97 protein-coding genes, 1 tRNA gene, 3 pseudogenes and 1 riboswitch (2 of these 102 cut by a window edge) are annotated in these 115,343 nt (G+C 72.3%); of the genes and pseudogenes, 58 read left to right on the top strand and 43 right to left on the bottom strand.

Annotation, left to right across the window (positions count from 1 at the left end; translation table 11 throughout):
• Positions 1–295 carry the 3' portion of a hypothetical protein gene (locus ABZ374_RS15540; protein ID WP_360311051.1) on the top strand. Its footprint begins 107 nt before the window's first position, so 295 of the gene's 402 nt are visible here — the last part of the coding sequence; the start codon falls outside the window, past its left edge; its stop codon occupies positions 293–295.
• A 3-nt stretch (positions 296–298) separates the two neighbouring features.
• On the top strand, positions 299–2,425 hold the full coding sequence (locus ABZ374_RS15535) for a DUF6571 family protein (RefSeq protein WP_360311049.1): 2,127 nt from the start codon (positions 299–301) through the stop codon (positions 2,423–2,425).
• Between the two features lie 84 nt (positions 2,426–2,509).
• Here the strand turns inward: ABZ374_RS15535 and ABZ374_RS15530 are convergent, their stop codons facing one another.
• Positions 2,510–3,136: a hypothetical protein gene (locus ABZ374_RS15530; RefSeq protein WP_360311047.1), complete on the bottom strand. Its 627-nt coding sequence runs from the start codon at positions 3,134–3,136 to the stop codon at positions 2,510–2,512.
• A 110-nt stretch (positions 3,137–3,246) separates the two neighbouring features.
• Here ABZ374_RS15530 and ABZ374_RS15525 point away from each other — a divergent pair, with 110 nt between their 5' ends.
• The 7 genes from ABZ374_RS15525 to ABZ374_RS15495 all read left to right on the top strand — a co-directional run bounded on the left by ABZ374_RS15525 (position 3,247) and on the right by ABZ374_RS15495 (position 10,655).
• The gene (locus ABZ374_RS15525) at positions 3,247–4,917 is read left to right on the top strand and encodes a helix-turn-helix domain-containing protein (RefSeq protein WP_360311045.1); all 1,671 of its coding nucleotides are present in this window, start codon (positions 3,247–3,249) and stop codon (positions 4,915–4,917) included.
• Positions 4,918–5,087: 170 nt separating this feature from the next.
• Positions 5,088–6,482 carry a diaminopimelate decarboxylase gene (locus tag ABZ374_RS15520; RefSeq protein ID WP_360311043.1) on the top strand — a complete coding sequence of 465 codons (1,395 nt, stop codon included), beginning with the start codon at positions 5,088–5,090 and terminating at the stop codon, positions 6,480–6,482.
• Entirely contained in the window at positions 6,479–7,315 is an 837-nt protein-coding gene (locus ABZ374_RS15515) for a M55 family metallopeptidase (RefSeq protein ID WP_360311041.1), read from the top strand. Before ABZ374_RS15520 ends, ABZ374_RS15515 begins: the two co-directional genes overlap by 4 nt.
• Positions 7,316–7,416: 101 nt before the next feature.
• Positions 7,417–8,844: an amino acid permease gene (locus ABZ374_RS15510; RefSeq protein ID WP_360311039.1), complete on the top strand. Its 1,428-nt coding sequence runs from the start codon at positions 7,417–7,419 to the stop codon at positions 8,842–8,844.
• A 99-nt stretch (positions 8,845–8,943) separates the two neighbouring features.
• Positions 8,944–9,264 (top strand): multidrug efflux SMR transporter, encoded by a 321-nt coding sequence (locus ABZ374_RS15505; RefSeq protein ID WP_360311037.1) that lies wholly within the window; start codon positions 8,944–8,946, stop codon positions 9,262–9,264.
• Complete coding sequence (locus ABZ374_RS15500) at positions 9,261–9,809, top strand: TetR family transcriptional regulator (protein WP_360311035.1); 549 nt, start codon at positions 9,261–9,263, stop codon at positions 9,807–9,809. The genes ABZ374_RS15505 and ABZ374_RS15500 overlap by 4 nt, the downstream gene beginning before the upstream one ends.
• A gap of 261 nt (positions 9,810–10,070) precedes the next feature.
• Entirely contained in the window at positions 10,071–10,655 is a 585-nt protein-coding gene (locus tag ABZ374_RS15495; protein ID WP_360311033.1) for a TMEM165/GDT1 family protein, read from the top strand.
• An 85-nt stretch (positions 10,656–10,740) separates the two neighbouring features.
• On the opposite strand, the gene ABZ374_RS15490 is transcribed toward ABZ374_RS15495, so the two are convergent.
• Together ABZ374_RS15490 and ABZ374_RS15485 are read right to left on the bottom strand one after the other, a co-directional pair.
• On the bottom strand, positions 10,741–11,145 hold the full coding sequence (locus tag ABZ374_RS15490; protein WP_360311031.1) for a hypothetical protein: 405 nt from the start codon (positions 11,143–11,145) through the stop codon (positions 10,741–10,743).
• The gene (locus ABZ374_RS15485; RefSeq protein WP_360311029.1) at positions 11,121–11,429 is read right to left on the bottom strand and encodes a hypothetical protein; all 309 of its coding nucleotides are present in this window, start codon (positions 11,427–11,429) and stop codon (positions 11,121–11,123) included. The genes ABZ374_RS15490 and ABZ374_RS15485 overlap by 25 nt, the downstream gene beginning before the upstream one ends.
• A gap of 418 nt (positions 11,430–11,847) precedes the next feature.
• Positions 11,848–12,042, top strand: a riboswitch (cyclic di-AMP (ydaO/yuaA leader).
• A gap of 6 nt (positions 12,043–12,048) precedes the next feature.
• Between ABZ374_RS15485 and ABZ374_RS15480 the strand changes: the two genes are divergently transcribed.
• On the top strand, positions 12,049–13,032 hold the full coding sequence (locus tag ABZ374_RS15480) for an NlpC/P60 family protein (RefSeq protein ID WP_360311027.1): 984 nt from the start codon (positions 12,049–12,051) through the stop codon (positions 13,030–13,032).
• 540 nt (positions 13,033–13,572) lie between these two features.
• Here the strand turns inward: ABZ374_RS15480 and ABZ374_RS15475 are convergent.
• Positions 13,573–14,610 carry an ROK family protein gene (locus tag ABZ374_RS15475; protein ID WP_360311025.1) on the bottom strand — a complete coding sequence of 346 codons (1,038 nt, stop codon included), beginning with the start codon at positions 14,608–14,610 and terminating at the stop codon, positions 13,573–13,575.
• On the bottom strand, positions 14,607–16,100 hold the full coding sequence (locus ABZ374_RS15470) for an APC family permease (protein WP_360311023.1): 1,494 nt from the start codon (positions 16,098–16,100) through the stop codon (positions 14,607–14,609). Before ABZ374_RS15470 ends, ABZ374_RS15475 begins: the two co-directional genes overlap by 4 nt.
• Positions 16,101–16,323: 223 nt before the next feature.
• On the opposite strand from ABZ374_RS15470, the gene ABZ374_RS15465 reads away from it, so the two are divergent.
• Positions 16,324–17,562: an ROK family transcriptional regulator gene (locus ABZ374_RS15465; protein WP_360311021.1), complete on the top strand. Its 1,239-nt coding sequence runs from the start codon at positions 16,324–16,326 to the stop codon at positions 17,560–17,562.
• A gap of 133 nt (positions 17,563–17,695) precedes the next feature.
• On the opposite strand, the pseudogene ABZ374_RS15460 reads toward ABZ374_RS15465, so the two are convergent.
• Positions 17,696–17,923: pseudogene (locus ABZ374_RS15460) on the bottom strand (transposase); the annotation flags it as partial.
• A gap of 111 nt (positions 17,924–18,034) precedes the next feature.
• Positions 18,035–18,352, bottom strand: a pseudogene (locus tag ABZ374_RS15455) (helix-turn-helix domain-containing protein); the annotation flags it as partial.
• A 103-nt stretch (positions 18,353–18,455) separates the two neighbouring features.
• On the opposite strand from ABZ374_RS15455, the gene ABZ374_RS15450 reads away from it, so the two are divergent.
• The 9 genes from ABZ374_RS15450 (at position 18,456) to ABZ374_RS15410 (ending at position 37,115) form a co-directional block, all read left to right on the top strand.
• A complete protein-coding gene (locus ABZ374_RS15450) occupies positions 18,456–19,376 on the top strand; it encodes an NAD(P)-binding domain-containing protein (protein WP_360311019.1) in 921 nt (306 codons plus the stop codon).
• A 320-nt stretch (positions 19,377–19,696) separates the two neighbouring features.
• On the top strand, positions 19,697–23,020 hold the full coding sequence (locus ABZ374_RS15445) for an amino acid adenylation domain-containing protein (protein WP_360311017.1): 3,324 nt from the start codon (positions 19,697–19,699) through the stop codon (positions 23,018–23,020).
• Entirely contained in the window at positions 23,017–28,572 is a 5,556-nt protein-coding gene (locus ABZ374_RS15440; RefSeq protein WP_360311015.1) for an amino acid adenylation domain-containing protein, read from the top strand. The genes ABZ374_RS15445 and ABZ374_RS15440 overlap by 4 nt, the downstream gene beginning before the upstream one ends.
• Positions 28,569–30,095, top strand: coding sequence for a class I adenylate-forming enzyme family protein (locus ABZ374_RS15435; RefSeq protein ID WP_360311013.1), 1,527 nt, complete (start codon positions 28,569–28,571; stop codon positions 30,093–30,095). The genes ABZ374_RS15440 and ABZ374_RS15435 overlap by 4 nt, the downstream gene beginning before the upstream one ends.
• Positions 30,092–33,292, top strand: a complete 3,201-nt coding sequence (locus ABZ374_RS15430; RefSeq protein WP_360311011.1) for an amino acid adenylation domain-containing protein — start codon at positions 30,092–30,094, stop codon at positions 33,290–33,292. Before ABZ374_RS15435 ends, ABZ374_RS15430 begins: the two co-directional genes overlap by 4 nt.
• Complete coding sequence (locus ABZ374_RS15425; RefSeq protein ID WP_360311009.1) at positions 33,289–33,507, top strand: MbtH family NRPS accessory protein; 219 nt, start codon at positions 33,289–33,291, stop codon at positions 33,505–33,507. The genes ABZ374_RS15430 and ABZ374_RS15425 overlap by 4 nt, the downstream gene beginning before the upstream one ends.
• Positions 33,504–33,770 (top strand): acyl carrier protein, encoded by a 267-nt coding sequence (locus ABZ374_RS15420; protein ID WP_360311007.1) that lies wholly within the window; start codon positions 33,504–33,506, stop codon positions 33,768–33,770. Before ABZ374_RS15425 ends, ABZ374_RS15420 begins: the two co-directional genes overlap by 4 nt.
• Positions 33,763–35,226, top strand: coding sequence for a condensation domain-containing protein (locus tag ABZ374_RS15415; RefSeq protein WP_360311005.1), 1,464 nt, complete (start codon positions 33,763–33,765; stop codon positions 35,224–35,226). Before ABZ374_RS15420 ends, ABZ374_RS15415 begins: the two co-directional genes overlap by 8 nt.
• Positions 35,223–37,115 (top strand): N,N-dimethylformamidase beta subunit family domain-containing protein, encoded by a 1,893-nt coding sequence (locus ABZ374_RS15410; RefSeq protein WP_360311003.1) that lies wholly within the window; start codon positions 35,223–35,225, stop codon positions 37,113–37,115. The genes ABZ374_RS15415 and ABZ374_RS15410 overlap by 4 nt, the downstream gene beginning before the upstream one ends.
• Before the next feature lie 29 nt (positions 37,116–37,144).
• On the opposite strand, the gene ABZ374_RS15405 is transcribed toward ABZ374_RS15410, so the two are convergent.
• Positions 37,145–37,642, bottom strand: coding sequence for a cupin domain-containing protein (locus tag ABZ374_RS15405; RefSeq protein WP_360311001.1), 498 nt, complete (start codon positions 37,640–37,642; stop codon positions 37,145–37,147).
• Positions 37,643–37,808: 166 nt separating this feature from the next.
• Here ABZ374_RS15405 and ABZ374_RS15400 point away from each other — a divergent pair, with 166 nt between their 5' ends.
• Entirely contained in the window at positions 37,809–38,432 is a 624-nt protein-coding gene (locus ABZ374_RS15400) for a dihydrofolate reductase family protein (RefSeq protein WP_360310999.1), read from the top strand.
• A 31-nt stretch (positions 38,433–38,463) separates the two neighbouring features.
• Here the strand turns inward: ABZ374_RS15400 and glsA are convergent, their stop codons facing one another.
• Positions 38,464–39,819: a glutaminase A gene (glsA, locus tag ABZ374_RS15395; RefSeq protein WP_360310997.1), complete on the bottom strand. Its 1,356-nt coding sequence runs from the start codon at positions 39,817–39,819 to the stop codon at positions 38,464–38,466.
• A 168-nt stretch (positions 39,820–39,987) separates the two neighbouring features.
• Positions 39,988–40,995, bottom strand: coding sequence for a LysR family transcriptional regulator (locus ABZ374_RS15390; protein WP_360310995.1), 1,008 nt, complete (start codon positions 40,993–40,995; stop codon positions 39,988–39,990).
• Between the two features lie 172 nt (positions 40,996–41,167).
• Here ABZ374_RS15390 and ABZ374_RS15385 point away from each other — a divergent pair, with 172 nt between their 5' ends.
• The gene (locus ABZ374_RS15385) at positions 41,168–42,541 is read left to right on the top strand and encodes an MFS transporter (protein ID WP_360310993.1); all 1,374 of its coding nucleotides are present in this window, start codon (positions 41,168–41,170) and stop codon (positions 42,539–42,541) included.
• Between the two features lie 81 nt (positions 42,542–42,622).
• Here the strand turns inward: ABZ374_RS15385 and helR are convergent, their stop codons facing one another.
• The gene (helR, locus tag ABZ374_RS15380; RefSeq protein WP_360310991.1) at positions 42,623–44,800 is read right to left on the bottom strand and encodes an RNA polymerase recycling motor ATPase HelR; all 2,178 of its coding nucleotides are present in this window, start codon (positions 44,798–44,800) and stop codon (positions 42,623–42,625) included.
• A 414-nt stretch (positions 44,801–45,214) separates the two neighbouring features.
• On the opposite strand from helR, the gene ABZ374_RS15375 reads away from it, so the two are divergent.
• Positions 45,215–46,021, top strand: a complete 807-nt coding sequence (locus tag ABZ374_RS15375) for a sugar phosphate isomerase/epimerase family protein (RefSeq protein ID WP_360310989.1) — start codon at positions 45,215–45,217, stop codon at positions 46,019–46,021.
• Between the two features lie 29 nt (positions 46,022–46,050).
• Here the strand turns inward: ABZ374_RS15375 and ABZ374_RS15370 are convergent, their stop codons facing one another.
• The 5 genes from ABZ374_RS15370 to ABZ374_RS15350 all read right to left on the bottom strand — a co-directional run bounded on the left by ABZ374_RS15370 (position 46,051) and on the right by ABZ374_RS15350 (position 50,986).
• The gene (locus tag ABZ374_RS15370) at positions 46,051–46,959 is read right to left on the bottom strand and encodes a hypothetical protein (RefSeq protein ID WP_360310987.1); all 909 of its coding nucleotides are present in this window, start codon (positions 46,957–46,959) and stop codon (positions 46,051–46,053) included.
• Positions 46,960–47,206: 247 nt separating this feature from the next.
• Complete coding sequence (locus ABZ374_RS15365; protein ID WP_360311063.1) at positions 47,207–47,851, bottom strand: response regulator transcription factor; 645 nt, start codon at positions 47,849–47,851, stop codon at positions 47,207–47,209.
• A 53-nt stretch (positions 47,852–47,904) separates the two neighbouring features.
• Complete coding sequence (locus ABZ374_RS15360) at positions 47,905–49,251, bottom strand: sensor histidine kinase (RefSeq protein ID WP_360310985.1); 1,347 nt, start codon at positions 49,249–49,251, stop codon at positions 47,905–47,907.
• Positions 49,252–49,372: 121 nt separating this feature from the next.
• On the bottom strand, positions 49,373–50,233 hold the full coding sequence (locus ABZ374_RS15355) for a helix-turn-helix transcriptional regulator (protein ID WP_360310983.1): 861 nt from the start codon (positions 50,231–50,233) through the stop codon (positions 49,373–49,375).
• A gap of 129 nt (positions 50,234–50,362) precedes the next feature.
• Positions 50,363–50,986, bottom strand: a complete 624-nt coding sequence (locus ABZ374_RS15350; RefSeq protein ID WP_360310981.1) for a CGNR zinc finger domain-containing protein — start codon at positions 50,984–50,986, stop codon at positions 50,363–50,365.
• Positions 50,987–51,024: 38 nt separating this feature from the next.
• Between ABZ374_RS15350 and ABZ374_RS15345 the strand changes: the two genes are divergently transcribed.
• The gene (locus ABZ374_RS15345; RefSeq protein ID WP_360310979.1) at positions 51,025–52,251 is read left to right on the top strand and encodes an MFS transporter; all 1,227 of its coding nucleotides are present in this window, start codon (positions 51,025–51,027) and stop codon (positions 52,249–52,251) included.
• Between the two features lie 89 nt (positions 52,252–52,340).
• On the opposite strand, the gene ABZ374_RS15340 is transcribed toward ABZ374_RS15345, so the two are convergent.
• Positions 52,341–53,420, bottom strand: coding sequence for a LacI family DNA-binding transcriptional regulator (locus ABZ374_RS15340; RefSeq protein ID WP_360310977.1), 1,080 nt, complete (start codon positions 53,418–53,420; stop codon positions 52,341–52,343).
• A gap of 196 nt (positions 53,421–53,616) precedes the next feature.
• Here ABZ374_RS15340 and ABZ374_RS15335 point away from each other — a divergent pair, with 196 nt between their 5' ends.
• The 5 genes from ABZ374_RS15335 (at position 53,617) to ABZ374_RS15315 (ending at position 59,331) form a co-directional block, all read left to right on the top strand.
• A complete protein-coding gene (locus ABZ374_RS15335) occupies positions 53,617–54,786 on the top strand; it encodes a Gfo/Idh/MocA family oxidoreductase (RefSeq protein ID WP_360310975.1) in 1,170 nt (389 codons plus the stop codon).
• Entirely contained in the window at positions 54,783–55,955 is a 1,173-nt protein-coding gene (locus ABZ374_RS15330; RefSeq protein ID WP_360310973.1) for a dihydrodipicolinate synthase family protein, read from the top strand. The genes ABZ374_RS15335 and ABZ374_RS15330 overlap by 4 nt, the downstream gene beginning before the upstream one ends.
• A gap of 61 nt (positions 55,956–56,016) precedes the next feature.
• Positions 56,017–56,904, top strand: a complete 888-nt coding sequence (locus ABZ374_RS15325; RefSeq protein WP_360310971.1) for a sugar phosphate isomerase/epimerase — start codon at positions 56,017–56,019, stop codon at positions 56,902–56,904.
• A 125-nt stretch (positions 56,905–57,029) separates the two neighbouring features.
• On the top strand, positions 57,030–58,148 hold the full coding sequence (locus ABZ374_RS15320; RefSeq protein WP_360310969.1) for a glycerate kinase: 1,119 nt from the start codon (positions 57,030–57,032) through the stop codon (positions 58,146–58,148).
• A 25-nt stretch (positions 58,149–58,173) separates the two neighbouring features.
• Positions 58,174–59,331 (top strand): methyltransferase, encoded by a 1,158-nt coding sequence (locus tag ABZ374_RS15315; protein WP_360310967.1) that lies wholly within the window; start codon positions 58,174–58,176, stop codon positions 59,329–59,331.
• A gap of 144 nt (positions 59,332–59,475) precedes the next feature.
• On the opposite strand, the gene ABZ374_RS15310 is transcribed toward ABZ374_RS15315, so the two are convergent.
• Entirely contained in the window at positions 59,476–60,081 is a 606-nt protein-coding gene (locus ABZ374_RS15310; protein ID WP_360310965.1) for a MarR family transcriptional regulator, read from the bottom strand.
• Positions 60,082–60,149: 68 nt separating this feature from the next.
• Between ABZ374_RS15310 and ABZ374_RS15305 the strand changes: the two genes are divergently transcribed.
• The 3 genes from ABZ374_RS15305 to ABZ374_RS15295 all read left to right on the top strand — a co-directional run bounded on the left by ABZ374_RS15305 (position 60,150) and on the right by ABZ374_RS15295 (position 63,280).
• Positions 60,150–61,562 (top strand): MFS transporter, encoded by a 1,413-nt coding sequence (locus ABZ374_RS15305; RefSeq protein ID WP_360310963.1) that lies wholly within the window; start codon positions 60,150–60,152, stop codon positions 61,560–61,562.
• Positions 61,563–61,680: 118 nt separating this feature from the next.
• A tRNA-Arg gene (locus ABZ374_RS15300) sits at positions 61,681–61,755 on the top strand.
• 67 nt (positions 61,756–61,822) lie between these two features.
• Entirely contained in the window at positions 61,823–63,280 is a 1,458-nt protein-coding gene (locus tag ABZ374_RS15295; RefSeq protein WP_360310961.1) for a Fic family protein, read from the top strand.
• A 141-nt stretch (positions 63,281–63,421) separates the two neighbouring features.
• On the opposite strand, the pseudogene ABZ374_RS15290 reads toward ABZ374_RS15295, so the two are convergent.
• Positions 63,422–63,937 (bottom strand): annotated as a pseudogene (locus ABZ374_RS15290) (amidohydrolase family protein); the annotation flags it as partial.
• 59 nt (positions 63,938–63,996) lie between these two features.
• Here ABZ374_RS15290 and ABZ374_RS15285 point away from each other — a divergent pair.
• Together ABZ374_RS15285 and ABZ374_RS15280 are read left to right on the top strand one after the other, a co-directional pair.
• Positions 63,997–64,242 carry an ATP-binding protein gene (locus ABZ374_RS15285; RefSeq protein ID WP_360310959.1) on the top strand — a complete coding sequence of 82 codons (246 nt, stop codon included), beginning with the start codon at positions 63,997–63,999 and terminating at the stop codon, positions 64,240–64,242.
• A gap of 106 nt (positions 64,243–64,348) precedes the next feature.
• Complete coding sequence (locus ABZ374_RS15280) at positions 64,349–64,798, top strand: hypothetical protein (RefSeq protein ID WP_360310957.1); 450 nt, start codon at positions 64,349–64,351, stop codon at positions 64,796–64,798.
• Between the two features lie 957 nt (positions 64,799–65,755).
• Here the strand turns inward: ABZ374_RS15280 and ABZ374_RS15275 are convergent.
• On the bottom strand, positions 65,756–66,706 hold the full coding sequence (locus ABZ374_RS15275) for an NADP-dependent oxidoreductase (protein WP_360310955.1): 951 nt from the start codon (positions 66,704–66,706) through the stop codon (positions 65,756–65,758).
• Positions 66,707–66,790: 84 nt separating this feature from the next.
• Between ABZ374_RS15275 and ABZ374_RS15270 the strand changes: the two genes are divergently transcribed.
• Entirely contained in the window at positions 66,791–67,363 is a 573-nt protein-coding gene (locus ABZ374_RS15270) for a TetR family transcriptional regulator (protein WP_360311061.1), read from the top strand.
• Between the two features lie 1,186 nt (positions 67,364–68,549).
• Here ABZ374_RS15270 and ABZ374_RS15265 read toward each other — a convergent pair.
• From ABZ374_RS15265 to ABZ374_RS15250, 4 genes are all read right to left on the bottom strand, one after another.
• Positions 68,550–68,960 (bottom strand): SgcJ/EcaC family oxidoreductase, encoded by a 411-nt coding sequence (locus ABZ374_RS15265; RefSeq protein WP_360310953.1) that lies wholly within the window; start codon positions 68,958–68,960, stop codon positions 68,550–68,552.
• 387 nt (positions 68,961–69,347) lie between these two features.
• Positions 69,348–70,310, bottom strand: a complete 963-nt coding sequence (locus ABZ374_RS15260; RefSeq protein WP_360310951.1) for a sigma-70 family RNA polymerase sigma factor — start codon at positions 70,308–70,310, stop codon at positions 69,348–69,350.
• Between the two features lie 284 nt (positions 70,311–70,594).
• Positions 70,595–71,032, bottom strand: coding sequence for a DUF4259 domain-containing protein (locus tag ABZ374_RS15255; RefSeq protein ID WP_360310949.1), 438 nt, complete (start codon positions 71,030–71,032; stop codon positions 70,595–70,597).
• Between the two features lie 1,435 nt (positions 71,033–72,467).
• Positions 72,468–73,232, bottom strand: a complete 765-nt coding sequence (locus tag ABZ374_RS15250; protein WP_360310947.1) for a MerR family transcriptional regulator — start codon at positions 73,230–73,232, stop codon at positions 72,468–72,470.
• Positions 73,233–73,507: 275 nt separating this feature from the next.
• On the opposite strand from ABZ374_RS15250, the gene ABZ374_RS15245 reads away from it, so the two are divergent.
• Entirely contained in the window at positions 73,508–73,927 is a 420-nt protein-coding gene (locus ABZ374_RS15245) for a TOBE domain-containing protein (protein ID WP_360310945.1), read from the top strand.
• Positions 73,928–74,977: 1,050 nt separating this feature from the next.
• Here ABZ374_RS15245 and lpdA read toward each other — a convergent pair.
• From lpdA to ABZ374_RS15230, 3 genes are all read right to left on the bottom strand, one after another.
• The gene (gene lpdA, locus ABZ374_RS15240; RefSeq protein ID WP_360310943.1) at positions 74,978–76,384 is read right to left on the bottom strand and encodes a dihydrolipoyl dehydrogenase; all 1,407 of its coding nucleotides are present in this window, start codon (positions 76,382–76,384) and stop codon (positions 74,978–74,980) included.
• Positions 76,385–76,430: 46 nt separating this feature from the next.
• On the bottom strand, positions 76,431–77,180 hold the full coding sequence (locus tag ABZ374_RS15235) for a pyridoxamine 5'-phosphate oxidase family protein (protein WP_360310941.1): 750 nt from the start codon (positions 77,178–77,180) through the stop codon (positions 76,431–76,433).
• 106 nt (positions 77,181–77,286) lie between these two features.
• Positions 77,287–77,751: a PPOX class F420-dependent oxidoreductase gene (locus ABZ374_RS15230; protein WP_360310939.1), complete on the bottom strand. Its 465-nt coding sequence runs from the start codon at positions 77,749–77,751 to the stop codon at positions 77,287–77,289.
• Positions 77,752–77,986: 235 nt separating this feature from the next.
• On the opposite strand from ABZ374_RS15230, the gene ABZ374_RS15225 reads away from it, so the two are divergent.
• The 11 genes from ABZ374_RS15225 (at position 77,987) to ABZ374_RS15175 (ending at position 89,828) form a co-directional block, all read left to right on the top strand.
• A complete protein-coding gene (locus tag ABZ374_RS15225; RefSeq protein ID WP_360311059.1) occupies positions 77,987–79,414 on the top strand; it encodes an aspartate aminotransferase family protein in 1,428 nt (475 codons plus the stop codon).
• 381 nt (positions 79,415–79,795) lie between these two features.
• On the top strand, positions 79,796–80,050 hold the full coding sequence (locus tag ABZ374_RS15220; RefSeq protein WP_360310937.1) for an acyl carrier protein: 255 nt from the start codon (positions 79,796–79,798) through the stop codon (positions 80,048–80,050).
• A gap of 438 nt (positions 80,051–80,488) precedes the next feature.
• Positions 80,489–82,474, top strand: a complete 1,986-nt coding sequence (locus ABZ374_RS15215) for an ABC transporter ATP-binding protein (protein ID WP_360310935.1) — start codon at positions 80,489–80,491, stop codon at positions 82,472–82,474.
• 209 nt (positions 82,475–82,683) lie between these two features.
• Entirely contained in the window at positions 82,684–83,079 is a 396-nt protein-coding gene (locus ABZ374_RS15210; protein ID WP_360310933.1) for a Rid family hydrolase, read from the top strand.
• A 533-nt stretch (positions 83,080–83,612) separates the two neighbouring features.
• Positions 83,613–84,749 (top strand): porin PorA family protein, encoded by a 1,137-nt coding sequence (locus tag ABZ374_RS15205; RefSeq protein WP_360310931.1) that lies wholly within the window; start codon positions 83,613–83,615, stop codon positions 84,747–84,749.
• 91 nt (positions 84,750–84,840) lie between these two features.
• On the top strand, positions 84,841–85,254 hold the full coding sequence (locus tag ABZ374_RS15200; protein ID WP_360310929.1) for a hypothetical protein: 414 nt from the start codon (positions 84,841–84,843) through the stop codon (positions 85,252–85,254).
• Between the two features lie 104 nt (positions 85,255–85,358).
• Complete coding sequence (locus ABZ374_RS15195; protein ID WP_360310927.1) at positions 85,359–86,390, top strand: LLM class flavin-dependent oxidoreductase; 1,032 nt, start codon at positions 85,359–85,361, stop codon at positions 86,388–86,390.
• Positions 86,387–87,262 carry an SDR family oxidoreductase gene (locus tag ABZ374_RS15190; protein WP_360310925.1) on the top strand — a complete coding sequence of 292 codons (876 nt, stop codon included), beginning with the start codon at positions 86,387–86,389 and terminating at the stop codon, positions 87,260–87,262. The genes ABZ374_RS15195 and ABZ374_RS15190 overlap by 4 nt, the downstream gene beginning before the upstream one ends.
• 101 nt (positions 87,263–87,363) lie before the next feature.
• The gene (locus tag ABZ374_RS15185; RefSeq protein ID WP_360310923.1) at positions 87,364–88,350 is read left to right on the top strand and encodes a pyridoxal-phosphate dependent enzyme; all 987 of its coding nucleotides are present in this window, start codon (positions 87,364–87,366) and stop codon (positions 88,348–88,350) included.
• A gap of 81 nt (positions 88,351–88,431) precedes the next feature.
• The gene (locus ABZ374_RS15180; protein WP_360310921.1) at positions 88,432–89,103 is read left to right on the top strand and encodes a FadR/GntR family transcriptional regulator; all 672 of its coding nucleotides are present in this window, start codon (positions 88,432–88,434) and stop codon (positions 89,101–89,103) included.
• 119 nt (positions 89,104–89,222) lie between these two features.
• Positions 89,223–89,828, top strand: a complete 606-nt coding sequence (locus ABZ374_RS15175; protein ID WP_360310919.1) for a short chain dehydrogenase — start codon at positions 89,223–89,225, stop codon at positions 89,826–89,828.
• 119 nt (positions 89,829–89,947) lie between these two features.
• Here ABZ374_RS15175 and ABZ374_RS15170 read toward each other — a convergent pair whose 3' ends face one another.
• A complete protein-coding gene (locus ABZ374_RS15170; protein ID WP_360310917.1) occupies positions 89,948–90,607 on the bottom strand; it encodes a hemerythrin domain-containing protein in 660 nt (219 codons plus the stop codon).
• A 218-nt stretch (positions 90,608–90,825) separates the two neighbouring features.
• Between ABZ374_RS15170 and ABZ374_RS15165 the strand changes: the two genes are divergently transcribed.
• Positions 90,826–91,110 (top strand): hypothetical protein, encoded by a 285-nt coding sequence (locus ABZ374_RS15165; RefSeq protein WP_360310915.1) that lies wholly within the window; start codon positions 90,826–90,828, stop codon positions 91,108–91,110.
• Here ABZ374_RS15165 and ABZ374_RS15160 read toward each other — a convergent pair.
• The 4 genes from ABZ374_RS15160 to ABZ374_RS15145 all read right to left on the bottom strand — a co-directional run bounded on the left by ABZ374_RS15160 (position 91,096) and on the right by ABZ374_RS15145 (position 96,098).
• On the bottom strand, positions 91,096–92,469 hold the full coding sequence (locus tag ABZ374_RS15160; RefSeq protein ID WP_360310913.1) for a hypothetical protein: 1,374 nt from the start codon (positions 92,467–92,469) through the stop codon (positions 91,096–91,098). The two genes, ABZ374_RS15165 and ABZ374_RS15160, sit on opposite strands and share 15 nt — an antisense overlap.
• A 111-nt stretch (positions 92,470–92,580) precedes the next feature.
• The gene (locus ABZ374_RS15155) at positions 92,581–93,903 is read right to left on the bottom strand and encodes a nucleotidyl transferase AbiEii/AbiGii toxin family protein (protein WP_360310911.1); all 1,323 of its coding nucleotides are present in this window, start codon (positions 93,901–93,903) and stop codon (positions 92,581–92,583) included.
• 74 nt (positions 93,904–93,977) lie between these two features.
• The gene (locus ABZ374_RS15150) at positions 93,978–94,535 is read right to left on the bottom strand and encodes a GNAT family N-acetyltransferase (RefSeq protein ID WP_360310910.1); all 558 of its coding nucleotides are present in this window, start codon (positions 94,533–94,535) and stop codon (positions 93,978–93,980) included.
• A 126-nt stretch (positions 94,536–94,661) separates the two neighbouring features.
• Positions 94,662–96,098, bottom strand: a complete 1,437-nt coding sequence (locus ABZ374_RS15145; RefSeq protein WP_360310908.1) for a GuaB1 family IMP dehydrogenase-related protein — start codon at positions 96,096–96,098, stop codon at positions 94,662–94,664.
• Positions 96,099–96,530: 432 nt separating this feature from the next.
• Here ABZ374_RS15145 and ABZ374_RS15140 point away from each other — a divergent pair, with 432 nt between their 5' ends.
• Positions 96,531–96,959 carry an OsmC family peroxiredoxin gene (locus ABZ374_RS15140; protein WP_360310906.1) on the top strand — a complete coding sequence of 143 codons (429 nt, stop codon included), beginning with the start codon at positions 96,531–96,533 and terminating at the stop codon, positions 96,957–96,959.
• A 109-nt stretch (positions 96,960–97,068) separates the two neighbouring features.
• On the opposite strand, the gene ABZ374_RS15135 is transcribed toward ABZ374_RS15140, so the two are convergent.
• Positions 97,069–97,770 (bottom strand): class I SAM-dependent methyltransferase, encoded by a 702-nt coding sequence (locus ABZ374_RS15135; RefSeq protein ID WP_360310904.1) that lies wholly within the window; start codon positions 97,768–97,770, stop codon positions 97,069–97,071.
• Positions 97,771–98,087: 317 nt separating this feature from the next.
• Here ABZ374_RS15135 and ABZ374_RS15130 point away from each other — a divergent pair, with 317 nt between their 5' ends.
• On the top strand, positions 98,088–98,576 hold the full coding sequence (locus ABZ374_RS15130) for a carbonic anhydrase (protein WP_360310902.1): 489 nt from the start codon (positions 98,088–98,090) through the stop codon (positions 98,574–98,576).
• A 92-nt stretch (positions 98,577–98,668) separates the two neighbouring features.
• The gene (locus ABZ374_RS15125) at positions 98,669–99,175 is read left to right on the top strand and encodes a GNAT family N-acetyltransferase (RefSeq protein ID WP_360310900.1); all 507 of its coding nucleotides are present in this window, start codon (positions 98,669–98,671) and stop codon (positions 99,173–99,175) included.
• Between the two features lie 53 nt (positions 99,176–99,228).
• Here the strand turns inward: ABZ374_RS15125 and ABZ374_RS15120 are convergent, their stop codons facing one another.
• The 4 genes from ABZ374_RS15120 to ABZ374_RS15105 all read right to left on the bottom strand — a co-directional run bounded on the left by ABZ374_RS15120 (position 99,229) and on the right by ABZ374_RS15105 (position 102,528).
• Positions 99,229–100,116: a hypothetical protein gene (locus ABZ374_RS15120; protein ID WP_360310898.1), complete on the bottom strand. Its 888-nt coding sequence runs from the start codon at positions 100,114–100,116 to the stop codon at positions 99,229–99,231.
• 542 nt (positions 100,117–100,658) lie between these two features.
• Positions 100,659–101,441 (bottom strand): ABC transporter permease subunit, encoded by a 783-nt coding sequence (locus ABZ374_RS15115; RefSeq protein ID WP_360310896.1) that lies wholly within the window; start codon positions 101,439–101,441, stop codon positions 100,659–100,661.
• Positions 101,438–102,367, bottom strand: a complete 930-nt coding sequence (locus ABZ374_RS15110; protein WP_360310894.1) for an ATP-binding cassette domain-containing protein — start codon at positions 102,365–102,367, stop codon at positions 101,438–101,440. Before ABZ374_RS15110 ends, ABZ374_RS15115 begins: the two co-directional genes overlap by 4 nt.
• Complete coding sequence (locus ABZ374_RS15105) at positions 102,364–102,528, bottom strand: hypothetical protein (RefSeq protein WP_360310892.1); 165 nt, start codon at positions 102,526–102,528, stop codon at positions 102,364–102,366. The genes ABZ374_RS15110 and ABZ374_RS15105 overlap by 4 nt, the downstream gene beginning before the upstream one ends.
• 50 nt (positions 102,529–102,578) lie before the next feature.
• Here ABZ374_RS15105 and ABZ374_RS15100 point away from each other — a divergent pair, with 50 nt between their 5' ends.
• Positions 102,579–103,805 carry a sensor histidine kinase gene (locus ABZ374_RS15100; protein ID WP_360310890.1) on the top strand — a complete coding sequence of 409 codons (1,227 nt, stop codon included), beginning with the start codon at positions 102,579–102,581 and terminating at the stop codon, positions 103,803–103,805.
• Positions 103,802–104,467 (top strand): response regulator transcription factor, encoded by a 666-nt coding sequence (locus tag ABZ374_RS15095; protein ID WP_360310888.1) that lies wholly within the window; start codon positions 103,802–103,804, stop codon positions 104,465–104,467. The genes ABZ374_RS15100 and ABZ374_RS15095 overlap by 4 nt, the downstream gene beginning before the upstream one ends.
• A 34-nt stretch (positions 104,468–104,501) precedes the next feature.
• Here ABZ374_RS15095 and ABZ374_RS15090 read toward each other — a convergent pair whose 3' ends face one another.
• Together ABZ374_RS15090 and ABZ374_RS15085 are read right to left on the bottom strand one after the other, a co-directional pair.
• Positions 104,502–104,942: an NUDIX domain-containing protein gene (locus ABZ374_RS15090; protein ID WP_360310886.1), complete on the bottom strand. Its 441-nt coding sequence runs from the start codon at positions 104,940–104,942 to the stop codon at positions 104,502–104,504.
• 205 nt (positions 104,943–105,147) lie between these two features.
• Positions 105,148–105,630, bottom strand: a complete 483-nt coding sequence (locus ABZ374_RS15085; protein WP_360310884.1) for a cytidine deaminase — start codon at positions 105,628–105,630, stop codon at positions 105,148–105,150.
• A 111-nt stretch (positions 105,631–105,741) separates the two neighbouring features.
• Here ABZ374_RS15085 and ABZ374_RS15080 point away from each other — a divergent pair, with 111 nt between their 5' ends.
• Positions 105,742–106,440: a hypothetical protein gene (locus ABZ374_RS15080; protein WP_360310882.1), complete on the top strand. Its 699-nt coding sequence runs from the start codon at positions 105,742–105,744 to the stop codon at positions 106,438–106,440.
• 183 nt (positions 106,441–106,623) lie between these two features.
• Positions 106,624–107,634: a hypothetical protein gene (locus tag ABZ374_RS15075; RefSeq protein ID WP_360311057.1), complete on the top strand. Its 1,011-nt coding sequence runs from the start codon at positions 106,624–106,626 to the stop codon at positions 107,632–107,634.
• Positions 107,635–107,685: 51 nt separating this feature from the next.
• Here the strand turns inward: ABZ374_RS15075 and ABZ374_RS15070 are convergent, their stop codons facing one another.
• The 4 genes from ABZ374_RS15070 to ABZ374_RS15055 form a co-directional block, all read right to left on the bottom strand.
• Positions 107,686–108,555, bottom strand: coding sequence for an alpha/beta hydrolase (locus ABZ374_RS15070; RefSeq protein WP_360310880.1), 870 nt, complete (start codon positions 108,553–108,555; stop codon positions 107,686–107,688).
• Positions 108,552–109,562 carry an alpha/beta hydrolase gene (locus tag ABZ374_RS15065; RefSeq protein WP_360310878.1) on the bottom strand — a complete coding sequence of 337 codons (1,011 nt, stop codon included), beginning with the start codon at positions 109,560–109,562 and terminating at the stop codon, positions 108,552–108,554. The genes ABZ374_RS15070 and ABZ374_RS15065 overlap by 4 nt, the downstream gene beginning before the upstream one ends.
• A gap of 114 nt (positions 109,563–109,676) precedes the next feature.
• Complete coding sequence (locus ABZ374_RS15060; RefSeq protein WP_360310876.1) at positions 109,677–110,204, bottom strand: TetR/AcrR family transcriptional regulator; 528 nt, start codon at positions 110,202–110,204, stop codon at positions 109,677–109,679.
• A gap of 716 nt (positions 110,205–110,920) precedes the next feature.
• Positions 110,921–111,499, bottom strand: a complete 579-nt coding sequence (locus ABZ374_RS15055) for an HIT domain-containing protein (protein ID WP_360310874.1) — start codon at positions 111,497–111,499, stop codon at positions 110,921–110,923.
• Positions 111,500–111,989: 490 nt separating this feature from the next.
• Here ABZ374_RS15055 and ABZ374_RS15050 point away from each other — a divergent pair, with 490 nt between their 5' ends.
• From ABZ374_RS15050 to ABZ374_RS15040, 3 genes are all read left to right on the top strand, one after another.
• Positions 111,990–113,618, top strand: a complete 1,629-nt coding sequence (locus ABZ374_RS15050; RefSeq protein ID WP_360310872.1) for a hypothetical protein — start codon at positions 111,990–111,992, stop codon at positions 113,616–113,618.
• Positions 113,619–113,773: 155 nt separating this feature from the next.
• Complete coding sequence (locus ABZ374_RS15045; protein ID WP_360310870.1) at positions 113,774–114,280, top strand: DinB family protein; 507 nt, start codon at positions 113,774–113,776, stop codon at positions 114,278–114,280.
• Between the two features lie 257 nt (positions 114,281–114,537).
• Positions 114,538–115,343, top strand: the 5' portion of a protein-coding gene (locus ABZ374_RS15040; protein ID WP_360310868.1) for a helix-turn-helix domain-containing protein. The gene runs 187 nt beyond the window's last position; the window shows 806 of its 993 coding nt (coding positions 1–806); the start codon lies at positions 114,538–114,540; the stop codon falls past the right edge of the window.

The following is a 115,343-nucleotide window of genomic DNA, read 5'->3' as shown; positions in this document are numbered from 1 at the left end:
GGCGCCGGACGTGCACGTCGAGCCCGGCACGCTCGACTCCGCCGCCGGCCGACTGCGGGAGATCGCGGGCGACTTCCGTACGACCGGCCTCAAGGGCGTCACCGCGCTGGAGCCGGTGTCCAAGGCACTGGCCGGCTTCGATCTGGCCAAGGCGCTGGACGGTGCCCACACCGCCTGGCACGACCGCACCATCGCGGTGGCCGACACGCTCGCCGGCCGGGCGGGCAATCTGAACAGCACGGCGAGCAACTGGCGCGCCACCGAGAAAACCGTCTGCACGACGTTCGGAGGCTGACCCGTGGTCGACTTCATCCATCTGCGCGATGTCGACCTGGGCACGCTGACCACCGCCGCCGAGGTCTGGGCGACGCTGCCCGACCGCATGCACACCCAGCACGGCGACGTGGACCGCGAGGTGATCTCCCCGCTCGCGGGCGGCGCCTGGAAGGGCTCCGAGGCGAACACCGGAATCGGTGAACTGCGCACCATGTCCGGCCAGATCGAGGACGCGCACACCGAGGCGGCGGCGCTGCGCACGGTGCTGCTGGACGCTGCGAGCGACCTCAAGACCGCGAAGGAACACCTGACCAAGGCGATCGCCGACGCGGTCGACCAGAAGCTGACCGTGGACGACAGCGGCGGCGTGCACTGGACGGCGCCGCCGTACGCCCGCAACCTGCCGCCGGACGACTACGACGCGGCGGTCAAACCGCTCAAGGAGGCGGCGCAGGGCATCTCGGACCGGATCGGCAAGGCGCTGACCGAGGCCACCGCCGCCGACCAGCGGGCCGCGTTCGCGTTGAACGCGGACACCCGGGGCGCGGACCCGAAGAAGTTCAACGGCAACGCGGTCGGCGCGGGTCCGGCCCAGGACGCCCGCCGGGCGACCGATCTGGCCAACCGGCTGATGATGCTCAGTCCGGCCGAGCGTGGCGAACTGCGCAACCTGCTTGCCGCCAATGCCGACGACCCGGCGTTCAGCACACCGTTCCTGAACCAGCAGGGCCCGCGCGGCACCCTGTGGTTGGCGGGCATGATCGCCAAGTTGGGCGCGGGCAGCGACGTGCCCAAGGATCAGCAGGAGGATCTCAAGGCCATCCAGGCCGATCTGGGCCGGGTGTTGGCCGCCGGGACCGGCAAGGGGCCCGGGCCGCACGTCGATCAGAATTGGATCGACGAACTCAAGCGGGCCGGCCGGGAGAAGACCGACATCGGGCTGTATTCGTTTCAGCCCTACGGATACCAACTCCTGGGCACGTTGCTGGACACCGGTCATCAGGACACCGATTTCCTGCGCCAGATCGGGCAGGACATGCGTGCCATGGAGCGGGACGATCCTGCGGTATGGCTCAAGAACACCCCGTCGGGTGCGATGTACAACGGGTTCCGGCTCGACATCACCGACGGGCACGGCGCGGGGCTCGACCCGATGACCGGCCTGATGGCCGCGTTCGGCAACAACCCGGAGGCCGCGAAGGAGTTCTTCGATCCGGCCAAGCACCCGGGCGAGGTCGCCTACATGCTCAAGGACCGGCACTGGCTGATGGACTGGGACGGCGCCGGACCGATTCCCGAGGGCTACAACCCGCCCGGCTACGACGAGTTGGGGCGCGCGTTGGAGGCCGCGGCCACCGGCCAGGTGCCCACCGGCGGTTACGGTCTGCCCGGCGGCGCCCACCCCGTGCACGACGAGACGATGAAGCAGATCATGCGCGACACCGTCTCGGTGCTGGGCGGAGAGGACGGGAAACAGGGCAAGTTCCCGGCGATCATGCGCGACAGCGTGGGCAACATGGTCGCGTCGTACATGGGCGACGGGGTGTACGACCAACTCGTGGCCAAGGACGGCCAGAACGGGTCGATGTTCCACGACCAGGACCTGATGCGGGTGATCACCGCCGCCGGCACCGACCCCGAGGCGTTCGCGGTGATGCACGGCGCGACCGTCAACCACGCCGCCGACGTGCTGGCCCAGCACCCGGTGGTCAAGGTGCCGGGTGCGCTGCCGGCCATGGACGTCGAGGCCCGGCAGGCGTTCAACGCGCTGGGGACCATGGACGGGCTGCGCGACGAGTCGATCGTCGCGGCGCGCGAGGCGGGGGTCACCGAGGCGACCTGGAACCGCAAGTTCCAGTACCTCACGAGTGCGCAGATCCTCAGCTACATCCCGCACGTCGGCATCCCCGCCGGTCGGATGATGGACTGGTACACCGCGCACGCGCTGGCCGCGGACACCGCCGGGCTCGAACACGGTTCGGGGCTCAGTCGCACCGAGAACTACTGGAGCGGCTGGTCGAGTTCGAAGGCGATGGCGGAGGAGTACGCGCGGGCGAACAACGCCAGCCCGGAGGAGATCGCCGACCTCGCCGAGGACCGTCGGTCCAACGCGATGGACGTCGCGCCGCGCCGGCTCGGGCGCAAGTAGGCCGAACGGGCCCGTCCCGCGTGGGGTGCACCCGCGCGGGACGGGTACGGCGGCGACGGCGCCCGGTCGACCGGGCGCCGTCGGCTACCGAGCGCCCCCGCCGGCGAGCACCCGCCGCTCGGCAACGGCCGCACGACGCCCGCCGGTTCCGTCGACGCGCAGGTGTGGGCGGGTCCAGGGGCGGTCGTCGGCCAGGTGTGCGGCCTCGGCCGCGCGCCACAGCCGCCAGAACCAGGCCAGTTCGGGGCCGTCCCGATCGAGGGTGCGCGCGGCGGCGAGCGCGGCGGGTGTGTCGACCCGGATCCGCAGCGCCGTCACCGGGCCGAGTTCGCGCCGAGCCGCGCCGACCCCCTCCAGGATCAACACCGGCGCGGCCGGCACCTCGCTGTAGCCGCTGACCCGATAGGCGGCCCAGTCGTAGGTGTCGCAGCGGGCCGCCGCACCCCGGGCGAGCGGTTCGAGCAGTTGCGCGCGCAGGCGCGGCAGCCAGCCGAAGAAGTCCCCGGGTCGGGCGAAGTCGTCCAGCCGCACCACGGGCGCTCCACCGGATCGCGCGGCGATGGCGTCGGCCAGCGTGCTCTTGCCCGAACCGCCGATGCCGTCCACCGCGACCAGCCGGGTCCGACCCACCGACGGCGGCAGCACGACGGCACGCGCCGCGATGCGCGCGGCCGTCCCGTCCCGGTCCCGATCCGCCCCTGCGATGGACATCGGCGCAGCCTACCGCCCGATTCGCCCGGTTCCGGGAGTGGGGTGGGGCGCGGGGAGGTGCGGCTGCGCGGTGCCTCCCGACGCGGTGGTGTGCACGCGATCATGGAGTCATGACCAAGCGTGCGTCCTCCCGTCGTCCCGCCGCGGCGACGTTGGCCGGGGTCCTGGACCTGATCGAGCCCGGCATCCTCGACGTCGTGGTCGCGCCGCGCGGAACCGAGGTGCCGGTGAGCGGGGTCGCCCTGTACGACCTCGGCGACGAACCCGCCGACGGCACGGCGCTCGCCGGGGCGATCCTGCTCGCGGTCGGCGTGGACCCGCACGGGCCCGGCGCGGTGGAGGCGGTGCGGGCGGCCCGGCGCGCGGGGGCGAGCGCGCTGGTGCTCCGACGCGGGGCGGCCGGCCCGGACCCCGCCGGGCCCGTGGACCCCGCCGTGCCCGCGGCCGCCGCAGCCGGCGGAATCGCCGTGCTCACCCGGCGGCCGGGACGCGGGTGGACCGACGTGCTGGGCCTGCTGCGCAACGCCTGCGCGCAGAGCAGCCCGTCCGAACTCGCCGCGGTCGACAGCCTGCGCCCGGGCGACCTGTCCGGCCTGGCCAACACGCTCGCCGATCTGGTCGGCGGGGCGATCACGATCGAGGATCCGCAGTCGCGGGTGCTGGCCTACTCCCGGATGGACCACGAGCCGGATCCGATGCGCCGGGCGACCATCCTGAACCAGGAGGTGCCGCGCTGGCGCGTCGCCGAACTGCGCGAGAGCGGCTTCTTCCGCACCCTGTGGGCCACCGACGACGTGGTCCGGCTGCCCGCCGACGACCGCTACGCGGAACGGCTGGCGATCGCGGTCCGGGACGGGGGCGAGGTGCTCGGGTCGATCTGGGCCGCGGCCGACGGGCACCCGCTCGCGCCGGACGCGGTGGCGGCGCTGCGTACCGCCGCCCGGGCGGCCCGGCCGCACCTGGTCCACCACGAGACCCGCGGTCGCGAGGAGGCGCGTCGTCGGGAGGAGGCGGTGCACACGTTGCTGACCGGGGGCGCGGGTGCGGAACGGGCGGCCCGGACGCTGGGGGTGCACCCGGATCGACCGTACGCGGTGATCGTGGTCGAGGCGTACGAGCGCCACCCGACGCGGGCCGCGGCCGATGCGCCCACGCCCGCCGAGCAGCGGGTGCTCGACGTGCTCGCGTTGCAGGCGGCGGCGCTTCGTCCGGGGTGTGTGACCGCGCGGGCCGGGCGACGGTTGTTCGTGCTGACGCCGGCGGGCGAGGCGCCCGCCGACCCGGCGCGCGACCTGGTCGCCACGGCCCGGTCGGTGCCGGGCACGGTGGTCTTCGCCGGGGTCGGCCCGCTCGCCCATCGGCCGGCGGAGTTGCCCGGTGCGCGCGAGGAGGCCGAGATCGTGGTGCGGGTGCTGCGCGAGCGGGCGGCGGCGGCCGGGGTGTCCGTGTCGGCGTCGGCGCTGTCGGTCGACGTGGTGTCGGAGGCGGCCCTGGTGCGCCTGTTGGACCGGGTCGAGCCGCTGTGGCCGATGGCCGGACCGGTGCACGCGATGGTCGAACACGACCGGCTGCACGGATCGGAGTACTCCGCCTCGGTCGGCGCCTACCTGGCCGCCTTCGGCGACACCCCGGCCGCCGCGCGCGGGTTGAGCGTGCACCCGAACACTCTGCGCTACCGGCTGCGCCGGGCCCGGGAGCTCTTCGGGGTGGACCTGGACGACCCCACGGGCCGCCTGCTCGCCGACATCGGGCTGCGCCTGGCCCACCGTGCGCACGAATGAGGCTCGGGGCCCGACCGGCGCATTCCATGATCATTTTCTTGTCACGACACACGATCGATGCCTCCGCCTTTGGTCGCCCACGACGCTGACGCCCGCTCTCGCCCGGATCCAAGCTGTGCATGCGACTCGAACGGGTCGCGAACACTTGAGAACTTCGAGGTGTGGTGCACGTGACTTCCGCAGTGGCCCGACGGCGTCGATCGGCTCGACAGGCGGCCCTGGCCCGAGTCGTCGAGCAGGGCCTGCTGGGCCCCGGGCAGCCCCTGGTGGGCCTGCTGGACGTGGACGGCATCCGGGCCTCGGTCGCCGCGCTGACGGCGGCCTTCGGCGACACGCCCGTACTGCACACCTTCGCCGCCAAGGCTTGCGGCCTGGTCCCGGTCCTGCGCCTGCTCGCCGACGCGGGGATGGGCTGCGAGGTCGCCTCGCCGGGCGAACTGGAGCAGGCCCTGGCCGCCGGATTCACCCCCGAGCGGCTCGTCCTGGACAGTCCGGCCAAAACCGTCGAGGAGCTGCGCCACGCCCTCGCGCACGGCATCGCCGTCAACGTCGACAACTTCCAGGAACTGGCCCGCATCGACGCGATCGTGGCCGAGCGCCCGCCCGCCGGACCGATCGGGATCCGGGTCAATCCGCAGGTCGGCGCCGGCGCGATCGGCGCGATGAGCACCGCGACCAGCACCTCCAAGTTCGGCATCGCGCTGCGCGACCCGGGAGCCGTCGAAGCCGTGGTCGAGGCGTTCGCCCGCCGGCCGTGGCTGAACCGGCTGCACGCGCACGTCGGCTCCCAGGGCTGCCCGCTGTCGCTGATCGCCGCCGGCCTGCGCGCCACCCACGAACTGGCCGAGCACATCAACACCGTCCTGGGCCGCCGACAGATCACCGGCCTGGACATCGGCGGCGGCCTGCCGGTGAACTTCGCCGGCGACGAGGACGACCCGACCTTCACCGACTACGTCGCCGAACTGCGCGCGGCCGTGCCCGAACTCCTGGACGGCCGCTACCAACTGGTCACCGAGTTCGGCCGCTCCCTGCTCGCCAAGAACGGCACGATCGCCTCGCTGGTGGAATACACCAAGAGCGCCGGCGGCCGACGGATCGCGATCACCCACGCGGGCGCACAGGTGGCCACCCGTACGGTGTTCATGCCCCAGGCGTGGCCGCTGCGGGTGGGCGCCTTCGACGCGCACGGCCGGCCCAAGAACGCACCGCAGGAGATCCAGGACGTCGCCGGCCCGTGCTGCTTCGCCGGCGACCTGACCGCCGTCGGCCGCGCCCTGCCGCTGCTCGAACCGGGCGACGTCGTCGCGCTGTACGACACCGGCGCCTACTACTTCTCGTCCCACTTCGCCTACAACTCGCTGCCCCGACCGGCCGTGTACGGCTACCGCGTGGTGGACGACACGGTGCACCTGGCCACCGTCCGCGAGGCGCAGACCGTGCGCGAGGTGGTCCGGGAGAGCGGCGCGGCGCAGGTGCACGCCCTGGTGGACCTGTTGGCCACGAACTCCTCGGGGAACGAGTCCGAGCCCGACCGTCCCGACCCCGAGGAGGTGGCGGTATGACCCGCGTGCTGATCTCCGCCGACATGGAAGGCGCCACCGGCACGGTGCTGCCGGCCGACGTGACCGCCGGCAACCCGCGCTACGAACGTTTCCGGCGCCTGCTCACCGGCGACGTCAACGCGGCCGTGGCCGGCTTCCTGGACGGCGGTGCCGACGAGGTGATCGTCAACGACGCGCACTGCGGCATGGACAACGTGCTCCTGGAGGAACTCGACCCGCGCGCGCTGCTCATCGTCGGCCGCAACAAACCCCTCGGCATGCTCCAGGGGCTCGAACTCGGCGTGGACGCACTGGCGTTCGTCGGCTACCACACCGGCGCGGGCGAGGCCGGCGTGCTCGCCCACACCTACCTCTCGCACAGCGTGCTCGCCGTCCGCGTCGACGGGCGCCCGGTCGACGAGGGAAGCTTCAACGCGCTCGTCGCGGCCGAGGCCGGGGTCCCGGTGGTGCTGGTCACCGGTGACGACCCGACCTGCGCCCGGGCCGCCCGCTACGCCCCGGGCTGCCGCACGGTCACGGTCAAGACGGCCATCTCCCGCCACGCGGCGATCTGTCGCACCCCCGCGGCGACGGCGACCGACATCCGCCGCGAGGCCGCCGCCGCGTTGGCGGTCCCGCCGGCGCGGCCCACCGCGAAGCCGGCCGCCCCGCACGTGGTCGAGGTCGACCTGGACAGCCCCTACCTCGCCGAACGCGCGAGCGCGGCGGCCGGGGTCGACGTCGTCGGCCCGCGCACCGTCCGGCTGGACGCCCCCGACGCCCGCGAGGCGCTGCGCCGGTTCCGGGCCCTGACCTGGGTGATCGGCGCCGGCCGCGAGGGCGACTGGACCTGACCGGCCCCTCCCCCGGGCCATCGCCCGAACCGGCGCGCCGCCACACTCCGGGGCCGCCGTCTCCCCCTGCCTCCCCCGTTCCCCGCCATGCAGGAGTCTCCATGTCGCAACCCACACCCCCGACCGGGCAACCCCGACTCAGCCGTTCGCTCCGCAACCGACACATGGCCATGATCGCGATCGGCGGGGCGATCGGGGCCGGTCTGTTCGTCGGCAGCGGCAGCGTGATCAAGACCGCCGGCCCGGCCGCGATCGTGTCCTACTGTCTCGCCGGCGCACTGGTGTTGTGCACGATGCGGATGCTCGGCGAGATGGTCGTCGCCAGGCCGTCCTCGGGCTCGTTCTCGGACTACGCGCGCACCGCCATCGGGCCCTGGGCGGGCTTCACGATCGGCTGGCTGTACTGGTACTACTACGTGGTCATCGTGGCCGTCGAGGCGGTCGCGGGCGCCGCGATCCTGCACGCCTGGCTCGACCTGCCGCTGTGGGTGCTGGCGATGGCCCTGATGGCGGTGATGACCGCGACGAACCTGCTGTCGGTGAAGTCCTTCGGCGAGTTCGAGTTCTGGTTCTCCTCGGTCAAGGTCGCCGCGATCATCGCCTTCCTCGTCGTCGGCGGTCTGCACGTGTTCGGCGCGTGGCCGGGGAGTTCGTTCGACTTCGCCAACCTCACCTCGCACGGCGGTTTCGCGCCGAACGGCTTCACCTCGATCTTCTCCGCCATCGTCGTGGTCATCTTCGCCTTCGGCGGCGCCGAGATCGTCACGATCGCCGCCGCCGAGAGCAAGGAGCCCGAGCGTTCGGTGGCGCGGGCCACGACCGGCATCATCTGGCGGATCATCCTGTTCTACGTCGGCTCGATCTTCCTCGTCGTCACGATCGTCCCGTGGGACGGCGCCGAGGTGCTGGCCAGCCCGTACGTCGCCGCGTGGGACATCATCGGCCTGCCCGGCGCGGGCACCGTGATGGACGTGGTGATCCTCACCGCGGTGCTCAGCGTGCTCAACTCGTCGGTGTACGTGTCCTCGCGCATGCTCTTCGCGTTGGCCTCGCACGGCGACGCCCCCAAGTGGTCGGTCAAGACCAGCAGGCGCAACGTCCCGGTGCGGGCGATCCTGGCCGGTACGGTCGTCGGCTGGGTCTCGGTATTGCTCGCCTACCTGTCGCCGGACACCGTGTTCACCTATCTGGTCAACTCCTCCGGCGCGATCGCCATCTTCATGTACATCATGATCGGCGCCTCGCAACTGCGGATGCGGCGCCGGTTGGAGCGTGAGGCTCCGGAGCGACTGACCCTGAAGATGTGGCTGTTCCCCTATCTCACCTGGATCGTGATGGCGGGCTTCGTCGCCGTGCTCGTGGCGATGGCGGTCATCGACGACCAGCGCACCCAACTGTTCACCAGCCTGGGCAGCCTCGCGGTCGTGCTCGTCGCGTACGCGATACGCCGGACCCACGGGCCGCGCCCCGGCGGATCGGGTGACTCCCGAGGCGCGCGAGCCGTCCCGGAAGCCGTCTCCACCCCGTAGCCCGCGGCCCACTCTCCTCGCCGACGCCCTGGACACATCCATGCCCGGGACTTGTACATTTGTACTTGTACATCTGTACCACTCGGAGGGGAGAGGGCCGTGGCCTGGTTGTTCCTGGGGTTGGCGATCTCGTGTGAGGTGATCGCGACCAGCCTGCTCAAGAGCACGGACGGGTTCACCAGGTTGTGGCCGACCGTGACGTGTCTGGCCGGATACGCGGGGGCGTTCTACCTGTTGACGCTGTCGTTGCGGCAGTTGCAGGTGGGCACCGCGTACGCGATCTGGTCCGGGCTCGGGACCGTGGCGATCGCGCTGGTCGGGGCGGTGTTCCTGAACGAGCCGGTGACGCTGCTCAAGGCGTTCGGGATGGCGCTGGTGATCGCGGGCGTGGTGGTGCTGAACCTGGGCGGTGCGCATTGACCACGACCCGCGATCCCGAGGGGCGCCGGCTGCGGATCGTGCGCGGCGCGTGCGAGGTGATCGCCGAGGTGGGGGTGGGCAACACCACGCATCGGCTGGTCGCGGCCCGGGCCGGCGTGCCGCTGGGGGCGACCACGTACTACTTCGCGTCGCTCGACGACCTGGTCGCGGCGGCCCTCGCGCACGCGTCGAGCGAGACGGTGGCGCTGTTGGCGCAGTGGGTGCGCCGAACCCGCGATGCCGAGGACCTGCCGGAGGTGCTCACCGCCCTCACCGCCGAATACCTCGCGGACCGCCCGCGCGCGCTGGTGGAATACGAGTTGTACCTGGCGGCGGCCCGCAGCCCACAACTGCGCGGGTTCGCCGTGGCGTGGGTCGAGGGGGTCGGCGACTTCCTGTCCGCCCGGGTCGGCGCGCAGGCGGCCGCGGCGGCGCTGGCGGTGTTGGACGGCACCATGTTGCAGGTGCTCACGCTGGGCACTGATCTGGACGAGGCACAACTGCGCTGGTCGTTGGCACGGGTCCTGGCCGCGCCCCCGTCGTAGTCGGCCGGCCGGCCCGGTGCGGTAGGGTCGGCGACAGCGAAGGGGAGTAGCCCCGCAAACCGGTCGTCGACATGCTGGAGTCCTCGGACTCCCGGTGGCCGGGCCCGTGCTCCAGGCGGGCGGGCGAGACCTTCGGCCAGGTACCGACGCATCCGCGTTCCACGCGGCTGCACCCGTCGTGCCGGGCCGAGTGGTCCTCCGGTCGCCGAGCGGCGCCTTCGTGAAGACCCGGAGGCCCGGCTCTCGCAGAAAGCCACCCGGATGCACCTCGACCCTCTGGCGATCCTGACCGCCTTCGGGCTGATCTTCCTCGCCGAGCTCCCGGACAAGACGATGTTCGCGTCGCTTGCCATGGGCACCCGCATGCGACCGCTCTACGTCTGGTTCGGCACCTCGACCGCGTTCGTCGTGCACGTCGCGATCGCCGTCGGCGCGGGCGGTCTGCTCGGCCTGCTGCCCGGCTGGATCGTCAAGCTCGTCTCCGCCGCACTGTTCGGCTTCGGCGCCTTCATGTTGTTGCGCGGCGGGGCGGGGGACGACGACGAGGACGCCGCGGGCAAGACCGTGACCGGGTTCTGGCCGGTCTTCTCCACCGCGTTCATGGCCGTGTTCATCAGCGAATGGGGCGACCTCACCCAGATCACCACCGCCAACCTGGCGGCCACCAACGGCACCTGGTCCACCGCGATCGGCTCGGCCGCGGCGCTGATGTCGGTCTCCGCGCTGGCGCTGCTCGCGGGACGGTTCATCGCCAAGCGGGTCCCGTTGCAGACGGTGCAGCGGATCGGCGGCGTGTGCATGCTCGGACTGGCGATCTGGTCCCTGGTGGAGGCGTTCACGGGCTGAGCGGCGCGACGCGGCATGCGCGTCCGGCCCCGATGCGCCCGGCCTGCGCCCGGTCAGCCGGACGACGGCGTGGGCGGCAAGGGCATCAGGGACGCGCGCGGACGATCGGGTCCGGGACCGCTTCCGGGCCGAAGACCGCGATCCGGGTCGGCACGTCCTCGGCGGAGTCCGCTTGCACGGTCGGCGGCATCCGACGCAGCGTGCTGATCCGGGCCCGGCCCGCCACGGTCTGCGCGGCGAGCGGCCGGGTGAACAGTCGCGGTACCAGGGCGATCAGCGCCAGGACCGACACCGTGGCGCAGCCCGGCGAACCGGTCATCCCTTCGGCGACGCCGAAGCCGATGCCGAGGAACAGGACGACACACAGGCCGCAGGTGCCACGCGGGTCGACGTCCCGCTCACTCGGCAGCAGGCCGTCCTGTTCCAACCGGGTCCGCGCCGGTCGCCATCCGGCGGTCGGCCCGATCAGGGCGGTTCGGGCCGCGCCCACCGCGTCGAAGGCGGTGCGCTCGACCGGGTCGAACCGCCGGCGAGCAGCGCGATCTCCCGGAAGTCGAGAACGCGCTCGGCGGTGGCCGGCGCCGCGCGCCTGCGCAACCGGTACGCCCGCCCGAACCGGAGCAGCCAGGCAACCACGAACCAGCCGAGGCAGGCCGCGGACACGAGCAGGTACCACCGGGCCTGGCCCGCCGGGAGGGACCAGTGGGTCGGGTCCCGGCCGGCCTGCCCGTTCGTCGACCCCCGCGCCGTTCCTGCGGCGATGCCCTCGCGCACTGCGCGATCATGCCCACACCCCCGGTATTCGCGATCGGCGGCGCGGCGCCGCGCCCGTGCGCACCACGGTGCCGCCTCGTCGCCGGCGCGTCCGGTGGAACCCCCTCGCACCTTGCTTCGCGAACCGGCCGAAATGTGATGTAGGCCGCATGGATAAAACGGACATAAATTACTTAGCCGACTTCGGGTGGTAATTCATTTTCCGCACCCCGGCATGAATCTCGATTATTTTCCGTGACCGAATGATCACGCCACTCTCCGAGATATCCCCTCGTCATGAGTGGTGCATCGACCGGTGGGCCGGCCGAGATGTCGCACTTATTCCGCCTTTACACCGGAGGCAAACTCGGCGTTTCGGTTGTGATCCGGCATCCGTATTGCCTACCTTTCTCGCCGATTCACCTTTCGGGTGAACCCTGTCGCCGGTACGCCGAATCCCGTCGCCGGCAGCGGGAGGTCTACATCGAAGAATCCGACGGGAGCGGGGGAACCAGGTGAATCGCCGTGGCCGGGATCGTTCCGGTGACGGCTAGGGGTGAAGTCGCGTGTTGCGCGACCGGGCTGCTCCAGTCCGAATCCGACAGCTCACCTCGTAGGCGACAGGAGAGGACCCCATTTCATGCTGTCCGCAAACGCTCGTCATCGCGCCGCTCGACCCACCAACGTCCGCCGCTTCGTAGCGGCGGTGGGCATCGCCGGCATGGGTGTCGTGATCCCGGTCGCCACTGCCGGTACGGCCCACGCGCAGGCCCCCTCCACCTCCGAGCAGGCCCCCTCCGGCGCCTCCGCCGTGCTGTCGGCGGTCCCGACCGCCGCGGTCGAGGCCGCCCCGGTCCAAGCCGCACCCGCCGCGCCGGAGACCGCCGCGCCCGCCGACAAGGCCGGCTACGTGGTCAAGGCCGGCGACACGCTGTTCGGGCTCGCCCAGACCAACCAGGTCACCGGCGGCTGGCAGAGCCTGTACGAGATCAACCGCGATGTGCTCCTGTCCGGCCCGGACCTGATCCGGATCGGCCAGACCCTCCGGCTGACCGGCTCGGCCCCCGTGCTCTCCAAGGCCGCCGCGCCGGCCCAGCCGAGCATCAAGGTGCAGCCGAAGACCGGCGTCACGCCCGGCAAGACCACCCCCAAGCCGGCGAGCAAGCCGTCCGCCGACGTGTCGGTCAAGCCCGCCGCCAAGACCCCCGCCAAGCCCGCCACCGGCGGCTCGAAGGGCAACCAGGCGCCGAGTGGCGGCTCGTCCACCGCGTCGAGCAGCAAGGCCGCCCAGGCCGTGGCCTTCGCCAAGGCGCAGATCGGCAAGCCGTACGTGTACGGCGCCACCGGCCCGAACGCCTACGACTGCTCGGGTCTGGTCCAGGCCGCGTACAAGTCGGCCGGCATCTCGCTGCCGCGCGTGACCAACGACCAGTTCGCCGCCGACCCGCACGTGTCGATCGCCAACCTGCAGCCCGGCGACCTGGTGTTCTTCTACTCGGGCATCAGCCACGTCGGCATCTACATCGGCGACGGCAAGATGGTGCACGCCGCGAACTCGCGCAAGCCGGTCGAGATCTCCTCGATCAACACCATGCCGATCGCGGGCGCCACGCGTCCTTCTTGATCGACCCGCCGAGGCCGACGCCTCGCCGTCACGCCCCGGCAACACACCGGCGCCGTGCCCCTCGACCACCACCGAGGCGCACGGCGCCACACGTGTCCCACCCCAGACACCTGAACCACACCCGAACCGGCCCCACAAGCCCGATCCGCCCCTCCGACCCGAACAAAACCCATCGACCCGACCACCGTCCAACCCCAAGCCCACCGCCCGAGCCAAGCGCTCCAGCCCACCCGGCCTTCGACGCCAAACCCTCCGCCCAAGCCGGCCCCATCAGCCCGGCCGGCACCCGAGGCGAAACCCTCCGCCCGAGCCAACCCCTTCAGCCCGGCCGGCGTTTGAGGCCAAGCCCTCCACCCGAGCCGGCCCCTTCAGTCCCGCCGGCGCCCGAGGCGAAACCCTCCGCCCAAGCCGGCCCCATCAGCCCGGCCGGCGTTTGAGGCCAAGCTCTTCAGCCCGGCAGGCGTTTGAGGCCAAGCCGTCCAGCCCGGCCGGCGCGTTGAGGCCGGCCCCATCAGCCCGGCCGGCGTTTGAGGCCACTTTTCAAGCCCGGCCGGCGTTTGAGGCCAAGTCGGCGGATCCCGGAGACCGCAGCAACACCTCCGCGGCCAGCGAGACCGCCCCACGAAGCGCCGCATCCTGCAGGAACCGCGCCCGCACGACCACCGGCGGAAACGGCACAGCCACCCGCGCCCGCGCCCGAATCGCCCCCAGCACACGCGAAGCGGAGCGCATCAGCCCACCCGTCACCGCGATCCGCTGCACGTCGAGCGTGAGCGCCAAGTTGGCTACGTGTACCGCCAGTTCGTCCAACGCCTCGTCGACCAGCGTGCGCACCTGCGGATCCGGATCGGTGAACAGCGCGGCGGCGTCCACCTCGCGGCCGAGCAGTTCGCTGCCCCGCGCACCCAGCCCGATGCCCGAGACGTACTCCTCCAACGGCGCGTGCCCGGCCCCGAATCCGGTGTCGCCCCGCCCCCGCAGCAGGTAGCCGATCTCGCCGGCCGCGCCGTTCGCGCCGCCGAGCACCCGCCCGCCCAGCACGATCGCGGCGGCGATCCCGGTGCCGACGGTGAGCAGGATCGCCGGGTCCGCGCCGCGCAACGCGCCCCAGCGGTATTCGGCCAACGCCGCGGCCTTGGCGTCGTTGCCGACGGCGACCCGTTCCGGCTCCAGGCCCAGCCCCTCGCACAGCGTCGTGGCCAGTGCCAGGTCCTGCCAGCCCGGCACGTTGGGCGCGAGCAGGATCCGGTCGGGCAGCACGATGCCGGGACTGACCGCGCCGACCGCCACGCACCGTCCGCCGGTGGTCGCGGCGGTGTGCGCGACCAGTTCGCGGGTGGCCGCCATCGCACGCCGAACCGCCTGGACCGCGCCCTCGCGGGCCTCGGTGATCAGCCGCTCGCTCGCCAGTATCGTGCCGTCCGGCCGCGCGGTGGCCAGCGCGATCTTGGTGCCGCCGAAGTCGATGCCGCAGACGAAGTCCTTGCCCGCGCCCGCGCCGGAGCAGACGAATGCCTGCTCCGGCGCGGGCGCGGAGTCCGGAGCACCGGGGGTCCGGTCTCGGTGCAGCGCCGTCATACGGGCTCCGCGACGTTGCCACCGGCACCCGAACCGGCCGACTCCGCACCGGCGGACTTCGCGTCGCGGTCGGACCGGTTCAGGTACACCTCGGAGATCTCGCGTGGCCCGAACGGCCAGGTCCGCTCCACCTTGGCCCACACCAGGAACGCGACGCAGCCCAGCGCCACCCACGCCAGCGCCCACTCGATCGGGTGGCGTCCGGGCGAGTTCTTGTCGGCGTAGCAGAAGATCGCGATCCAACCGACCAGCGAGACCAGGGCCGGTACCGGATACAGCCACATCCGATACGGGCGGTCCAGGCCGGGTTGCCGGCGCCGCAGCACGATCAGCGCGGCGACCTGGGAGGCCGCCTGCACGATCACCATCACCGCGGTGAGCAGCACGATGATCGTGTTGAAGTCGGTGTGGTTGCCGATCAGGAAGCCCGCCGCGGTCACCACGCCCATGGTGAGCAGGCCCACCGTCGGGAAGCGGTGTCGCGGGTGCAGACGGGCGAACTGTTTGAAGAACACCCGGTCGCGGGCCGCGTCGTAGGGCACCCGCGAGCCCCCGAGCAGGCCGGCGAACACGGACGCGAAGGCGGTGATCAGGATCAGTACCGTCACCGTCTTGGCCGCGCCCTTGCCCCACGCCTCCTCCAGGACCAGCGAACCGATCGAGGAAGAACCGGAGATGGTGTCGGTGTCGGTGACCCCGAGCACGCCGATCTGCATGATCAGGTAGATCCCCATGATGCCGACGATGGAGTAGACGATCGAACGGGGCAGCACCCGGCCGGGGTTCTTGATCTCGGCGCCGAGGTAGGCGGTGGTGTTGTAGCCGAGGTAGTCGTAGATACCGATGTTGAGGCCGCCCACGAAGGCCAGCCAGAAGCCGGTGGTGCCCAGGTCGAACGCGCCGTCCGGGTAGCTGAAGGCCAGGTCCGCGTCGAAGTTCGTGTAGCACGCGATGATCACCGCGCCGACGCTGATCAGCATCACCACCCACATGATCGTGCTCAGCAGGCCGATCGACTCGATCCTGCGCCACAACAGCAGGACCACCAGGAGCACGATGCCGACCCCGACCAGGTCGCCCTGGGTCTGCGACATCGAGGGCCACAGGTATTGCAGGTACTGCACCATGCCCAGCACGCCGGTGGACATGATCAGCGGGATGAACAGGATCGCGGTCCAGACGAACAGGAACGGCATCAGCCGGCCGGTCCGGTACTGGAACGCCTCGCGCAGGTAGATGTACGTACCGCCGGCGCCGGGCATCGCGGCGCCGAGTTCGGCCCAGATCAGCCCGTCGGCGAGGGCGAGCAGCGCGCCGGCGAGGAAGCCGAGGACGGCCTGCGGGCCGCCGAACGTGCCCACCATCAGTGGGATGGTGACGAACGGACCGATGCCGCACATCTGACTCATGTTGATCGCGGTCGCCTGGAACAGGCCGATCCGGCGGACGAATCCGCCGTCCGGCGTGGTCGCTCTTGGGCCGGCGCTCACCGTGAACCTCCAGAACAGGGGACACCCGGGGGACACCGGGTGTCGGAACGGGGGTGCGGAGGAAGGGACTTCGTGGTTCGACCCGGCCCGCGGCGGCACCGGTTTGTAAAGTAAAATTCCTTAACTAATCCCCGTCAAGGGTGCGTCGGGATCCGGCCCACATCTTTGCCCTTCCATGGCCGTTACAGTGGCGCGAGCACCTCGACACCCCGACGGAGACCCGATGACCGCAGGTGGGATCCCACCGGAAAACGACCTGCCCGCCGTGGCGCACTGGAACCGGGGCGTGCTGCGCAGCATCAACGAGCGCGTACTCCTCGACCGGGTACGCGCCGCAGCGCCCATCTCGCGCGCCCAACTCGCCCGCGACACCGGCCTGTCCAAGCCCACCGTGTCCACCGCGCTGGACGCACTGGAACGCGCCGGACTGGTGCGCCCGGTGGGTCTGGAAACCGGTGCGCGCGGTCGGGCCGCGCTGCTGTACGAGCCCGATCCGACCGCGGGCTACGTCGTCGGCATCGACGTCGGGCGGTCCTGGATCCGGGTCGCGGTCGCCGACCTGGACGGGCGAATGCTGGCCCGGCAGGACCGGCACAACCGGGCCCGGACCTCGGCGACCATGCTGGCCACCGCAACCGACCTGGCACAGACCGTGGTGGCCGACGCGGGCCTGGCACCAACCGCCGTGGTGCACACGGTGATCGGCTGTCCGGGCGTGTACGACCGGGCGGCCGACCGGATCCGCTACGCGGTCAACCTGCCCGGATGGGGTCGCCCGGGGTTGCGCGGGCGGATGGAGAGCGCGCTGGGCACCACCGTGGACATCGTCAACGACGCCAACCTCGCGGCGCTGGGCGAGTACCACAGCGGGGCCGGCGTGGGCTGCCCGCTGTTCGTCTACGTCACCGTCGGGACCGGCCTGGGCATGGGTATCGTCGCCGACGGGCGGCTGTTCCCCGGGGCCTCGGGCGCGGCCGGCGAGATCGGCTTCCTGCCGCTGTCGCCGCGGCCCTCGGACCGGGTGGGGCACGGGGCGAGCGCGCCGGTACCGCGCCGCGGCATGCTGGAGGACGCGGTCTCGGCCGACGCCGTGGTGCGCGGCGCACGGGCGTTGGGCATGACCGGACCGCTCACCGCCAAGGGCGTCTTCGACGCGGCGCGCCGCGGGGTGGAGCCGGCCGCGAGCGCGGTGCGGCACGAGGCACAGCGGCTGGCCCACGTGGTGGCCGCGGTCACCGCGGTGCTCGATCCCGAACTCGTGGTGCTGGGCGGCGGGATCGGCGCGAACGCCGATCTGCTGATGGGTCCGATGACCACCGCGCTGCACGAACTCACCCCGCTGCGGCCCCGGGTGGCGGCGAGCGGCCTGGGCGAGGAGGCGGTCCTGGTGGGCGCGGTCGCCACGGCGGTGTCCACGGCCCGGGAGCGGGTCTTCGCCCACCACACGATGGCCCAGGGGTGAGTCGCGGTCACCCCCGGGTGGGCGCCGAGCGGCGGGCCACCTCGCCGATTCGGCCGATCAGCCCGCGCAACACCCGGGCCTGGTCCGGGTCGGCGCCCGCGAGTCGCTCGTGCAACAGCGCGGGCAGGCCCGACCAGGTGCCGTCGGCGGACCAACGGCGGTGCCGGGCGTAGACCGTGCGCCACGGGCCGAATCGCACGGGCAGGTCACACCACCGGGTGCCGGTCCGAAAGCGGAACAGCACGCCGTCGACCACCTGTCGGTGATCGCGCCATCGGCCGCCCGGGCGGCCGGGGTCCGGGAGCAGCGGGGCGAGCAACTCCCATTCACAGTCGTCGAGTTCGTCGTGTGCACCGACCACCGCCAAGACGATCAGCCGGTCCGCCGCGGGGCTGGGGTGCGACGCGCCACCGGCGCGTTCACCAGCGCGTTCACCCGCACCGCCGGCGCCGTCGCCGTTGCCGTCGCCGAGCAGGTTGGCCCGGCCCCAGGCGCCCAGCGGGCGCAGCGCCTCGTTCAGCGAGGTGCCGAGCGGGGTGAGCGAGTACTCCACGCGCAGCGGCAGTTCGGCGTACTCCTCGCGGTGCACGATGCCGTCCGCTTCCAACTCGCGCAGGTGCGAAGCGAGCACCTTCTCGGTGACTCCCGGCACCAGTCTGCGCAATTCGCCGAATCGGCACGGGTGTTCGTCCAGTGCCCACAGGATCAGCACCTTCCACTTCCCGCCCACCACGTCCATCGCCGCGTCGGTGCCGCAGACATACGCCCCGGGCCTGCGTGCGCTCGCCATGTCCGTCCTCGCCCGTCCTCTCGATGCTGCTCCCCCGGCCCCTGGGTACCCACCTCGAAGTGCGTACTTGTCCGGCCCGGCGGCTGCGACCAGCCTAATCGGCATGGAATCCCACTCCCCTTCCGTCGCTCCGCCCGCCTCCGACACTCCCGTTCGTACCCCGCTCGCCCTGCTCGGCCTGGGCGCGATGGGCAGCGCACTGGCCCGGAGCTGGCTGGCCGCCGGGCACCCGCTGACCGTGTGGAACCGCACCCCGGGTCGGGCCGAGCCGTTGGCCGCCGCCGGCGCCGCGGTCGCCGACACCGCCGCCGAGGCGGTGGCCTCGGCCGAGCTGGTGGTGGTCTGCCTGCTCGACCACGCGTCGGTCGGCGCGACGCTGGCCGGGGTGGACCCGATCGGCAAGGACCTGGTCGACCTCACCACCGGCACCCCTGCCGACGCCCGGGCAGGCGCCGCGTGGGCGGCCGAGCACGGGGCCCGCTTCCTGGCCGGCGGCGTGCTCGCCGTGCCGCCGATGATCGGGGTGCCGGGCGCCGGCGGCCGGGTCCTCTACAGCGGCTCGGGCGAATTGTTCGCGGCGCGTCGCGACACCCTGGCGGTGCCGGCGGCCACCCGCTACGTGGGCGCGGACCCCGGCTTCGCCGCGCTCCAGGACGTGGCTCTGCTCAGTGCGATGACCTCGATGTTCGCCGGGATCTCGCACGCCTTCGCGCTGATTCGGAAGGAGGACGTCGACCCTCGGGAGTTCGCGTCGCTGCTCACCGAATGGCTCACCGCGATGGCGCCGGCCGCGCATCGGGCGGCGGCCCAGTTGCACAGCGGCGACTACTCCTCGGGGGTGACCTCGACACTGGCCATGCAGGTCGCGGGTGCACCCACCCTGTTGCGCACAGCGGCGGAGCAGGGGGTCAGCGCCGAATTGTTGCTCCCCTACCTCGCCCTGATGGAGCGTCGGCTCGCCGACGGGCACGGCGACGAGGGCAACACCGGACTGATCGATCTGCTCACCGCCCGAAAGGGGTGAACAAGCCCGCCCCACCGGGTGGAACCGGGCCTTCGACGATGAACACCCGGTTGGTCTCCATGGTCGGTCGTCCGTGTTCCGCCCGTGTCGAGGTCTGGACCAATATTCGATTTGGTATAGACCATTGACACCTTGTCGATGGCACTCCTAGCGTGGCCGACGCACGCCACGGGGGCGGACTTCGATCGGGCGACGGCAGGTCGCACGACGCGCCGCCGTGCCGGGAATCGACCTCGCGTCGGCGCCCGGGAACGGGATGACGGCAGGACCGCTCGGTCGCTGCGTCGCGTCCTTCGGGCGATGCCGGCGAGGGGGTCGACATGGACGACGAACGAACGCTTTCCCGGCCCCGGGCCGGGGCCGGATTCGCCCCGACGGACGGCGTCGGGCGGATCGGGTCGAGCCCCGCCGCCCCAGGGGCCGGCCCCGCCTCGGGCGCCGACGCCGCTTCGAGCCACGTCCCGGGCTCCGAGGAGCGCTTCGGGGTGCTGTCCTTCGGGCAGGAACGGCTCTGGTTCCTCGACCGGTTCGAGCCCGGCGACGCCGCCTACAACATCCCGTGGTTGTTGCGCCTGCACGGCCCGCTCCGGGTGGACGCGCTGCGCGCCGCGTTCGACGGCGTCGTCGCCCGGCACGACGCGCTGCGCACCCGCTTCCCGGACGACGGGGGCCGCCCGACCGCCGTGCTGCAACCACCCGGGCCGGTCCCGATCGAGACCCTGGACCTGAGCGGGCGGGACCCGGCGGCCCTGGCCCGGGTGTTGGACGAACGGGTCAACGCCGGCTTCGACCTCGCGCTCGCCGCGCCGCTGCGGGTGAGCCTGATCCGGCTCGCCGCCGACGAGCACGTGTTGTGCGTGGTGCTGCACCACATCCTGGCCGACGGCTGGTCGCTGAACCTGCTCCGGCGCGAGCTCGAACTGCGCTACTGCGCACACCGCGACGGCGTCGACCCGGTGTTCGCACCGCTGCCGAGCTACTCCGCTTACGCCGCACGCCAACGCGAACCCGACCCGGACACCGACCGGGCGATCGACTACTGGCGCCGGCAACTCGCCGACCTGCCCGCGCTCGAACTCCCGCTGGACCGTCCGCGCACCGCCGACACCGGCTCGGCCGCCGCCTTCCACACCCGCCGGCTCGCCGGCATCGGACCACTGCTGGACGCCGTCGCCCGGGCCCGACGCTGCACGCCGTTCATGATCCTGCTCGCCGGCTACCAGGCCGTGCTGCATCGGCACGGCGGACAGCGGGACTTCGCGATCGGCGCACCGATCGCCGGCCGCGCCGAGGTCGAGCACGAGCAGGTGATCGGCTACTTCTCCAACACCCTGGTGTTGCGCGCCGACCTGCGCGGCACCCCGACCTTCGCCGAACTCCTGCGGCGCACCCGCCGAACCGCGCTCGGCGCCTACGGACACGACCGCATCCCGTTCGAGCAACTGCTCGCCGAACTGCGGGTGGACCGCGATCCGGCCGCTCCCGCACCGCTGTTCCAAACCCTGCTGACCGTGCACACCCAGGACGAGGACACCGGGCCCGAGCATCGGTTCGCCGACCTGGTCGCGGTCGAGGAGGACGGCGGGCATCGGGCCGGCAAGTTCGATCTCTCGCTGGACATCCGACGCGCCGGCGACGACCTGATCGCCGTGTTCGGCCACCGCACCGCGCTGTTCGACGAGGCCGGCGTCGCGGGCCTCGCCGAGCGCCTGGAGATCCTGCTGCGCGCCGCTCTGGCCGACCCGGACACCCCCGTACATCTGCTGCCGCTGCTGAGCGCCGCCGATCGCACCCGGTTGCACGCGGCCACGTTCGGGACCGCCCCGGGCGGCTCCGCCGAACCGGCCGAGAGCGTGCCCACCGCGATCGCCCGGGTGCCCGGCGACCGGATCGCGCTGCGCGCTGCCGACGCCACCCTCACCTACCCCGAACTGGGCCGGCGCACGGACGCGTCGGCCGCCCGGCTGCGGGCCGCCGGGGTGCGCCCCGGCGACCTCGTCGGCGTCCTGTGCCCGCGCGGCCCGAACGCGATCGTGGCGATGCTCGCCGCGTGGCGGGTGGGCGCGGCGTATCTGCCACTGGACCCCGAATACCCGGCCGCCCGGATCACGTTCATGATCACCGACAGCGGCACCCGAGTCGTGGTCACCGACCACACCTTCCCGGACGGGCTGCCGGAGCACGTGACCGTCGTGCCCGTGGACGTCGCCGACACCGCCCACCCTCCCCCGCCGGCCGACCCCGTCGACCCCGGACCGCAACACCCCGCCTACCTGATCTACACCTCCGGGTCCACCGGCACGCCCAAGGGCGTCCTGGTCCCGCACGGCGCGCTGGCCGCCCGGGTGCGCTGGATGCGCGCCGGCTACGGGATCCACGCCGAGGACCGGGTCCTGCAGAGCGCGTCGCTGAGCTTCGACACCCACGCCGAGGAGGTGTACCCGTGCCTGGCCGCGGGCGCCACGCTGGTGTTGCCCGCCCCCGACGCCACGCTGCCCGACGTGCTCGCCGAAGGCGGCGCGGACGACGTGAGCGTGCTCGACCTGCCCACGCCCTACTGGCACGAACTGGTCGAGACCGGCGCCGACACCATCGCTTGGCCGCCCGCGCTGCGCCTGCTGATCCTGGGCGCGGACCAGGTCCGCCCCGGCGCGGTGGCCGCGTGGCGGGCCCGCTTCGGCGACCGGGTCCGGGTGGTCAACTCGTACGGGCCGACCGAGACCACGATCATCGCGACCACGGCGGACCTGGGCGCGGCCGACGCGCTCGCCCGCCCGCCGATCGGCACGCCGATCGCGGACACGCACACCGTCGTCGCCGACCCGCACGGCAATCCGGTGCCCCCGGGGGTGGCCGGCGAACTGCTGATCGGCGGCGCGGGTGTGGCCCTGGGCTATCTCGGCCGCCCCGGCGCCACCGCCGCCGCCTTCCGGCCCGACCCGGACGGGCCGCCGGGCGCCCGCCGCTACCACACCGGCGACCGGGTACGGCTGCGCCCCGATGGACGCCTGGAGTTCCTCGGGCGGTTGGACGCCCAGGTCAAGGTGCGCGGCCACCGAGTCGAGCCGGGCGAGGTGGAGGCCGCCCTGCTGGCCCGCCCCGGCGTGCTCCAGGCCGCGGTGATCGCCCGCGACGAGGCACTCGTGGGCTATGTGGTCACCGACGCCGACCTCACTGTCCCGCAGTTGCGCACCGACCTCGCCGGCCGGCTGCCCGCGCACCTGGTCCCCGACGCGCTGGTGCGCCTGGACCGGCTGCCGCTGACCCCCAACGGCAAACTCGACCACCGCGCGTTGCCCGCACCGGACCGGCGCGCCGAACAGACCCACGGCTACCTCGCGCCGCGCACCGCCGCCGAGGAGCTGATCGCCGAGATCTGGATCGACGTGCTCGGCTTGGACAAGGCGGGCGTCCTCGACGACTTCTTCGAACTCGGCGGCCACTCGCTGCTCGCCACCCGGGTGGTCGCCCGCATCGCCGCCACCGCCGACCTGAACGTGCCGCTGCGCACACTGTTCACCCACCGCACCCTCGCCGGGTTCGCCGCCGCCGTCGAAGACCTCCTGGTCGCCGACCTGGAGGCCCTGGACGACGACACCGCCGAGCAGCAGCTCTCCCGGGAGAGGAACCGTCCGCAGCCATGAGCACGGAATCCCCAGCACGCGCGACGACCCTCTCCGCAACCAAGCGCGAACTCCTGGACCGCCGGCTGCGCCGACGCGCCGACGCCGGTCCGGTCATCCCCCGCCGCCCCGAAGGCACCGTGCCGCCGCTCTCCCATGCCCAGGAACGCCTGTGGTTCATGGAGCAGTTCGCCCCCGGGACGGCCGCCTACACCATCCCGATCGCGCGTCGCCTGCGCGGTGCGCTCGACGTCGAGGCACTCACCCGGGCGCTGAGCGACCTGGTCGCCCGGCACGAGACGCTGCGCTCGCGCTACCTGGTCGACGAGGACGGCCGGCCGCACCTGGACATCGCCGAGCCCGCGCCGGTCCCACTCGCCCGCGCCCGGGCCGCCGACCCGGAGCGGGTGTCGGACCTGATCACGGCCGCCATCGCGACGCCGTTCGACCTGGCCGAGGGCCCGCTGTTCCGGGCCCTGCTGATCGAGGCGGCCGCGACCGACCACGTCCTGCTGCTGACCGTGCATCACAGCGTCAGCGACGGCTGGTCCAGCGAGATCATGGTCCGCGAGGTGCTCACCCGCTACGCCGCGCACACCGCGGGCAGCGCCACACCGGTCGTCGAACCGGCGGTCTCCTACGGCGACTTCGCGATCTGGCAGCGAGAGCGGCTGACCGGCGACCCGCTCGCCCGCGAGATCGCCTACTGGCGCACCGAGCTGGCCGGCGTCGAGCCGCTCGAACTGCCCACGCGCGGACCCAGACCGGCCCGGCAGACCTTCGACGGCGCCGGCTACGCGTTCGAGGTCGATCGCGAACTCCTGGACCGGCTGGCGTCGTTGGCCCGCGAGCGCGGCGCGACGTTGTACATGGTGCTGCTCGCCGCCTTCCAACTGGTGCTGGCCCGACACAGCGGGCAGCGCGCGTTCGCGATCGGCTCCCCCGTCGCCGGTCGGCCGCATCCCGAGGTCGAGGACCTGGTCGGGATGTTCGTCAACGTGCTCGCGCTGCGGGCGCGCACCGACGGCGACCCGACCTTCGCCGAACTGCTCGACCGCACCCGGGAGAGCTGCCTGGAGGCGTACGCACACCAGGAGTTGCCGTTCGCACAATTGGTCACCGAACTGAACGTGCCCCGTGACGTGACCCGTTCGCCGGTGTTCCAGGCGGTGCTGGCGGTACAGAACTACGCCACCGCGAACGCCGACGGCGACCGTGCCGCACTGTCCGCGGAGGTGTTCGGCATCCGGGCCGGCGGCACCCGGTTCGACCTGGAACTGTTCCTGATGGAGTGGCCGGACGGGCTGCGCGGCGCGTTCAACTACAACACCGACCTGTTCGACGAGGCGACCATCGCGCGCCTGGGCCGACACCTGGGCCGCTTGCTGGCGGTGCTCGCGGACCGACCCGACGTCCCGGTGTCCACGCTCGACGGCCTGGATCCGGACGAGCGCGAGCTGATGTTGACCCGGTGGAACGACACCGCCGCGTCGGTGCCGACCGAGGCCACCCTGACGAGCCTGATCGCCGAGCAGATCGACCGCACCCCCGACGCGATCGCGGTCACCCTCGACGAGCGCACCCTGACGTATCGCGAACTCGACGCCGCCGCCGACCGGGTGGCGCAGCGCCTGCGAGCCGAGGGGGTGCGCGCCGGCGATCTGGTCGCGGTCGGCGCCGAGCGCTCCCCGGAGTTGGTCGCGGCGCTGCTCGGGGTGCTTCGGGCAGGCGCCGGATACACCCCGCTGGATCCGCAATACCCGGCCGAGCGGCTCGCGTTCATGCTCGCCGACTCGGGCGCGCGGGTGTTGCTGACGCAGCGTGGCCCGGCGATGCCGAACGAGCGCGCGGCCCGGGTGTTGTACCTGGACGACCTCGCCGACTGGCCCGACCCGGCTCCCGGCGCGCTGTCGGGCGCCGGGCCCGCGCCCGACGACGTCGCCTACCTGATCTACACCTCCGGCTCCACCGGCCGGCCCAAGGGGGTGCCGAACACCCATCGCGGCATCGTCAACCGGATCGCCTGGATGCAGGACACCTACCGACTGAGCGGCACCGACGCGGTGTTGCAGAAGACCCCGGCGAGCTTCGACGTCTCGGTGTGGGAGTTCTTCTGGCCGCTGAGCACCGGTGCCCGGCTGGTGCTGGCCCGGCCCGGCGGGCACAAGGACGCCGGCTACCTGCGCGACGTGATCGCCGAACAGGGCGTCACACTCGCCCACTTCGTGCCCGCGATGTTGACGATGTTCCTGGCCGAGGAGGGCGTCGAACTCTGCACGACGCTGCGCCGGGTGGTGTGCAGCGGCGAGGAACTCGCGCCGGACACCGCGCGGGCGTTTCGCGAGCGGCTGCCGCACTGCGCGCTGGCGAACCTGTACGGGCCCACCGAGGCGGCCGTGGACGTCACCGCGTGGGAGTGCGCGGGCCCGCTCGCGGCGGTGCCGATCGGCGCACCGATCCACAACACCCGGGTGTACGTGCTCGACGACGCCATGCGGCCCGCGCCACTGGGCACGCCCGGCGAGTTGTACCTGGGCGGTGTCCAGGTCGCCCTGGGCTATCACCGCCGCCCCGGGCTGACCGGCGAGCGGTTCGTACCGGACCCGTTCGGCCCGCCCGGCGCCCGGCTCTATCGCACCGGCGACCTGGCCCGGTGGCGCCCGGACGGCACGCTCGCCTTCCTCGGCCGGCTCGACGGACAGGTCAAGCTGCGCGGCCTGCGGATCGAACTCGGCGAGATCGAGGCCGTGTTGCGGGGGCGCGACGAGATCGAGGAAGCCGCGGTCGTGGTGCGCGAGGACACGCCCGGGGACAAGCGCATCACCGCGTACGTGGTCCCGGTCGAGGATCCGGCGAGGCTCGGGGCCGACGGGGCCGACGCGTTCGACGCGGACGACGTGCGGGCCGCGCTGAAGCGCACGCTGCCCGACTACATGGTGCCCGCCGCGTTCGTCGCGCTGCCCGCGCTGCCGTTGACCCCCAACGGCAAACTGGACCGCAAGACCCTGCCCGCGCCCGCCGCGCGCCGCTCCAAGGGCGCCGCCGACGCGCCGCCGACGACCCCCGCCGAGCTGCTGTTCGCCCGCATCTGGTGCGACGTGCTCGGATTGCCCGAGGTCGGCGTCGACGACGACTTCTTCGACCTGGGCGGCCATTCGCTGCTCGCCACCCAGGTGGTCGCCCGCGCCCGCCGGCAACTCCCGGAGATCGGCGGGCAGGCGGTCAGCGTGATGGACGTGTTCACGCACAAGACGATCCGCGAGATCGCCGCGCTGGCCGGCCTGTCCGAGGCCGAACGCGGCCCGGCCCGGCTGCTGTACCGCCTCGCCGGGCCGGTCCCGGCGGCACGGCGCACGTTGTCGCTGGTCTGCGTGCCCTACGGGGGCGGCAGCGCGGTGGTCTATCAGCCGCTCGCCGACGCGCTGCCGGACACCCACGACCTGTGGTCGGTGGCGATCCCCGGCCACGACGTGGGCGTCACCCAGGAGCGGCTGCCCTTCGACGAACTCGCCCGGCGGATCGTGGCCGAGATCCAGGAGCGGGTCCAGGGGCCGATCGCGCTGTACGGGCACTGCGGGGTCGGCAGCGCGCTGATCGTCGCGGTGGCCCGGCAACTGGAGGAAGCCGGGCGCGAGTTGGCCGCCGTCTACATCGGCGCCCAGTTCCCCTTCGCCCGTCCGAAGAACCGGGTGCTCGGCACGCTGAGCCGGATCGCCGCCCTCGAACCGCTGCTCGGCGACCGGGTCTACGCGAACTGGCTGACCTCGATGGGCGCCGACATGGCGGACCTGGACGGCGAGCAGATGAAGTTCATCATCGGGAACATGCGCCGCGACTCGGTCGCCGCCGAAGAGTACTTCACCGAGGCGCTGTCCGACCGACGGCCCCGGTTGCGCGCGCCGATCGTGTCGGTGATGGGCGACCGCGACCCGGCCGCCGACTTCTACCAGGAGCGCTTTCGGGAGTGGCGCACCATCGCCGACCGGGTCGGCCTGGTGATGCTCGACGAGGCCGGCCACTTCTTCCTCAAACACCGCGCCGACGACCTGGCCGAGGTGATCACCCGGGTACACCCCGCGCTGGTCGCCCAGGACACCGACGCCCTGCCCACCCGCGAGGCGGACGGCCCGTGGTGGTTCCACGGAGCCGCCGGGCCACCGCCGGATCCGGGCCCGCCCGAGCGCACCGACACCCGCGAACCACAACCCGGGATGGGCCGGTTCCTGCTGGTCGCGTTCAGCCAGCTCGTGTCGATCACCGGCTCGGCGCTGACCGAGTTCGCCCTGCCGATCTGGATCTACCTGGAGACCGGCTCGATGGGCCGGTTCGCCTTGTACGCGGTGATCGGGATGCTTCCCGGCATCCTGATCGGCCCGCTGGCCGGCGCCATCGTGGACCGGATGGATCGGCGCAAGGTGATGCTGGCCGGCGACATCGCCGCCGGCGGCACCCAGGGGGTGTTGTTGCTGCTGCTGGCCTCCGGCAACCTGCACCCGTGGCACATCTACGTGTTGCTCGGCTCGTTGTCGATGGCGCTCACCTTCCAACGCCTGGCCTACGCCTCGGCGGTACCGCAACTGGTGCCCAAGCAATACCTCGGCCACGCCAACGGCATCGTGCAAATGGCGGGCGGGGTGGCCCAGTTCGTGGTTCCCCTGATCGCGGTGGGACTGATGGCCGGAATCGGGCTGCGCGGCATCCTGATCCTGGACGTGGTCAGCTACGCGATCGCGATCACCATCATCGCGTGTGTGCGGTTCCCGCGCACGCTGCCCTGGCGCAGGCGCGAATCGTTGACCTCGGAGATCAAGCACGGTTTCACCTACTCCTGGCGACACCGGGGCTTTCGGGCGATGTTGTTGTGGTTCGCGGTGTTGAACCTGTTCCTGTCACCGCTGTTCCTGCTGACCACGCCGCTGGTGTTGTCCTTCGACTCACTGGGCGGCGCCGCCCGGGTCTCGATGGCGGCCGGCGCCGGGGTGATCATCGGCGGCATCGCGATGGGCTTCTGGGGCGGCCCGCGTCGGCAACGGCTGCGGGGCATGTTGTGGTTGGCGGCCGGCCTGGCCGGCGCGTCCGCGTTCACCGGGCTGCATGCGAGCCTGTGGGTGGTGGGCATCGGCGCCTTCGGGATGTCCTGCGCGTTGTCCCTGGTCAACGGCGTCTACACGACCATCGTCCAGGTCAAGGTGCCACAACGTTTCCACGGCCGGGTGTTCGCGCTGAACACGCTGGTCGCGTGGTCCACGCTGCCGATCGGACACGGCATCATCGCGCCGTTGGGTGCACGGTTGTTCGAACCGTTGATGGCCGACGACGGACCGCTCGCGGGCTCCGTGGGCACCGTGATCGGACACGGCGAAGGCCGCGGAATCGGTTTGTTGTACCTGGTGTTCGGCGCCGCGATGGTGGTACTCGTGCTGATCGGCCTGCGGCTTCCGGTACTGGCCCGCTTCGACCGGGACGTGCCGGACGCACCGCCCGACGACGAGGTCGGCATCCAGGAGCGCGAACGCCGGCTCCGGGCCCGGGCCGACCGGGTCGAGCCGGCCCTCACGGAGGTGTCGAGATGAGCACCGGCACCCGCCCCTCGGCCCGCCCCCGCCCGGTCTCGGCCGACCGCCGAGGGCCGGAGAGCCTGTCCGCGCTGCTCACGCACCGCGCCGAACTGGAGCCGGAGCGGCCGGCGATCCTCAGCGGCCGGGAGAAGTTGACCTTCGGCTCGTGGCACGAACGCGCCGACGCGGTCGCCGCCGGGTTGAGCACGCGCGGCGTCGGCGCCGGCGACCGGGTCGCGCTGCTGTACGGCAACGGCGACTGGATCGACTACGCGACCGCCTACCTGGGCGTGCACCGGGCCGGCGCGGTCGCGGTGCCGATGTCGGATCGGCTCGCGCCCGCCGAGGTGCGCCGGCTGCTCGGGCACAGCGGCGCCGCAGCCGTCCTGCATCGCGCCGAGCTGACCCCGCCGGACGCCGGCACCGGTGCCTGGGCCGCGCCGGTGGAGGACATCGAGACCTACCCCGGCAGCGAACTCCCGCCGCCCGCGGCGGGCGACCTCGCCCAGATCCTGTACACCTCCGGCACCACCGGCACCCCCAAGGGCGTGGCCGCCACCCACGCCAACCTCGCGCACGGCTGCACGTTGGACGCGCGCCGGCGCCCGCTGGGGCACTCGGCGCACTTCCTGCACGCCTTCCCGGTCGGCACCAACGCCGGGCAGACCATGCTGATCAACGCGCTGGACGCCAAGGCGACCGCGATCGCCGCCCCGCGCTTCACCCCCGGCCACTTCGCTCGACTGATCGAACGGCACGCGGTGGGCAGCGTGTTCGTGGTCCCGGCGATGGCGATCGAACTGCTCGGCACGGAACAGGTGCGGCGCTGCGACCTCTCCGGGGTGCGGCTGCTCGGCTCCACCGCCGCCGCCCTGCCGCAGAGCGTCGCGCTGGGCCTGTCCCGACTGTTCCCGCAGGCCCAGATCGTCAACTACTACACCTCCACCGAGGCCGCGCCCGCACAGACCACGATGCTGTTCGACCCCGAACACCCCGACTCCCCCGGGCGGCCGGCGTCGCTGCGCGACCTGCGGGTGACCGACGACGCGGGCCGGGTGTTGCCGGTCGGCGAGACCGGCGAGGTGTGGCTGCGCTCGCCGACCATGCCCAGGTCCTACTACGGCGAGGAACCCGATACCGCGGTGTTCTCCGGGCGTTGGGTGCGGATGGGCGACCTGGGTCGGCTGGACGCGGACGGCTTCCTGTACCTGGTCGACCGGGAGCGGGACGTGATCAAGTCCGGTGCGTACAAGGTCTCCACGCTCCAGGTCGAGAACGCCCTGCACGAACACCCGGCGGTCGTCGACGCGGCCGCCTTCGGGGTGCCGCATCCCGTGCTCGGGATGACCGTCGCCGCGGCGGTGGTACCGACGGGCAATCTCACCGCGACCGAGCTGCGGGTGTTCCTGATGGAGCGTCTCGCCGCACACGAACTGCCCGGGCACGTGTTGTTCCGGGAATCCCTGCCGCGCAACGAGGGCGGCAAGATCCTCAAGCGTGAGCTGCGCCGGCTCCTGGACGACGAGGTCCGACCATGACTGTCACCAACGATCAGATCCCCCCGACGACCGAGGGCGAGGGCGGCCGGTACACCGGGCCGGTCGCCGCCGAATCGCCCGTCGCGCCTTTGTCCGCAGCCCAGTTGGGCCTCTGGGTGACCGAGCGCACGCTGCCCGCCGAGTCCGCCTACCACCTGTCGGTGCTGCTGCGCTTCGACGGCCCGCTGGACGTGGCCGCACTGGCGGCGGCGTGTGCGAGCACCGTCGCGCGCCATCCGGTGCTCGCGACGGCGGTCGGCGAGGCCGACGGCGTGCCCGCCCTGGTGCCGGTCGGGCCCGCGCCGATGCGGCGGACCGCCGCCGACCCCGCCGACATCGACGCCCGGATACGGGCCGAACTCGCCCGCCCGTTCGACCTGTCCGTCGGGCCGCTCGCGCGCTTCACGCTGTTCACCCTGGGGCCGGACCGACACACCCTGTTGGTGACGGCCCATCACCTGGTCTTCGACGGCACGTCCAAGGAGATCGTGGTGGCCGGCCTGGCCCGGGGCTACCGGGCGGCCCGGGACGGCACGAACGCCACCGGTGCGGCCCCGGAGGCGCGTTGGGCGGCGGAGGCGATCCACGCGGCCGGGACCACGTCCGGGCCGCCGCCGGTGGACGCCACCAGCGTGTGGGCCAGGCACCGCGAGGAACCGGGCCGGGCCGTGTTGCCCGGCCTGTCGCCGGGCACCCGGGCCGGCAGCGAACCGGCGCCGGGGAACGCGATCCCGTTCACCCTGGGGCCCGAGACGGTGGCCGCGCTCGACGAGGCGGCGCTGCGCCTGGGCGTGACCCACTTCGAACTGCTGCTCGCGGGCTGGCACGCGTTGCTGTTCCGGTACGGCAACGCCCGGGTGCGCACCGCCCTGGAGTTGTCCACCCGCACCCCGGCCGACATCCGCCACGTGGGCCTGTTCGTCAACGAGTTGCCGGTGTCCTCCAGGCCGCGCGCGGAACAGGAGTTCGGCGCGTTCGCCCGCGAACTGCGCGCCGAACTGCGGGCCGTCTACGCGTTCCGTGACGTGCCCTACAGCCACACCGTGCGCGGCCTCGGTCCCAGGACCGCGCTGACCGACCTGACCGTGAGCTACCGGCGGCGCACCCGCGCGATCGAACCGGTGTTCCCCGGCGTCGAGGTGCGGGTCGAGTGGATCGTGCTGCCGCCGACCGCCCGCAACACCGCGCATCTGCAACTGGTCGAGGGCCGGGACCGGATCGACGGCGCGCTGCACGTGCCCACCGACGCCTTCGCCCCCGGCGTCGCCGCGCGCATCCCGGGCCACTTCGCCACGCTGCTGACCACCGCCCTGGCCGACCCGGAGCTGCCCATCGGCGATCTGCCGCTGCTGCCCGAGGCCGAACTGGTCCGGGTGCTGCACGCGGACAACGCCACCGACACGCCCTACCCGGCCCGGGACACCGTGGTCGACCTGTTCGCCACGCGCGCCTGTGCCGCCCCCGACACGGTCGCCGTGGTGTGCGCCGGCCGGTTCCTGACCTACCGCCAGGTGGCCTCCGCGGCCTACGTGTTCGCCCGCCGGCTCGGCGCGGCCGGGATCGGCGCCGGCGACCTGGTCGGGATCGAACTGGGCCGCACCGGCGAACAGGTGGCCGCCGTGCTCGGCGTGCTCGCGGCCGGCGCCGCCTACCTGCCGTTGGACCCGGGCTATCCGGCCGAGCGGCTCGCCTTCATCCGCGCGGACGCCCGGATCGCGGCGCTTGTCACCGAGCGCGGCGAACGCCCCGCCGACACCGCCGCCGAGGTCCTGGTGCTGACCGGGCCCGACCTGTACGGTCCCGACCTGTTCGGGCCCGATCCCGCCCCGGTGGAGCCCCCGGCCCGGCCCGAACCGGGGGACCCCGCCTACGTCATCTACACCTCCGGCTCCACCGGCCGACCCAAGGGCGTCGAGATCCCGCACCACGCCCTGGCCAACCTGCTGGCGAGCATGCGCGATCGGCTCGGCGCCACCGCGGGCGACCGCTGGCTCGGCCTGACCTCGCTGTCCTTCGACATCTCCACCGTCGAACTGCTGCTGCCGCTGGTCACCGGCGCGCGGGTGGTGCTGGTGCCCGACGACCGGCACCGGGACGGCCCCGCCCAACTGGGCGTCCTGGAGCGCCATGCGATCTCGCACGTGCAGGCCACGCCCAGCGGCTGGCGGGTGCTGCTCGCGGCCGGGCTGCACCGCCCCGGACTGACCGCGATCACCGGCGGCGAGGCGCTGCCCGGTGCACTGGCCGACGAACTGCGTCGCGCGGTCGGCCGGTTGGTCAACGTGTACGGCCCCACCGAGACCACGGTGTGGTCCACCTACGCCGAGGTACGCGGCGACGCGCCGCCCGGGATCGGTCGGCCGCTGGCCAACACCCGCGCGTACGTGCTCGACGGCCGGCTGCACCCGGTGCCCGAGGGCCTGCCGGGCGAGTTGTTCCTGGGCGGCGACGGCGTGGCGCACGGCTATCCGGGCCGCCCGGGGCTGACCGCCGAGCGGTTCGTGGCCGACCCCTTCGGGCCGCCCGGCGCCCGGCTCTACCGCACCGGCGACCTGGTCCGGCACGCGCCCGGCGGCGGCCTGGACTACGTCGGCCGGACCGACGCCCAGGTCAAGTTGCGCGGCCACCGCATCGAACCGGGCGAGATCGAGAGCCTGCTCGGCGCGCACCCGGGCATCGCCCAGGCCGCGGTCCGGCTGCTGGACCGGGACACCGAACACGCCCGCCTGGTCGGCTATCTGGTCCCCGAACCCGGGCAACCCCCGGTGGCACCGGACCGGTTGCGGGCGTATCTCGCCCATACGCTGCCGGCCGCGATGGTGCCGCACACCTTCCTCGTCCTGGACGCGTTCCCGCTCACCCCGAACGGCAAGCTGGACCGCGCCCGATTGCCCGAACCGGCCCCGGCCCGCCCCGAACCGATCGACCCCACCGACCCCACCGGGGCCCCGGGCGCGCCCGCCGACGAGGTCACCGAGACCGTCCGGGCGATCTGGGCCGAGGTGTTGCGGCTGGACGATGTCGGTCCGGACGAGGACCTGTTCGACCTGGGCGGCCATTCCCTGACCATCACGCAGATCGCCGCGCGCATCCGCAAGCGGCTCGGCGTCGAGGTCCCGCTCGACGTCTTCTTCGACAGCCCGACCGTCACCGGCGTCACGGACGCCATCCGCGAACTCCAGGAGCAGCAACGATGAGCACCGAGACGGACAGCACCGTGGAGCAGTACCGCGTGGTCGTCAACGACGAGGAACAACACTCGTTGTGGCCGCTGCGCACCGATCCCCCCGCCGGGTGGGTACCCACCGGCTTCGTCGGCACCCGTGAGGAGTGCTCGGCGCACATCGACCGTGTCTGGCCGGACATCCGTCCGCTGAGCCTGCGTCGGCGCCTGGCCGGGGACGCGGCATGAGCGCCGAGCAACTGCGCGAGCGGGTGGCCACGCTGATCGCCGAGGTCAGTGACGGCGAGGTCAGCGCTCGTGAAGTGCTGGCGAACGAGGGCTCGTTGACGGCCGCCGGGGTCAGCTCGTTGACGTTTCTGCGGCTGATCGACGCGCTGGAGGGCGAGTTCGACGTGTTCTTCGACCTGGACGCGGATCTCGACTTCGTCGAGGACCTGGACACGCTGGTCGAGCGGCTGACCCGGCAGGGCGTGGCGGTGGGCGATGGCTGAGCGCGGCGCGGCGAGAACCCCGGTCGCGGCCGATGCTCCGACCGAGGTCCCGCACGAGGTCCGAGCGCCGTTCGCGGTGGCCGTGGACGGCCCGGTGGAGGCGCCGCTGACCTGGGGGCAGCGGGCGATCTGGCAGGCCATTCGACGCACCGCGCCCAGCGACCACTACTTCAACATGACCCGGGTGTTGCCGATCGCCGATCGCGGCGGGCCGGTGGACGTGGCGCAGGCCGGTGCCGCGCTCGGCCGGCTGATGGAGCGGCACGACGCGTTGCGCACCCGGCTGGTGAGTGCCGACGGCGAGCCCCGGCAGGTGCGCCACCCGGCGGGCAGTCTGCCGGTGCAGGTGTTCGAGGCGGCCCTGATCGAGGACGCGGACACGGTCGCCGCGGCGGTGGCGGAGCGGCTCGGCGCGACCCGCTTCGACTACTTCGGCGCGTGGCCGATCCGGGCCGGGCTGATCGTGCACGGCGGCCGGGTGCGCTATGTGGCGCTCGCGCTGTGCCACGTGGCCACCGACGGGCACGGCGTCGAGGTGCTGGTGCGCGACCTGCGATTGTTGATCCGGCGCGGTTCGGCGGGTGGGCCGACCTCGGCCGGGCCGCTGGATCTGGCCCACGAGCAGTCCTCGGCGACCGGACTGCGCCGGGGCGAATCGGCGCTGGCGCATTGGGAGACGCACTACCGGCGGATCGCGCCGACGGTGTTCGCCGACGTGGTCGCCGAGCCCGCCGCGCCGCGGTTTCGCACCGTGCGGCTGGTGTCCGCGGCGCTGGCCCGGGCCACCGACGCGGTGGCGCTGCGGCACCGGATCAGCCCGTCCGCCGTACTGCTGGCCGGCGCGGCCGTGTTGGCCGCGCGGGCCGGTGGTCGCGACACCGCGGTGATGTTGCCGATCGTGGCCAATCGATTCCGGGCGGAGAGCCGCGATCTGGTGACCACGCTGTCCCAGGAGGGCCTGTTCGTCCTGGACCTGGACCCGGCCGCGCATTTCACCGACCTGCTGCCCGCCGCGTGGCAGGCGTCGCTGCGCGCCTATCGCAGCGCGGGCTACGACCCGGATCGGTGGAACGCGTTGATGCAGCGGATCGCGGCCGAACGCGGCACGCCGATCCGGCCGTTCTGTTGTTTCAACGACATGCGCCTGGTGGACCGGCCGGCCACGACCGGCCCGGCACCGACCACCGCCGAACTGGATGCGGCGCGCACCCACAGTCGGGTCGAACCGGCGGGCGGGCACGAGTTCATCGCCTGCCGGTACTGCATGCACGTGGTCTCCGAGGGCGACGCGCTGGTGGTCAGCGTCACCGGTGACACCGCGTATCTGCCGGTACACGCGTTGGAGGCGCATCTGGTGGCGTTGGAGGACCTGTTGGTGCGCGCGGCGGGCGGCCGGGAAGTGCCGATCGGCGCGTTGACCGGCTTCGCGGAGCGGGTGGCGGAGCCGGTCGCATGAGCGTTCTGGCGTATGCCGGCGCGACCTCGGTGGTCGCGGGCGGTCGGCTGCGCTTCCACCTCGCCCATACCGACGGCGGCCCGGTGCACGGCGAGGTCACGGTCCTGGACGCGATCACGGACCGGGTGCTCACGCGCGGGCGGATCGACGGTGGGATCTGGGAGTTGGTCGTCCCCGAGCACTGGCCCAGCTCGCTCTACCGGGCCGTGTTCGACGACGGCACCCCGCTCGCCGGGGTCGAACCGCTGGACCACGAGGTCTGGTTCGTGGTGCGGGCGGCGGATCCGGGCGGCACGGCGGGCATCCTGGTCTCGGTGCCGTTCGCCACGTGGCAGGCGTACAACCGCTCCGGTGTGCCGGGCCAGGGGCTGTACTACGCCGAACAGCCGGATCGCGCCGCCCGGGTCTCCTTCGACCGACCCGGCGGCGGCCCACCGCCGGAGCGCTGGGAGGAGGGACTGCTGCGCTGGTTCCGGGCCACCGGTCGGTCGGTCGAGTTCTGTTCCGGTCTGGATCTGCACGGCGGCGACGAACTGCTGCGGCATTACCGGCTGTTGGTGATCAACGGGCACGACGAGTACTGGTCCGGGGAACAACGCGACACGGTTGAGGGCTTCGTCCGGCGCGGTGGCAATCTGGCGATCTTCGCGGCCAACACCGCGTGGTGGCAGATGCGGCTGGAGGACGACGGGCGCACCATGGTGTGCCATCGGGACGCGGTGAGCGACCCGATGGCGGCGATCGATCCCGGGCGGGTCACCGTGGAGTGGTCCAGCGCACCGGTGTACCGCCCGGAGAACAGCATGACCGGACTGAGTTTCCGCCGCGGCGCGGGCGCGTGGGGCGAGGGCATGAAGGTGATCCGGGAGGAGGCGTACATCGCCCGCTTCACCGACCACTGGGTCTTCGCGGGCACCGGGCTCGCGGACGGCGACAAGTTCGCCCAGGGCGCGTTGGGCTACGAGACGGACGCGACCGAGTTGGAGTGGCGCGGCGGCGTGCCTCGCGCCACGGGCCGGGACGGCACGCCGCCGTCCTTCGTCGTGCTGGCCACCGCCGACCTGCGGCACTGGGCCCGCTACGGTCAGGGCGGGGACGCGGTGATGGGCACCTTCCGGCTGGGTGCGGGCACGGTGTTCAACGCGGGCACGATCAACTGGGGCAGTGCGCTGGCCGATCCGGTGGTGGACCGGGTCACCCGCAACGTGCTCGATCGGCTCGACGCGGACCGGCAGCCGCAGTGGGAGGAGATCGGGCCCTCCGGCGACATCCGGGCGCTGGCGGCCTGCGAGGACGTGCTGTTCGCGGTGGACACCGAGGGTGCGCTGGTGTGCCGCGAGGTGAGCGGGCAGAACCTGCCGTGGCGCACGATCGACACGGCCCGACCGGTGGTGGCACTGGCGGCGGCGCGCGAGGCGTTCGGCCCGTTGCCGCTGGTGTTGTACGCGGCCACGGCGGACGGCCGCCTGTTGCGGCGCCCGCCGCTGACCGGACCGGCGCCGTGGACCTGGGTGTCCCGGCTGCCGACCGGCACGATCGCGATCGCGCTGTGCGACGGCGGCCTGTTCGCGGTGTGCGCCGACGACCGGCTGCGGCACGTGTACGCGGCCGAGTTGCCCGCCGACCCGGACGCGACACCGCCGTGGCGCGAACTGGGCCCCGCCGGTGGTGCGATCGTGCTCACCGCGATGAACGGCAGGTTGTACGCGGCGGATCGGGCCGGCCGGTTGTCCACCCGGCTCCCGGTGACGGAGGCGGCGGAGTTCGCCCCGTTGGCCGGGGAGCCGGCGGAACCGGGCACGTGTCGGGCGTTGACCGGGCATGCCGGCAGCCTGATCGCCACCGCGCCGGGCTCGCGGATCCGGCGACGGTCGGCAATGCCCCGGTAGCAGGGACGGCGAATGCGGTGGCCGTCGCGCTACCCGCCCAGGTCCACCCAGTGGTTGTCGTGGCGCAGGAAGAACTGCGCGCGTTCCTTGTCGGTGAGGTGTTCCAACTCGGGAATGCCCTCGAAGTAGGTCTCGCGTGGCGCCCCGGGCGCGAACTGGAGCAACATCGAGGCCGGCTCGCCGGATTCGTTGCGGAACGCGTGCAGGCCGCCGACCGGCACATACAGGAAGTCACCGGCCTTGGCGTCGCGCCACGCGTCGCCGTCGAACAGCCGGATCGTGCCGGACAGCACGAAGAACGACTCGGAGATGGTCCGGTGGAAGTGCGTGCTCGGGCCGCTGGGTACCGCGTGCATGTCCACCCGGTACAGCCCGTACTCGCCGTCGGTGGAATCGGTCGTGGCCAGGTAGTGGTAGGTCGCCCCGGCCGTGGTCAGCTCGGGCGGATGCTCGGCGGGGCGGAAGCGGGCGCTGACCTCGCCGCCCTCGCCCCGGTAGCGGGCCTCGGGATAGATCGGATACGACATGTGGTGGCTCCTCGTGCGCCGATGGTCGCGCGGAGTGGGTGCCGCGCGAGGTGGTTTGCCGCCGTGGGTGGTGGGAACTTCGCAGGGATCCCTCCCGCACCGATGAGTTTCCGGCCGACCGGCGGTCGAAGCATGTGACGGCTCGGAAACCACGAAGGGCACTGCCATGAAGCTCGTCCTCACCACCTTCCTCACCATCGACGGTATCTACCAGGCGCCGGGTGGGCCGGAGGAGGACCCCAGCGGCGCGTTCGAGCACGGCGGTTGGTCGGTGCCCTACGGCGACGACGACTTCGGGCGGTTCATGACCGACGTCATCGGCCGGGCGGAAGCCTTCCTGCTCGGACGCCGCACCTACGAGATCTTCGCGTCGTACTGGCCGAAGATGACCGCCCCCGACGACCTGATCGCCGACCGGCTGAACAGACTGCCCAAGTACGTTCCCACCGCCACCCTGACGTCGGCCGACTGGGCGAACACCACGCTGCTCGGCGGCGATCTCGGCCGCGAGGTGGCCGCGCTCAAGCAGCGCGACGGCGGTGAACTGCAGATCCACGGCAGCGGAGCCCTGGCCGGCGCGCTGCTCCGGCTCGGGCTGATCGACACGATGCACCTGCTGACCTTCCCGGTCGTCGTGGGCACGGGCAAGCGCCTGTTCACCCCCGATCTACAGCCGACCGCGTTCACCCTCACCGGGTCGCGCACCACCGGGACCGGCGTGGTCATCGACTCCTACGAACGGGTCGGGGCGCCCACGTACGGGTCGTACGAGCGGCCCGAGTTCGAATAGCCCGCGTTTCCCGGGACGAAGGCCACCGCGCTCACCCCGCCGGTGGTGCCGCCGCCAGGAGTCGGTCCTCGCACCAGGCCACGGCCTCCTCGCGGCTGCGGAACGCGGCCCACGGTGCCGGCTCGGCGATCGGGTCGAGCAGCGGTTCCCGGGCCGCGATGGCGAGCTCGTGACCGGCGGTGGCCAGATCGGCCAGGGCGGCGCCGAGCATCGCGGCGGCACCGACCGCGATCCCGGTGACCCGGTCCACGTCCAACACGATCCAACCCGGTGCCGGCGGCACCGACTCGCGCAGCGCGTGCAGCAGGTGTTCCGTCTCGGTGAATTCCAACATGCCCTGGGCGCGGATGACCACGATGCGGTGCCCCTCGCGGTCCAGGACGGCCCGCTGGGCCGGGGTGCGGGCCCGGTAGGAGGGGTGGTCGAGCGAGGTGGTGACATCGGTGACGGTCGCGATGTGCCGGCCCGGTTGGTGCATCAGGTGCAGGGCGAAGCGTTCGGAGAGTTCGGTGAGCGCGATCACGCCGCGTACCGGGTTGCCCGCGCGGTCCAGTGGCGGGCTGTGCACGGCGATGCCGAAGCGCGCCGGGCTGCAGGCGATCAGGCCGCCGGACACCCCACTCTTGGCGGGCAGGCCCACCCGCAGCAACCATTCGCCGGCGGTGTCGTACATGCCGCATGTGGCCATCACCGCGAGTGCCCGCACCGCCACCGGTTCGGCGACCACCCGGTCGCCGGTGACCGGATTGACGCCGCCGTTGGCCAGTGTCGCCGCCATCACCGCCAGGTCGGCGACGTGCACCCGGATCGAGCACTGGCGGAAATAGGTGCGTACGGTCTCGTCCACGTCGCCGGACAACGACCCCGCGCCGCGCATCAGGTAGGCAAGGGCTCGGTTGCGGTCGCCGGTGTCGGCCTCGGAGCGGTACACCTCCTCGTCGACGTCCAGGGAGCGGCCCGCGAACGCGGACAGGCACGCGCGGATGCGCTCGAAACGATCCCGGGCGTCCGCGGCCGGGACCAGTGAGGTGGTCACGATGGCGCCGGCGTTGACCATCGGGTTCGCCGGGCGGCCGGTGCCCGGTTCGAGGCTGATCGCGTTGAACGCCTCGCCGCTGGGCTCCGCGCCGACCCGGCGGCTCACCTCGGCCGGGCCCAGCTCGGACAGCGCGAGCGCGTACACGAACGGCTTCGACACGGACTGGATGCTGAACGGGTCGTCGGTATCACCGGCGCGGTAGCAGTGGCCGGACATGCTGACCAGCGCCAACCCGAAGGTGCGCGGGTCGGCCGAGGCCAACTGCGGGATGTAGTCCGCGACTTCGCCGTCGGTGACGGCGCCGAGCCGGTCGTGGATCTCGACCAGGGAGGCGGTCACCGGGTCCATGACGCCGCCCCACCCCGGCGCCGAGGGACTTCCCGTCGTCGCTGCACCATCGCACTCCCATCCACCGCCCACCGGCTCCGCAACGGACAGTGACCGCCAACCCCGGAACGTAAACGCCGCCGGCTCGGTCGCCGGGCCGGACGGCGGTGCGGGTCGGGTCGTGTCGGGTCAGCGCGCCGGGAGCGCCGTGGTGGTGGTCGCGACGGCGCGGGCGGGCGTCGGCGCGGAGGCCGGGCCGGGGGCGGCAGCCGGGTGGGGAGCCGGGTCGGCAACCGAGCCGGGGCCGGGACTCGAAGTGGGAGCCGCCGCCGCGTAGAGGACTTCGCGGAGGCCGGGGAGGGATTCCCGGTCCGGGCGCCAGACCAGACGCAGGGTCAGATCGGGGGCGTCCAGGGCGAGCCGGATCAAGCTCCCGGCGGCAAGCTGGTCGGCCACCGCGAAGAACGGCAACAGGGCCACTCCCAGGCCCTGTTCGGTCCAGGCCCGGATGACCGCCACACCGCCGACCCGGACCTGTTCCACCTCCGCGCCCAGGAGTCGATCACCGGCCAGGCGGAACGAGCAGGCCGCCGCGTTGACCAGCAGCCGGTGCCCGCGCAGATCCTCGCCGGCGATCCGGGCCCGGCCCCCGAGCGGATGGCCCGGCGCCGCGACCAGGGCCAGTGGGACCGGCTCCAGGTCGACGAACGCCAGGGCGGCCGGCGGCGGTTCGAAGCCCAGCTCGCCGAGCCAGGTGCCGGTGTCCAGGACCAGCGCCGCATCCAGGCGGCCGGCGGCCACCTCGCCCAGCAGCTCGTCGCGCGTTCGGTCCGAAGCCACCCGGACCCGCAGGTCGGGCCGACGCGCGGCGAGCCGGGCCAGCACCGGCGGCACGTGCGTCGCGGCGATGCTCTCCAACGCGCCCAGCCGCAACAGCGGCGCGGCCTCCGCGACCTCGCGGCGCGCCTGTTCGGCCTGGTCGAGCAGACGATGGGCCCAGTCGCGCATGCGCTCCCCGGCCGGCGTCAGCGTCATGCCCCGGGGGCCTCGGTCGAACAACGCGACGCCGACCGACTTCTCCAGCACCCGGATCTGTTCCGACACCGACGAGGGCGCGATGCCGAGCACGTTGGCGGCGGCGGTGACGGTCCCGGTGCGGGTGACCGTCTCGAACGTGCGGAGTTGCCGAAATTCCATGGTCCGGCAACCCCGGGCGGGCATTCGGATATTCCGAACGGGGCATGCGGCCCAGCCGGTCGAGTCGAATCGGGCGCGCCCACACAGTGGTTGCCCTCGACCCCATTCCGATCGCCGACACCTCGGGCGTGTTCTCGGTCGTGGTCACCCCTTCCATTCCTGGAGAACCTCGATGTCCGTCGTCGATTCACCCCTGTCCACCCGGCCCACGCCGACGGCGCGTTCGCGTACGGTCGCCCTCCTCGGCATCGCGCTCGGCTATTTCATGGTGTTGCTCGACCTGACCGTGTTGTCGGTCGCCGAGCCGGATCTGGCCCGGTCGCTGGGCAGTTCGGTGGCCGGTCTGCAATGGGTGGTGTCCGGGTACACCGTCGTGTTCGGCGCGCTGCTGTTGACGGCGGGCGCGGTGGCCGACCGGTTCGGTGCGCATCGGGCGTTCCGGGTGGGCATCGTCGTGTTCGGCCTCGGCTCGCTGCTCAGCGCGTGGGCGCCGGACCTGTGGACCCTGGTCGCCCTGCGCGGATTGCTCGGTGTGGCCGCCGCCGCGTGCGTACCCGCGTCGATGGCGATGGTCACCACGCTGTATCCGGTGCCGGCCGAGCGCGCCAGGGCGGTCGCGGTGTGGGCCGCACTCAGCGGCGCCGCGCTCGCGGTGGGACCGATCGCCGGCGGCGTGTTGGTCGACGCCTTCGGCTGGCGGGCCATCTTCCTGATCAACGTACCGCTCGCCGCGCTCACCCTCGCGCTGACCGCCGGGCGAACGGCGCGCTGCCCGAAGGGTGTCCGGCCGATCGACTGGACCTCCCAACTCGTCGCGTGCGTGGCCCTCGGACTGGCCACCGACGCACTGATCGCGGCGGGCTCCGGCGCCACGACCCACGCGATCGCCTCGGGCGCGGGCGCGGTGGCGGCGGGACTGTTGTTCGCCGGGTCCGAGCGGCGCAGCCCCGACCCGGTGCCGGCCCGGGCGATCCTGCGCTCGCGGAACACGGTGTCCGCGTTGCTCGCGGGGGCGGCGGTCAACTTCACCATGACCGGGCTGCTGTTCGTCCTGCCGCTGCTGTTTCGGCAGAACCTGCACATGTCGCCGCTGGAGACCGGCGTCGCGTTCTTGCCGATGACCCTGCCGTTCGCGGTCAACCCGCTGCTCACCGGCCGGATCGTGGCCGCCTCGGGAGCGCGTGGGCCGATGTTGGCCGGGTTGGGCCTGCTGACCGCGGGCAGCGTCGTGTTCACCGCGGCGGTACTGACCGGGTCGGCCTACCCGGTCCTGGCCATCGGCCTGCTGTGCACCGGCTTCGGCGTCTCCTTCGCGCTCCCCGCGCTGGTCACCACGGTGATCACCACGGCCCCCGAGGGCACGGCGGGCGCCGCCGGCGGCCTCCTCAACGCGGTCCGCCAGATCGGCGCGACGGTCGGCGTCGCCGCGATGGGCGCCTTCGTCAGCGTCGACGGCGCGGCCGACCCGCACGACCTGGCCTGGGCGCTGCTGTTGCCGGGCGTACTGTGTGCGGCCATGACGCTCGCGGTGGGTCGGCGGCGCTGACCCGGTTCCTGCCCCTGCCCTCGAATCCCGGGCCCGCCCCGCCGTTCGACGCGGCCGGGGCGGGCGTTCCTCCGGGCCGGCTCAGGCGCTCGTGAGGATGACGAGTTGTCGGGTCGCCCGGGTCATCGCGACATAGCGGTCGACCGCCCCTTCGATTCCGCCGCCGAACGCCTTTGGGTCGATCAGGACGACCAGGTCGAATTCGAGCCCCTTGGACAGCTCCGGGGTCAGCGACCGGACGCGGGGCGTCGACCGGAAGGTGGGGTCGCCGATGACGCAGGCGATTCCCTCGGCATGGCCGGCGAGCCAGGTGTCCAGGATCGAGGTCAGCTCCGCGGCGGAGCCGTACGCGACGGGAACACCGCTGCTGCGGATCGAGGTCGGCACGTTGGCGTCCGGGATTACGGCCCGGATGACCGGCTCGGCCTCGGTCATGATCTCCTCCGGCGTCCGGTAGTTGACGCCCAGGGAGGCCAGGTTGATCCGGTCGAGCCCGACGCGTTCGAGGCGTTCCTGCCACGACTCGGTGAAGCCGTGCCGGGCCTGGGCACGGTCCCCGACGATGGTGAAGCTTCGGGACGGGCAGCGCAGCAGCAACATCTGCCACTCCGCGTCGGTGAGTTCCTGGGCCTCGTCCACGACGACGTGCGCGAACGGACCGGCGAGCAGGTCCGGTTCGACGCCGGGCTGGGCGGACTCGTCGACCAGGGACGCCCGGAAGTCCTCGCCGCGCAGCATCGTCACCGCGCCCTCGCCGTCGTCGTCGGCCTCCAGCAGCGCGTCGACCACGTGCGACATGTGCTCGCGTTCGGCGGCGACGGCGGCCTTGTGTCGGCGCTTGCGGCGCGCCGCCTCCGGATCGCCGAGCCGCAGCCGGGCCGCGTCCAGGAACGGCAGGTCGGACACCGTCCAGGCCCGGACGTCCCCGCGCTGCAACCGACGAACCTCGTCCGCGCCGAGCCAGGGAGCACACATCCGCAGGTACGCGGGCACCGACCACAGGTCGCCGACCACGTCGGTCGCCTCCAGCAGCGGCCAGGCGGCGTTGAAGGCGGCCAACAGTTCCCGGTTCCGCGACAGGGACCTGCGGAGCAGGTCGTCCGAGACCTCGTCGTCGTCGTGCTTGTCCACCAGGATGGTGAGCAGTTCCTCCCAGATCTGCTCGCGCGCCTCGTTGTGCGCGGCGGCGGGTTCCGCCGCGTCGAACGCCTCGGCCCAATCGCCGGCGGTCAGCCGGATGTCGGACCAGTGGGTGGTGACCGTCATCCCCTTGGTGGGCGGTTCCTCGTAGAACGCGACGGCCTTCTCGATCGCCCGCACCAGGTCCGCGGACGACTTCAGCCGGGCCACCTCCGGGTCGGCCTCCACCCCGGCCTCGGCGCCCTCGACGACGAGGTCCCGCAGGGTGCAGGTCTGCACGCCCTCCTCACCCAGGCTGGGGAGCACGTCGGCGACGTAGTTCAGGTAGGGCTGATGCGGGCCGACGAACAGTACGCCGCCCCGCCGGTGACCCAGGCGAGGGTCGGCGTAGAGGAGGTAGGCGGAGCGGTGCAGGGCGACGACGGTCTTGCCGGTGCCCGGCCCGCCGTCGACCACGAGAGCGCCGCGCGATCCGGCGCGGATGATCGCGTCCTGGTCGGCCTGGATGGTGCCGAGCACGTCGCGCATCCGGGGCGAGCGGTTGCCGCCCAGACTGGCGATGAAGGCGGACTGGTCGTCCAGCGCGGCGTGCCCGTCGAAGGCGTCCGCGCCGAACACCTCGTCCCAGTAGTCGCCGATCCGGCCGCGGGTCCAGCGATAGCGGCGCCGGCTGGCCAGGCCCATCGGGTTGCCGTGGGTGGCGCCGAAGAACGGCTCGGCGGCCGGTGTGCGCCAGTCGATCAGCAGCCGGCGGCCGGCGCTGTCGGTGAGGCCGAGGCGGCCGACGTAGACCGGCTCGGCGTCGTCCGTGCCGACCATGCGTCCGAGGCACAGGTCCAGGCCGAAGCGGCGCAGGGCCCGCAGGCGGGTGGTCAGCCGGTGGATCTCGCTGTCCCGGTCCATCGCCTGCCGGCCCTTGCCGCCGGGGGACTTGCGCTCGGCGTCGAGGCGGGCGGACAGTTCGGCGACGGACTCTTCCAGGCACTCCGCGATGGCCGCGAAGTGCAACTCGTCGTCGGCGATCAGCGCCGGGTCGGCCTTGGCGGAGAGACGGTCGGGGAGGTCGAACGCGCTGCCGGCGATGGTGGTGGTCGGGGTGTTCACGGCATGCACACGCACGTAGTGACTCTCCTATATCCGCAGATTCCGGCCCATGTTCGGGCTCAGGTCGATGATTCTGCGGTACGACGGGGGCCTTGCCGCAAGGCCCCCGGTGCGTTATAAGTTGTTAATGGCGGGGGACACATGTTCCTTCGCCCTTTTTTGTGTGTGGCGGTCGTGTGTGGTCGTCGCATGCGGGGCCGGACGACCCTGGCGACCCTGTCGAGACGACCTCCGGGCCCGGCACCGGAGTCGGCGACGGACGGAACACGAGCGTACGGATACGGGCGCGGTTCCGAGCGGTGTGTCGGGCGGGGTGTGCTTGACCGGCAATCCGACGGCGATCTAACCTCCGTATGGAAAGCGCTTACCGGGCGGCGGGTCCGCCAAGCCGATCGGTGGCGTGGCGCCGGGCGAGGGAGTCGAGGACGCGTGAGCACACCCGAGCAGGCCAAACAGTGGGCGTTCAGCACACTCGGCGCACCCGGCCGCCCCCTGCACGAACACCTCGCCCGGGCCCGACGGCACGGCTGTACCGGACTGGAACTGCGGGTACACCAGGACGAGTTCGTACACCTGGACCTGCCGGTCGACGAACGCCGGGTGATCCGCGCCCGCATCGCCGACGCCGACCTCGCGGTACCGTGCCTGGCCGGCTACGCCGGCATCTGCGCGCCCACGCCCGACCCGATCGTGGTGTCCTCGATCAGCCGACTCCTCGACCTGGCCCACGACCTGAACGCGCCCGCCGTGCGGATCTTCCCCGGCGGCACCGGCGACGGGGACGCCGAACGCGCCGGGCACCGGCTCGCGCTGCTGCTGCCGGAGGCGACCGCGCGCGGGGTCACCATGCTGGTGGAGACCCACGACTCGCACCCGACCGGCGCGGCGGTCGCGTCCCTGGTCCGACCGTTCGCGGGCGCGGTCGGGGTGATCTGGGACGCGTTGCACCCGTGGCGGCACGGCGAGCAGCCCGGCGACACGGCCGAGGCCCTGGCCGGGCTGCTGCGCTACGTCCAGATCAAGGACGCCGCGTCCGCCACCGACACCACGCCGGTCCCGCTGGGCACCGGGTCCGTACCGCTCACCACCATCGGCACCACCCTGCGCGAACACCGGTGGCAGGGCTGGGTGTCACTGGAGTGGGAGCGGGCCTGGTATCCGGAGGTCGCCCCGCTGGACGAGGTGTTGCCCGGAGCCGCGGAGTGGGTGAACCGCTTCGGCTCGGCGATCGGGTAGCCGTATTCACCCGCACGACGGGAGGTCGATCACCAGCCGCCGTCGAACAGGGCCGCGAGCCCCGGCTTCGGGTCGGTGGCGTTGCCGATGTTCGCCACCACGACGACGACCACGACGAGCGCCGCGAGCATCGCGAGGACGCCGAACGAGCCCAGCAGCCGCCTTGTTCGCCGCGCGGACGGATCGGTTCGGGCGGCGGGGTCGGTTCCGGCGGACGGCTTGGTTCGGGCGGACGGTTTGGTTCGGGCGAACCGCCGGTACGACAGCACGCTCAGGCCGATGAGGGCGATCACCACGATCGCACCGAGCACGGCCATCGCGGCGTGGTATCGGGCGAAGTCGTCGATCATCAGGTCGAGGGGCGGCGGGGTTTGCGCACCGGTACCCGTCCCCGTACCCGCCGTGCCCGAAGGCGCGGCCAGTTGCTCCCTGATCCGGGTGAGGATCACGGCGAGTTCCCCCTTCGGCTTGCCGGCCGGCAACATCGCCAACAGCGAGGCGAAAGGCGCCACCGCGCCCTGGATGTTGGCCACCAGCACCACCGCCGCGAACAAGGTGAGCATCCCGACGAGGACGCCGGCCGACCCGAGGGCCGCCCTCCCGCCCGCCCCGAGGCCGTCGGCCCGCAGGAATGCCCGCCAGAGGAGCACGCCGAGCACACCGAGCACGATCAGCAGCAGCGCGGCGACCACGGCCTTGGCCGCGTGATAGCGGAACCAGTAGTCGACCACCCGCTCCATGCCGGGGGTGAAGTCCCGGTTGCCGGCATTCCAGTACCGGACGAACTCCGTGCGGAAGGATGCGGCGAGGTTGCCCTCGTCGAGCGAGTCGCCGCCCGACCCCCTCGCCGCCACCAGGCCCGGGACGAGGAACAGGGCGACGAGCAGGGCCGCGGCGAGGGCGACGAGCGTGGCGAATGTGGCGCGTGAGGTGCGCATGGCGGGTGCGGTTGGCGTGGCGGGTGCGGCGCGTGTGCGATCGGGGCTGCCTGCGATTCGTGCGAGGGCTGCCGGAGGTCGTGGCGGGTCCGCGTCGGGTGGTGTCGCTGTCATGCCGACCACGGTTTCGCACCCGCGCCGCCGGGTCACCGGAGCAGGCCGGACACTCGGGGGTATGGCAGGCCACACCCCCGAGGCGGGGGAAGCGCACGCCCTGGGGATCGAACGCGCGGCGAGCGGACCGCCGTCAGCCGCTCAGGTAGGTGAGGACGGCGAGGACCCGGCGGTGTCGCGTGTCGTCGGGCGGCAGGCCGAGTTTGGCGAAGATGTTGCCGATGTGCTTCTCCACCGCGCTGGCCGAGACGACCAGTTGCCGAGCGATCGCGGTATTGGAGCAGCCCTCGGCCATCAGCGCCAGGATCTGCCGTTCGCGAGGGGTCAGGGCGCTCACCGGGCTGTCCCGACGCTGCTCCGTGAGCAACCGGGCGACGACCTGGGGGTCGAGTACGGTCGCGCCCTGCGCGACCCGGTCCAGCGCGTCCAGGAACTCGGCGATCCTGGCGACCCGGTCCTTGAGCAGGTACCCGATCGCACCGGAGCCGTCCGCGAGCAGCTCGCCGGCGTAGGACGCCTCCACATACTGGCTGAGCATCAGCATCGGGGTTCCGGGGAGCTGCGCGCGGGCGGCGATCGCCGCGCGCAGGCCCTCGTCCGTGTGGGTCGGCGGCATCCGTACGTCCACGATCGACACGTCCGGACGGTGTTCGAGGACCGCCTCGACCAGGGCGGGACCGTCGCCGACGGCGGCAGACACCCGATGACCCTCCTCGACGAGCAGGCGGATCAGGCCCTCGCGCAGCAGTACCGAGTCGTCGGCCACGACGATCCGCAACGAACGGCGGACCATGGCATCCGGTGCGGATTCGGACGCCGCGTCGCCCGGGGTCAGCAACACGGCAGCTCCGCGATGATCGTCGTGGGGCCGCCGGCGGGGCTGTCGATCTCCAGCCGACCGCCGACCGCGTGCAGCCGCTCGTCCAGACCGCGCAGTCCGTGTCCCTTGGCCGACGCCGCGCCGCCCACCCCGTCGTCCGTCACCCGAACCCGCAAGCTTCCCCCACTGTGGCGTAGTTCGATCGTGCACCGGTGCGCGTGGCTGTGCTTGGCCACGTTGGTCAGGCTCTCCGCGACCACGAAGTACGCGGCCGTCTCGACGCCGGCGGCGGGCCGACGCTCCAGCGGAACCGTATCGAGTTCGGCGGGGACGGTGGAGCGCGCGGCCAGGGCGGCGAGCGCCTCGTTCAGGCCGCGGTCGACCAGGATCGGCGGGGCGATGCCGCGCGACAACGCCCGCAACTCGTCCAGCGCCTCACGGGTTTGCACGATCGCGTCGGCGAGGGCCGCCCGAACGGTCTCCGGCCGGCTGTCGAGGTAGTGCTCGGCCCGCCCCAGTTCCATCGCCAGGCGGACCAGTCGTTGCTGGGGACCGTCGTGGATGTCGCGCTCCAGCCGGCGCAGTGCGGTCGTCTCGGCCGTCACCGCGGCGACGGTCTGCGCGCGGGCGGTGTCGCGCTCCTGCTCCAACCCGCTGATCCGGCGATGCAACGCGGACACGTCGAAGAGCAGCGCCTGCCCCAGGCCGGCCTGGATGGTGGTGCACGCCCTGATCGCCGACGGCAGCGCACACAGCAGGAGCAGGCCGACCGTGGTCCCGAAGGCGACCCGATCGGTGGGCGACAACAGACCCAGGCTCACCGAGACGTGCGACTCGGTGCCGCCCGCGGTCAGGGACAACGGTTGCAGCGACCCGGGCGGCGCGTACTCGTAGCGCAGCGCACAGGTGGCGCAGGCGAAAGCGACGAACCACCACAGTGCGGTCACCGTCGCGGTGACCAGGGCGACCGGGAACGCCACCACCGCGTGCGCCGCGTCCAGCCACGCCCCGGCAGCGGCCCCGGCGGCGCCGCGGGCCTGCGGCTTCGGCGGCGGGTCGAGGTGTTCGCGCTCCGGGGTCGGGGGGCGCACCTTGGCGATGCGCCACCGTTCCAGGTCGGCGCACCTGCGCGCCGGGGCCATCGCGCGGGCCACGACCGGCGAACCACCGGGCAGCAGCAGACCGAGCGTCGCGACGACCGCCCCGCCGAGGACGGCCAGGAGGCCGGCCGCGGCGGTCACCGGCGCGGTGAGCAGGTAGAACGACCGGATGAGGGTCTGCCGCCCCGTGCGGAAAAGGACCTCGGCGCCCGACCACCACCGACCGCGCGCTGCTGTGGTGGGGAGCGACTTGGTCATGGGCCTACGCTAATACGGCGGTGCGGCGGCTTGGGCGGTACGCCTGTTCGGGCGGTGCGGCTGTACGGGGGCTTCCGTCGGCTGCCCCCCGCGAGGGCGTCGAAGCGGACCTCGGGTGTGGCTAGGGCATTTTGGGTGGGTCGTTCGTCGCGGCGAGGCGGGACAGTTCGCGCAGGAGCCGACGGCCCGCCTCGTTCTGTTCCACCGGCTGGTGGATGAGGAGGCGTCGGCCGCCCTCCATCCGCAACACCTCGAACGCGAGGGTGAACTCGCCGAGTTGCGGATGGTGGTAGGTCGCCCGGTCGAGGTCCCCGCGCCGGACCTCGTAACGTTGCCAGTGGGTCGCGAACTCCGGGCTCTGCGCCGTGAGTTCCTCGACCAAGGCGGTGAGTGCGCGATCCCGGGGATCGGCCGCCACGAGCGTGCGCAACTGGGTGGTGGCGCCCGACACGACACCCTCCCAGTCGACGAACAGGTCCCGCGCGGCCGGGTGCAGAAACAGATACCGCATCATGTTCCACCGGTCGGGCGACCACTGGGCCAACCCCGGGAACAGCACGAACGCCTCGGGGTTGGCGGCCAGGACGTCGCCGGTCCGGGTGAGCAGACACGCGGGCCAGGGTCGAACCCGCTCCAGCAGGGCGAGGATTCCCGGCCGCGTCTCCCGATCCGCCGGCGCACCCTCGGCCGACACCCGCTCGTCCTCATGGTTGGCCAGCATGTACAGGTGCGCGTGCTCCTCCTCGGTCAACCGCAGCGCCGCCGCGAGACCGTCCAGGACTGCACCGCCGGGATTGTTCTCCCGACCCTGCTCCAGGCGCGTGTAGTACTGGATGCTCAATCCCGCGAGCGCGGCCAGCTCCTCCCGGCGCAGCCCCTGGGTCCGACGCAGGCCGATGGCCGCCGGCAGCCCGACGTCGCCGGGCTGGAGGCGGGCACGGCGGGCTTGCAGGAACTCTCCGAGCGGATGTGGTGACGTCACTCCCCGATTGTCACAAAAACGGAGGGGTGCGTGTCGGGTCCAAGGGTTGCCGGTTCCGGCGCCGACGTTGGCGCCACTGCCGGCGCCGGTGTTGCTGCTGCGGTCGCGGTGTGGCTGCGGCCGGTACGTCTACGCGTGGGCCCGCCGATGTGCGGCCACCCGCTCGCGGGTGGCACAGCGACGAGAGCAGTAGCGGCGGGGCCGGCCACTGCCCTCGTTGGTGAACACGCGCCGGCAGGTACCGGATGCACAGACGCCGCCGGGCGGCCGTTGTCGATCCCACACCAGGATGGTCAGAGCCAGGCACGACGAGGCGAGGAACCACTCGCCCCACGGTGCATCGTCGTCCCCGTCCAGGTGCGGATGCCAAGGGCCGCGCCCGTCGTGCGAGGTGAGCCGCAGAGTCCCTCGACCACGGCGCAGCAGCCGGTTGAGCGCGGACGCGGCGGTGTCGACGTCCTGGGCGACGAAGACCGTGCGCAGCAGAACCGCGGCGGCGTGCAGATCGGTGACGTCGGTCGGGGTCAGCTCGACGGGGTCGGGTTCGCCGTGGGCGCGCAGGAGCGCCGCGAGGGACTCCGGCGACGGCGTCGTCGGGGCCTGGTCCGTCGCCGGATCGTCTCCGGTGAGGGCGTTGACCAGGGCCACGGTTCGGCGGGCCACGGCTTCGATCGAGTGGCGGGTGGATCGGTCGGGGTTCGGATTTCGGTTCGGGTTCGGAGGGGACGAGGGCACGGGGAGAATGTAACGCATCTGGTGGAGGATTGAGTTACCTGCGTAACGTGCACAAGATGACAAAGCGTTACGGGATGTGGTCATACACGGTGGGGGCGGCGGCCGCACGCACCGGCGACGAGATGTCGGGGCCGGCGCTGCTCCTGGCCGGGTACGCGCTCACCGGGTCGGCGGCCGTGGGATCGGCGCTGCTCGCGTGCGTCACCGCGACCGCGGCCCTCGGCGGCCCGGTCTTCGGCGTGCTGTTGGATCGCTCCGCGCGACCCGGCCTGTTGCTTGCCGGCGCGTTGGCCGGTTATGCGGCGGCGCTCGGGGTGATCGTGTGGTCTCTGGGGCCGGTTCCGCTCCCGGTCGTCCTGGTGATCGCGGCGGCGGCGGGCCTGGCGGCTCCGGCCCTGGCCGGTGGCTGGACCTCGCAGCTGCCCCGCGTCGTACCGGCCGCAAGCCTGCCCCGCGCCACCGCGTTCGACGCGATGACCTTCAACCTGGCCGGCCTGACCGGCCCGGCCCTGGCCGGCATCGTGGCCGGCCTGGCCGGCGCCGACGTCGCGGTGCTCACCTCGGCGGCACTGATCTGCCTCGCGCTGCCTTCGGCCCGGACGTTGCCCCCGCCCCGGGACCACGCTCGGCGAGCGACGCCGACCACGTCGATCGGCACCGACCTGGCCGCCGGATTCCGTGCGGTCTTTCGCACCCCGCCGCTGGCCCGGGCCACGGCCGCGTCGATGTCGTCCTGCGTGGGCCAAGGCATCCTGGTCGCGTACAGCCCGGTGGCGGGTGAACGCACCTTCGGTTCCGCCGCCCACGGCACGATCCTGCTCTCGGTCGTCGCCGCCTCGGCCCTGACCACCAACGCCCTCCTCGCCCGCCGCCCGCACGCGGTCCCCCCGGACACCGTCATGTGGTGCAGCCCTCTGCTCCTGGCCGGCGCCTTCCTGCTCGCCGCGACCGGCCGCCCGATCCCAACGATCGCCGCGATGGTGCTCGTCGGCGTCGGTGAAGGCCCACAACTCACGGCCCTCTTCGCAATCCGCCACCGCGAAGCCCCGGTCCCCCTCCGCAGCCGCATCTTCACCACCGGCGCAAGCCTGAAGATCACCACCTTCGCCCTCGGCGCAACCCTGACCGCCCTCCTGGCCCCGGCCCGACACCCGCTGCCGCTGTACGCCGCAACCCTGTTCGAATGTCTCGCAGCCTCGGCCTACATACGAGTGCGCGGGCCCGAGTGCCGGTTCGGGTCGACGCAGAGGCGAGTGCGGGCGTGCGACGGAGGCGAACGCTGATACCGATACGGGCGCCAGGCGGGCTCGGATACGAATGCCGCCCCGAAGGCCGGCAGCGAGCGGGGTCGGCGGCGAGCCGGTTCGCCGACCTACCGCGGCGGCATCGTGCTGTTGCGGAGGATGAGTTCCGTGTCCAGGTCGAGGGTGCGGGGTTCGATGGTGGGCCCCGTGAGGATCATGTCCATCGCTCGGGCGCCGATGTCGGCCAGGGGTAGGCGGACCGTGGTCAGTGGGGGGTTGAGGTCGGCGGCGAAGGGCAGGTCGTCGAAGCCGACGACCGAGACCTGGTCGGGTACGCGCAGGCCCAGGTCGTCGCGAAGGGCCGCCAGGACGCCGGCGGCCATCACGTCGTTGAGGACGACGATCGCGGTCAGGTCGGGGGCGCGGGTCAGCAGGGTGCGGGCGGCGACGCGGGCCTGCTCCCGCGTGAAGCCGCCGTCGATCACCTGTGCCGGCGGCAACGGCACGCCCAGGGAGCGGAGTTGTCGGCGGGCGCCGTCGAGGCGATCGCGCACGGTGGTCAGCGCGCGTGGTCCGGAGACGATGCCGAAGTCGCGATGGCCGAGGTCGTGCAGGTGCCGCACGGCCAACGCGGCGCCGGACCGGTTGGCGGGGCGGACCGTGTCCGAGGCGATGCCGTGCTCACCGACGGCGACCACGTGGCCACCGTCGGCGCGGTAGGCGTCCACCTCGGCGGCCAGCCGCCGGGTGAAATCGCGATCGGCGAAACCACTGCCGGCCAGGACCACCGCACGGGCGCGTTGGGCGCGGAGGCGGGCCAGGTAGTCCAGTTCGAGTTCCGGGTCGCGGAAGGTCGCGGCAAGCATGACGAGCAGGCCGTGTTCGCGGGCCACGCCCATCGCGCCGGCGGCGATGGCGGCGAAGTACGGGTCGGCCACGTCGTGCACCACGACGCCGACCACGCTGGTCGTCGACCGGGCCAGCGCCTGGGCGGGCGCGTTGGAGACGTAGCGCAGCTCGCGGGCGGCGTCCAGGACGCGGCGGCGCAGTTCCTCCCCCACGATTCGGGTGCCGCTGCTGCCGTGCAGGGCACGGGAGGCGGTGGCCGAGGACACGCCGGCACGCTCGGCGACCTGCTGAAGGGTGACCGGGCCCGTCGGACGTGGCAGGGGCGCGTCGGGGGTCGGGATCGGCGTGGGCGCGGACATACGCACATGGTAGCGATTGGAAAGCGGATACCCGACTGTCCGGGGTGAGCCCGGCCTCTGCGGGTTGTCTACAGCCCGGCGTGCTCTCCATTCCCTTGACCTGATCGTCGTGGCGGCCTAGCTTACGGGAAAGCGCTTTCCCATCGGGAAGGCCGACCCGCTTCCGTCCCGTTCGCGTTTCTGAGAGGCCCCACCCATGACCACCCACACCCTCGGCGTCGTGATGAACGGCGTCACCGGCCGGATGGGCTACCGCCAGCATCTGGTCCGCTCGATCCTGGCCATTCGTGATCAGGGCGGCGTCGCACTCGCCGACGGGTCCCGGGTCCGGCTGGAACCGGTCCTGGTCGGTCGGGACGCGGAGAAGTTGCGCGCGATCGCCGACCGGCACGGGATCACCGCGTGGACGACGGACCTGGACGGCGCGCTGGCCGACCCGGCCAACTCGATCTACTTCGACGCACAGGTGACCACGGCGCGCGAGCAGGCGATCCACGCGGCGATCGCGGCGGGCAAGCACGTGTACACCGAGAAGCCCACCGCCGAGACGCTCAGCGGCGCACTCGACCTGGCCCGGGCCGCCGACGCCGCCGGGGTCAAGCACGGTGTGGTGCAGGACAAGCTGTTCCTGCCCGGCCTGCTCAAGCTGCGACGGCTGATCGAGGGCGGCTTCTTCGGCCGAATCCTCTCGGTGCGCGGCGAGTTCGGCTACTGGGTGTTCGAGGGCGACTGGCAGCCCGCCCAGCGTCCGAGCTGGAACTACCGTGCCCAGGACGGCGGCGGCATCGTCGTGGACATGTTCTGCCACTGGTCCTACGTGCTGGAGAACCTGTTCGGCCGGGTCGAGGCGGTGACGGCGAAGGCGGTCACCCACATACCCACCCGATGGGACGAGCACGGGCGCGAGTACCCGGCGACCGCCGACGACGCCGCGTACGGCATCTTCGAACTCGAGGGCGGAATCGTCGCGCAGATCAACTCCTCGTGGACGGTCCGGGTCAACCGGGACGAACTGGTGGAATTCCAGGTGGACGGCACCGAGGGCAGCGCGGTCGCGGGATTGCGCCGCTGCCGCGTCCAGCACCGCTCGGCGACGCCGACTCCGGTGTGGAACCCCGACCTTCCGGTCACCGAGCCCTTCCGGGACCAGTGGCAGGAGGTGCCGGACAACGCGGGCGACGCCGGTTTCGACAACGGATTCAAGGTGCAGTGGGAGGACTTCGTCCGGCACGTGGTGGCCGACGAGCCGTTCGCCTTCGACTTCCTCGCCGGGGCACGCGGCGTGCAGTTGGCCGAGTGCGGGCTGCGCTCGTCGGCCGAGGGCCGTCGGGTGGAGCTGCCGGTCCTGGACGGGAAGTCCGCGTGACCGCCCGCCTGTTGTTGCCCACCGCGGCCGGAGCGCTGGAACCGTACGAGCCCACCGGGGTCTACCTCGGCGCGGCCCCCGGCGGCCCGGCCTTTCGAACCCGCACCGCGTACGCCGCCGCACACGTGGTGGCCGACCCGCTCGCGGACAACACCCCGGGGCGCCCGGCCGTACCGGACTGGGACGCCACCCTCGCCTTCCGACACCACCTGTGGTCGCACGGGTTCGCGGTCGCGGACGCGATGGACACCGCGCAGCGGAACATGGGCCTGGACTGGTCGGCCACCGCCGAGCTGATCCGGCGCAGCGCCGCCGAGGCCGCCACGGTCGGCGATCCGTACGCGCTGATCGCGTGCGGCGCGGGCACCGACCACGCCGACCCGGACCTGACGATCGATCAGGTGATCGAGGCGTACACGGAACAGGTCGCGGTGGTCGAGGAGTCGGGCGCCAAGGTGGTGCTGATGGCGAGCCGCCAACTCGCCGCGGTCGCGCGCGGCGCCGAGGACTACCGCCGCGTCTACGGGGCGCTGCTGCGCCAGGTGCGACGTCCGGTCGTACTGCACTGGCTGGGCGAGGTGTTCGACCCGGCGCTGGCCGGCTACTGGGGATCGGCCGACGTGGACACCGCGACCGAGGTCTTCCTGGCCGTGGTGCGCGAGCACGCGGACCGCGTCGACGGGGTCAAGGTCTCGCTGCTCGACCGTGACCACGAGATCCGGTTGCGCGCCGAACTTCCGGCGGGTGTACGGCTCTACACCGGGGACGACTTCCACTACCCGGAGCTGATCCGAGGCGACGACCGGCACTTCAGCCACGCGTTGCTGGGCATCTTCGACGCGATCGCCCCGGTCGCGGCGGGCGCGCTGCGGGCCCTGGACGCGGGCGACACGGCCGGATACGACGCGTTGTTCACACCGACGGTCGCGCTGTCGCGGCATCTGTTCGCCGCCCCCACCTATCACTACAAGACGGGCATCGTCTTCCTGGCCTGGCTGACCGGTCACCAGCCGGCCTTCGGCATGATCGCCGGTGCCCAGTCGGCCCGTTCGCTGCCACACCTGGCGCAGGCGTATCGCCTCGCGGACGCGGCCGGGCTGTTCCCGGACGCCGACCTGGCGGCCGACCGCATGCGGGCGCTGCTCGCGGTGGCGGGGGTGCGCGGGTGAGGCCGACAGGCGGCGAGAGCCGGGCGGGGACGGGCTTCGGTACCAGGACGGGAGCGTCGACATGAGCACGGTGGACATCCCCGGTGGCAAGCCCGCCGGCACGCCCACGCCCGAGGCCGGCGACCCGCGATTGGCGCGGCTCTCGCTGAACCAGTGGACGACGCGCTCATGGTCGTTGCGCGAGGCGGTGCAGGGTTGTGTACGGGCCGGGTTGCCGGCCATCGGGTTGTGGCGGGACAAGGTGGCCGAGGCGGGTGCGGCCGAGTCGGCGAAGCTGGTACACGACGCCGGGTTGCGGGTGTCGTCGCTGTGTCGCGGTGGCTTCCTGACGGCGCGTGAGCCCGGCGCGTGGGCCGAGGCGATCGAGGACAACCGCCGGGCGATCGAGGAGGCCGCGGCGTTGCAGGCGGCCTGCCTGGTGCTGGTCGTGGGCGGGTTGCCCGCCGGGGACCGCGATCTGCCGGGCGCCCGGGAGCGGGTGGCCGAGGCGCTGGCCGAACTCGCGCCCTACGCCGGTGCACACGGCGTCCGGCTCGCGTTGGAGCCGCTGCACCCGATGTACTGCGCCGACCGGGCGGTGTTGTCCACCCTGGATCAGGCGATCGACCTGGCCGAACCGCATCCGGTCGAGCAAGTGGGCGTCGTGGTGGACGCGTTCCATGTGTGGTGGGACCCGAACCTGTTCACGGCGATCGCGCGGGCGGGCGAGCGGATCGCCTCGTTCCAGGTGTGCGACTGGGTGTTGCCGCTGCCGGCCGACAATCTGCTCGCCCGGGGCATGATGGGCGACGGCGTGATCGACTTCCGGACCATGGCGGCGGCGGTCGACGCGGCCGGCTACACCGGCGACGTCGAAGTGGAAATCTTCAACGCGGACGTCTGGGCCGCGGACGGCGACGCGGTGGTGGACACCATGAAGCGTCGCTATGTGACGGAGGTGCTCGGCTGACGTCGGGCGCTCCGAAGAAGAACGGCGACCGCCGCCGCCCACGAGCGTGGGCGGCGGCGGTCGAGGCGGCCGGCCCGTCGTTGGTGCCATCCCCGAAATCGCCGACCAGGAAAGTGGAACACGTCATGCGTATCGTGATCGCCCCGGATGCGTTCAAGGGCACCGTCGCGGCTGATGTCGCCTCGGCCGCCCTGGCCGAGGGGTGGCTGCGGGTGCGGCCCGGCGACGACGTCGTACGGCTGCCGCTGGCCGACGGCGGCGAGGGCACGCTCGACGCCGTGGCGCGGGCCGTTCCCGCAGCCGTGCGGATGCCGGTGCCGGGCGCGCCCGGTCCGGACGGGCGGCCCGTCGACTCCGCGTGGTTGCGCCTGCCGGACGGGGTGGGCGTGGTCGAGTTGGCCGCCGTGTCGGGGTTGCCGCTGATGGCCGCGCCCGACCCGCTGGGAGCGCACACCGCCGGCCTCGGCGTGGTCGTGGGCGCGGCGCTGCGGGCGGGGGTCTCCGCCCTGGTGATCGCGGTCGGCGGCTCGGCCTCGACGGACGGCGGCACGGGCGCGCTGGCCGCGCTCGGCGCCCACTTCCGCGACCTCGACGGTCGAGAACTCCCGTACGGTGGTGGGGCCTTGGCCCGCCTGGCGACGATCGACGCGACCCGCCTGGCGGCCCCTCCGCCCGGCGGCGTGCAGATCCTCACCGACGTCACCAACCCGCTGCTGGGCCCGACCGGTGCGGCAGCCGTGTTCGGCCCGCAGAAGGGCGCCTCCGCCGAGGACGTCGCCGGCCTGGACGCCGGCCTCGCGCGGTTGGCCGCCCTCCTGGCCGGCGACCCGGCCGCGCCCGGCGCCGGGGCGGCCGGTGGCACGGCGTACGGATTCGCCGCCGCCTGGAACGCCTCGATCGTCCCCGGCGCCGTCCGGGTGGCCGAGCTCGCCGGCCTGCCCGCCGCGCTCGCCGGCGCGGACCTGGTGATCACCGGCGAGGGCTGCTTCGACGCCACCTCCCTGCACGGGAAGGTGGTCGGCACGGTGCTCGACCTCGCCCACCACGGGGCCGGCGTTCCGGTGGCCCTGGTCGCCGGCTCGGTCGCCGTGCCGCCACCGCCCGGTGTCGTCGCCACCACCGACCTGACCCGCCTCGCCGGGTCGGCGGCCGCGGCCCGGGCCGAGGCCGCGCACTGGCTCGATCGAGCCGGCGCCGCGCTGGCCGGCCGCTTCGACGTCGACGGCGCGGTCCGACGCCGCTGACGGGCCCGGCTAGGCTGGGTGGACAATGAACCGTTTCTCTGCGCCTTCCGGCGAGTTCGAGCTCACCCGTTACCCCGAGGATCCCCGCGACCTGTTGCGCGCGTGGGACGCGGCCGACGAGTACGTGCTGCGGCACCTCGCCGGGATCGACGACGACAAGCCGACGGACCTGTCCGGCCGCGTCGTGGTGGTGGGCGACCGGTGGGGTGCGCTGGTCACCGCCCTGGCCGAGTCCCGGCCGGTACAGATCAGCGACTCCTTCCTCGGCCAGGAGGCCACCCGCGCCAACCTGGCGCGCAACGAGGCGGACCCGCACTGGGTCGAGCTGCTGTCCACCCGGGACGCGCCGCCGGAGCGCATCGACGTGCTGATCGTCCGGGTCCCGAAGAACCTGGCCCTGCTGGAGGACCAGCTCCACCGGCTCGCGCCGGGCGTGCACGCGGACACGGTGGTCGTCGGCACCGGGATGACCACCGAGATCCACACCTCCACGCTCAAGCTGTTCGAGCGCCTCATCGGCCCGACCCGGACCTCGCTCGCGGTGAAGAAGGCGCGGCTGATCTTCGCCACGCCCGACCCCACGCTCCCGCGGACCGCGAGCCCGTGGCCGCGCAGCTACGCGCTGCCCGCCGACGTCGGCGCGGGGTCCGGGATCGTGGTCACCAACCACGCGGGCATCTTCTGCGCCGACCGGCTCGACATCGGTACCCGTTTCCTGCTGCGCAACCTCCCGCGCCGCACCGGTCGCGACCGGGTGGTGGACCTGGGCTGCGGCAACGGTGTGGTGGGTACGGCGGTGATGCTGGCCAATCCGCGCTCGGACGTGTTGTTCGTGGACGAGTCGCATCAGGCCGTGGCGTCGGCGCGGGCCACGTTCGAGGAGAACCTGGGTTCGGACGCGGGTGCCGAGTTCATGGTGGGCGACGGTCTGACGGACGTGGCCCCCGAGAGCGTCGACCTGGTCCTGAACAACCCGCCGTTCCACACCCATCGGGCCACCACCGAGGCCATCTCGTGGCGGATGTTCGCCGGTTCGCGCGCGGCGCTGCGCGCGGGCGGCGAACTGTGGGTGATCGGCAATCGGCACCTGGGCTACCACGTGAAGCTGCGCCGGTTGTTCGGCAATTGCGAGATCGTGGCGAGCGACCCGAAGTTCGTGGTCCTGCGGGCCGTCAAGAACTGACGGGTCCGAACCGGGAGTTCCCGGGGACGAGCACCGCATCGCAGAGTCCCCGGGCCGCTCCCGGACCACGCGCCGCGCCCCGGGCGCAGGGCGTGGTCCGGGAGCGGCCCGGTCGGTGCACGGCGCCGCCGGCGCGGCCGTGCCTCAGCCGCCGTTCTCCACTCGCAGCAACATGCGCTTCAACAGCGCGAGCAGCACGTCCTGGTCCGCCTCCCCCAATGGTTTGACCATCGCGCGCTCGGCTCGGTCGAGCAGTTTCATCGCGGCCGTCCAGCGGGCACGGCCCGAGTCGGTGAGTTCGACGTCGACCCGGCGACGGTCCTCGGTGCCGCGGATGCGCCGGATCGAACCGGCCTCCTCCAGGGTGTCCAGTCGGCCGGTGATTCCCGCCGGCGACACCATCAGCTCCGCGGCCAGTTCGGAGGGCGTGGCCCGGTAGGGCACGCCGCGCGAGGCCAGCCGGTGCAACGTGTCGAACTCGAAGGGCTGGAGGCCGACCTCGGCGAGGGCCCGCCCCTTGACCTGGGCCAGGTGCTTGGTCAGCATCTGGATCCGGGTGACGATGCCCTCCACGCGCTCGTCGAACGGCGCCATGTGCCGCCAGCGCGCGATGTGCCGGTCGACGGAGTCGTCCTCGTCGACGGAGCCGCCCGCGTCGACGGAGCCGTCCGCGTCGGCCGACGCTCGGACCTCGGCCGCGGCCTCGCCGTCCGACTCGATCCCGATCTGTTCCCGGCCCTCACCGTGCATGCGGCCATTATGCTGGACCCGCAATACTTCGTTGACGAATGATTCGCTGACGAAATACATTCGATGCCATGACCCCAGCTCCCGTGCCCCCGGCCGCCGTGACGCCGGCCACCACGGCCTCGGCCGTCATGACTCCGGCCACGCGCCGGCTCCTGCTCGGCCGTACCTTCGCCGCCCTGGCGACGGCCCTCATCCCCACCACCCTGACCCTGGCCCTGGTACACACCGGCTCGGGCACCGAGCTGGGTTTGGTACTGGCCTGCGAACTGCTGCCGATGTTGCTGCTGCTCCCGGTGGCGGGGGTGATCGCCGACCGCTTCCCCCCGCATCGGGTCATCCTGGCGGCCGACCTGGTCCGGGCCGGCGCCCAACTGGCGATCGGCGCCGAACTGCTCGCGGGCCCGGTGCGAATCGCCGACCTGGCGATCCTGTCCGCGCTCACCGGTGCCGCCGTCGCGTTCGGCATCTCGCCGATCCGCACGCTGGTGGTCGTGGTGGTGCCGGAGTCGCAGCGCCTACGGGTCAACGCCCGGCTCGGCGTCGCGCAGGGCCTGGCCCAGGTGGCGGCCCCCGCTGCCGCCGGCGCGCTGATGCTGGCCGTCGGGCCCGGTTGGTCCTCGCTCCTGACCGGCCTGCTGTTCGTCGCGTCCGCCGCCACCTTCGGCGGGATGCGCCCCGAACGCGTCGTCCGCACCAGGGAACAGGGTCCGTTCCTGGGCGAGTTGCGCGCGGGGTGGACGGAAACCCGGCGCCATCCCTGGTTCCTGGCCAATGTCGCCGCGCACGGCGTCTGGCATCTGGCGGCCGGCTTCCTGCTCGCCCTCGGCCCGATCATCGCGGTGGACCGACTCGGCGGTGACCGCTCGTGGGTGATCATCGCCCAGGTCGGCACGGTGGGCGTGCTGCTCGGGGCCTTGAGCGCGTCCCGGTTGCCGGTCCGCCGCCCGCTGGTGGCCACGTCGTTCGGCGCCGCCCTGTACGGTCTCCCGCTGACCGCCCTCGCGCTGCGGGCGCCGCTGGCGATCGTCGCCGCCGCGTACTTCGCGGCCATGTTCGGCCTGGGCGTGCTGAGTCCGCTGTGGGAAACCACGCTCCAGCACCGCATCCCGCCGGAAGCGCTGGGCCGAGTCGGCTCCTTCGACGCGCTGATCTCCTTCGCCACCCGCCCGCTGGGCCTGGCGATCGCCGCCCCGATCGCGGCGTCGATCGGCACGAGCACGCCGCTGCTGGTGGGCGCGGTATTGGTGGTGGCCACGAACGTGGGGTTGCTGCTTCTGCCGGACGTACGCGCGGTGCAGTCCGAGCCGCAGCCCACCTCTGCGACCGAAGTCCCATCCACTCCTGCGCAGTTGCCGACCGAGACGGAACTCCCGCCCATACCGGCGCAGTTGCCGACCAAGACGGAAACCCCGCCCAAGCCGGCGCAGTTGCCGACCGAGACGGCCCACGCGACCGTTGTCGAACCCGACCGGGCCGGCTGAGGGCTGCCCGGTCGGGGCTTCGCGTCGTGTCGTTCCCACACGTCGGCCATACCGCCGGGCCCCCGATAATGGTTTGTCCTCGGCCTCGACTCCCCCTAACCTGTGGGCACAACAACAGCGGCGTGTAGCTCAGCAGCAGAGCATCGGACTTCGGATCCGAAGGGCGCGGGGGCAGAACCCGCCATGCCGGCCATGACGAGGCCTTGGTACAGCACTCGCGTCGAACGCGACTCCTCGCACGAACCGGGCAGGTTTACCCGGTGATTCCCGAACTGAGCCCCGGCCGGCTGGATTGGGACGAGGTGGATCCCAGCCGCCATGCCTTCGACCAGGCGTCGGCGACGCGGGTGGTGCACTCGCTCGGCCCCGCTCGGCGGATACCACGCCGCCCCGAAGTCGACATCGTCGACCCGGCGATGAATGCCTGGGCCGGGGGCGAGGCCAGGCATTGGGCGGACGCCATGTCGCACTCTCTCGTCCGGCACTACGGCCGCTGGGTCGTGGGTTGGCGTTGGGCACACGACGAAGGGGACTTCGACGGCGGGCCGGTCGGACACTGGTGCTGCCCGCGGGACTCGATCACCACCCCGGAGGAAACACTCGCCCGGGTCGTCGCGGCGCTGTGCGAATGGCGTGGGTGGTTGGAGAACCTCGCCGAGTGGTTCGAGGCGTACCCACTGGACCTGGCCACCATCGAGGACCAGCGCATTCTGTGGGACCGCGCCGCCCGCAACCTGATCCTGCAGGTGATCGACCGCACCGGCTGCGGCAGCGGTTGGCACGGGCACTGCCGTCAGGTGCTCACCTGGTTCCTGGCCCGCTGGGGAGTTGCCCCCGACGTCGCCCACGACCTGGTCGAAGAGGCCGTCGGCGGGCGGTTCCACAGTTGGACCGACCCCGACACGGTGGTGGTCGACGACATCGCCGAGCAACTCGCCCGGTCGCTGCGACCGGACGACGGCACTCGCTCCGCCGGGCCCGTGCCGGACCACCTCCGACGTTGGCTCGCCCTGCGCGAGACGGTGCCCTGGCACCAGGCTCCGGACGGTGGCCCGGAGGGACCGGTGACCCCGTCGCGCGACGGGGCGGTGGAGGACATCCGCAGCTTCGACGGCGCCGTGGACCCGGCCCGTGCGGAGGGCCTGCTCGCCGCGCTGGAATCGATGCGGGCCGACGCGGCGCGCGGCGCCTCGCTCGACTTCGAGTTGCTCCGTGGTTGGCAGCAGTACGTCCCGGGCGCCCCGCAGCCGCCGCCGTTCCGGACCCGGCCCGCCTTCGCCAAGGCGGGTCGGGAACGCTATGGCATCGGTTCCGACACGCGTGGGCGGCTCGATGCCTGCCTGGCCGAGAGTGCGTCGGCTCCTGCGTTGGAGGGGGGTGCGTCCGCTCCTGCGTCGGAGGAGCGGGCGTCGGTTCTTCCCTTGACCGCACGCGCCGCACGTGCCTGTCTCGACGTGTGCTTCTTCCACCCCTTCGAGGACGGCAACGCTCGCTCCGCTTTCCTGGCCCTGGCCTTCGTTCTGGCGCGCGAGGGTGTTGCCCTGGACAGGGTCGATCTGGTGCGCCGCATCACGTTTCAGGCGGGTGATCCCGAGGATCCGTTGATCCTTGCCGGGTACATCGCGGTGCACCTCCAGGAGACTCGGCGCACCGCCGGCGCCGGTGCCGCCGGCTCGGGCTCCGGCTCGGGCTCCGGCTCGGGCTCCGCGCCGACCTGAGCGGGCCGGCTTCGATCGGGCACAGTTGCTGCGGAGCCCACAGCGGATGCGGGTGCGGCTCCTGCGGATTGCTGCTCGTTCGCGGGTCCGCCGACGGCCGAGTACACCCCTGGGTTCGACTTCTTCGCCGAGGATCCCGGGTCAGCGGGCTCGGACTCCGTCGCGCCGGACGCCTCGGATGCGTCGGTCCAGCGCGGTCGGGTCCAGGGTGGTGCCGGCGAGCAGGACCAGGTCGGCGCGTTTGCCGACGGCGATCTCGCCCCGGTCGCCGGCGAGGCCGAACAGCCGCGCCGCGCCGCGCGTGGCGGCGCGGAAGGCGCCGGCGGGGCCGAGGCCGGTCCGGGACAGGTGCTCGATCTCGCGGAGCACTTCGCCGTGCGGCCGAACCGGGTTGTCGCTGCCCGTCGCGACCGGGACACCGGCCTCGATCGCCAGGCCGACCGCGTGCCGGTGGGCCTCGGCCGCGCCCTCGGCCGCCGCTGCGGGGTCGGTCTGCGTATTCGACAGCGTGGGCACCAGCCAGGTCCCGTGCTCGGCCATCGCGCCCACCGCCGCGTCGTCGAGCCAGGTGCCGTGTTCGACGCTGCGTGCACCCGCACGGGCCGCGAGTTCCGCCGCCCGCGCCCCGTGCGCGTGCACCATGACGCCGCGTCCGCCGAGCCGGGCGGCCTCGTCGACGAGCGCGCCGAGGCCGCAATGGCCGGCTTCCGGGGCGAATGCGTGCCGGCCACCAACTCGTCAACGAGCTGGTCAAGGCAGCGGACGAGAAACAGCCGGCCAGGACCATCGCCCGCGGCCGCGTCGACCTGCTCTGCATCGACGAACATCACTACCTGGAACTCGGCCGCAGAAAAGCCGAGTTGCCCCTCCACCTGTTGATCGAACAGGGAGAGAAGAACAGCGTCGCCATTACCACCGACAAGTCGTTCGAGAAAGCGCACATGTTCGGCGAACCTGTTTGAGGCAGCGCCGAAGGACATCGGGATCACGAGCCGATCGTCGTGTCGGAAGGCGCCGCTAGCATCCTCACGCCGCAGGACGACCAGTGCCGCAGGGAGGGGACGACACGTGGGTGCATCGGGCTGGAGCTACGTCGTGCCGTACCGGGAAGACGTCGGCGCCGCGCTCGAGGCTCTGCGAGCCGAGGAGTTCGCGGCCGGCCACAACTGGAGTCCCACGGACTGGGACCTGCCCGCGCCGGCCTCGCCGGATGATCTGTGGCAGAACGAGCTCTACTGGGAATTCATGGGCACCCATGGGACCCATTCGGTGCTGGATGTCAACCGGGTGATCGACGCCGGCGAGGATCACGACTTCGGGACGGTGCGCCCGTTGGCCGCGTCCGTGATCCGGGCGGGGTTCGGCTCGGATCGACCGAGCCGCGCCGACTTCGACGCCATGGATTTCGGGATTCTGGACGCTCTGGATGATGCCCCCCGATGGAGCGGCCATTACATGGTGCTCTACCGGGACGGCATCCCGCACGAGATCGCTTTCTGGGGCGTATCCGGCGACTGACGTCCACACCCCACCTCGTCGAGACAAGACGATCACGGCCGTTGTCATGAGGTCGGGCCGACTACGGGATCGCAGCTTCGATGTCGGTCAAGCACCGGGGCCGACTCCGCGTCGAGTCGATGCTGCCCGGCCTGCGACGGCCGGGTCCCCGACGACGCGGGTGATGTCCTCCGGAGTGACGTCCCGGGCGGGCCGCCCCAGCGCGTTCAGCGTTCGCTCCAGGCACGCCTTCCTCGCACCCGGGCTCGGGATGCAGCCGGCCCGGCCCCGAAAGGCCGCTCAGGCCCAGGCCCACGCTCATGCTCGGACGGCTGTCGGCCGGTTCCGCAGGGCGTCGGATTGCGCAGATCGGGGGAGTCGGTGCCGGTCGCGATGATGTGGCTGCCGAAGGTGAGCGCCTCGACGATCGCCGCGCTCGGACGCGGGTCCGCGAACGTCTTGGGCCGTTGCCTCGACGAGTTCGCCGACCGGCTTCGTCGCCGAGGGGTACCGGCCGTGGCAGCCGGCTCTCGCCGCCTCGGTGCCCGTCGCGATGGGCGGACGGGACCTGGCCGGTGCCACTGTCACCAATCAGGCCCGGTGGGCGGTCCTTCTCGGCTCACGCGCAGTGGGCCGGACCACTGAGCGCGGCCGGATCCAAGTCGCAACAACATCCGCAGGCTCCACAGCAGCCTCGGCTACCGCACACCCGTCGAATACGAGGCCGCACTCGCGGCCTGACCACCACAACGACGGTGTCCGCCAAAGCGGAGCAAGCGCAGGGGAGTTCCGGTTCCGACGCCGGCGCACTCTTCGTGATCGATCACCGCTGCGAGGCCCTGGGCCGCTGGTGCGGAAAGTTGCTCTTGCAATTCGCCGCTCCGCGCCAACGCGGGAGGCGGCGCCGCGGACGAGGAGGGGATGCCTGGCCCCCGCTCCTCGTCGAGGTGGTCTCGCTTTACCGGGCCGACAGGGCGATCACAGGACGAGGATGAGCTTGCCGCCGGGTCGGCGGGACCGGCTGAGCTCGGCCGCTTCCTGGATCCGGTCGAGTGTGTAGGTGCGGGCGATCGGTACGACCAGGATGCCTTCGCCGGCGAGCCGGGCGAACTCGTCCATGCGGTCGTAGCGGATGTCGGTGGTGATCCGGACGCCCAGCTCGGCCGCGGCGCCGAAGTCCGAGACGGTGAGGACGCGGTCGGGATCCCCGGTCATCTCGATCAGGGTCGGTAGCGAGCCGCCGGCGGGGCTGGGCTGGTCGGCGCGGTCGATCCGGCCCCCGGTCGGCGCCGTGTCCAGGGCGCGGTCGACGCGGCCTCCGGCCAGGGCGCCGACGCGTTCGGCCATGCCCTCGCCGTAGGCGGCCACCCGGGCGCCGATCTCTTCCAGGGCGGCGGCCCGCGTCGGCCCGGCGGTGGCGATCACCCGAATACCCCGGTGCAGCGCGAAGCGCACCGCCGCCTCGCCCACGGTGGAACCCGCGCCGTGGACGAGCAGCAGCTCACCCGGCTGGACGCCGAGGTCGTCGAGCGCGCGCCACGCCGTCTCGGCCGCCATCGGCAGCGCGGCGGCCTGCTCGGCGGTGACGCCTTCGGGGATGCGCGCCCAGGCCGGCATCAGCGCGTACTCGGCGGCGCCGGCCGTCGGGCCGTGGAAGGTGGCCGGGCCGAATACGCGCTCGCCGATCCGCACGCCGGTGACGCCCTCGCCGAGCGCGTCGACAGTGCCCGCGACCTCGAAGCCGAGCCCGCGCGGCAGCGGCGGCAGACGGTCGGCGAGGAGACCGTCGACGACGTGCCAGTCGGCCGGTGTCAGGCCGCACGCCCGCACGGCGATCCGGATCTGACCGGGTCCCGGCACCGGCTGCGGGACGTCGCGGAGCACGATCACGTCCGGGGAACCGAACCGGTCGAATTGAAGAGCCTTCATGACGATCTCCCTCGTGATGACAGCATCTGTTGTCATCGACCATAGCAGGCTGATAACAGCTTCTGTTGTCGTACTCTGGTGGGCATGCCGAGATGGGAATCCGACGCACAGGGCCGGCTCGAACGCGCGGCGCTCGAGCTCTTCGAGACGCAGGGGTTCGAGCGCACCTCGGTCGCGCAGATCGCGGGCGCCGCCGGTCTGAAGGAGCGCTCCTTCTACCGCTACTTCCCCGACAAGCGGGAAGTCCTCTTCGCCGGCAACGAGCTCGAAACCCACCTCGTCGCCCAGTTCGAGGCGACCGACCCGGGCCTCACGCCGCTCGAGGCGCTGCTGACCGCGCTGAAAGCCGCCGAGGAGATCTTTCGCCCGCGCGAGTTCCTGCTGCGCCGCGTCAGAGTGATCGCCGCCAACCCGGCACTGGCCGAGCGCGATCTGATCAAGCTCGCCGACATCGCCGACGCGCTGGCGCGGGCGCTCGAGCGCCGCGGCGTCGAGCCCGGCAAGGCACGCTTCATCATCGACGTGGTCCTGACGATCCACCGGCGCGCCACGTCCCGCTGGCTGACCGACCCGGACGCCTCCCTCTCCCGACTCATCACCCAGGCCACCGACGAGCTGCGCGAGGTGGTCACGCCGCCGGCTCCGACGGCCCGCTGAGTCGGCCAGGACTCCCGAGGCCGTTCGCAACGGACACGAAGGTATCCCGTCGCCGGTCGGCCGACCGGGCCTGACCGAAGTGGCCCCTTTCCGCCTCACGGACCTGCAACAAGGTCGTGACCAGCGGCAACGCGCTACTTTGGCCTTGGCCGTAGCGTCGGGAGTCCCGGCCATCTCGCGGCTGCGTTGCGTCCGGTGGAGTGGCGTAACAGTTGCACGGTGTTCGATGGCTTGATCCTGTAATGCCCGGTTTTCGAGGGCGAGTTTGATGATGGTGGTGGCATGGAGGGCAAGGCGTTCCTCCAGACCGTGGCAGTGCTTCCGCAACTTGCCGTGTTCCTACCGGAGTTGTGTCTCGGCGTCGACCGGGCGTGACTCGGGTGCGAGTTCTCCGGCTTCGGACGCGGGCTTCCGGAGGTGATGGAAGGCCCTGCGGGAGTCACGTTGCCGCCCGGTTGTTGCTGTAGGCCGGAGGGCCGGCGTGCGTGGGACAAGGTTGTCGACGGCAGCAATCGACCCTGGCTCGGCCACGATCCGCAGCCGAGCCGACTGCCGAGCGGTTCGGCGACACCGGCCGGCCGGCCGTCGGGTCGGACGGGGCAACAGCCCGGTGATCGAGTTGTCCGCTTCCGAGCTCGGGCGGCTTCCGGTGGGCGTGGAGCAGGACTTGGCCGGCTTCGTCGCGTCGGCGGCCGGCTGGGTGTTCCGGACATGGGAGTCGCGCGCACGCCCGAGCCAGTTCTCGTCCGTGCCGGTCCATGCCCCGTGGCAAGTGGCGGCCAGGAACCACCCACCCTGCTGTAGCCGGCGTAACCAGGTGGCGATCCGGTCCGGCAGCACGCGCGGTTCCTCGATCGGGATATGGCCGAGTGCATACAACGCGACGACCGCGTGAACGTCTGCGCCGGGAAGGCCGACTGCCATGCGACGCCGAGCCCACTGGGGCCGTCCCGATTGACGGGACGGGCCCAGTGCTCAGTGCTCAGTACTCGGCGCGAACCCACGCGGGCCGCCCCCAGGGATCGGATGCTCGTGCTGCCCATGGGGAAGGGGGCGTGGATCACGATGCGTTCCCGACATAGCTGCGCCGCAGCATGCGGAACCGGTGATCGAAATGTTCAACGACCAACCCGGTAGCGAACATCCCGCGGCCGGCCCACCCCGTGCCCCGCGGCGCAGCCACGGCTCACTGCCCGGGCGCGAGCACGGGGCTGTTGTGATAGGCGGCGATCAACCACCGGCCGTCCCGCTTCTCGAACACCCAGGTCGCGTTCACCTTGCCCGCGTCCGGAACCTCGGACTGCCCGGCGAACAGGATGCCGGATTCGCTGACGACGATCGCGCCGTCCGAGCCGACGAAGCGGATGCTGAGCTGCTTGTTGTAGGTCGAACTGCCCTTGAGCGGCCCTGCGAAGGCCAGGGCCATGTTTTCGCGGATCACGGCACGGCTGTCCCGGAGCGAGCCCGTCATGATCGCGGTCGCGTCCGCCGTGTAGTTGGCGACCATGCCCTCGGCGTCGCCGACCTCCCACGCCTTGTAGGAGTCACCCAGCACGGCCTGGATCGCGGCCTTGTCTTCCGCACGACTGTCTGACATCGCATGCTCCCTTGTGACCGGTCCGCCCGGGGTATTCCGGCGAACTCGCCACTACATACCGACGGCGAGGTCCGAACTCATCGCGCCCATGGTCAAGAGATGCTAAAGCGTCTCCGGCAGGAAGAGCGCACCGTTGCAGAGGCCCTGTCAGCCGCAGACATGCAGGTCGCGGGGCGGGAGTCGACGACGGACCGCCGAGCGTTCCAAAGCCCCTGACCTGCACACATCCCTTGAAAACTCGACCGACACTACGGGCATCGGTTCAAGGGTGGCCACATGCGCCAAGGAACCTGCCGTAGCGCCATGGATCCCTGGCCGCCTCCACCGCCTCCACTCCACCGCCGCCAACGCAGCCACACGCCTTCCCCGACGTCGACAAGTCCCCGGCTAGGCGTCGAGTTCGAGCGCCAGACCGAAAGACGCGAAGACCTCGGCCTCCTGGAACACCGAATTCCGACTGATGCCTACGGCGGTGACCGTAAAGATCTGGAGCGTGTGCAGCTCGTATCCCTCACCGACGCGCCGATAGGCGGCGAACCCGGGCTGGCCGTTGGCCGCAACTGCCCTCAGGCGCCAGTCCGTTCCGGCCTTCGCGAAGACCCACTCCATGAACAGGCCATAGTTGCCGCGGCCGACGAACCAGTTGAGCACCGGCGGCATCTCCATGAGCACGTCCTCGGTGAGCAGCCGCTTGAGAGCCTCGACATCGGCTTGCTCGAACGCCTTCATGTAGCGATCGACCCAAGCACGTTGCTCGGCCGCCGACGGCTCGCTGAGACGTTCCTGTCGGACTCCGACTTCCGTCATCCGGGTACGCGCCCGCTGCAGGGAACTGTTCACCGACACGGCCGTGGTGTCGAGGATCTCCGCCGCCTCGGACGCGGAGAAGGCGAGCACGTCACGCAGAATCAACGCGCCACGCTGACGCGCCGACAGATGTTGCAGAGCAGCAACGAACGCCAGGCGCAGGCTGCTGCGGTCGATCACGGCCCCGGCCGGATCGCCCGCACCCAACAACGAGTCCGGCAACGGCTGGAGCCAGGCGGCGTTCTCCCCCTGGACCAGCGGCCCGAGCGGATCCGACGCGGCCACCAGCCCCGACGGCAGCGGCCGGCGACCGCGAGCCTCCAGGGCCGTCAGGCAGACGTTCATCGCGATCCGGTAGAGCCAGGTGCGCAGCGAACTGCGAGTGGCGTCGTATTGCTCCCGTGCCCGCCAGGCCCTCAGGTACGTGTCCTGGACCAGGTCCTCGGCGTCGTGGGCCGATCCGAGCATCCGATAGCAGTAGGCCAGCAGTTCCGTCCGGAACGGCTCGATCAGGCGCTCGAAACCTTCTTCTCTTCCCGCCACGTGCACGCACCTTTTTCGCTCGCACCGAGACCGCAGCACAGAGACCACGCGGGAACACCGAAGCCGCGTCACGGCCCGCAAAGACCGCGCGCTCGCTCACTCGCCTCGACCAGGGACAGCCCCCGTCGGCCGGGCCGACTGTAGCAAGCCCCCAGTCCCCGCCGGCCGAATGCCCGCCCTTGAGAACAACCACCCCAAGAGGCCAATTCTCAGCAACCGACAGGGCCATCTTTCGGCTCCGACTCGCTCCCTTCGCGTGGAGCGGTGACGGTGTGTTTCGCGGTTCAGATCTCGAACAGCACGTCTTCCTGCGGCCGGAGGCGGGGGTCGAGGATCCATCGGAGCTGGTCGATGCTCAGGCGCCAACGCGGGCCGTCGGGGGTGTCGTCCCAGAGTTCGGCGAGCTCGGACTCGGGGGCCAGGACCCGGTCGAGGGCATCGACCGCGAACGAACGCAGTTCCCTCGCGAAGGCCGGCACCGGTTCCTTGGGGCCGAAGAAGGGGCTGACCGGCTCGCCGTCGGAACACTGCGCCGCAATCAAGGCGGCTGCCGCGACGGCTTCGCAGCCCTCGTTGCCGTCGAGGTGGTCCCGGGTGTCGATCGTGGTGACCAGCGTGTCGCGGACGACCTTTTCGCGGTCCGCTTCGGCGGCTTCGTCGAGGGTTGAGGCAAAGTCCGCAGCCATGTCATTCTCGAAGGGGCCGATGTCCCAGGTACCCACGGCAGTCCTCTCGTCTTGGTCGGCCGGATCCTCGCATCGACTGCCGACAGTGGGGCCTCGGCGCGAAGAGGACCGGCTTCCGCAGGAGTTCAAATCCGACGCGGCCCCACGCCTCCGCTGGTGAGGGCGCCTTTGTGTGGGGGTTCCTGAACCCGCAGCGGACGCGGGCGGGGATGAGTTTGTTCGGGTCGGCCGGTCGCTCCCAGGCCGGCGGAGGTCGGCGACGAGCGGGCGGGCGAGACGGAGCCGGGCGTGGGCGGCGATGACCAGCCGGATCCATCGGTCGGCCGCTGCGGAGTGGCGCAGGCGGGGCCGGGTCCAGCCGAGGGTCTGCTTGAGCAGGCGGAAGGTGTACTCCAGGTCGAAGCGGCGGAGGAACGCCTGCCGAGAGCGGTTCGCGTCGGCCGGGTCGGCGCCGATGCGCGGCCACCGGAGCCGGACCGGGCGGTTCACCCTGCCGATGGGCAGCTTTCGACGGCCAGGCGGAACACGGTGCCCTCGATAAGGGGCAGCGGCCCGTCGTGGTTTCCGGCCAGGCAGCGCGGCGGGTCAGATGCGGGTGGAGCCGGTCCCAAACCGGGCGACGACGGTGCCCGTAGCGGCCGGTGGCGGTGCAGGTGACCGCCCGCTCGTCACCCCGGGTGGCGGGGTCGCCGAAAACCAACTTGGCCCCGTGCTTGGGTGGTCGGCCCCGGCAGGGGTGGCCGGAGCGAACTCCGCGCGGGTCGGCGCCGGGCGACGCATCACCCGGTCCGGGACGGAGCCGGCCGAGGACTTGCACCGGCAGGTCGGTCGGCAGGCGGGCGATGCGCGGGGCGTCGTCGCCCGCGTCCATCACCGCCAGGACCTCCGAAACGCCCGCCTTCCAGTGCCCGGCGTCGATCAACCGGTCAATCGTGTCGCGGAGTCGGGTGGTGGTCACGGCGGCCAGGTCGGCACCGGGCTCCAGCCGCACCGCGTCCGGGACCGCCGACCAGGTGGTACGCCCGGTCTCCAGCGCGACGACGAAGGAGTACGGCCGGCCGGGGATCATCCGGTGCTCTGCGTCGCCGGGCGGCCGTAGGTGGCAGAACAACCGGTCCGGGCAGGTCTGTGCGTCCAGACGCAGCCACGGCGAGACGTCCACTGCGAGCCCCGGGCGACCGTCGGCGTCCGTGACAACGGCAGGCCGGCCGGCTCGGTCCGCAGCCGGTCGAGGTCCAGGCGGCCCTGTTCGGCGCCGCGTACAGGGCTCCGTGCCCGCGCCGGTGCTCGGGCTCAGGCTCCGGCGCCGGCGCCGGCGCCGGCCCGTCGGTGCACAGCACCCCATCGGTCGGCTCGAACAGCCCGTCGCGCCTGCCGGTCGGACAGCCGTGGAAAACCCTTCGGAAGCGGGACAGTTCCGCAAGCGGATCGCCCGTTCGGACGCGGTGGGGGCATCGTTCCCTCGATGGCGTCATGTGCGTTTGAGGGTGGTCCAGCCGGTCCAGCCGCGTTCGTGCAGGAGGGTGGTCAGGTGGCGGGCCGGTGGGGCGGTGTCGAAGGCCAGGGTGTCCATGACGGTGGCGAGCGTGGGGTCCGGGGCGGGGTCGTCGGGGTGGTGCTCGCCCTGTGCTTCGGCGAGGTGGGTGAGGTAGGCGGCCAGGTTGTCGGCGAGTTCGATCAGGTGTGGGTCGTCGTCGGTACGGTCGAGGGCCTGGGACAGGGTGCGGTAGAAGTCGACGAGTTGCGGGTCGGCGAGTTGTTCGCGCTTGCGGGCCACCCACTCCGGGATTCGGTCGGGTGAGTGCGCGGCGAGTGGGATCCAGCCGTCGCGTTCGACCCGGACGATCCGTTCGTCGACGCCGAGCGCTCGCAGTCGGTCGAGGAAATCGACCACCTCCGGAGGCAGTACCAGGTCGTCCCCGGAGGCGAGGCGGGCAAGCCGCTCGCGGTGGCGTTGGCGCTCCCGGATCTCCGCCTGCAGCCGCTTGTCGATGTCCGCGACCGCCGCGCCGAACTCCGCTTCGTCGGCCTGAAGCAACTCCCGCACGCGCCCCAGTGGTACCCCGGCCTCGGCTAGCGTGCGAATCCGGATCAGCTCGACCACGGCGCCGCCGCCGTAGCGCCGGTATCCGGAGTGGTCCCGCTTCGGCTCGGGCAGCAGCCCCTTGGCGTGATAGTGCCGCACCGCGCGCACCGTCACCCCTCCGTACGAGGCCAGTTCGCCGATCGTCAACATCGGACCAGTCTCCCGCACCGGCGCTGGTGCGATCGGGTTGCGGCGCGCCCCGGGTGAAGGTGAGCACCGACGGGCGGGCACGGGTGTATGTCGCGGACCGTCGTGGCGGCGCCGAGGCGGAACCGCGTACCGCATTCGCAGGGCGTCCGACGCTGTCGGGTCGCATCTGCGAGGCGCTGTTCGCGTGCGTTTCGACGTGGGGATTCGTCCCGATTAGCGTGGTGATCACCTGCCGGGGATCCGCCCCCGGACGATCGAGAATTCAGGTGTGTCAGATGTCGCTCAGCATCCGCAACCAGTTCCCCGGCACCGTGACTTCCGTGACGGCCGGCGAGGTGATGGCGACCGTCAAGGTTCGCCTGAACTCAGGGCGTGAACTCACCGCCGCGATCACCGTCGATGCGGTCGAGGATCTCGGCTTGGCCGAGGGCCGTGAGGTACGGGCGCTGGTGAAGTCCACCGAGGTGTCGCTGGCCACCGGATCGGTCTCCGGGCTCAGCATCCGCAACAAGATCCCCGGCACCGTGACCCGGATCGCTGCGGGCGGCGCCATGGCCGGCGTCAAGATCACCGTCGAGGACGGCGAACTGACCGCCGCCATCACTGCCGATGCCGCGAGCGAACTCGACCTCGAGGTCGGCTCCTCGGTGACGGCACTGCTCAAGTCGACCGAGGTCTCACTCGCCACCGTCTGACTCGGACCGCCCGCTTGTGGGCGTGAACGAGGCGATGTGCATCGGACACTTCGTGTACGCAGGGCGGAAAGCCGTGACGGCGTCGTGGTCGCATGGCTGTGCTCCCGATCGACGACAGGCCGGCAGCGGGCCCGGCAGCTCGTGAAGCGCCCTGGCAGCGGGCGGTGCGCGAACCGGCTCACGCCGCAGCACGGCCGATGGCAGCCGTCGTGGTACCGCTGTCGGATGCGGCAGGGCTGGTGCCGGCCGACGCGGTCCGGACCCGACGGCCACTTCCGGGCTTCGACACCGCCGCGATGGATGGACGGGGTACGCGGTCGCCGGACGCGGGCTGTGGCGGATCCGCGGAGCGGTTGGGGCGGGAGCCGTGTGGACCGACTCGCTCGCTGCCGCAGTCCGTGAATCGCACGATGCCGACGTCGTCGGGACCGGCTCCACCTCGGTCGGGAGCACCGACCGACGGCGGCGGTTGCTCCGCACCGGTGGCGCGGAGGCGATCGTCGACACCGTGGCGTGCCGCCCGGGCCATCCGCAGTTGCTGGCCCGGCTGGGAGCCGACCGCCGCCTGGTGGGCCTGCCGGGGCAACCCGTACGCCGCGCTCGTCGCCGCGTACACCCTCCGCGCGCCCCTGTTGGCCGGCCTGACCGGACGCCCTTCCCCGAGGCTGCCTCCAATTCCCGTGACCGGCGAGGTGCGACCGGCTCCCGGAATCACCCGCCTGGTCCCGTCGTCCGGGACGGCGACGGCGCCCGCGTGGTGGGCAGACACGGCGCGGCATTCCTGCGCGGCGCAGCGCCCGCCGACGCTCTCGCCGCCATCGGTTCCGAGTGGACGAACGGCAGCCCCGCCCCACTGGTCCCGCTCACCGAATCACCGACCCCACGTGCACCGCCGACCCCGGCACAGGACCACAGTGCCGACATCATCCCTGCCGACGACGTCGAGGCCCTCGCAACCGGCCGCTCGGCGCTCACCCGCGGCCGTCGATCGCGCCTTTGTGGCGCGCTCGACGGCCGGGGTGGATTGCAGAGTGCTCCGGGAGTCGACTGCTACATGTTGATCATGTGGCCGGCGAGGCCGTGGATGGCTTCCTTGACGGCTTCGCCGAGGGTCGGGTGGGCGTGGACGTTGCGGGCCACCTCGTGGACGGTGAGGTCCCACTGTTGGGCCAGGGTGAGTTCGGGGAGGAGTTCGGTGACCTCGGGGCCGATCAGGTGGGCGCCGAGGAGTTCGCCGTGGGTGCGGTCGCTGATCACCTTGACGAAGCCGACCGGGTCGCCCAGGCCGTGTGCCTTGCCGTTGGCGGTGAACGGGAACTTGGCGACCTGGACGTCGAAGCCCTGCTCCCGGGCCTGCGCCTCGGTCCAGCCGAAGCTGGCGATCTGCGGCTGGCAGTAGGTCGCGCGCGGGATCATCACGAAGTCGAGTTCCATCGTCTCGGCACCCGCGATCGTCTCGGCGGCGATCACCGCCATCGACTCGGCCGCGTGTGCGAGCATCAGCTTCGCCGTGACGTCGCCGATCGCGTAGATGTGCGGGATGTTGGTACGGCCCCGGCCGTCCACGTCGATCGCGCCGCGCTCGGTGAGGCGCACGCCGATGGTCTCCAGGCCGTAGCCGGTCACCCGCGGGGCGAAACCGATCGCCTGGAGGACCTTGTCCGCCTCCAGGACCTGCTGCTGCCCGTCGCGGGTGACGGTGACCCGGACCTTGGCGTTCGGGTCGCCGTCGTCGATCGACTCGACTCGCGTGGAGGTCAGGATCTCGATGCCCAACCGGCGGTAGCGCTTGGCGAGTTCGGTGGATACCTCGACGTCCTCCAGCGGGACGACCCGATCGAGGAACTCGACGATGGTCACCTTCACGCCGTAGTTGTGCAGTACGTACGCGAACTCGACGCCGATCGCGCCGGCGCCCGCGATGATGATGCTCTCCGGCAGCCGGTCGGTGAGGATCTGCTCCTCGTAGGTGACCACCCGCTCGCTGAGCGAGGTGCCCGGCAGCAGGCGCGTGGTCGCCCCCGCCGCGATGATGCAGTGGTCGAAGGTGACGGTCTCGACGCCGCCGGCCGTGAGCGAGACGTCGAGCGTGTGTGCGTCGACGAACGCGCCGCGGCCGTCGTACTCGGTGATGTTGTTCTTCTTCATCAGGTAGTGCACGCCGTTGACCCGACCGTCGGCGACCTTGCGGCTGCGCTTGAACGCCGCGTCGTAGTCGAACGTCACCGAACCCTCGACGCGAATCCCGAAGGTCTTGGCCTCCTGCGTGAAGATGTGCGCGAGTTCCGCGTTGCGCAGCAGTGCCTTCGACGGGATGCAGCCGACGTTCAGGCAGACGCCGCCCCAGTACTTCTGCTCGACGACCGCGACCCGCAGCCCGAGCTGTGCGCTGCGAACCGCTGCGGTGTATCCGCCCGGACCCGCGCCCAGGACAACGACGTCAAAGTGTGTACTCATGATCGACACGATATGCGGCCGGGACGATCGGCGGCGGCCCGTCCCCCTATCGATCGCCTTCCAACCCCTGCGAGCCCGGTGAGCCCGGTGAGCCCTCTGAGCCCTGCGCCCCCGCCTCCCCCATCACCGGCCGCAACCGCCGTCCCGTCACCCGCTCCGCCCGGATCCGGATGCACACGTCCCGGCGCCCCGCCGGCCAAGGCGCGTCGCCGGCCGCAGGGAAGTCCGCCGGGTCCTGGTCCGGCTCCGCCGTGCCGCGGATCAGTACGCTCCAGCCGATCTTGGCCGCGTCGATGATGTCGTCCACCTCGAACAGGACCGGGCCCTCGACCCGGGCCGGCATCGCGTCGGCGGCCGTACAGAACATCACGTCGCGCCCGAGCATCACGTAGTTGACCGGCACGACGAACGGCTCGGGCCCCTCCAAGGCGGCGATCCGGCCGACCAGTTGCAACTGCAGATGCGCCTGACACTCCTCGTCCGTCATCTCCACCAACTCCCGCCCCGGGCCCGCGTCCCGGCCCGGCGGTCGGGGCGGGATCCGGTGCGTGAAGCCGGCCGGTGGCGCGGAGAGCAGGTCGTCGACGGTGGTTTCGAGCGCGTCGGCCAGTCGGGACAAGCCGGGTGCGGAGGGTGCGGTGGCCGCACTCTCGACGGAGTGCACCCATGTTCCGGGCAGTCCGGTACGGCGGGCGATGTCCGCAACGGAGAGCCCGAGTTCGCGCCGCCGGGCGGCCACCCGGCCGGGCAACGCATCGACGGATGGACGGACGGTACCCGCAGTCTCCTCGGTCATCCCACCAGCCCACCCCCCACGAGCCGGTTTCGGCGGGCATTGCGCCGATCGGCGGCGCGCCCTCCGGGCGCCCCACCGGCGCCCGGACACCACCCCCACCCGCCCCCTATCCCCCCGCCGCCCGATGAGCCGGGAAGCCGCCGGTGGCGATCGGCCCCCAACGCTCGATGTGCACGCGGATCAGCGACTTGCCCTGCCTGCGCATCGCCTCGCGATACTCGTCCCAGTCGGGGTGCTCACCCGAGATGCACCGGAAGTACTCGACCAGCGGCTCCAGCGCCGCCGGCATGTCCAACACCTCGGCCCGGCCGTCCACCTGCACGTACGGGCCGTTCCAGTCGTCGGACACCACGCACATCGACACCCGTTCGTTCCGGCGGGCGTTCCGGGTCTTGGCCCGGTCGGGATAGGTGGAGACGACGATCCGGCCCGCCTCGTCCACGCCGCAGGACACCGGCGACATCTGCGGACGCCCGTCGGCGCGGGTCGTGGCGAGCAGCCCGCGATGACGCGGGCGGAGGAAGGCGAGGAGTTCGGCCGAGTCGGGGTGGCGTGCGGTCGCGATTGCCATCGGAGTGCCTTTCGAGACGGCTCGGAATGCGTCCTTGAAGTACCGCCAACCCTAGGCAACGCGGCCCGATTCATCCCGGCCGCAACACACCCACCCACCACCGGACCCGCCCCGACCTGCGGCGGGTACAGACATCGCCGGCCCGCCGCGCTACGGTGCCGGAACCCGTGACCGGGCCGCATCGAAGCCCGACGGGGACGAGACCACAGTCGCAGTCGGGGAGGCACACGTGGGCATGTTCGCGGACGGCCGGTCGGTGGACGAGGTGCTGGCGGAGTTGACGGCCATGCACGCCGGAGACGAACCCGGGCGGGGGCGGCCCGGAGTGGCCAATACGTTCGATTCCGGCGCGGCTTCCGTCGAAGCGGTCGCCGTACGGGCGTTCGAGCTGTATCTGCACGTGAACGGCCTCTATCCGACCTCGTTCCCGAGCGTCGCGACGCTGGAGCACCAAGTGGTCGCGGCCGTCGGCGAGATGCTGCACGCACCCGCCGGCGCGGCCGGTAGCTGGACCAGCGGCGGAACCGAGAGCTGCCTGCTGGCGGCCAAGGCGGCCCGCGACGCCCGGCCCGAAATCGTGCGCCCACAAATCGTGTTCGCCCGCTCGGCACACGCGGCCTGGGCCAAGGCCGCGAAGTACTTCGGCCTCGACCCGGTGATCGTGGACATCGACCCGGTCCGGATGACCGCCGATGTCGCCGCGATCGAACGGGCGATCACCGACGACACCGTCCTGGTGGTCGCCTCGGCACCCTCCTACGGACACGGCGTCGTGGACACGATCCCCGAGATCGCCGCGATCTGTGCGCGACGCGGCGTGCGCTGCCACGTGGACGCGTGTATCGGCGGCTGGGTGCTGCCGTTCGCCGAACAGCTCGGACATCCCGTGCCGGCCTGGGACTTCCGGGTGCCGGGGGTGGACTCGATCTCGGTGGATCTGCACAAGTATGGCTACGCGCCCAAGGGTTGCTCGATCGTGCTGTACCGCACCGCGGCGCTGCGCCGGACGCAGTACTTCGTCGCATCCGACTGGACCGGCTATCCGGTCGTCAACTCGACGATGCAGAGTTCGAAGTCCGGCGGCCTGATCGCCGCCGCGTGGGCGGTGCTGCGCCATCTCGGCGCCGCCGGCTACCGCGACCTGGTCACCCGGACACTGGCCGCCACCGCCGAGCTGGTGGAGGGGATCGCGGGCATCGAGGGGCTGCGTGTGCTCGGTGCGCCCGCGACGAGTCTGGTCGCGGTGACCACGGACGGCGTGGACTTCTTCGCGTTCCTGGACGAGTTGGAGCGCCTGGGCTGGGCCGTACAACCCCAGCTCTCCCAAACCGGCATCCCGCCGACGATCCACCTGACGATGACCGCGACGCACGGCCCGCACGTACCCGAACTGCTCACCGCGCTGCGGTCGGCGGTACGCGCGGCCGGGGACCGCGACCCGCTGCCCACTCCGGAGCAACTGCTCGCGGTCGACGAACTCACCGCCCTGGCCGCCTCCGAGGCGGGGGTGACCGCCGACGCGCTGACCGAACTCATGTTCAAGGCGGGCCTGTTGACCGACGGTCGACTGGCGCCGGTGCACGCGCTCCTGGACCACCTCCCGGCGCACCTGCGCGAGGCGGCGCTCCTGGCCTTCTTCGAGGGCCTCAACCCACCGCTGTGACAACGGGCGGACCGGGCGCGCAGCCGGCGCTCCGGTAGCGCCCGTCGCGCCCGCCGTGTCCGCCGTGTCCAAAGCCCCCCAAGCCCCCGACACCCCGAGCCTTGAAAGCTCCCGAAGCATTCGCCACGCTTCGCCACCCGCGCCGGATCGGTCCCGTTCTACCGCCGGAACCCGGGCGCCCATTAGCGTTTCCCGTACGACAGGAGCCGGGGTCGGGCCGGTGGGCGACCCTCGGCACGGGCCGACGGCCGAGTACGGGCGAACTCCCCACGTCTGCCCCAGGATCGCTCGTGTCGTCGTGCTGCCGATCACCTCGGACATCCCGCGCACCTCGACATCCCGCGCCTGGGACGCATCCACGACCCGTCAAGGAGCCTCACCATGCCCGTGAACGCCGCCCTTCTCGACGAGATCGTCGATCAGACCGCCAGACTCGTCTCGCTCGACATCTCCCGGGTCGACCCGGACGACACCTTCGCGGAACTCGGAGTGGACGCGATCCTCGCGATCGAGTTCGCGGACGTCCTCGGCAAGCGGTACGGCATCGCCGTCGAGCCGAAGGTGATCCTGGAACGCGCCACCCCCAGCGGTTTGGCCGAGTTCGTCGCCCAGGCCCGGGCGGGCCGCAGCGGGTAGCGGCAGGTCGGGGTCGGAATTCCCGACGTCCGGGTCGCCGCGCCCGGGCACCCGCGAGCAGCCCCGGGCACCGGGAGCGCCCGCGGCGCTCGCAGGGCGCCCGCGGTCGCCATGGGTGGGATGCGCCCGGCTCGTACACCCATACGCCCTGTCCGACCCACCGGGCCGAGGGGCAGCATGTGCGGTCGTCAGCCAACAACCCGGGACCGAAAGGGAATTGGTCACCTTGGACCCGACACCACCACGATCCGAGACTCTCCGCACACCGACACCGGCACCCTGCCCCGCATCCGCATCCGCATCCACGCCGACTCCCACACCCACACCGGCGCCCGGCCCGGCATCCGCATCCGCATCCGCACCCATGCGCCCGCACGAGCCCACACCGGCCCACCCGCCGATCCACCGCCCCCGACCCATTCCGCCCCAGGAGGGCCGATGAAGTTCCGTCGACGCGCGTCCGAGCGGCGGAAGATCCCGGTGTCGGAGTCCGAACAGTTGTTGTTCGGCGGCGCGTTGCGCTACGACCTGTCCTTCACCGAGCACGAACAACCGCTGCTGCGCGTGTCGTTCTGGGCGATGGCGCGGCAACTGCCGAGCATGGTCGCGGTGGTCACCCGCGCCGCCTGGACGGTGGATCGGCCCGCGGTGCTCGCCCTGCTGGTGGCCGAGATCGGTCAGGGGCTCGCGGCCGGGCTGGGCCTGCTCGCCACCAATCGGGCGCTGGTGGCGCTGTTCGCCGACGTGCCGACCACCGACCGGCTGCGCGACGCCGCGCCGGCCCTGCTGTTCATCGTGGGCGTCACCGCCGTGTCGGCGTTGCTCGCGGCGGTCTCGGTGGGGGCGACCAGCCGGCTCGAACCACAGGTCGAACGAGTCTGTACGGCCCGCTACTACCGGCTCGCCGCCCGGGTGGAACTCCAGGCGTTCGAGGAGGCTCGCTTCCATCGCATGTTGGACGCGGGCCGGTTCGGTACCGACTCGGTGCGGCACATGATCGGCGCCTCGGTGGCGGTGATCAACGCGCTGGTCGGCCTGGTCGCCACCGGCGGCGTGTTGACCCTGCTGAACCCGATCCTGCTGCCGTTGTTGTTCCTGGTCGCGGCGCCCAAGGGCTGGGGCGCGGTACGGTCCGCGCGTCGCCGACACGAATCCGCGCACGCCTGGCTGGAGCACCGGCGGGCGATCGAGATTCTCGGGCGCAGCCTGATCGAGCCGGCACCGGCGGCCGAGGTGCGGGCGCACCGTGCGGGCGCGTTGGTACTGGACGCGTTCGAGGACATGTCCTCCACGATGGAGGCCGAACACCGCCGACTCGCGCACGCCAAGGGCCTGACCCAGGCGACCGCGTCCGCGATGTCCGGGGTCGGCGCGATGCTGGTGTACGCGGCGTTGTGGCTGCTGCTCACCGAGGGCGGCATGCCGCTGGCCGCGGGCGGTACCGCGGTGATCGCGATCCGTACCTGCACCAGCGGCCTCACCGCGCTGGTCATGCAGGTCAACCGGCTGTACGAGGAATCCCTGTATCTGCGCGACCTGGAGGACGCCTGCGCCGAGTCGGAGCGACGGGCGATCCCGACCGGCGGACTGCCGCTGCCGCCGGTGGTGGACGAGGTGCGGCTGGATCGTGTCTCGTACCGCTATCCCGGCAACGAAACGCCGGCGCTGGACCGGGTCAGCCTGCGCATCCCGGCGGGCAAGGTGGTCGCCCTGGTCGGCGAGAACGGCTCGGGCAAGACCACGCTGTCCAAGCTGGTCGCCGGCCTGCTGTTGCCCACCGAGGGCACGCTGAGCTGGGGCGGGGTGGACGTTCGCGACGCCGATCGGGATCGCATCTTCGATCGGGTGGCGGTGCTCGGGCAGGACTTCCCGCGCTGGGCGATGACCGCACGCGCCAACGTCTTCATCGGCCGCGCCGACCGGCCGGTCGACCAGGCCCGGGTGGAGAGGGCGGTCGCCCGGGCCGATGCGAGCGAGCTGGTCGGCACGTTGCCGCACGGGTGGGACACCCTGATCGTCAAGGGCTACCAACGCGGTTCGCAGATCTCCGGCGGCCAATGGCAGAAGATCGGCAACGCCCGGACCCGCTATCGCGGCGCGCCGTTCGTGATCGTCGACGAGCCGACCTCGGCGCTGGATCCGGAGGCGGAGATCGCCGCGTTCGCCGCGCTGCGGTCGATGACCGAGGACGGAACGACGGTACTGCTGATCACCCATCGGCTGGCCGCGACCGCCACCGCCGACCTGATCTACGTGCTGGAGGGCGGGCGGTTGATCGAACAGGGCAACCACGACGGCCTGATGGCACTCGACGCGGGTCGCTATCGGGCGATGTACACGGCCCAGGCGGCGCAGTACGGCATCCGGTCGGAGGCGACCGTCCCGCCCGTCCGGCATGCGCGGGCGGTGAAGGTGGAGAGCTGACCCGGAGGGCCGGCGCGGAGGCGTCGCGAGCCGCCGCCGACCGGGGCCGGGCAAGGTCGCCCGGCAGGGGCACGCCGCGCCGATCCATCGTGCCCCGGCGTGTTCGCTGCGCCGACGGCGGTTGTTCTGGCTAGAGTCACCGGCGGGATTTGTTCCGATTCGTGGCTTTCGCCCAAGGGTCGGAGCCGATCACGACGAAGGGTGACGGGATGCACAGGCAGGACATCGGACCTCGGATGTTCGGCAACCGGCTCGGGTACAACCGCGCCGTGTCGGTGACGGACCCGGACCGCTGGCTGGTGTTGGCCGGCCACGAGTCCCGGGGCCCCGACGGCGAGATCGTGCACGTGCGCGATCTGCGCGGACAGATCGAGACCACGTTCGACCGGCTCGCCGAGACGCTGGCCGAGGCCGGCTTCACCTTCGCGCACGTGGTGCAACTGCGCTACTTCGCGGTCGACGTCGCGGACGTCACCCGCCACTTCGATGTGATCACCGCCCGCCTGGAACAGGAGAACTGCCGCCCGGCGACCGCCCTGGTCGGCGTCACCGCACTCTCCGACCCGGACATGCTGATCGAGATCGAGGGCCTGGCGGTGCGCTAGCAACACGGCGCCGGGCGCGCTCGGCGGGGCAACTCCCGCGCCGAACGCGCCCGATCGGCGCGCTACGGACCGGTCACGGCACTACGCCGGGTCGACTCGATCGCCCGGACGTTGCGCGGCCGACCGTTGCCCGCGTCGAACCGGGACTTGTACAACATCCGGACGCGGAACGTGAACGGCTACCGGGTTCGATGGTGTGCCCGCTGTCCGGGGAGGTCAGGCTCACGCTTCCGTCGGTGTGGGAGGCCCGGTCGGCGGGTCGCGGTCGTGCGCGGCATCGGCGCGAAGGTGGCGCGGACGTTGCGTCGGCGAGTCCCAACGCGGTTGCCGGCGTGGGTGGTTCCCCATGTGGTGACGCCGCGTGTGGTTGCCCGATATACCACCACCGGGTCCGGCTGGGACGGGAATCGTGGTATCTGACGCGATCCGTTTCGAATCCTGGTGGGGTACGGGCCATCAGGTCGCGTGCGCCGACGCGACGGGAGGACATCCGGCCCTCCCGGGCCGACCGGCGACCTGCGGAGGCTGGTCTGATGAGAAAGTCGTCCTGGTATCTCGGCGCCGCCGCCACGTTGCTCGTCGCGACGAGCGCGGTGACCCGGTTCGCCGTGTTGCCCGCCGTGCATCAGGTGCCCGACGACGCCGACTTCACGATGCACTTCGCCGGCGGCATGACCCTGCTGGACGCACAGGCGTTGCAGGCGGGCAACCTGCCCGGAGCCATCGTGCGCGACCTGCCGGTCACCGTGGATCGGCATGTGCACGCGGTGCACGCCTCCGGCTCGACCGTCGTGCTGAGCGATCGCACCGTGGTGTCCGGCCCGCAGAAACAGGCGCTCACCACGATCGAGAAGCGGTGGTCGGTGGACCGCAAGTCCCTGCTCGACCGGCCGATTCCCAAGGGCGTCCCGGCCGAACCGCATCGGGGCCTGACCGCGGGCTTCCCGTTGGAGCCCAAGAAGAAGAACTATCCGTACTGGGATTCGCCGACCCAGACCACCATCCCGGCCACCTATGTACGGACCGAGCGGCGCGCCGGTCGGGAGACGTACGTCTTCAGGATCCGTACCAGCGGCCCGCTCGCCGACCCGGAGTCGCTGCGCACACTGCCCCCGGCGATGCCCAGGGCGGCCGTACTGGGCCTGGCCGGCGTCGCGTTCCCGGGCCGGCCGCCGGAACTGGCCGGGCAGGCCGACCCGGTCCCACTGGCCTACACCGCGACCACCGACCTGACCGGCTGGGTCGACAGCGAGACCGGCGTCACCGTGGACCTGGAGTCGACCCAGGGGGTCACCGCGACCGCCGCGTCGGTGTCCGGCGGGCAGACCGAGGTCTTCCCGGTGTTGTCGCTGCACATGACCACGACGCCGGCCTCGCGCGCGGAGTTGGCCGACACCGCGGCCGACGGTGCGCAGGCGCTGTGGCTGCTCGGCGTCGTGGCGCCGTCGGCCGCGCTCCTGCTGGGCCTGGCGCTGCTCGCCCTGGCCGCCTGGCTCGAACGCCGGGCCCGTCGAGGCCGATCCGACGCGACGCTGCCGGGGCCCCGGACCGAGGCCGGGTCGGACGCGACCCCCGACACGAGTCCGCCCCCGGCAGCCGGCTCGGCGGCCGGTACCGGGTCGGCGGCCGGTACCGGGTCGGAGCGAAACACATCGACCGGCAACCAATAGTCCGCCGAGCCGTCGGCCGACCCAGCGGGTCGGGCGCAGTGGCCCCGGCCCGGCCGAGGTCGTGTCCGGGGCCGGGTCGGGGCGGGGCCACATGGTCAAGCGCACGTTCTTCCACACCTTCGCGGGCAAGGAAGACGTGGTCATGGCGCCGACCCAGGACATGTGGACGGCCTTCACCGAAGAGTGGGAGACCCGCCCCGTCACCGGCGGGACGGTGCGGCATTTCCTCCGGGACGCGTTGCTCGCCGCCGTGGACCGGATGACCAACGAGGCATGGTCGCGCCGGGTCCGCCTCGGCCGCCGCCTCGCCGCGACGAACCCGGCCGTGACATCTTCGCGGCCGAACTCCGCACCGCCTTCGCGGCGATCCCGCAGAGCCCGACCATCGAGGCCACCCCGTGCGAGGCCGCATGGACGCCGTATCCATGTGGCGACACCGACCGCCTTCGGGCCCGCACTTAGCACATCTCGTGATGGTTTCATCGGCGCGAGTGCTCTGCCATGATCGCCGGCACCCGATCGAGGGGATGTGGTGGCGTGTCGGCGGAGCCTACGAAACCGACGAAATCGGTTGAATCGCACCGGCGGTTCGATGCGGCCCGGGCGGCGGTGCCGTTTGGGGCCGGGTCCGTCTCGCTGCGGATCTATCCGCACGACGGGCTCGACGCCCCGGGCGTGGTCGCGGAGGCGATCGGCCAGGCCGTACTCGCCGCGGACCACGGGTTCGACGGCGTGATGACCAGCGAGCACCACGGCGGCTTCGCCGGATACCTGCCCAATCCGCTCCAGGTGGCCGGCTGGATGTTGGATCGCATGCCGACCGGGTGGGCCGCCGCGGCGCCCGTGCTGTTGCCGCTGCGACCGGTCGTGCTGCTCGCCGAGGAGGTGGCCTGGCTGGCCGCGCTGCATCCCGGTCGGGTGGGCGTCGGCGTCGCGATCGGCGGCCTGGAGCTCGATTTCCGGCTGCTGGAGCGGGACTTCGCCGCTCGCACCGCCGCCTTTCGGGCCGGGCTGCCCCGGCTGACCGCGCTGCTGCGTGGTGCGGAGCTGGGCGAACTGGCCGGTGACCGCGCCCTGTTCGGGTGTGCCGCCCGGCCGGTGCCGGTGGTCGCCGCGGCGATGAGTCCGGGCGCGGTGCGGCGCGCGGCGCAGGCCGGTGCCGGGATCCTCTTCGACGGCGGCTCCGAGGCCGGCCGGCTGCGCGAACTGACGGACCGGTACCTCGACGCCGGCGGGGTCGGGCCGCGGGTGCTGATCCGTCGGGTGTGGCTCGGCGATCCGCCGCGCGAGGCGTTCGAGCGGCAGTTGCACGTGTATCGCGGGTACTCCCCGGCGGCAGCGCTGCGCCATTGGCGCGGCACCGGCTTCGTCTGCCATTCCGACGCCGGCGCGCTGGCCGACGAACTGGCAGCGCTGCGCGCCGAGATCGGCGCCACCTGCGTCAACCTGCGGATCCACGTGCCCGGTGTATCCGCCGATGCGGCCCGCGAGCAGATCGCCGCGCTGGGCCTGGAGGTGCTCCCGCGGCTGCGGGCCGCCGGCACCGATCCGACACGTGACACCGCCATCGAGACCACCGACACTCCGGTGCGCGACGCGACGCCCGGCAACCCCACGACCGCACAGGGAGCACAGCAGTGATAGCCGAACGCATCAGGTTGGCCGGCCGCACGGTGATCGTCTCCGGGGCCGGTGGCGGCGGGATCGGCACGACCTGCGCCCGAGGGCTGCTGGAAGCCGGCGCCACCGTGCTGGGCGTGGATCGCGACGCCGAGCGACTGGCCGCGATCGAGGCCGAGTTGGCCGACACGGCCGGCCTGGGCGGATCGCCCGGCACGCTGCTGACGGTGTGTGCGGACGTGTCGACGGCCGAAGGCGTCGCGGCCGTGGTGGAGCGGGCCGCCGCCGCGCCGGGCGAGTTGTACGGGCTGGTCAACGTCGTCGGCGGCAGCCTGTTGCCGCACTGGGCGCCCGCGCTCGACTTCGACCGGGCGCAGTGGGACCAGTCCTTCGACCTGAACCTGCATCATGTGATGTGGCTGTCCCAGGCCGTGGCCCGGCACCTGGTCGAGCACGAGGCGCCCGGTTCGATCGTGACCATCAACTCCACCGGCGGCGTGGTCGCGGCGCCCTACCACGTGGGTTACGGCACGGCCAAGGCCGCGGTGCTCGGGTTGACCCGGACGCTGGCCCTGGAATGGGGCCGGTACGGGATCCGGGTCAACGGGGTCGCGGCCGGCTCGATCACCACGCCGCGCGCGACCACCACCGCGGCGGATCCGGCGCTCGCCGGCCGAGGGGTCCCGCTGCGCCGACGCGGGACGCCGGCCGACGTGGCGGCGGCCGTACTGTTCCTGATCTCCGACCTGTCCGCGTACACCACCGGCGCGGTGATCCCGGTGGAAGGCGGCGCGTTGCACCGACTCGGTCTGTTCGACGAGGACAACGTCCCGGTGCATGTGAGCAATCCGCAGATCCTGGCCCGGATCCATGGGGAGGGCACGACGGACTGAGCACCGGCCCCGGCCACCCGAAGCCCGGACGACCGGGTTGGGCCCGCGTTCCGGCAGGTGGGCATTGGACCGATGACCGGTCCGCACCCCACGATGGCGACATGAACGCCGATCTCGCCCGCCCCGCAGCCGACCCCACCTTCGCCGACGTCGTGGCCGCTCGCGAGTTCCTCGCCGAGCACCTGCCGCCGACCCCGATGTGGTCGTATCCCGCCCTGGACGCGGCCACCGGGGCGCAGGTGTACGTCAAGCACGAGAACGTGCAACCGGTCGGCGCCTTCAAGGTCCGGGGCGGGCTGACCCTGCTGGCCGGCCTGAGTCCGGCGGAGCGGGCCCGGGGGCTGGTCACCTACTCGACGGGCAACCACGCGCAGTCGATCGCGTACGCGTGTGCCGCGTTCGACGCGTCGTGCACGGTGGTGATGCCGGCCGGGGCGAATCCGGCCAAGGTGCGGGCGGTGCGCGCGCTCGGCGCCGAGGTGTTGCTGCACGGCGCGGACATGGCCGGCGCCCAGGCGCGGGCCGAGGTGTACGCCCTGACCGAGGGCCGGCTCCTGGTCAGCCCGGGCGACACGGCTGCGCTGGTGGCCGGGGTGGGTACGGCGTACCTGGAGATCCTCACCGCCGAGCCCGACCTGGACGCGGTGCTGGTCCCGGTGGGCAGTGGCACCGGTGCCGCCGGCGCGGTGCTGGTGGCCGCCGAACTCGCGCCGGGCTGCCGGGTGATCGGCGTGCAGTCGAGCGCCGCGCCGGCCGCGCACGACTCGTGGCGGGCCGGCGCGTGCGTCACCCGCGCCAACGTCACCACCGTGGACGGCCTGGCCACCGGCCGGGGGTTCGAGCTCCCGCAGCGGGTGCTGCGGTCCGGGCTCGCCGACTTCCTCCTGGTCTCGGACGCGGACATCGCGCACGCCCAGCGGCTGCTGGCGACGCACGCGCACACCCTGGCCGAGGGCGCGGGCGCCGCGGCGTTGGCGGCCGTACTGGTCCACCCGACCGAGTTCGCCGGTCGGCGGATCGCCGTGGTGTGCTCGGGCGGCAACGCCTCCGCGGCCGAGATCGCGGCGCTGGGTCGCGAGGGCGACTGATTCGTGCCGGCGTCCACCCCGCGTGCCGCGCCGAGGCCCGCCATACTGGGGAGTCATCGGATCTCCGGAGGAGTCAGCGGCGTGGCGGTCACAGACGAGGCCATCGACAAGATCAAGGGCATGATCGTGTCCGGGGAGCTTCAGCCCGGCGAGAAACTGCCCAAGGAGGCCGATCTGGCGGCCCGGCTCGGGCTGTCCCGCAATTCGCTGCGCGAGGCGGTCAAGGCGCTGTCGCTGATCCGGATCCTGGACGTGCGGCAGGGCGACGGTACGTATGTGACCAGCCTGGAGCCGACGTTGTTGCTCGGCGCGATCTCGTTCGTGGTGGATTTCCACCACGACAAGAGCGTGCTCGACTTCCTCCAGGTTCGGCGGATCCTGGAACCGGCGGCCACCGCGCTGGCCGCCGAACTGATCGACGCCGAGGGCGTCGCGACGCTGCGCGCGCTCGCCGATCCGCCGGGTCCCGATGCCGGGCACGACGCGTTGATCGAGCAGGACCTGCGCTTTCATCACCAGATCGCGGTGTTCGGCGGCAACCAGGTGTTGTGCTCGCTGCTGGAGACGTTGTCCGGCCCGACCATGCGCGCCCGGACCTGGCGCGGCCTGACCGAGGACGACTCGTGGCAGCGCACGATCCGCGAACACCACGCGATCGTGGACGCGTTGGAGTGCCGGGACGCGAGCGCGGCGCACGCGTGGTCGACGGTGCACATCAGCGGTGTCGAGCAGTGGCTGCGGCGGATGACCTGAGCGGTGTCGGCGACCGCGGGCAACCGTTGCGGCACACGTCGGTTGCCCATCCCGACCGGACCGGCGAGGATCGGCGGGTATCGACAGCAGCGATATATCGGTCCACAGCGGAGGTTGTCGTGAAGGTTCTCGTGGTCGGTGCCACCGGCGTGCTGGGTACGGCGGTCACCACGCTGTTGCGCGAGCGGCACGACGTGGTCACCGCGTCCCGGAGCACCAAGGCCGATGTCACGGTGGACATCACCGACGCCGAGTCGGTGGCGGCGATGTACGCACAGGTCGGCCGGGTCGACGCGGTCGCCTGTGCGGCCGGGGGTGTGCCGTTCAAGGCGCTCGGCGAGCTGACCCGCGCCGACACCGAGCGCGCGGCGCTGGACAAACTGCTCGGCCAGGTCGAACTGGTAAGGGGCGGGCTCGACTTCGTGGCGGACAACGGCTCGTTCACGCTGATCACCGGCATCCTGTCGGGCGAGGCGATCCCGACCGGATCGATGGCCTCGATGGCCAACGGCGGCATCGACGCGTTCGTGCGCGGCGCCGCGATCGAACTCCCGCGCGGATTGCGGATCAACTCGGTCAGCCCGACGATGTTCACCGAATCGCTGGCGGCGTACGACACGTTCTTCCCGGGCTTCCCGCCGGTCGACGTGGCGACGGCCGCGATGGCCTACCGTCGCTCGATCGAGGGCGGCCAGACCGGGCAGAACTTCCGAGTGGGCTGGTAGCCGCCGGGGCGGCGCCTGCCCGGGGCCACCGAGTCCGGGGCTTCCTCGGCTCGGCACCCGGGTCGGCGCTCGCCGCCGAGCGCGGGCGCGGGTTCGCCACGCGCGGCGGTGGGAACCGTTCAGACCTCGGTCGAGCCGCGCTCGGGGCCCCACACGTCCAGCCCGGCGTACGCGGGCTGCCACTCGTCCCGGTAGGCCAGGCGCAGTGGTTCGGGGAGTCGGCCGATCACGGTCGCGACCGTGTCCGCGCTCGCGCCGTCCAGGAGCCACGGCAGGTATCGGGGACTGTCGTCGCCGATCCGGAGGCCGTGCTCGAAACCGAAGCGCTGGAGCAGTTCCGGCGTGGCGTGCCGGTCGATGATCACCAGTGCCTCGTCCTCTTCGTGCTTGAGGTGCGCGCCCAGCCCACCCACCAGGCGCTCGACGATCGTCGCCAGCCGCTCCGGCCCGCCCTCGCGGTCCGCGAGCGCGGTGTCGACGGCGTCCAGACCGGGATCGACGACGGCGTGCTCGGCCTCCATCGCCTCGATCACGGCGAGTTCGTCCGGAAGGTCTCGCACCGCCGCCCGGATCACCGGCCACAACACGTCGTCCTCGGCGCCGTGGTGGACGTGCAGGTAGCTCTTGAACAGTTCCCAGCCGAGCGCTGCCTGGAGCACTTGGCGCGGGTCGTCGGTCGCCTCGGCGGTGATCTTGGCGATCCGCCCGAGTTCCCGACGGAGCGCGTCGTGGAACGCGTACATCATCGACATGTCGTTCTTGAAGGTCTTGCCGGTCATGGTGTGCTCCGATTTCGCGGTCTGTCGACCTCGACGGTGTCGGCGGCGACTCGTTGTCACCCGACACACCCATGACGGCTCCGGGTCCACGAATGTGACCGGTCCGCGCCCACGACTTTCCCGCCGGCGCGCCTGCGGGTGCCCGCCCCCGCGTGCCGGCGGCGGGCGCATCGGCCCTCGAACCGGTCGTTGTCCGCCCGATCGGACATCATGGGGAGATGAACACGCATCGGCCACGAGGCACCTGCGGCGTGTGCGGTCGCCGCGTCGCGGTGACCGAGACGCACGCCCTCTGGCGGCACGACGATCCCGGCCACGCCCGCACCGACGACGCACCGATCTCCTGCCGGGGCTCGTGGACGCCGGCCGTCGAGGCGACCGGCCGGGCCGACCGGGCCGGCGGCCCCACCCAACTCGACCTGCTCGGCCTCGGCGATCTTCCGGACGCGGGCCACGACGCCGATGCGGTCCCGGCGCCGGCCGGCGGCTCACTCGGTCGCTGAGCCGGGCCGATCGGCGGCCACCGCCCGTGCGGTGGCCAGCAGTTCCACGATCGTGCCGGTGAAGTCCGGGAACAGGCGCAGTGCCACGATCCACGCCTCGGCGTCGCCGCCCAGGTATTCGGCGACCAGAGCGTTCGCCTCGACCCGGGGCACGCCCGAGGCCCACCATTCGGGAGAGGTGCGCGCGTCGACGCCGGCGAGGATCGACCACACCACGCGGGCGGGACGGGCATACCGCAGCAGGTCGGCGCCGGACAGCCGGCCGTCGACCAGCGCCTCGTGCAGCCACGGTTCGTTCCGGGCCTGCTCGGGCAATCCCCTGGCCAGCAGCGCGACCGACAACTCGTATGAGCAGTCCGGGATTTCCGCGAGTCGAAGATGCAGCGCCGCGGGCAACGCGGCGGCCCGATGCGCGCGGAGCAGTTCCGCCCACGGGAGGTCGCCGCCGTCGGCGAGGATGTCGTCGACCCGCTCACGCTGTTCCCGGTCATCGCCGTCGCGCAGGTGCGCCACGACCCGTTCGGGATCCTCCTCGCCGGCCAGCCGCGCGCCGAGCACGGCCAGGCCGTCGGATCGCCCGAAGGCGTCCTCGATCGCCTCGCGCGTGGCGAGGGGGAACTCGGCCTCGGTCAGCAACCGCCGCGCCCGGGTGCGGCCGTGTCGAGTCCACACCCCGACGACCACCCGCAACCGGCCGGCCTCGGTGCGCAGCGGCAGCCGGTTGACGACGACCCGGGCCACCTCCGGATCGCCCGAGGTCATTCCCGCGGTCAGCCAGTCGGCGCAGCGGCCCAGCTCGGCGTCCCACAGCAGGGTCGTGAGCGGGCCGGGCACCGGGCCTCGGGTGCCGTCGCGGCGAACGCCCGCCAGCAGCCGGGCCCGTTCGTTGTCGGGCAGCAGCGAGCCGGCGAACAACCGCGCGTCCACGTGCGGATCGTCCAGGTCGAGGAGCGTGTCCACCTCGGCGGCGGTCAGGTCGCCTCGGGCGGCCCGCTCGACCGGGCCCCCGGGGGTGGCCCGGTCGAGCCCGGGACCGGGATCGGGCTCCCCGACGGCGGGCAGCGGAAGCGGCGGCGCGGTGCGCGGCATCGGCTGGTCGGCGCGGGTGCGCCGCGGCTCGCGCTGCCCGCCATCCTCGCGCGGCTCGCGTTCCTCGCCTTCCTCGCGTTCCTCGATCGCGGCGATCAGTTCGGCGTGGCCCGAGCTTCGCACCGCGTCGGTCAGGGCCGTCGGCACGGTGGACATCAGCCGCAACACCGGCGCGAGTTCGCTGCCGAGCCGCCGCACCAGGGTGGGTACCACGGCGGGATCGGCCAGGGTGAAGACGGCCCTGGCCACGGACGGATGGATGGTGTTCACGGGATCCCTCCGGTGCGATGGCACGACGGGTGCGACGGGTGCGACGGGTGCGACGGGTGCGGTGGGTGCGGTGGGTGCGGTGGTCGGTCGCGTCGACCGGCCCGGCCCCGATCAGACCGCTTCGCGCAATGCTCCCAGCGCGTCCCGAATCACCTCGGGGTTGCGCGTGTAGTAGCCCAGTTCGCCCGATGTGTAAGGCAGTTCGGCGACATACGCGTCGGCCGCTTGATCGAGGGTGCACCGGTCCGGGCCGACCACCTCGCGGATGATCACGATGCTCTCGGCCAGACCCAGCCCGCGGCCCTTGAGCCACTCCACCAGTGCCGGCATGCCGGCGCGGGCCGCCGCCCGACGTGCGTCGGGGAGCAGTTGCCCGAGCCAACGCAGGCGCCAGGCGTAGCCGTCGACGGCGGGCCCGGCGCTCTCCTCGGCGAAGACCGGTTCCAGTGCGGTGAGCAGCCGGCCCATGAACTCCTCGGCGGTGCCGCCGATGTCGGGGTATTCCTTGACGAACTCGTCCCAGTCGGCGTCCTGGTCGACGAACGTCGCGGCCGAGACGCGCCGTCCGGCCCAGTGCGGCTCGCCGGCGACCAGGGTGCGGTGCAGCAGTTCGGCCCGCAGCGGCGTCGACTCGGCCAACAACACCGCGTCGTAGAGGTCCTTGCCCTGCGGATAGGAGTCCGAGAGCAGCCACAGCAGTTTCCAGGCCAGCGACTGCTCGGCGGTCGCGGCCAGGATCCGGTGCGTCCCGGAGCCGTCGCGGCACGGCACGTCGGTGTATTCGGCCGCCGTGGGCAGCGACTCGTTGAAGACGAAGTCGAGTTGCACGATGCCCGACGGCAACCCGGCCGCCCGCCAGGGCAGGACCAGGCGCCGCCCGGGCACCCGGTCGTAGGTCCAGATCTCGTCGTCGACCGCGCCGGCCGCGTCGATCCGCACGTCGCCGGCCGCGGCCGAGCGGGCGTCCGCGCCGCGGGCGATGTCGGCGAACATGCGTTCGGTGCGCGGTTCGACCAGTTCCCACGTGGCGGGCACCACGACGAAGTCGAGGTCGCCGGGCTCGCGGGCGGCCGGGCCGTACCAGGCCCGGAGCAGCATGCTGCCGCGCAGCACCAGGTGGCCTGCCCACGGCGATTCGGCCACCGCCGCCAGCACGTGGTCGACCGCTCGGCGGCGGGCATCGTGCCAGCGCTCGGCGGTACCCGGCGCGGCGAACCGTGGTTCACCGGCCCGCATCGCGCTGCCGTACTGCTTGAGCGCGGGGTCGAAGATCGGCCGCCGGCGCACCCCGGGGTCGGCCACCGACACCAGCGTGCGCGGCAACTCGCGTTGTTGCCGTGTCTGTTCGTCCAACGGCCCGGCCGGCAGGTCGTCGTCCTCCCACGGCCCCCAGCCGATGGTCCGCCAGGTCTTGCGCTCGCCGCTGTCGGTCATCGCCGCTTCCGTTCGTCGTAGCCGTCTCGGGCCGGCGCCGGGCCGCCCGCCGGATGCTGCGAAGTGCCGCCGCGTCAGGCCGGATCGGGCCGCTCGGCGGCGGTCAGGTCCTTCACGTACCAGATCTCGGCGTACTTGCCGTCGTTGTACGCGGGCACCTCGCGATAGCCCGTCCTGGTGTACAGCGTGCGGGCCTCGATCAGGTCGAGGCGGGTGTCGAGCACGATCCGACGCACGCCCAGGGCACGGGCGGCATCCTCGACGGCGGCCAGCAGGCGTCGGCCACCGCCGGTGCCGCGCAGGTCCGGTCGCACGAACACGCGGGTCAGTTCCGCCGTGTGCTCGTCCCGCAGCAGCAGCCCCGCGCACGCGGCCGGCTCGGCGCCGTACCTGCCGATCAGGAAGAGCCCCCGCGGCGGCGCGAGATGGTCGCTCGGCGCGTCGGCGAGACCCTCCTCGATCTCGGTCGGGGTCGAGTCCCGGCCCTCGTGCAGCCGGTAGTAGCGGTCGCTCACCTCGATGAAGTACATGCGCAGCAGCGCGAGCGCCTCGGGCGAGTGCACCGCGCTCGGGGAGATCGTCCAGGTCTGCGTACCGGTCGTGGCGGGCGGTACGGGCGTGGGCGTGGGCATGGGAAAAGTGTTCCGCACCCGTCAAACCGTTTGCCGACCGGGTGCCGCGGCCGGCCCCGGGCGGTCCCCGCGCGCCCATCCGGCGGCGCGGGCCGCGCGGGCCGCGCGGGCCGCGCCGCCGGACCGTCACCAGCTCTCGGGCAGCGGCTTGCCCTCCGCGTACCCCGCCGGGCTCTGGATGCCCAGCACGGCGCGTTCGTGGAACTCGGCCAGCGTGCGGGCGCCGGTGTAGGTGCAGGCGCTGCGCACGCCGGCGCCGATCGAGTCGAGCAGGTCCTCGACGCCGGGCCGGTTCGGGTCCAGGTACATCCGCGAGGACGAGATGCCCTCCTCGAACAAGGACTTCCGGGCCCGGTCGAAGGCGGACTCGGTGGCGGTGCGCAGCCGGACCGCGCGCGCCGACGCCATGCCGAAGCTCTCCTTGTACAGCCGGCCCTCGCCGTCGCGGTAGGCGTCGCCGGGCGACTCGTAGGTGGCCGCGAACCACGAACCGACCATCACGTTCGACGCGCCGGCCGCCAGGGCGAGTGCCACGTCGCGTGGGTGCCGCACCCCGCCGTCGGCCCACACGTGTCGACCCAGCCGGGCGGCCTCGGCCGCGCACTCGGCGACCGCGGAGAACTGCGGGCGCCCGACGCCGGTCATCATCCGGGTGGTGCACATCGCGCCGGGGCCGACGCCGACCTTGACGATGTCCGCGCCCGCCTCGATCAGGTCGCGCACGCCCTGCACGGTGACCACGTTGCCCGCCACCACCGGTACGGGCGGGTCGAGCGCCCGGACCGCGCGCAGCGCCTTGATCATCTGCTCCTGGTGGCCGTGCGCGGTGTCCAGGACGAGGGTGTCCACGCCCGCCTCGATCAGGCCCTCGGCCTTGTGCGCGACGTCGTTGGTGATGCCGATCGCGGCGGCCACGCGCAGGTGTCCGGCCGCGTCCAGGGCCGGCCGGTACAGGGTCGAGCGCAGCGCGCCGGTGCGGGTCAGCACGGCGACCAGGCGACCGTCGGGGTCCACGATCGGCGCGAGCTTGTGCCGGCCCTCGTAGAGCCGATCGAACGCCTCGCGCGGGTCGACCCCGTCCGGCAGGGTGAGCAGTTCGGTGGACATCACCCGCTCCAGTTGGGCGAAGCGGTCCACGCCCAGGCAGTCGGCCTCGGCCACGATGCCGACCGGGCGCCCGCCCTCGGTCACCACCACCGCGCCGTGGGCCCGTTTGGGCAGCAGGTTCAGCGCCTCGCCGACGGTGTCGGTGGGGGCCATCGTGATCGGGGTGTCGTAGACGAGGTGGCGCTGTTTGACCCAGGAGGTCACCTCGGCGACCACGTCGACCGGGATGTCCTGGGGGATCACCGCGAGGCCGCCGCGGCGGGCGATGGTCTCCGCCATCCGGCGCCCGGCCACGGCGGTCATGTTGGCCACCACCACCGGGATGGTGGTGCCGGTGCCGTCGGAGGTGGTCAGGTCCACGTCGAGGCGCGAGCCCACGCCGGAACGCGACGGTACGAGGAAGACGTCACTGTAGGTGAGGTCGTGTGGCGGTACCTGGTCGTGGAGGAATCTCATGTCGCGGTACGTACCCAGCCGGCCCGGCAATCGATCTTCCGGACCGGCGGGGCGAGTTGGCCCGAAGTCCGGCGCGGCCGACCTTCGCGGGCGGCGGATCCGGCCGGAAGGCGGGCGGCGCGCCGGGCCCGGCGGTGGTCGCGACCATCGCGTACAGCGGCTCGGCCACGACATGGCCGCGGCCGGTGGTGACGGGCGGCGCATCCGCGAGGCGCAACCGGCGGTCAACCACGACGCGTTCCTGTCCGCCGCGTGCCTGGGCCCGGTCGCGCCGGTGTTCGCGGTGTTGTCGATGCCCAGGGGCAAGGGTTCGACGAGCTCCGCCGAGGCGGTGGCCGGCCGCCGACGCGGGGCAGGTTGCGCGCCGGTCCCGCGCGGGGCTCGCACATGTGCCCGGACGCCGAGCGGTGGCCACGGCACTAGCATCGGGCCATGACCATTCGTAGCGCGACAGCTCTGTGGCAGGGCACCATCCTCGACGGCGCGGGCACCATCCGCACCGGCAAGGGCGGTCTGGAGGGGGCCTATTCGTTCAAGTCCCGATTCGAGGAGGGCGAGGGCACCAATCCCGAGGAACTGATCGGCGCCGCGCTCGCGGGCTGCTTCTCGATGGCCCTGGCCAAGGGCCTGGGCGACGCGGGCTTCCCGGCAAGCTCGGTGGACACCACGGCCAAGGTGCACCTGGTCCGGGTCGAGGGCGCCCCGACGGTGACCCGGATCGACCTGGAGACCGCCGTCGTGGCCGCCGGGATCGACGAGTCGGAGTTCCTCGAGATCGCGGACGTCACCAAGCAGAACTGCCCGATCTCCCGGCTGCTTTCGCCGGGCGCCGAGATCACCCTGACGGCTTCGCTGGGCTGAAGCCGGCCGGTCACGGTACGGACGCCGAGGGCGTCGGTGGCCGTGCGGTCTCCCTACCGACCGCACGCGTGAACCGACCCCTCGACGTCACCGGCCGGTCGCCCGGCGCCTACGCCCGCGTTTCCGCCGCCGCTGTCTCCGGCTCCACCGGCAAGGGTTTGCGGGCCAGCAGGTAGGCGTGCTGTGTGGGCCGTACACCTTCGCCGGGGTCGGGTTCGCGAATCGTCCGCACGTGCATGGTCAGGCCCGCGTCGATCACCAGGTCAGCGATCCGCTCCGGTCGGCGGCGGTGGAAGTCGAGGTCCACCGATCGGCCGAACGCCTCGGTCAGCCGCAGCGGTTCGTCGCCGACCTGGAAGGCCAGCAGGAGGCGCCCGCCCGGCGCCAGCACCCGGTGGAACTCGGCGAACACACCCGGGAGTCGCTCGACCGGGACATGGATGATCGAGTACCACGCCAGCAGACCGCCGAGGGAGTCGTCCGGCAGGTCCAGGTCCGTCATCGAACCGACCTCGAACCGCAGGTCCGGGTGCTCGCGGCGGGCCACCTCGATCATCCCCGGCGACAGGTCGATCCCGAACACGTCCAGCCCGAGGTCACGCAGATGCGCGCTGATCCGACCGGTCCCGCACCCGACGTCGGCCACGGACCGGGGTCCGGTGTCGGCCGAGCGCACGAATTCGGCGAAGGCGGCGAGTTGGGCCCGGTCGATCGGCTTGTTCGGGAGGTCGGACCGAACGTATTCGGGGTACTCGGTGGCGAAGGCGTCGTAGGACGTCCGGGTGGCGCGGAGGAAATCGGCTTCGATCACGACCGGGCACCCTACCCCCGACCACCGACGACACCCGGCCGCACGGGCCCCGGCGGCCGATCGGGGCGCCGCCGTCACTTGCACAGTCGGGTCGGTTTGAGTTCACTGTTCGCGTGGGGAACAGGGGCGCTGTGGGCGCGACTTCGCTGGAAGGCTTCTGGCCGACCCGGCGCGTCCGGCTGTTCGACGAGGCGTGTCGGTAGGTCACGCCGCGTGTCGTCGCCGTGTGCGTGGCCGTCCCGCGTCCGAACCCGCCCGGTTCACGCGGCAATCCCGATCCCGGGTGGGTCCTCGCCACACCAGCCGAAGGACTTCGCATGTCCGTCACCGATGAACTGTTGGCCAACAACGCCGCCTACGTCGCGGCCTTCACCGGTCCCCTGCCCCTCCCGCCCGCCAAACACGTAGCCGTCGTCGCGTGCATGGACGCCCGCCTGAACGTATACGCGATCCTCGGCCTGAACGAGGGCGACGCACACGTCATCCGCAACGCCGGTGGCGTGATCACCCAGGACGAACTGCGTTCCCTGGCGATCAGCCAACGCCTGCTCGGCACCCAGGAGATCATCCTCGTCCACCACACCGACTGCGGCATGCTGACGTTCGACGACGACGGATTCAAGGGCGCCATCCTGGCCGAGACGGGCATCAAACCCACCTGGGCCAGCGAGGCGTTCACCGACCTCGACACCGACGTACGCCAGTCGATCGAGCGGATCAAGGCCGATCCGTTCGTCGTGTACAAGGACCGGATCCGCGGCTTCGTCTTCGACGTGGCCACCGGCAAGCTGAACGAGGTCGTCTAGCCGAGACCGCCACGCCCACCCCGGGTACCCCGCCCCGCGCCGGAGCGTGGTGGCCCGGGGCGGGTGTCGGTCGTCGGGGATAGCCTGGCGCAATGGGTAAGACGTTGATGTACCTGGAGATGACCTCGCTCGACGACCTCCGGCCGTCCCGCCCCGTGCCGTCGCTCGCACTACGCCGCGTCGACCCGGCCACACCCCTCGTGCAGGACCTCCAGGCGCGGATCGGCGCGCCGTACGGCTGGCGCAGCGTGACCCGAACCGAGCAGGACTGGGCCGAACTTCACGCCGCGCACCCACTGCGGCAACCCTGGCTGATCACGCACACGGGCGAAACCGCGGGCATCGGCAACCTGGAGCCACAACCCGCCGGCAACGTGGAGGTGGTCACGTTCGGCCTGCTTCCCGAATACGTCGGCAAGGGTCTCGGCGGCTGCGCGCTGACCCTGCTGCTCCGCCAGGCCTGGCACACCGCCCCCGTCGTTGGCACCGAGCCGGTCCGTCGGGTCTGGCTGCACACGTCCTCCGAGGACCACCCCAACGCCCTCGTCAACTACCGCGCCCGGGGCCTGCGTCTCTATGGCATGGAGGCGCACGCCTAGGCCCTTGGACCTTCGGACCCTGTGCCGGTTCGCCGGGTCGGATTCCCTGCCGGTCAGCAGGCGAACGGGTCGGTCGGATCCACCGTGTCGCTGGGGTGGACGAAGGTGCCGGGGCCGGTGGTGGGAGCAGCCGACGCCGGCGTCGGGTCCGCCGCGTCCTGCTCGCGCTGGGCCCGCAGCTTCGCCGAAACCACGTCGGTCCGGGCCCGCAGGGCGCGGATCCGCTCGGCCGCCGCCGCATCGCCGGCGCCGCCCTCGGGCACGGCCGCGACCACCTCGACGCCGTGGGCTCGCGCGGTGGCCACCAGGCTGTCCGCGACGGCGGTCTGCCGAGCCAGCAGGGCGGTCGCGAACAGGCTTGCGCGCAGCGTCTTCTCCCGGCCGAGCAGCCCGCGGTAGGTGATCTCGCAGGCCACCTCCGCGCTGTCCAGGCGACGATCGTCGGCCTGCTCCAGCGACGCGAGAACCACCGTGAGCAGGCCCTCCACCACCTTGGTCACCGCCCACTTGCGGCCGGGCAGCGGCGGCAACACGTCACGGATCCGGTCCACCTCGGTATCGAGCGCGGCCGTGGTCATCGAGGCGAACGCGTCGTGCAGGGTGAGCCGGAGCACCTTCTCCCACGGGATGTCCTCCCCGTCGAAGCCGACCGTCTCCGGGCCGAACCGCACCGCGCCCAGGCCGTCGAGCAGCTTCAAGGGTCGGGCGGTGACGGCCGGCACCTTGGGATGCCGACATACCAGCGCACCCAACGAGAACTCCCAGGCGGCGGTGGCGGGTGCGGCCGGCGCCGGCAGCGCGTCCAGCGTCCCGTGTACCCAGTCCCCCGACGCGACCCGGGCCCGACCGGCCCCGATGCGACCGCCCACCGCCGCGCGCCCCGAAGCCGCCGCGGCCCCCATCGCCCCGCCGATGCCCCGCAGTTGATCCCGTATCGCCACGTCCCCAAGCCCCTCGCCGCACACCGTGTCGCGCCACCCCGTCATGATCACTCTAGAGCCGGTGCCGGCCGCCGACACGAGGCGATCACGCCCGATCCACCGGGCCGGCACGCCGACGGCCCGCCGTCGCCCTGCGGCGAAGCGTGATGGTGGGCGAAGCCGATCTGCCGTAGTGGCCCGAGGTGGTGCGCGACGGCATCGACCTGAACATCCGTGAGAGCATCGTGTCCGTCCCGGTGGGCCCCGGTGGAACGGGAGGGAGTACTGCGGAAAAGGCCCTCTGACCTGGTACTTGCATGGCGAGCTGCATGGCAGACTGCATGGGGAGTTGCACGGGGAGTTGCACGGTGAACTGCATGGAAAGCTGCATGCGCATACGCATCGCCGACTGCATGGCAATCCGTGCGGAATCCGCACCGGAACCCGCACCCGATCCCGCACGGGCAGCACGGCCGCCCACGCGGAAATCGACACGAACGGCCACACTCCCCGCGCACGCCAACCCTCCCGGCCCGCTGCCCGTCCAAAGATCCACACGTCTGCTACACGTCCCGACGCTCGATCGACCACGCGGCGACGGCCAGCGCGACGCCGAGCCAGACCAGGCACGCCACCACCGCCGTCACCGTCGACGGGCGACCCGCCTCGGCCGCCCCGGTGGTGCTGCTCAGCGCCTGGAAGGCGGGCTGCAGGGTGCCCCGCCGGACCCCGTCGCCGGCGGCCTCGGTGAGCATCGGAGCGACGAAGAACAGCCCGAACAGCCCGGCGATGGCGCCCGCCGAGTGCCGCACGATCGTGCCGAGGGCCAGCCCGATCAGCGCGATCACGGTGACGAACGCACCGGTGGCAACCACCGCGCGCAGCACGTGCGGAGCACCCAGGCCCACGTCCAGGTGCTTGTCCGCCAGGATCGCCTGCCCCAGGAAGAACGTGCCGAAGGCGATCGCCTCCCCCATCACGAGCGTCACGACGCCGGTGACCAACACCTTGGCCGCGAACACCCGACGCCGCCGGGGCACCGCCGTGAACGTGGTCCGGATCAGCCCGGAGCCATACTCCGAGCTGCTCACCAGCACACCCAGCGTGCCCGCCGCGAGCACCACCACGTAGTACCCGCCGCTGAAGCCGAACCGCACCGGGTCGAACACGGCACGCTTCTCGGCCGACATGCCGTCCCAGTCGGCGACCAGATTCCCCAGGTCGAACGCGCCGAGCCCGAGCGCCGCGACCGCGGCGAACACGGCGGTCCAGTAGGTGGACCGCAGCGTGCGCAGCTTGATCCACTCGGCCACGAGCACCCCACGCGGTACCGGAAAGCCGCTCATGCGCCCGCCCCCTCGCCGATCGCGCCGACCGCGCGATGATCCGTCTCGTCCCCGATGATCCGCAGATACGCCTCCTCCAACGAACCCTGCCGGGCACCCAGCTCGTGCACGACCAGGCCGTGTGCGGCGGCCAACTCGCCGATCCGGGCGAACGCGAGGTCCGCGACCGCGAGTGCGCCGTCCGGTTCGGCGGTCACCGTCGCGCCGTGCCCGGTGAGCACCCGGGCCAACTCCGCGCCGTGCGGCGAACGCACCAGCACGTCGCCCCGCGACCCGGTCCGAATGAACTCGGCCATGCCGGTGTCCACGATCACCCGCCCCCGCCCGAGCACGATCACGTGGTCGGCGGTCAGCGCCATCTCGCTCATCAGGTGCCCGGCGACGAACACCGTGCGTCCCTCGGCCGCCAGGTCGCGCATCAGCGTACGGATCCAGCGCACCCCGTCCGGATCGAGACCATTCACCGGCTCGTCGAACAGCAGCACCCCGGGCTCGCCGAGCAGCGCGGCGGCGATCCCGAGCCGTTGCTTCATCCCCAACGAGAATCCGCCCACCCGCCGCCGGGCCACGTCCCGCAGACCGGCCCGGACCAACACCTCGTCGACCCGAGAGCGCGGGAGGTCGTTGCTCGCCGCGATGCTCGCCAGATGGTGGTACGCGGCGCGCCCGCCCGGCACGGCGCCCGCGTCCAGCAGCGCGCCCACCCGGCACAGCGGCCGGTCGAACGAGCGATACGGCCGCCCCTCGATCCGGGCATGGCCCGCGCTCGGCGCGGCCAACCCCAGGATCATCCGCATGACGGTCGACTTGCCCGCTCCGTTCGGCCCCAGGAACCCGGTCACCCGCCCCGGTTCGACGGTGAACGTCACGTCGTCCACGGCCACCCGCGCGCCGTATCTCTTGGTGAGTCCGCGCACTTCGATCATCCGCCCTGCTCCGCCCTTCGCTCGATCCGCGCCGCCGACACCGGCACGAACCCGATGCCGCCGACCATGTGCTCCACCGTGTCGGTTCGCGGACGCGCCGTCGTCGGACCGCGGGTCGAGTGCGCGGCCCGATTCGGGGTGCCGTCTCCGACCGTGGTCATAGACCTCCGGGGCGATGAGCCGAACCGGGCTCGCTCCCTACGATCGACGCATGAAATCGGAGCCGCTGCGCCCGTTGACCAAGAGGCTGCGCACCCGACACTGGGTCGCGCTGGACGTGGTCGCGGCCCTGGTCGGGGGCTGGATCGCCACGATGCGAGTGCTGAACGCCTACCACGACTACGACCCGCATCGGCGCGGCTACCCCGAGCCGACCTCGACCCAGCCGACCGTCGCGCTGCTCGCGGTCGCCGTGCTCGCGGTCGCCCTGGTGCTGCGCCGCGCCCGGCCCGGGTGGGCGGTGGGCCTGGTGCTCGCGGCGTGGGCGGTGGTGGTGGGCGCGGCCGGGGAGACCACGATCGCCCTCGCGCTGGGCGGCCCGTTCGTGGTGCTGGTCTCGATGGCCGCGGTGTACAGCGCGGCGGTGGCCTACCCGCCCCGGGCCGGCCTCGCGGCACTCGGCGTCGGCCTGTTCGGCGGCGCGTTGTGGCTGCTCGGTTCGGCCGACCTGCGTCGCAACGCGTGGCTCGCGCTGCTGTTCGTGGGCACCGCGTGGGCGATCGGCTACGCGGTCGGGCGGCATCGCGCCTACGCCGCCGCGCTGCGCGAGCATCACGCCGACCTGGCCCGATCCGAGTTCGCCGAGGAACGACTGCGGCTGGCCCGCGAGTTGCACGACGTGATCGCACACAGCCTGGGCGTGGTCAACGTGCAGGCGGGGTACGGCGGATTCGTGCTCGACGAACGGCCCGAGCAGGCCCGGGAGGCGCTCACGGCGATCCGCCGGATCAGCGGCGAGACGATCCGCGAGATGCGCGGCCTGCTCGGCGTGCTGCGTGCGGACGGCCCGGCGGATCGGCTGCCCGCGCCGGGCCTGGCGGATCTGCCCGCCCTGCTGGCACGCGCCGCCGAGGCCGGGTTGCGGGTGGAGTTGAGTTCGTCGGGCGACGTGCGCGAGTTGCCCGCCGGGATCCAGTTGTCGGCGTATCGGATCGTGCAGGAGGCGCTGACCAACATCGCTCGGCACGCGCGCACCACGACCGGCCGGGTGGCGATCGACTACCGCGCGGACGCGTTGGCGATCGAGATCCTCGACGACGGGGTGGGCTCGGGTCCGGCGACCGCGGGCGTCGAGGCGTACGAGCCGCCGTACGGGCACGGCCTGGCCGGAATGCGCGAGCGAGTCGGGCTCTACGACGGGGAGTTCAGCGCGGGCCCGTTGCCCGGGCGGGGATTTCGGGTGGCCGCCGTGCTGCCGTTGCGGGAGCGGGTCGGATGAACGTGCGGGTGCTGGTCGCGGACGATCAGGCTCTGGTGCGCGCGGGCTTTTGCGGCATCATCGACGTAGCGCCGGGCTTCACCGTGGTCGGCGAGGCGGGCACCGGTGCGGCGGCGGTGGACCTGGCCCGCCGGGAGCGGCCCGACGTGGTGCTGATGGACATTCGTATGCCGGACATGGACGGCCTGGAGGCGACCCGGCTGATCACCGGTACGGGCGGGGTGCCGGGGGTTCGGGTGTTGATCCTGACCATGTTCGACCTGGACGAGCACATCTACGCGGCACTGCGGAACGGGGCCGCCGGATTCCTGCTCAAGGACACCGCGCCCGAGGATCTGCTCGCCGCGATCCGGGTGGTCGCGGCCGGCGAGGCACTGCTCGCGCCGAGCGTGACCAGGCGGCTGATCGCCGAGTTCGCCGCCCGACCGGCCGCGCCCGACCCGACGTCACCGCCGGCGGCGTTGCGGGCGATCACCACGCGCGAACGCGAGGTGTTGGTGTTGATCGCCGCAGGTCGCACCAACGCCGAGATCGCCCGAACCCTGCACATCACCGAGGGCACCACCAAGACCCATGTGGGTCACCTGCTCACCAAACTCGGCGCCCGCGACCGGGTACAACTGGTGATCACCGCCTATCAGGCGGGCCTGGGCCCCGCCTAGCGGTCGTCGACCGGTGGAAAGGACCCGAGGGCCGTCAGGCCCACCGGGTCGGCGCGGTACCGCGATGCCAGGCGGTGACCGCGGTGGCGTCGGTGGGTTCCACATCGGGCGGCAGGTGGGCCGGGTCGAGCCAGGTCAGCCGGGCGCATTGGTCGGGTTCGGCGTTGACCGGGTCGCCCGACCAGGCGGTGGTGTGGAAGTACCAGCCGATCACCGGTGCGCCGGTCTCACCGAGCACCTGGGACACGTACGCCGTGCGCAGGTCCGCCGTGGCGACGTCGGTGGCGATCTCCTCCTTGGTCTCCCGGGCGCACGCCTCGATGAGGAGTTCGCCCGGGTCGGCCAGTCCGCCGGGCAGGGCGAGCAGGCCGTCGGCGAAGCCGGTGTCCTTGCGTTCCATGAACAACACCGCGCCGTCCGCGCGTTCGAGGATGATGGCGGCATAGGCGATGGCATTGTGGCGGTGGTCGCTCAAGTGTCGCTCTCCCCATGGTCGATCCGGGTGCTTCGGGCGTCGCCCCCGGCTGCACGGCGGTGTCGCCCGCCGGCCCGCGTCGACCCGGGAACCCGGCCCGCGTGCCGGGACACACACCTCCGCCCGGACCAACGACGGGCCACGGACGGACGTCACGCCCGAACCGTCGGAAGCACGTTCGCCACGGGGCGGCGCTGCCGCGCGACTACCCGACCGAATCCGTGTCGCCCGACCACCCGGCCGGATCCGTGTCGCCCGGCTGCCGATATGGCCAGACGTCGTCGGAGAACACCCGCGCGAACCAATGGGGTTGCACGTCCCGCAGCCGCAGCGACCGCCAACGACGCGGGTCGGCCGCTTCCGGTACGCCGACGGCCACATCCGGCCCGTAGGCGAACAAACGTTCCTGGCACACCCCGCAGGGAGCCAACACCCAGTAGCCGCGATCCTGGTCGGCGGCGGTCACACAGACCGAGGCGACCACGCGCCGCCCCAGCTTGTACGCCTCGCAGATCGGGCCGGTCTCGTGACACAGCCGCACCGCGTTGTTCGGCACCTCCGGAGCGGTACCGGTCACGATCGACCCGTCGTCCAGCCGCAGTGCCGCCGCACCGGACCAGTCCTGCCCGGGGAATCGGTTGCGCGCCAACTCGATCGCTGCATCGACGAGTTCCTGATCAACGGTCATGTCGCCACGCTACCGTCCGTGCACCGCCGACCGGCTCGTGCGCCACCGCGGAGCCGATGTCGCCGTCGGTGGTTCGGTGGTTCGAGGTGTGCGTGGCGATACGGTCCGGACATGTTCGAATCATCTGAAGACGACGCGCCCGCGATCCCGCCGGGCACCCGGACCGTGCCGCCCGAACACGGGCCGGGGCCGGTCACCGCCGACGACCTGGATCGGGCCGTGCAACTCGCGGTCGCCGCGCTGCGGGGTGTGCCGGCCGCGGCGTGGGAGGCGAAGGCCGGTGCGCTGGAGTGGGATCGTTGGGAGACGGTCGAGCACCTGAGCGACGATCTCTTCGCGTACGCCGCCCAACTGGGCCCCAGGGTCCCACCGATGTCCGGCGAGGTGCCGTTCGTCTGGGCGAGTCGGCGACCGGGCGGCCCGGCCAACGCGATCCACGCGGACCACACGGCGGGCCCGGACGGGTTGTTGCAGGTGCTGGAGGCAAGCGGCGCGCTGCTGGTCGCCATGGTGCGGACGACGCCGTCGAGCGTACGGGCCCACCACACCTTCGGTGCCGCCGACCCCGAGGGCTTCGCCGCGATGGGCATCGTGGAGACGCTCGTGCACACCCACGACCTGGCCGAGGACGTCGGGGTGACCTGGGCCCCGCCCGCCGACCTGTGCGCACGCGTCCTGGCCCGGCTCTTCCCGGACGTCCCGCAGGACACCGACCCGTGGCCGACGATGTTGTGGGCCACCGGCCGCGCGGACCTGCCGGGCCACGAGCGGCGCACGAGCTGGCGCTGGTACGGGGAACCTCGCGAATAGTCGTCCTCGGGGCGGTCGTTGCCGTCCCCCGATCGGGGGACGGCCGCACACCTCCGAGGGATGCCGACGGCCGGCGCTGCGACGGAGGCTGGAATTCCTGCCATCGAAGGGGGAATTCCGGTGTGGCGATGGATCGGGTGGGACCGGGTGGGCCGGGTCGCGGCGTACGGAGCGGCGCTCGCGATGACGCCCTATCCGGTGATCAAGGCGTCGTGGGTGATCGGTTCGCTGATCGGCGTGTTGCCGACCGGCGCGGGGTTCGGCCCGGCCGAGTGGGTGGTGCTCAACACGGCGACGGTGGGCATGGCGGCGATCGGGATCGCGGTGGCCCTGGCGCTGGTTCGCCCGTGGGGAATGCGGATACCGGGCGCTCCATTGGCGTTCTGCGCGTGGGTGGGGACCGGGTTTCTGGTTTCGGTGTTGCCGTATGCGGTGCTGAGTTCGCTGTGGGCGTCCTCGGGTGGCGACTCGGAGTCGGCCGACGGATCGGCGGTGGGGGCCGGTGACGGTGCGGGTGATGCGACGATGCCGGGGTGGGAGGCGGCCCTGATTCAGCTCGGTTTCGTCGGGATGGGGTTGGGGTTGGCGCTCGCGCTGCCCGCGTATCTGCGTCGACGTTGGCCGGACGTATTCGCCGGGCGGGTCGGTGATGCGGTCCGGGATCGGGGCACGGCCGGCCGGTCGAGCCTGCGGCACGTCCCATGGTCGGCGGTGTCGGGCGGCGGGCTCGGCGTGGTGTGGCTGTACTGGGCGATCGGCGGCACGTGGGGCATCGCGCATCCGCAGGCGCGGGACGCGGATTGGCGGATCCTGACCGGGCTCTGGGGAAGTTGGGCCCTGGTGGCGGCCGTTGCCACCGCGATGATCGCCTGCGGCCGGCCGGGCAGGCTCGCTCGCCGGCTCCCGATCGCGCTGGGCTGGATCGGGTCGGGCTCGCTGTTCGCCTGGAGCGGTTGGAAATTGCCGCTCACCCTGTATGTGGCGCTCGCGAGCCCGCCGGACACGACGTTGCCGGAGAACCTTGCCGCTGCGGCGATCCTGCACGTGATCGCGGTGGGGGCGGGGGTGGCGATGGTGCGCGTGTTGGTGCGGGGGGCGCTGCCGGATCGAGGTCGGGATGGGGATCGGGGCCGCGATCGCGCCGGGATGGGCGGCGACGGTCGTGGTCGGTCGCCGTTGTCGGCCGGGCGCTGAGACGGGGGTGGGCCCGGCACGCCGCCGGTGCGCGCGGGTGCCGGGGCGGGATCATCTGGCCGTCTCGGGTGTGTCGGTGAACTCGTGGATGGCTCGCGCGAGTTCGGTGGGACGGTCGAGTGGGATGAGGGTGTAGCTGTCCCGGATCTCGACCAGTCGCCCCCGGGGGAGGAGTTCGGCCAGACGGCGGCCGTGGTCGGGCGGCATCACGCGGTCCTCGCTCGCCCAGACCACCAGGGCGGGGCGGTCGAAGGCGGGCAGCGACTCGGCGGCGGTGAGCAGGAGGTCGGTGTCCGCGCCCGCCGCGCGCAACATCCGTACCGCGTCGCGCCGGATCTCGGCCCGGGTCAGGATCGGCGCGAGCCAGCGGGCGGTCACCGCGTCGCCGCGCTTGGTCAGCCACCCGAACGCGATCCGCAGGCGGCGCACCGGGCGGAGCCGCATCTGTTGCATGAACAGCCCGAACAGCCGAGGCGAGAGCTTCCCGGTGAGCAGCAGCGTCCGGCCGGTCAGGCCGGGCGGGAAGTTGTCGAACGCGTCGCACGAGGCCAGTACGATCCGGCCCACCCGCTCGGTCGCGCCGTCGCGGATCAGCAATTGCACGAGTGCGCCGCCGGTGTCGTTGCCGACCAGTGTGACGTCGTCCAAGTCTAGGCGGTCGAGGAACTCCGCGACCAGCCGGGCGATTCCGGGCAGCGACAGGTCGGCGTCGGCCCGCATCGTGTGCTGATGCGCACCAAACGGCAACGTGGGCGCCACGCACCGGTGTTCGGCGGACAGCGCGGCGATCGGGCCGTCCCACAGGGAGGCGTCCATCAGCAGGCCGTGCAATAGCACGATGGTGGGACCGGTGCTTCGGGTGTCACCGGTGTCCCGATATTCGATCGTCCCGGCGGACAGCTCGATCTCGCGCAGGGTCATCGGGCTCGGCCTCGCGGGTCGGCGGCGGCCGGGGCGAACTCGGCGGCGGCCGGATCGAAGTCGGCGGCCGGATCGGCGGCCGTTGGAACGGCCTTCGACAAGTGCCGTCGTAGAAAGGTCAGTTCGGCCTCGACCACTTGCTCGTGCGCGCTCGTGAAGGGGGCGTAGTGTCCACCGGGCACCCGGAGCAGTTCGGCGTGCGGGGCCCGACGCGCCACCGCGACGGCCGGTTCGGCGAGCGCGGTGCGATCCTGGTCGCACACCACGATCAGGATCGGGCAGCGTACCCGGTGGGCGTCCCGTCCGGGTCGATACCAGCCGAGGGCGAGCGTGGAACGAGCGGCGACCGCCTGCTGCCAGTCCGGGTGGATGTTGTCCGGGTTCAGTGCCCGGTCCCCCTCCGGCGCGTCCGGCGTCGCGAGCAGCGCGACCGTGCCCCGTGCACCGGCGAGCGGCACCAGCAGCGGCGGGCGGCCGACCGCGCCGCCGAGCGCGTCCAGGATTCCGCGACCGGCGAGGCGCAACAACGCGAGGGACGTCTGGTACCGCGCGGCGGCGCGCAGCACGATCGGGCCGTCCACGTTCGGGGTCTGCGCGATCACCGCCGCGAGGCCCGGTCCGGCCGGGCGCGGCGAGCGGGCCGCGACGCGCAGGACGTGGCCGCCGGAGACGGAGAACGCCCAGCCCGCGAGCCGGGCCGGGTCGACTCCGGGCAGCGTCCCGGCGAACTCGATCGCGGCCTGCCAGTCGGCGAGTTGCCCGCGGATCGAGGCCACCTGGCGCGGCTGCCCCCCGCTTTCGCCGAACCGGCGGTAGTCGAAGGCCAGTACACCGAACCCGGCCTCGTGGAACCGCTTCGCGAACGGGTCGGTGCCCGGTTCCTTGGTCACCGCGAAGCCGCCGGCCATGACCACGCAGGCGCCGTTGTCTCCCGGATAGTGCCACGCGGCGCACCGTGTCCCGCCGCTGACGAAGTGGACCTTCTCGCGTTCCCTGGACGTTGGCACACCGACCTCCGCATGGACGACGCTTCATCCTTCGAAAAAGTGAACCACGCGGTTCGCAAACTGTCCACACCGCTTCCCCGGCCCTTCGGCGCGCTGCGCGGGTGGCCGTCGCGGCTACGCGTCGGCGGCCTCCTCGCGCTCCAGCGCTCGGGTCAGCGCGTCGAATCCGGCGGCGACGCCGTCCAGGTCGCCGCTGGTGCGTGCGTCGACCAGGAAGCCGCGCAATACCGCGAGGATCATCTCGGCCACCTCCAGCTTGCGTCGGTCCGCCCAGTGCTCGGGGCAGACGGCCAGCAGGGTGGGCAGATACTGCTGGGACGCGCCGCGACCGAGTTCCGCGTAACGCTCGGGGTCGTACATCGCCAGGCCGATCGCCTGATCCAGGACCCGCGCCTCCTCGCCGACCAGGATGGGCCACACCACGCGCACCCATTCGCCCAGGGACAACCGGGTCGACCCGCCGCCGGCAGCGGCCGACGACTTGCCTATGCGCCGGTCGCGCAGTTGCACAATCGCCTGCTTGAGCAGGTCGTCGGCACCGTCGAAGTGGTAGAGCAGCACCTTGTGCGTGGTCCCCGCCGCCCGGGCGGCCCGGCGCAACGAGAAGTCGACGAGGCCGTTGACCGCGAGGTCCTCGGTCACCCGATCGAGCAGCTCGCGCCGGCGTGCCTCGCCACGCGGTGAGCCGGCCGAGCGCCGATACCCGGCCTGCCCGGCGCCCGCGGCACCTGCGTCGGCAGAACCTGCGTCAACGGAACCTGCGTCACCTGAGGCGTTCACGTCGACAACACCCATGAGCGAACGTCCTTACCTGATCGGGACGGGGAGGATGGGGAAGCCCGCCGGATCCGTCGACCGCGGCGAGCAGGGCGCCTTCGGCACCCGCGTTGCGTCCACGCTCCGACCCTAGCCTCCGACCAGCGACCCTCCGCCCGCACGACATCGGGGCGTGCGCCGTGAGCCGGCTGCCCCGAGCGACGCCGACGCGCGCAGACTCGCCGTCGACCGCGGCGCGGCCACGGGCAGGCGGAGCGCGGCGGCGTCACCGGGGCCACGGGTAGGCCGAGTGTGGCGGCGTCGCCCGGGGGCAGGGCGGTCAGGCCGCCCGGCGTCCGGGCCGGGTTCGGTTCGTCGCGTCGGGAGACCCGGCGGCGCAGTTCGCCGGAGGTACCGCGCGGCCGGGTGTCCAGGGAGTAGGCGAGCCCGGCGGCCACGCTCACCGCGGCAGCTCGACGCCGACGACGGGACGGACCAGGTCACGGCAGGGCCGCCTCGCGCCGTCGGCGTCGGCGTCGGGAGGTGGCCTCGTCCGACGCGAGCCGCAGTACGTGGTCCGCGCCGACCCGCCTCCGGCGCGTTCAGGGTCGACCGGCGGCACCCGGGTCGGGCGGGTCGGCTCCGATCGCGTCGTCCGCCAGGCCGGCCGCATCGGTTGCGCCGGTATGGGCCAGCAGCGCGCGCAACGCCGCGGCGTCGGACTGGATCCGGTCCTCGTCCTGCCGGTCGTGGTCCAAGTGGGCGAAGGCCGGGACGCGTTCCGGTGTCGGCTCGTCGGGGCGACGTGGGATCAGGTGTGCGTGCAGGTGCGGGATGTCGTTGCCGAGCAGGGACACGTTGAGTTTGGGCACCGGCCGATAGTGCGCCTCGATCGCGCGGCCGGCCGAGGTCACCTCGGCCATGAAGCCCGCGAGTTGGCGGGCGGACAACGCGGTCAATCGGGCGACGTGTCCCCCGGTCCAGACCACCACGACGTAGCCGCGTACCCGACCGGCGCGCCACAGATACGCGTTGCCGTACGCGCCGCGCTTGAGCAACAGCCCCCAGCCGATGTCGGGCGCGGTGAAGTCCTTGGCGCACATCGAACAACCGGCGCCGGCGTCGGGCTGCGCGTACCGCTCCGGCCAGGTCGACGCGGCGAACGGGCGGGGTCCGGGCACCTGGGAACCACACACGACAGCCTCCAACTCGAACGGGGACAAGAGCCTGCTTGCGGCTGCAAACGTTCGGTTGAAGAAACGATCGCCTTCGGACGGACGTCACGCCTCGATCCGGCCTGTGACCCGCCCGCAGCATGCCCGGGACACACTCGCGACGGACGTCGCCCGGCAATGCCCACGCCGATTCGGCGGCACTCTCCGGCGGCATCCGGCCGACTCGGCTCCGACTTCGTCCGAAGCCTGCGCAAACGTGGGGAAGACCACCCGTACGAGTGGAGGCCGCGGAAGGTGACTCGGCCCGCCCGCCGAACACCCCGACCGACGAATCGGCGCTTGCGGAGCGGTCGTCGACAGCAGGCCCTCGGCCGCCCGGTCCCACGAACGTACCTGCCGGCCGTCCCACTCCCACTACGCTGAACTGCTCGGCCGGCCAAGGGGGATGGATGCGTGTGCGGATCGGCGACCGAAGCGGCGGCCGGGCCTGGGCAACGTGAGTGCCGCGCCACACGATCCGCACGGCTCCCGGGTGGTCCTGGTCGGTTCGCACGACTTCGCGCACCTGACACCGCTGCCGGCGGTGGCCCGGAACCTGGCCCGCCTGCGCGAGTTGCTCACCGATCCGCAGGTGTGGGGGCTGCCGGCGCAGAACCGTGTGGTGATCGAACAACCCGAACACCGTGACCAGGTCCTGAACGCGCTGACCGACGCGGCCGCCGCCGCGACCGACCTGGTGCTGCCGTACTACGCCGACCACGGCCTGATCTCGCCGGACACCGAGGACCTGCTCCTGTCCCTGCCGCACTGCCGCCCCGACCGCGCCTACACCACACTGCCGTTCCAGGACGTGCGCAACGTGCTGCGCTCGGCCCGTCGCGTCCCCGCCAAGGCGGTACTCCTGGACTGCTGCTTCGCCGGCCGCGCCCTGACCGGCGCAATGGGCACAAAGGACAGCCGACTTGCCGAACTCTCCCGGGTGGAGGGCACCTACGTCCTGGCCGCGGTGTCGGCGACCCGGCAGGCGGTCGCCCCGGTCGGCGAGCGATACACCGCCTTCACCGGCCGGTTGACCGACGTCCTGGAGCACGGTGTCCCGGGCGGGCCGCGGGCCTTGGACCTGGCCACCGTGCACGCCCATCTGCACCGCGTGTTGGCGGAGTCGGGCTTCCCCGCACCGCAACAACGCAACGACGACCACGGTGCCCGGATCGTGCCGTGGTGGAACCGACACCCCTCGGCGACGACCGACCAGGCGCCTCGATTGGCGCCACACATAAGGGAGTTGCTGCACGCCCAGGCCATCGCCGCCCGCAACTTCACCTACCGGCTGTACGACGCGCCACTCGACGGCCTGGCCACCGTCTACGTACGTCAACAGGCCCGCAGCGCGCCGACCACCGGCACCGCGGTCGAAGTCCGCGAGGAGTTCCGGAAGCACGAGCGCAACCGCCCCGACGCGGAGCACCACAGGCGACAGTTCCTACCGATGGAGTCGGCCGTACAACCGGTGGCCCCGGCCCGGGCCGCCGAGGAGACCCTCGGGCTGCACCGCCATGTGCTGATCACCGGCGGTGCCGGCCAGGGCAAGTCGACGCTGAGTCTGCAATTGGCGGCGTCGCCGGCCGCCGCCTACGCGACGGGCTCGACCGGGCGACGGACACCGCGACCGACCCGACGGGCGCCGCTCGAACGGTCCGCCCCCGAACGGCTGTTGCCGCTTCGCGTCACGGCCGGCCGGCTCGCCGCCGATCGCAGCGCACTGGTCCCGCGCCTGCTCCGCATCCTGTCCGCCGAAACGACGTGCCGGCCGCGACCGACACGGACCCGTGCGTGCGGATCGCGGCCGTCTGCGCCCTGGCCCGGTGCGGCCCCGAGCACGTCGCGCCGGCGACCGAGGCCCTGCGTACCGCCGCCTGTTCGGCTGCGACGGACGTCCTGGCCCGGGTCGACGCCGCGACGGGAATCGCGGCCCTGGGTCCCGAACACGCCGATCTCGCGGCCCGGACGCTGCGCGAGATTCTCGGCGACGCGAACAGCAGGGCCGGCCGGTACCACCGACACCTACGCCCGGCGCGCCGTCGAGCGCATCGTGCGCGACTTCGGCCAGGGATACGCTCCGTAACAACCCACGCCGAAGCCCGAGCCGCCCCCGCCTACTCCCGGCCGACCACATCGCGCAGAATCAATGCTCCCGCGCGGCCCGACCGTGGTCTACGCGCGCCCACCCACCAAAAGACCGCCCCACGCCCCCGCCCCGACCGAAAGCGAGCCACCCCCATGCCCACCCAACGCCCCGAGCCGCCCGTGATCGCCGGCGAGCGCGAGATGATCCGCAGCTTCCTCGACTACCACCGGGCGACGCTTGCGATGAAGTGCGACGACCTCTCCGACGAAGACCTGCGCCGCCAGTCGATGCCGCCCTCGACCCTCTCCCTGCTCGGCCTGGTCCGACACATGGCCGAGGTCGAACGGAACTGGTTCCGACGGGTGATCAACGGCGAGGACATCCCGCTCGTGTGGTCGGACCAGGGCGACTTCCAGGTGGCCTACGACGCGAGTACGTCCACCCGCGCGGAGGCGTTCGGCGCCTGGGAGGCCGAGATCGAGCACTCGCGCCGGATCGAGGCCGCCGCCGAATCCCTCGACGTGACCGGCCACAACGCCAAGTGGGACGAGGAAGTGTCGCTGCGCCTGGTCATGCTGCACCTGATCCACGAGTACGCCCGACACAACGGCCACGCCGACTTCCTCCGCGAGGGCATCGACGGCACGGTCGGCCCCTGACCCACCCGCCGACTGCGGCATCGATGGCTGCGGTCGGCCCGTTCGCCCTGCCTTGGCCGCGCGACCCACGGCGGCAGCGGATCCGAGCCGCCCTTCGGGCCCGGATCCCGACCGCCGCCGAGTCGTATCCGGCTGCCCGAAACCGGGGGGACACTTCACGCCGAGCAGGGGACCATCCACGCCACTTCCCGGATCTGTATTGCGCTTGACCATCCGGATATGCTCCGGCAGTGATCGACAACACGGTTTCATCGCACATGGCACGCCTTGTGCGAGATGCCGCGCTCGGGGCCGGGGTGGCCCACAGCGAACTCGCGCATCTGCCGGGCCTGGAGCCGGAGACGCTCGCGGATCCGCTGTTGCGTGTGCCCACCGCGACCCTGGTCCGACTCTGGGAACTGGTCGCACACGGCAGTCCGGCGGGCGCGGGCGTCCGAACCGCGGAGACCGCCGCGCAGGGGCGACTGCACGTCTGGGACTACCTGTTCACCACCGGCGGTACGTTCGCCGACGGCTGCCGCGACGCCGCCCGCTACCTGCCGACCATGACCGACCCGGGCGCCGAGATGACGGTGATCGAGGAGGACCGGCGGCTGACCATCACGTACGGCATCGCGCCCTACTCGCCGGCGGCGGTGACCGTGATCGACGAATTCGCGATGGCGCTCATGCTCAGGCGGGCCCGGGACGCACGCGGGCCGGGGGTGGTCCCCGTCCACGTCGCCCTCGCCCACGAGGCCCCGAAGAACCACCGACACCTGATCGAGGCGTTCGGCACCCGCGCCATCGACTTCGGCGCCCGCACCAACTCGGTGACCTTCCTCGACCTTGACACCGAACCACCACGCCCGGCCGGCCCGAACGACGAACTCGCCCTGATCCTGCGCCGATACGCGGACAACGTCCTGGAGAACGCCCGCCCCGCAGCAGGCTGGCACGGCAGGTTCCGCTCCGAAGTCGCCCAAGCCCTCGGCGAGGAACTCAGCCTCGAACTCGTCGCCCAACGCATGGCCATGAGCCCACGCACCCTCCAACGCCGGCTGAGCGACCTGGAAACCACCTG

This window comes from Embleya sp. NPDC005971, from assembly GCF_040629175.1.
In the GTDB taxonomy this organism is placed as follows: Bacteria; Actinomycetota; Actinomycetes; order Streptomycetales; family Streptomycetaceae; genus Embleya.
The sequence above is the reverse complement of the archived record's forward strand: the minus strand, read 5'-3'. Positions and strand labels throughout refer to the sequence as shown.

Excerpts from the sequence above, each read along its gene's own strand:
- ABZ374_RS15530 (WP_360311047.1), bottom strand. The coding sequence starts at position 3,136 with ATGTCCATCGCAGGGGCGGATCGGGACCGGGACGGGACGGCCGCGCGC.
- ABZ374_RS15525 (WP_360311045.1), top strand. The coding sequence starts at position 3,247 with ATGACCAAGCGTGCGTCCTCCCGTCGTCCCGCCGCGGCGACGTTGGCC.
- ABZ374_RS15515 (WP_360311041.1), top strand. The coding sequence starts at position 6,479 with ATGACCCGCGTGCTGATCTCCGCCGACATGGAAGGCGCCACCGGCACG.
- ABZ374_RS15510 (WP_360311039.1), top strand. The coding sequence starts at position 7,417 with ATGTCGCAACCCACACCCCCGACCGGGCAACCCCGACTCAGCCGTTCG.
- ABZ374_RS15495 (WP_360311033.1), top strand. The coding sequence starts at position 10,071 with ATGCACCTCGACCCTCTGGCGATCCTGACCGCCTTCGGGCTGATCTTC.
- ABZ374_RS15480 (WP_360311027.1), top strand. The coding sequence starts at position 12,049 with ATGCTGTCCGCAAACGCTCGTCATCGCGCCGCTCGACCCACCAACGTC.
- ABZ374_RS15475 (WP_360311025.1), bottom strand. The coding sequence starts at position 14,610 with ATGACGGCGCTGCACCGAGACCGGACCCCCGGTGCTCCGGACTCCGCG.
- ABZ374_RS15465 (WP_360311021.1), top strand. The coding sequence starts at position 16,324 with ATGACCGCAGGTGGGATCCCACCGGAAAACGACCTGCCCGCCGTGGCG.
- ABZ374_RS15450 (WP_360311019.1), top strand. The coding sequence starts at position 18,456 with ATGGAATCCCACTCCCCTTCCGTCGCTCCGCCCGCCTCCGACACTCCC.
- ABZ374_RS15445 (WP_360311017.1), top strand. The coding sequence starts at position 19,697 with ATGGACGACGAACGAACGCTTTCCCGGCCCCGGGCCGGGGCCGGATTC.
- ABZ374_RS15440 (WP_360311015.1), top strand. The coding sequence starts at position 23,017 with ATGAGCACGGAATCCCCAGCACGCGCGACGACCCTCTCCGCAACCAAG.
- ABZ374_RS15435 (WP_360311013.1), top strand. The coding sequence starts at position 28,569 with ATGAGCACCGGCACCCGCCCCTCGGCCCGCCCCCGCCCGGTCTCGGCC.
- ABZ374_RS15430 (WP_360311011.1), top strand. The coding sequence starts at position 30,092 with ATGACTGTCACCAACGATCAGATCCCCCCGACGACCGAGGGCGAGGGC.
- ABZ374_RS15425 (WP_360311009.1), top strand. The coding sequence starts at position 33,289 with ATGAGCACCGAGACGGACAGCACCGTGGAGCAGTACCGCGTGGTCGTC.
- ABZ374_RS15420 (WP_360311007.1), top strand. The coding sequence starts at position 33,504 with ATGAGCGCCGAGCAACTGCGCGAGCGGGTGGCCACGCTGATCGCCGAG.
- ABZ374_RS15415 (WP_360311005.1), top strand. The coding sequence starts at position 33,763 with ATGGCTGAGCGCGGCGCGGCGAGAACCCCGGTCGCGGCCGATGCTCCG.
- ABZ374_RS15410 (WP_360311003.1), top strand. The coding sequence starts at position 35,223 with ATGAGCGTTCTGGCGTATGCCGGCGCGACCTCGGTGGTCGCGGGCGGT.
- ABZ374_RS15405 (WP_360311001.1), bottom strand. The coding sequence starts at position 37,642 with ATGTCGTATCCGATCTATCCCGAGGCCCGCTACCGGGGCGAGGGCGGC.
- ABZ374_RS15400 (WP_360310999.1), top strand. The coding sequence starts at position 37,809 with ATGAAGCTCGTCCTCACCACCTTCCTCACCATCGACGGTATCTACCAG.
- glsA (WP_360310997.1), bottom strand. The coding sequence starts at position 39,819 with ATGGACCCGGTGACCGCCTCCCTGGTCGAGATCCACGACCGGCTCGGC.
- ABZ374_RS15390 (WP_360310995.1), bottom strand. The coding sequence starts at position 40,995 with ATGGAATTTCGGCAACTCCGCACGTTCGAGACGGTCACCCGCACCGGG.
- ABZ374_RS15385 (WP_360310993.1), top strand. The coding sequence starts at position 41,168 with ATGTCCGTCGTCGATTCACCCCTGTCCACCCGGCCCACGCCGACGGCG.
- ABZ374_RS15370 (WP_360310987.1), bottom strand. The coding sequence starts at position 46,959 with ATGCGCACCTCACGCGCCACATTCGCCACGCTCGTCGCCCTCGCCGCG.
- ABZ374_RS15360 (WP_360310985.1), bottom strand. The coding sequence starts at position 49,251 with ATGACCAAGTCGCTCCCCACCACAGCAGCGCGCGGTCGGTGGTGGTCG.
- ABZ374_RS15350 (WP_360310981.1), bottom strand. The coding sequence starts at position 50,986 with ATGCGTTACATTCTCCCCGTGCCCTCGTCCCCTCCGAACCCGAACCGA.
- ABZ374_RS15345 (WP_360310979.1), top strand. The coding sequence starts at position 51,025 with ATGACAAAGCGTTACGGGATGTGGTCATACACGGTGGGGGCGGCGGCC.
- ABZ374_RS15340 (WP_360310977.1), bottom strand. The coding sequence starts at position 53,420 with ATGTCCGCGCCCACGCCGATCCCGACCCCCGACGCGCCCCTGCCACGT.
- ABZ374_RS15335 (WP_360310975.1), top strand. The coding sequence starts at position 53,617 with ATGACCACCCACACCCTCGGCGTCGTGATGAACGGCGTCACCGGCCGG.
- ABZ374_RS15325 (WP_360310971.1), top strand. The coding sequence starts at position 56,017 with ATGAGCACGGTGGACATCCCCGGTGGCAAGCCCGCCGGCACGCCCACG.
- ABZ374_RS15320 (WP_360310969.1), top strand. The coding sequence starts at position 57,030 with ATGCGTATCGTGATCGCCCCGGATGCGTTCAAGGGCACCGTCGCGGCT.
- ABZ374_RS15315 (WP_360310967.1), top strand. The coding sequence starts at position 58,174 with ATGAACCGTTTCTCTGCGCCTTCCGGCGAGTTCGAGCTCACCCGTTAC.
- ABZ374_RS15310 (WP_360310965.1), bottom strand. The coding sequence starts at position 60,081 with ATGCACGGTGAGGGCCGGGAACAGATCGGGATCGAGTCGGACGGCGAG.
- ABZ374_RS15305 (WP_360310963.1), top strand. The coding sequence starts at position 60,150 with ATGACCCCAGCTCCCGTGCCCCCGGCCGCCGTGACGCCGGCCACCACG.
- ABZ374_RS15285 (WP_360310959.1), top strand. The coding sequence starts at position 63,997 with ATGCGTGCCGGCCACCAACTCGTCAACGAGCTGGTCAAGGCAGCGGAC.
- ABZ374_RS15275 (WP_360310955.1), bottom strand. The coding sequence starts at position 66,706 with ATGAAGGCTCTTCAATTCGACCGGTTCGGTTCCCCGGACGTGATCGTG.
- ABZ374_RS15270 (WP_360311061.1), top strand. The coding sequence starts at position 66,791 with ATGCCGAGATGGGAATCCGACGCACAGGGCCGGCTCGAACGCGCGGCG.
- ABZ374_RS15265 (WP_360310953.1), bottom strand. The coding sequence starts at position 68,960 with ATGTCAGACAGTCGTGCGGAAGACAAGGCCGCGATCCAGGCCGTGCTG.
- ABZ374_RS15250 (WP_360310947.1), bottom strand. The coding sequence starts at position 73,232 with ATGTTGACGATCGGCGAACTGGCCTCGTACGGAGGGGTGACGGTGCGC.
- ABZ374_RS15245 (WP_360310945.1), top strand. The coding sequence starts at position 73,508 with ATGTCGCTCAGCATCCGCAACCAGTTCCCCGGCACCGTGACTTCCGTG.
- lpdA (WP_360310943.1), bottom strand. The coding sequence starts at position 76,384 with ATGAGTACACACTTTGACGTCGTTGTCCTGGGCGCGGGTCCGGGCGGA.
- ABZ374_RS15235 (WP_360310941.1), bottom strand. The coding sequence starts at position 77,180 with ATGACCGAGGAGACTGCGGGTACCGTCCGTCCATCCGTCGATGCGTTG.
- ABZ374_RS15230 (WP_360310939.1), bottom strand. The coding sequence starts at position 77,751 with ATGGCAATCGCGACCGCACGCCACCCCGACTCGGCCGAACTCCTCGCC.
- ABZ374_RS15225 (WP_360311059.1), top strand. The coding sequence starts at position 77,987 with ATGTTCGCGGACGGCCGGTCGGTGGACGAGGTGCTGGCGGAGTTGACG.
- ABZ374_RS15220 (WP_360310937.1), top strand. The coding sequence starts at position 79,796 with ATGCCCGTGAACGCCGCCCTTCTCGACGAGATCGTCGATCAGACCGCC.
- ABZ374_RS15215 (WP_360310935.1), top strand. The coding sequence starts at position 80,489 with ATGAAGTTCCGTCGACGCGCGTCCGAGCGGCGGAAGATCCCGGTGTCG.
- ABZ374_RS15210 (WP_360310933.1), top strand. The coding sequence starts at position 82,684 with ATGCACAGGCAGGACATCGGACCTCGGATGTTCGGCAACCGGCTCGGG.
- ABZ374_RS15205 (WP_360310931.1), top strand. The coding sequence starts at position 83,613 with ATGAGAAAGTCGTCCTGGTATCTCGGCGCCGCCGCCACGTTGCTCGTC.
- ABZ374_RS15200 (WP_360310929.1), top strand. The coding sequence starts at position 84,841 with ATGGTCAAGCGCACGTTCTTCCACACCTTCGCGGGCAAGGAAGACGTG.
- ABZ374_RS15185 (WP_360310923.1), top strand. The coding sequence starts at position 87,364 with ATGAACGCCGATCTCGCCCGCCCCGCAGCCGACCCCACCTTCGCCGAC.
- ABZ374_RS15170 (WP_360310917.1), bottom strand. The coding sequence starts at position 90,607 with ATGACCGGCAAGACCTTCAAGAACGACATGTCGATGATGTACGCGTTC.
- ABZ374_RS15165 (WP_360310915.1), top strand. The coding sequence starts at position 90,826 with ATGAACACGCATCGGCCACGAGGCACCTGCGGCGTGTGCGGTCGCCGC.
- ABZ374_RS15155 (WP_360310911.1), bottom strand. The coding sequence starts at position 93,903 with ATGACCGACAGCGGCGAGCGCAAGACCTGGCGGACCATCGGCTGGGGG.
- ABZ374_RS15150 (WP_360310910.1), bottom strand. The coding sequence starts at position 94,535 with ATGCCCACGCCCACGCCCGTACCGCCCGCCACGACCGGTACGCAGACC.
- ABZ374_RS15145 (WP_360310908.1), bottom strand. The coding sequence starts at position 96,098 with ATGAGATTCCTCCACGACCAGGTACCGCCACACGACCTCACCTACAGT.
- ABZ374_RS15140 (WP_360310906.1), top strand. The coding sequence starts at position 96,531 with ATGACCATTCGTAGCGCGACAGCTCTGTGGCAGGGCACCATCCTCGAC.
- ABZ374_RS15130 (WP_360310902.1), top strand. The coding sequence starts at position 98,088 with ATGTCCGTCACCGATGAACTGTTGGCCAACAACGCCGCCTACGTCGCG.
- ABZ374_RS15125 (WP_360310900.1), top strand. The coding sequence starts at position 98,669 with ATGGGTAAGACGTTGATGTACCTGGAGATGACCTCGCTCGACGACCTC.
- ABZ374_RS15115 (WP_360310896.1), bottom strand. The coding sequence starts at position 101,441 with ATGAGCGGCTTTCCGGTACCGCGTGGGGTGCTCGTGGCCGAGTGGATC.
- ABZ374_RS15110 (WP_360310894.1), bottom strand. The coding sequence starts at position 102,367 with ATGATCGAAGTGCGCGGACTCACCAAGAGATACGGCGCGCGGGTGGCC.
- ABZ374_RS15105 (WP_360310892.1), bottom strand. The coding sequence starts at position 102,528 with ATGACCACGGTCGGAGACGGCACCCCGAATCGGGCCGCGCACTCGACC.
- ABZ374_RS15100 (WP_360310890.1), top strand. The coding sequence starts at position 102,579 with ATGAAATCGGAGCCGCTGCGCCCGTTGACCAAGAGGCTGCGCACCCGA.
- ABZ374_RS15095 (WP_360310888.1), top strand. The coding sequence starts at position 103,802 with ATGAACGTGCGGGTGCTGGTCGCGGACGATCAGGCTCTGGTGCGCGCG.
- ABZ374_RS15085 (WP_360310884.1), bottom strand. The coding sequence starts at position 105,630 with ATGACCGTTGATCAGGAACTCGTCGATGCAGCGATCGAGTTGGCGCGC.
- ABZ374_RS15080 (WP_360310882.1), top strand. The coding sequence starts at position 105,742 with ATGTTCGAATCATCTGAAGACGACGCGCCCGCGATCCCGCCGGGCACC.
- ABZ374_RS15075 (WP_360311057.1), top strand. The coding sequence starts at position 106,624 with ATGACGCCCTATCCGGTGATCAAGGCGTCGTGGGTGATCGGTTCGCTG.
- ABZ374_RS15070 (WP_360310880.1), bottom strand. The coding sequence starts at position 108,555 with ATGACCCTGCGCGAGATCGAGCTGTCCGCCGGGACGATCGAATATCGG.
- ABZ374_RS15045 (WP_360310870.1), top strand. The coding sequence starts at position 113,774 with ATGCCCACCCAACGCCCCGAGCCGCCCGTGATCGCCGGCGAGCGCGAG.